Annotated in this window: 111 protein-coding genes, 1 CRISPR repeat array and 1 riboswitch (1 of these 113 running past the window's edge); of the genes, 99 read left to right on the top strand and 12 right to left on the bottom strand. The window is 68.8% G+C overall.

The genetic code is table 11. From position 1 onward, the window contains the following. The 23 genes from WG924_RS24255 to WG924_RS24145 all read left to right on the top strand — a co-directional run. Positions 1 to 234: the 3' portion of a hypothetical protein gene (locus tag WG924_RS24255; protein ID WP_345935618.1), read on the top strand. It extends 132 nt beyond the left edge of the window; 234 of the gene's 366 nt are visible here — the last part of the coding sequence; the start codon falls outside the window, past its left edge; its stop codon occupies positions 232 to 234. Continuing rightward, the gene (locus WG924_RS24250) at positions 231 to 848 is read left to right on the top strand and encodes a DUF3164 family protein (protein ID WP_345935617.1); all 618 of its coding nucleotides are present in this window, start codon (positions 231 to 233) and stop codon (positions 846 to 848) included. Before WG924_RS24255 ends, WG924_RS24250 begins: the two co-directional genes overlap by 4 nt. A 3-nt stretch (positions 849 to 851) precedes the next feature. Further along, positions 852 to 1,082: a hypothetical protein gene (locus tag WG924_RS24245; protein ID WP_345935616.1), complete on the top strand. Its 231-nt coding sequence runs from the start codon at positions 852 to 854 to the stop codon at positions 1,080 to 1,082. After that, positions 1,079 to 1,447, top strand: a complete 369-nt coding sequence (locus tag WG924_RS24240) for a hypothetical protein (RefSeq protein ID WP_345935615.1) — start codon at positions 1,079 to 1,081, stop codon at positions 1,445 to 1,447. Before WG924_RS24245 ends, WG924_RS24240 begins: the two co-directional genes overlap by 4 nt. Continuing rightward, positions 1,434 to 2,189 carry a DUF7168 domain-containing protein gene (locus WG924_RS24235; protein ID WP_345935614.1) on the top strand — a complete coding sequence of 252 codons (756 nt, stop codon included), beginning with the start codon at positions 1,434 to 1,436 and terminating at the stop codon, positions 2,187 to 2,189. Before WG924_RS24240 ends, WG924_RS24235 begins: the two co-directional genes overlap by 14 nt. Then, a complete protein-coding gene (locus WG924_RS24230) occupies positions 2,189 to 2,809 on the top strand; it encodes a hypothetical protein (protein WP_345935613.1) in 621 nt (206 codons plus the stop codon). Before WG924_RS24235 ends, WG924_RS24230 begins: the two co-directional genes overlap by 1 nt. Next, the gene (locus WG924_RS24225) at positions 2,806 to 3,000 is read left to right on the top strand and encodes a hypothetical protein (protein WP_345935612.1); all 195 of its coding nucleotides are present in this window, start codon (positions 2,806 to 2,808) and stop codon (positions 2,998 to 3,000) included. Before WG924_RS24230 ends, WG924_RS24225 begins: the two co-directional genes overlap by 4 nt. Further along, positions 2,997 to 3,197, top strand: a complete 201-nt coding sequence (locus tag WG924_RS24220) for a hypothetical protein (protein WP_345935611.1) — start codon at positions 2,997 to 2,999, stop codon at positions 3,195 to 3,197. The genes WG924_RS24225 and WG924_RS24220 overlap by 4 nt, the downstream gene beginning before the upstream one ends. A gap of 1 nt (position 3,198) precedes the next feature. Then, on the top strand, positions 3,199 to 3,393 hold the full coding sequence (locus WG924_RS24215) for a hypothetical protein (RefSeq protein ID WP_345935610.1): 195 nt from the start codon (positions 3,199 to 3,201) through the stop codon (positions 3,391 to 3,393). Further along, complete coding sequence (locus WG924_RS24210) at positions 3,386 to 3,619, top strand: hypothetical protein (protein WP_345935609.1); 234 nt, start codon at positions 3,386 to 3,388, stop codon at positions 3,617 to 3,619. The genes WG924_RS24215 and WG924_RS24210 overlap by 8 nt, the downstream gene beginning before the upstream one ends. Further along, a complete protein-coding gene (locus WG924_RS24205; RefSeq protein ID WP_345935608.1) occupies positions 3,612 to 4,211 on the top strand; it encodes a regulatory protein GemA in 600 nt (199 codons plus the stop codon). The genes WG924_RS24210 and WG924_RS24205 overlap by 8 nt, the downstream gene beginning before the upstream one ends. Positions 4,212 to 4,260: 49 nt before the next feature. Continuing rightward, positions 4,261 to 4,752: a hypothetical protein gene (locus WG924_RS24200; RefSeq protein ID WP_345935607.1), complete on the top strand. Its 492-nt coding sequence runs from the start codon at positions 4,261 to 4,263 to the stop codon at positions 4,750 to 4,752. Between the two features lie 24 nt (positions 4,753 to 4,776). Then, positions 4,777 to 5,385, top strand: coding sequence for a glycoside hydrolase family 108 protein (locus WG924_RS24195; RefSeq protein ID WP_345935606.1), 609 nt, complete (start codon positions 4,777 to 4,779; stop codon positions 5,383 to 5,385). Between the two features lie 8 nt (positions 5,386 to 5,393). Continuing rightward, a complete protein-coding gene (locus tag WG924_RS24190) occupies positions 5,394 to 5,822 on the top strand; it encodes a hypothetical protein (RefSeq protein ID WP_345935605.1) in 429 nt (142 codons plus the stop codon). Then, on the top strand, positions 5,815 to 6,036 hold the full coding sequence (locus WG924_RS24185; protein WP_345935604.1) for a TraR/DksA C4-type zinc finger protein: 222 nt from the start codon (positions 5,815 to 5,817) through the stop codon (positions 6,034 to 6,036). Before WG924_RS24190 ends, WG924_RS24185 begins: the two co-directional genes overlap by 8 nt. Further along, the gene (locus tag WG924_RS24180; RefSeq protein ID WP_345935603.1) at positions 6,021 to 6,368 is read left to right on the top strand and encodes a DUF2730 family protein; all 348 of its coding nucleotides are present in this window, start codon (positions 6,021 to 6,023) and stop codon (positions 6,366 to 6,368) included. Before WG924_RS24185 ends, WG924_RS24180 begins: the two co-directional genes overlap by 16 nt. After that, positions 6,365 to 6,682 (top strand): hypothetical protein, encoded by a 318-nt coding sequence (locus tag WG924_RS24175; protein ID WP_345935602.1) that lies wholly within the window; start codon positions 6,365 to 6,367, stop codon positions 6,680 to 6,682. Before WG924_RS24180 ends, WG924_RS24175 begins: the two co-directional genes overlap by 4 nt. Before the next feature lie 3 nt (positions 6,683 to 6,685). After that, complete coding sequence (locus WG924_RS24170) at positions 6,686 to 7,228, top strand: phage protein Gp27 family protein (protein WP_345935601.1); 543 nt, start codon at positions 6,686 to 6,688, stop codon at positions 7,226 to 7,228. Position 7,229: 1 nt separating this feature from the next. Then, positions 7,230 to 8,081, top strand: coding sequence for a hypothetical protein (locus WG924_RS24165; protein ID WP_345935600.1), 852 nt, complete (start codon positions 7,230 to 7,232; stop codon positions 8,079 to 8,081). Between the two features lies 1 nt (position 8,082). Beyond that, a complete protein-coding gene (locus WG924_RS24160) occupies positions 8,083 to 9,693 on the top strand; it encodes a hypothetical protein (RefSeq protein ID WP_345935599.1) in 1,611 nt (536 codons plus the stop codon). 59 nt (positions 9,694 to 9,752) lie between these two features. Then, complete coding sequence (locus WG924_RS24155) at positions 9,753 to 11,159, top strand: phage portal protein family protein (protein WP_345935647.1); 1,407 nt, start codon at positions 9,753 to 9,755, stop codon at positions 11,157 to 11,159. Beyond that, positions 11,149 to 12,420 carry a PBECR2 nuclease fold domain-containing protein gene (locus WG924_RS24150; RefSeq protein ID WP_345935598.1) on the top strand — a complete coding sequence of 424 codons (1,272 nt, stop codon included), beginning with the start codon at positions 11,149 to 11,151 and terminating at the stop codon, positions 12,418 to 12,420. Before WG924_RS24155 ends, WG924_RS24150 begins: the two co-directional genes overlap by 11 nt. Before the next feature lie 119 nt (positions 12,421 to 12,539). Continuing rightward, positions 12,540 to 13,055 (top strand): phage virion morphogenesis protein, encoded by a 516-nt coding sequence (locus tag WG924_RS24145; RefSeq protein ID WP_345935597.1) that lies wholly within the window; start codon positions 12,540 to 12,542, stop codon positions 13,053 to 13,055. Here the strand turns inward: WG924_RS24145 and WG924_RS24140 are convergent, their stop codons facing one another. Continuing rightward, complete coding sequence (locus WG924_RS24140) at positions 13,056 to 13,307, bottom strand: helix-turn-helix transcriptional regulator (RefSeq protein ID WP_345935596.1); 252 nt, start codon at positions 13,305 to 13,307, stop codon at positions 13,056 to 13,058. Positions 13,308 to 13,910: 603 nt separating this feature from the next. Between WG924_RS24140 and WG924_RS24135 the strand changes: the two genes are divergently transcribed. The 17 genes from WG924_RS24135 (at position 13,911) to WG924_RS24055 (ending at position 33,044) form a co-directional block, all read left to right on the top strand. Further along, positions 13,911 to 15,032: a peptidase gene (locus WG924_RS24135; protein WP_345935595.1), complete on the top strand. Its 1,122-nt coding sequence runs from the start codon at positions 13,911 to 13,913 to the stop codon at positions 15,030 to 15,032. Between the two features lies 1 nt (position 15,033). Further along, positions 15,034 to 15,429: a hypothetical protein gene (locus WG924_RS24130; protein WP_345935594.1), complete on the top strand. Its 396-nt coding sequence runs from the start codon at positions 15,034 to 15,036 to the stop codon at positions 15,427 to 15,429. Between the two features lie 18 nt (positions 15,430 to 15,447). Continuing rightward, positions 15,448 to 16,398 (top strand): major capsid protein, encoded by a 951-nt coding sequence (locus tag WG924_RS24125; protein ID WP_345935593.1) that lies wholly within the window; start codon positions 15,448 to 15,450, stop codon positions 16,396 to 16,398. Further along, positions 16,398 to 16,622 carry a hypothetical protein gene (locus tag WG924_RS24120; RefSeq protein WP_345935592.1) on the top strand — a complete coding sequence of 75 codons (225 nt, stop codon included), beginning with the start codon at positions 16,398 to 16,400 and terminating at the stop codon, positions 16,620 to 16,622. Before WG924_RS24125 ends, WG924_RS24120 begins: the two co-directional genes overlap by 1 nt. Continuing rightward, positions 16,619 to 16,852, top strand: coding sequence for an Acb2/Tad1 domain-containing protein (locus tag WG924_RS24115; protein ID WP_345935591.1), 234 nt, complete (start codon positions 16,619 to 16,621; stop codon positions 16,850 to 16,852). The genes WG924_RS24120 and WG924_RS24115 overlap by 4 nt, the downstream gene beginning before the upstream one ends. Continuing rightward, positions 16,828 to 17,256 (top strand): gp436 family protein, encoded by a 429-nt coding sequence (locus tag WG924_RS24110; RefSeq protein ID WP_345935590.1) that lies wholly within the window; start codon positions 16,828 to 16,830, stop codon positions 17,254 to 17,256. Before WG924_RS24115 ends, WG924_RS24110 begins: the two co-directional genes overlap by 25 nt. Next, on the top strand, positions 17,253 to 17,690 hold the full coding sequence (locus WG924_RS24105) for a phage tail terminator protein (RefSeq protein WP_345935589.1): 438 nt from the start codon (positions 17,253 to 17,255) through the stop codon (positions 17,688 to 17,690). The genes WG924_RS24110 and WG924_RS24105 overlap by 4 nt, the downstream gene beginning before the upstream one ends. Before the next feature lies 1 nt (position 17,691). Beyond that, positions 17,692 to 17,898, top strand: coding sequence for a hypothetical protein (locus WG924_RS24100; RefSeq protein ID WP_345935588.1), 207 nt, complete (start codon positions 17,692 to 17,694; stop codon positions 17,896 to 17,898). A 4-nt stretch (positions 17,899 to 17,902) separates the two neighbouring features. Then, positions 17,903 to 18,838, top strand: a complete 936-nt coding sequence (locus WG924_RS24095; protein WP_345935587.1) for a phage tail tube protein — start codon at positions 17,903 to 17,905, stop codon at positions 18,836 to 18,838. A gap of 24 nt (positions 18,839 to 18,862) precedes the next feature. Next, positions 18,863 to 19,234, top strand: coding sequence for a hypothetical protein (locus tag WG924_RS24090; RefSeq protein WP_345935586.1), 372 nt, complete (start codon positions 18,863 to 18,865; stop codon positions 19,232 to 19,234). An 83-nt stretch (positions 19,235 to 19,317) separates the two neighbouring features. Continuing rightward, entirely contained in the window at positions 19,318 to 19,611 is a 294-nt protein-coding gene (locus WG924_RS24085) for a DUF1799 domain-containing protein (RefSeq protein ID WP_345935585.1), read from the top strand. Continuing rightward, positions 19,604 to 26,101: a tape measure protein gene (locus WG924_RS24080; RefSeq protein WP_345935584.1), complete on the top strand. Its 6,498-nt coding sequence runs from the start codon at positions 19,604 to 19,606 to the stop codon at positions 26,099 to 26,101. The genes WG924_RS24085 and WG924_RS24080 overlap by 8 nt, the downstream gene beginning before the upstream one ends. After that, entirely contained in the window at positions 26,098 to 26,493 is a 396-nt protein-coding gene (locus WG924_RS24075) for a hypothetical protein (protein WP_345935583.1), read from the top strand. The genes WG924_RS24080 and WG924_RS24075 overlap by 4 nt, the downstream gene beginning before the upstream one ends. Then, the gene (locus WG924_RS24070) at positions 26,493 to 30,656 is read left to right on the top strand and encodes a hypothetical protein (protein WP_345935582.1); all 4,164 of its coding nucleotides are present in this window, start codon (positions 26,493 to 26,495) and stop codon (positions 30,654 to 30,656) included. The genes WG924_RS24075 and WG924_RS24070 overlap by 1 nt, the downstream gene beginning before the upstream one ends. Next, positions 30,641 to 31,462: a hypothetical protein gene (locus WG924_RS24065; RefSeq protein WP_345935581.1), complete on the top strand. Its 822-nt coding sequence runs from the start codon at positions 30,641 to 30,643 to the stop codon at positions 31,460 to 31,462. The genes WG924_RS24070 and WG924_RS24065 overlap by 16 nt, the downstream gene beginning before the upstream one ends. Continuing rightward, the gene (locus tag WG924_RS24060; RefSeq protein ID WP_345935580.1) at positions 31,462 to 32,514 is read left to right on the top strand and encodes a hypothetical protein; all 1,053 of its coding nucleotides are present in this window, start codon (positions 31,462 to 31,464) and stop codon (positions 32,512 to 32,514) included. The genes WG924_RS24065 and WG924_RS24060 overlap by 1 nt, the downstream gene beginning before the upstream one ends. Positions 32,515 to 32,573: 59 nt before the next feature. Beyond that, the gene (locus WG924_RS24055) at positions 32,574 to 33,044 is read left to right on the top strand and encodes a hypothetical protein (protein WP_345935579.1); all 471 of its coding nucleotides are present in this window, start codon (positions 32,574 to 32,576) and stop codon (positions 33,042 to 33,044) included. 49 nt (positions 33,045 to 33,093) lie between these two features. Next, positions 33,094 to 33,780: a CRISPR direct-repeat array (repeat unit 32 nt; unit sequence GTCGCTCCCCGTGCGGGAGCGTGAATTGAAAC). A gap of 224 nt (positions 33,781 to 34,004) precedes the next feature. Here WG924_RS24055 and WG924_RS24050 read toward each other — a convergent pair. Together WG924_RS24050 and WG924_RS24045 are read right to left on the bottom strand one after the other, a co-directional pair. Continuing rightward, positions 34,005 to 34,388: a hypothetical protein gene (locus WG924_RS24050; protein WP_345935578.1), complete on the bottom strand. Its 384-nt coding sequence runs from the start codon at positions 34,386 to 34,388 to the stop codon at positions 34,005 to 34,007. A 466-nt stretch (positions 34,389 to 34,854) separates the two neighbouring features. Beyond that, positions 34,855 to 35,772, bottom strand: a complete 918-nt coding sequence (locus tag WG924_RS24045; RefSeq protein ID WP_345935577.1) for a LysR substrate-binding domain-containing protein — start codon at positions 35,770 to 35,772, stop codon at positions 34,855 to 34,857. Between the two features lie 146 nt (positions 35,773 to 35,918). Between WG924_RS24045 and ugpB the strand changes: the two genes are divergently transcribed. The 22 genes from ugpB (at position 35,919) to WG924_RS23935 (ending at position 63,750) form a co-directional block, all read left to right on the top strand. Continuing rightward, positions 35,919 to 37,241 (top strand): sn-glycerol-3-phosphate ABC transporter substrate-binding protein UgpB, encoded by a 1,323-nt coding sequence (ugpB, locus tag WG924_RS24040; protein WP_345935576.1) that lies wholly within the window; start codon positions 35,919 to 35,921, stop codon positions 37,239 to 37,241. Between the two features lie 189 nt (positions 37,242 to 37,430). Next, positions 37,431 to 38,285 (top strand): ABC transporter permease subunit, encoded by an 855-nt coding sequence (locus WG924_RS24035; protein WP_345935575.1) that lies wholly within the window; start codon positions 37,431 to 37,433, stop codon positions 38,283 to 38,285. Further along, a complete protein-coding gene (locus tag WG924_RS24030) occupies positions 38,278 to 39,192 on the top strand; it encodes an ABC transporter permease subunit (protein WP_345935574.1) in 915 nt (304 codons plus the stop codon). Before WG924_RS24035 ends, WG924_RS24030 begins: the two co-directional genes overlap by 8 nt. A 101-nt stretch (positions 39,193 to 39,293) precedes the next feature. Then, positions 39,294 to 40,238 carry a signal peptide peptidase SppA gene (sppA, locus tag WG924_RS24025; RefSeq protein WP_345935573.1) on the top strand — a complete coding sequence of 315 codons (945 nt, stop codon included), beginning with the start codon at positions 39,294 to 39,296 and terminating at the stop codon, positions 40,236 to 40,238. Between the two features lie 152 nt (positions 40,239 to 40,390). Next, complete coding sequence (gene ihfB / locus WG924_RS24020) at positions 40,391 to 40,672, top strand: integration host factor subunit beta (protein WP_188576297.1); 282 nt, start codon at positions 40,391 to 40,393, stop codon at positions 40,670 to 40,672. A 142-nt stretch (positions 40,673 to 40,814) separates the two neighbouring features. Continuing rightward, positions 40,815 to 41,192 (top strand): lipopolysaccharide assembly protein LapA domain-containing protein, encoded by a 378-nt coding sequence (locus WG924_RS24015; RefSeq protein ID WP_345935572.1) that lies wholly within the window; start codon positions 40,815 to 40,817, stop codon positions 41,190 to 41,192. Positions 41,193 to 41,368: 176 nt separating this feature from the next. Beyond that, the gene (gene lhpI, locus WG924_RS24010) at positions 41,369 to 42,361 is read left to right on the top strand and encodes a bifunctional Delta(1)-pyrroline-2-carboxylate/Delta(1)-piperideine-2-carboxylate reductase (protein ID WP_345935571.1); all 993 of its coding nucleotides are present in this window, start codon (positions 41,369 to 41,371) and stop codon (positions 42,359 to 42,361) included. A 136-nt stretch (positions 42,362 to 42,497) separates the two neighbouring features. Beyond that, a complete protein-coding gene (gene pyrF, locus WG924_RS24005) occupies positions 42,498 to 43,262 on the top strand; it encodes an orotidine-5'-phosphate decarboxylase (protein ID WP_345935570.1) in 765 nt (254 codons plus the stop codon). A 3-nt stretch (positions 43,263 to 43,265) separates the two neighbouring features. Beyond that, on the top strand, positions 43,266 to 44,027 hold the full coding sequence (locus WG924_RS24000; RefSeq protein ID WP_345935569.1) for a phosphoribosylanthranilate isomerase: 762 nt from the start codon (positions 43,266 to 43,268) through the stop codon (positions 44,025 to 44,027). A gap of 20 nt (positions 44,028 to 44,047) precedes the next feature. Continuing rightward, positions 44,048 to 45,262, top strand: a complete 1,215-nt coding sequence (gene trpB, locus WG924_RS23995) for a tryptophan synthase subunit beta (RefSeq protein WP_345935568.1) — start codon at positions 44,048 to 44,050, stop codon at positions 45,260 to 45,262. Between the two features lie 5 nt (positions 45,263 to 45,267). After that, positions 45,268 to 46,149 (top strand): tryptophan synthase subunit alpha, encoded by an 882-nt coding sequence (trpA, locus tag WG924_RS23990; RefSeq protein ID WP_372045173.1) that lies wholly within the window; start codon positions 45,268 to 45,270, stop codon positions 46,147 to 46,149. A 61-nt stretch (positions 46,150 to 46,210) separates the two neighbouring features. Further along, complete coding sequence (gene accD, locus WG924_RS23985) at positions 46,211 to 47,305, top strand: acetyl-CoA carboxylase, carboxyltransferase subunit beta (RefSeq protein ID WP_345935566.1); 1,095 nt, start codon at positions 46,211 to 46,213, stop codon at positions 47,303 to 47,305. Between the two features lie 79 nt (positions 47,306 to 47,384). Continuing rightward, positions 47,385 to 48,776 (top strand): bifunctional folylpolyglutamate synthase/dihydrofolate synthase, encoded by a 1,392-nt coding sequence (locus tag WG924_RS23980; protein ID WP_345935565.1) that lies wholly within the window; start codon positions 47,385 to 47,387, stop codon positions 48,774 to 48,776. Between the two features lie 57 nt (positions 48,777 to 48,833). After that, positions 48,834 to 49,730 carry an alpha/beta fold hydrolase gene (locus WG924_RS23975; RefSeq protein ID WP_345935564.1) on the top strand — a complete coding sequence of 299 codons (897 nt, stop codon included), beginning with the start codon at positions 48,834 to 48,836 and terminating at the stop codon, positions 49,728 to 49,730. A 122-nt stretch (positions 49,731 to 49,852) separates the two neighbouring features. Next, the gene (gene tsaE, locus WG924_RS23970; protein ID WP_345935646.1) at positions 49,853 to 50,377 is read left to right on the top strand and encodes a tRNA (adenosine(37)-N6)-threonylcarbamoyltransferase complex ATPase subunit type 1 TsaE; all 525 of its coding nucleotides are present in this window, start codon (positions 49,853 to 49,855) and stop codon (positions 50,375 to 50,377) included. Further along, positions 50,374 to 51,495 (top strand): aminoglycoside phosphotransferase family protein, encoded by a 1,122-nt coding sequence (locus WG924_RS23965; protein WP_372044866.1) that lies wholly within the window; start codon positions 50,374 to 50,376, stop codon positions 51,493 to 51,495. Before tsaE ends, WG924_RS23965 begins: the two co-directional genes overlap by 4 nt. A gap of 116 nt (positions 51,496 to 51,611) precedes the next feature. After that, positions 51,612 to 52,358, top strand: coding sequence for a nucleotidyltransferase family protein (locus tag WG924_RS23960; RefSeq protein WP_345935644.1), 747 nt, complete (start codon positions 51,612 to 51,614; stop codon positions 52,356 to 52,358). 95 nt (positions 52,359 to 52,453) lie between these two features. Beyond that, a complete protein-coding gene (gene addB, locus WG924_RS23955) occupies positions 52,454 to 55,636 on the top strand; it encodes a double-strand break repair protein AddB (protein ID WP_345935563.1) in 3,183 nt (1,060 codons plus the stop codon). A 4-nt stretch (positions 55,637 to 55,640) separates the two neighbouring features. Further along, positions 55,641 to 59,165, top strand: a complete 3,525-nt coding sequence (gene addA, locus WG924_RS23950) for a double-strand break repair helicase AddA (RefSeq protein ID WP_345935562.1) — start codon at positions 55,641 to 55,643, stop codon at positions 59,163 to 59,165. 275 nt (positions 59,166 to 59,440) lie between these two features. Next, a complete protein-coding gene (gene trxA / locus WG924_RS23945) occupies positions 59,441 to 59,764 on the top strand; it encodes a thioredoxin TrxA (RefSeq protein ID WP_188576319.1) in 324 nt (107 codons plus the stop codon). A 27-nt stretch (positions 59,765 to 59,791) separates the two neighbouring features. Next, complete coding sequence (locus tag WG924_RS23940; protein ID WP_345935561.1) at positions 59,792 to 61,210, top strand: folylpolyglutamate synthase/dihydrofolate synthase family protein; 1,419 nt, start codon at positions 59,792 to 59,794, stop codon at positions 61,208 to 61,210. Further along, complete coding sequence (locus WG924_RS23935; RefSeq protein ID WP_345935560.1) at positions 61,207 to 63,750, top strand: adenylate/guanylate cyclase domain-containing protein; 2,544 nt, start codon at positions 61,207 to 61,209, stop codon at positions 63,748 to 63,750. Before WG924_RS23940 ends, WG924_RS23935 begins: the two co-directional genes overlap by 4 nt. A 55-nt stretch (positions 63,751 to 63,805) precedes the next feature. Here the strand turns inward: WG924_RS23935 and WG924_RS23930 are convergent, their stop codons facing one another. Further along, positions 63,806 to 65,071, bottom strand: coding sequence for an adenylate/guanylate cyclase domain-containing protein (locus WG924_RS23930; protein WP_345935558.1), 1,266 nt, complete (start codon positions 65,069 to 65,071; stop codon positions 63,806 to 63,808). Positions 65,072 to 65,208: 137 nt separating this feature from the next. Here WG924_RS23930 and WG924_RS23925 point away from each other — a divergent pair, with 137 nt between their 5' ends. Then, positions 65,209 to 65,805, top strand: coding sequence for a GNAT family N-acetyltransferase (locus WG924_RS23925; protein WP_345935557.1), 597 nt, complete (start codon positions 65,209 to 65,211; stop codon positions 65,803 to 65,805). A 172-nt stretch (positions 65,806 to 65,977) separates the two neighbouring features. Then, positions 65,978 to 66,529, top strand: coding sequence for a NifU family protein (locus tag WG924_RS23920; protein ID WP_188576328.1), 552 nt, complete (start codon positions 65,978 to 65,980; stop codon positions 66,527 to 66,529). Between the two features lie 107 nt (positions 66,530 to 66,636). Here the strand turns inward: WG924_RS23920 and WG924_RS23915 are convergent, their stop codons facing one another. The 3 genes from WG924_RS23915 to ddpX all read right to left on the bottom strand — a co-directional run bounded on the left by WG924_RS23915 (position 66,637) and on the right by ddpX (position 69,510). Beyond that, positions 66,637 to 68,193, bottom strand: a complete 1,557-nt coding sequence (locus WG924_RS23915) for a lipid kinase (RefSeq protein WP_345935556.1) — start codon at positions 68,191 to 68,193, stop codon at positions 66,637 to 66,639. Then, complete coding sequence (locus WG924_RS23910) at positions 68,180 to 68,881, bottom strand: SDR family NAD(P)-dependent oxidoreductase (protein WP_345935555.1); 702 nt, start codon at positions 68,879 to 68,881, stop codon at positions 68,180 to 68,182. Before WG924_RS23910 ends, WG924_RS23915 begins: the two co-directional genes overlap by 14 nt. A 74-nt stretch (positions 68,882 to 68,955) precedes the next feature. Next, positions 68,956 to 69,510, bottom strand: coding sequence for a D-alanyl-D-alanine dipeptidase (ddpX, locus tag WG924_RS23905; protein ID WP_345935554.1), 555 nt, complete (start codon positions 69,508 to 69,510; stop codon positions 68,956 to 68,958). A 122-nt stretch (positions 69,511 to 69,632) separates the two neighbouring features. Here ddpX and tsaB point away from each other — a divergent pair, with 122 nt between their 5' ends. Together tsaB and WG924_RS23895 are read left to right on the top strand one after the other, a co-directional pair. Further along, a complete protein-coding gene (tsaB, locus tag WG924_RS23900; RefSeq protein ID WP_345935553.1) occupies positions 69,633 to 70,376 on the top strand; it encodes a tRNA (adenosine(37)-N6)-threonylcarbamoyltransferase complex dimerization subunit type 1 TsaB in 744 nt (247 codons plus the stop codon). 92 nt (positions 70,377 to 70,468) lie between these two features. Then, entirely contained in the window at positions 70,469 to 70,960 is a 492-nt protein-coding gene (locus WG924_RS23895; RefSeq protein ID WP_345935552.1) for a GNAT family N-acetyltransferase, read from the top strand. Here WG924_RS23895 and WG924_RS23890 read toward each other — a convergent pair whose 3' ends face one another. Continuing rightward, a complete protein-coding gene (locus WG924_RS23890; RefSeq protein WP_345935551.1) occupies positions 70,961 to 71,206 on the bottom strand; it encodes a sulfurtransferase TusA family protein in 246 nt (81 codons plus the stop codon). A gap of 221 nt (positions 71,207 to 71,427) precedes the next feature. Here WG924_RS23890 and WG924_RS23885 point away from each other — a divergent pair, with 221 nt between their 5' ends. The 23 genes from WG924_RS23885 (at position 71,428) to WG924_RS23775 (ending at position 98,226) form a co-directional block, all read left to right on the top strand. Then, positions 71,428 to 71,850 (top strand): Ros/MucR family transcriptional regulator, encoded by a 423-nt coding sequence (locus WG924_RS23885; RefSeq protein ID WP_188576334.1) that lies wholly within the window; start codon positions 71,428 to 71,430, stop codon positions 71,848 to 71,850. A 389-nt stretch (positions 71,851 to 72,239) separates the two neighbouring features. After that, complete coding sequence (locus WG924_RS23880; protein ID WP_188576431.1) at positions 72,240 to 72,680, top strand: Fur family transcriptional regulator; 441 nt, start codon at positions 72,240 to 72,242, stop codon at positions 72,678 to 72,680. A gap of 134 nt (positions 72,681 to 72,814) precedes the next feature. Beyond that, complete coding sequence (locus tag WG924_RS23875; protein ID WP_345935550.1) at positions 72,815 to 73,645, top strand: GNAT family N-acetyltransferase; 831 nt, start codon at positions 72,815 to 72,817, stop codon at positions 73,643 to 73,645. Further along, on the top strand, positions 73,642 to 74,601 hold the full coding sequence (locus tag WG924_RS23870) for a lysophospholipid acyltransferase family protein (RefSeq protein WP_345935549.1): 960 nt from the start codon (positions 73,642 to 73,644) through the stop codon (positions 74,599 to 74,601). Before WG924_RS23875 ends, WG924_RS23870 begins: the two co-directional genes overlap by 4 nt. Before the next feature lie 137 nt (positions 74,602 to 74,738). Further along, positions 74,739 to 76,163, top strand: coding sequence for a tRNA (N6-isopentenyl adenosine(37)-C2)-methylthiotransferase MiaB (miaB, locus tag WG924_RS23865; RefSeq protein WP_345935548.1), 1,425 nt, complete (start codon positions 74,739 to 74,741; stop codon positions 76,161 to 76,163). Between the two features lie 89 nt (positions 76,164 to 76,252). Beyond that, a complete protein-coding gene (locus WG924_RS23860; RefSeq protein WP_345935547.1) occupies positions 76,253 to 77,440 on the top strand; it encodes a PhoH family protein in 1,188 nt (395 codons plus the stop codon). Positions 77,441 to 77,460: 20 nt separating this feature from the next. After that, complete coding sequence (gene ybeY / locus WG924_RS23855; RefSeq protein ID WP_372045172.1) at positions 77,461 to 78,087, top strand: rRNA maturation RNase YbeY; 627 nt, start codon at positions 77,461 to 77,463, stop codon at positions 78,085 to 78,087. A gap of 281 nt (positions 78,088 to 78,368) precedes the next feature. Then, complete coding sequence (locus WG924_RS23850) at positions 78,369 to 79,340, top strand: hemolysin family protein (RefSeq protein WP_345935545.1); 972 nt, start codon at positions 78,369 to 78,371, stop codon at positions 79,338 to 79,340. Positions 79,341 to 79,348: 8 nt separating this feature from the next. After that, entirely contained in the window at positions 79,349 to 81,025 is a 1,677-nt protein-coding gene (gene lnt / locus WG924_RS23845) for an apolipoprotein N-acyltransferase (protein ID WP_345935544.1), read from the top strand. 351 nt (positions 81,026 to 81,376) lie between these two features. Next, positions 81,377 to 81,781, top strand: coding sequence for a helix-turn-helix domain-containing protein (locus tag WG924_RS23840; protein WP_345935543.1), 405 nt, complete (start codon positions 81,377 to 81,379; stop codon positions 81,779 to 81,781). Positions 81,782 to 81,896: 115 nt separating this feature from the next. Beyond that, a riboswitch (SAM riboswitch) is annotated at positions 81,897 to 81,972 on the top strand. Between the two features lie 136 nt (positions 81,973 to 82,108). Continuing rightward, the gene (gene metK / locus WG924_RS23835; protein WP_345935542.1) at positions 82,109 to 83,278 is read left to right on the top strand and encodes a methionine adenosyltransferase; all 1,170 of its coding nucleotides are present in this window, start codon (positions 82,109 to 82,111) and stop codon (positions 83,276 to 83,278) included. 105 nt (positions 83,279 to 83,383) lie between these two features. Next, entirely contained in the window at positions 83,384 to 84,151 is a 768-nt protein-coding gene (trmB, locus tag WG924_RS23830) for a tRNA (guanosine(46)-N7)-methyltransferase TrmB (RefSeq protein WP_345935541.1), read from the top strand. Between the two features lie 430 nt (positions 84,152 to 84,581). Then, a complete protein-coding gene (rimP, locus tag WG924_RS23825) occupies positions 84,582 to 85,076 on the top strand; it encodes a ribosome maturation factor RimP (RefSeq protein ID WP_188576355.1) in 495 nt (164 codons plus the stop codon). A gap of 9 nt (positions 85,077 to 85,085) precedes the next feature. Next, the gene (gene nusA / locus WG924_RS23820) at positions 85,086 to 86,696 is read left to right on the top strand and encodes a transcription termination factor NusA (RefSeq protein WP_345935643.1); all 1,611 of its coding nucleotides are present in this window, start codon (positions 85,086 to 85,088) and stop codon (positions 86,694 to 86,696) included. 35 nt (positions 86,697 to 86,731) lie between these two features. Further along, entirely contained in the window at positions 86,732 to 87,451 is a 720-nt protein-coding gene (locus tag WG924_RS23815; RefSeq protein WP_345935540.1) for an RNA-binding protein, read from the top strand. A 10-nt stretch (positions 87,452 to 87,461) separates the two neighbouring features. Next, positions 87,462 to 90,689: a translation initiation factor IF-2 gene (gene infB, locus WG924_RS23810; protein WP_345935539.1), complete on the top strand. Its 3,228-nt coding sequence runs from the start codon at positions 87,462 to 87,464 to the stop codon at positions 90,687 to 90,689. 168 nt (positions 90,690 to 90,857) lie between these two features. Further along, positions 90,858 to 91,343, top strand: coding sequence for a 30S ribosome-binding factor RbfA (gene rbfA, locus WG924_RS23805; RefSeq protein ID WP_345935538.1), 486 nt, complete (start codon positions 90,858 to 90,860; stop codon positions 91,341 to 91,343). A gap of 5 nt (positions 91,344 to 91,348) precedes the next feature. Continuing rightward, positions 91,349 to 92,272: a tRNA pseudouridine(55) synthase TruB gene (truB, locus tag WG924_RS23800; RefSeq protein ID WP_345935537.1), complete on the top strand. Its 924-nt coding sequence runs from the start codon at positions 91,349 to 91,351 to the stop codon at positions 92,270 to 92,272. 19 nt (positions 92,273 to 92,291) lie between these two features. Next, complete coding sequence (gene rpsO / locus WG924_RS23795; protein WP_345935536.1) at positions 92,292 to 92,561, top strand: 30S ribosomal protein S15; 270 nt, start codon at positions 92,292 to 92,294, stop codon at positions 92,559 to 92,561. A gap of 517 nt (positions 92,562 to 93,078) precedes the next feature. Further along, positions 93,079 to 95,301 (top strand): polyribonucleotide nucleotidyltransferase, encoded by a 2,223-nt coding sequence (gene pnp / locus WG924_RS23790; protein WP_188576373.1) that lies wholly within the window; start codon positions 93,079 to 93,081, stop codon positions 95,299 to 95,301. A gap of 323 nt (positions 95,302 to 95,624) precedes the next feature. After that, the gene (locus WG924_RS23785; RefSeq protein ID WP_345935535.1) at positions 95,625 to 97,022 is read left to right on the top strand and encodes an NAD(P)H-dependent flavin oxidoreductase; all 1,398 of its coding nucleotides are present in this window, start codon (positions 95,625 to 95,627) and stop codon (positions 97,020 to 97,022) included. 255 nt (positions 97,023 to 97,277) lie between these two features. After that, a complete protein-coding gene (gene irrA / locus WG924_RS23780) occupies positions 97,278 to 97,688 on the top strand; it encodes an iron response transcriptional regulator IrrA (RefSeq protein WP_188576377.1) in 411 nt (136 codons plus the stop codon). A 10-nt stretch (positions 97,689 to 97,698) separates the two neighbouring features. After that, positions 97,699 to 98,226 (top strand): rubrerythrin family protein, encoded by a 528-nt coding sequence (locus WG924_RS23775; RefSeq protein ID WP_345935534.1) that lies wholly within the window; start codon positions 97,699 to 97,701, stop codon positions 98,224 to 98,226. Positions 98,227 to 98,284: 58 nt separating this feature from the next. Here the strand turns inward: WG924_RS23775 and WG924_RS23770 are convergent, their stop codons facing one another. Then, positions 98,285 to 98,986: an SH3 domain-containing protein gene (locus WG924_RS23770; RefSeq protein ID WP_345935533.1), complete on the bottom strand. Its 702-nt coding sequence runs from the start codon at positions 98,984 to 98,986 to the stop codon at positions 98,285 to 98,287. 304 nt (positions 98,987 to 99,290) lie between these two features. Between WG924_RS23770 and WG924_RS23765 the strand changes: the two genes are divergently transcribed. Beyond that, positions 99,291 to 100,271, top strand: coding sequence for a 2-hydroxyacid dehydrogenase (locus WG924_RS23765; RefSeq protein WP_345935532.1), 981 nt, complete (start codon positions 99,291 to 99,293; stop codon positions 100,269 to 100,271). A gap of 143 nt (positions 100,272 to 100,414) precedes the next feature. Here the strand turns inward: WG924_RS23765 and gluQRS are convergent, their stop codons facing one another. Next, on the bottom strand, positions 100,415 to 101,347 hold the full coding sequence (gluQRS, locus tag WG924_RS23760) for a tRNA glutamyl-Q(34) synthetase GluQRS (RefSeq protein ID WP_345935531.1): 933 nt from the start codon (positions 101,345 to 101,347) through the stop codon (positions 100,415 to 100,417). 281 nt (positions 101,348 to 101,628) lie between these two features. Between gluQRS and WG924_RS23755 the strand changes: the two genes are divergently transcribed. From WG924_RS23755 to WG924_RS23720, 8 genes are all read left to right on the top strand, one after another. Next, the gene (locus tag WG924_RS23755) at positions 101,629 to 102,627 is read left to right on the top strand and encodes a hydroxymethylglutaryl-CoA lyase-like TIM-barrel protein (protein WP_345935529.1); all 999 of its coding nucleotides are present in this window, start codon (positions 101,629 to 101,631) and stop codon (positions 102,625 to 102,627) included. 66 nt (positions 102,628 to 102,693) lie between these two features. Beyond that, positions 102,694 to 103,458 (top strand): iron-containing redox enzyme family protein, encoded by a 765-nt coding sequence (locus tag WG924_RS23750; RefSeq protein WP_345935528.1) that lies wholly within the window; start codon positions 102,694 to 102,696, stop codon positions 103,456 to 103,458. 81 nt (positions 103,459 to 103,539) lie between these two features. Next, positions 103,540 to 104,487 carry an aminotransferase class IV gene (locus WG924_RS23745; RefSeq protein ID WP_345935527.1) on the top strand — a complete coding sequence of 316 codons (948 nt, stop codon included), beginning with the start codon at positions 103,540 to 103,542 and terminating at the stop codon, positions 104,485 to 104,487. A 48-nt stretch (positions 104,488 to 104,535) separates the two neighbouring features. Continuing rightward, complete coding sequence (locus tag WG924_RS23740; protein WP_345935526.1) at positions 104,536 to 105,939, top strand: hypothetical protein; 1,404 nt, start codon at positions 104,536 to 104,538, stop codon at positions 105,937 to 105,939. A 45-nt stretch (positions 105,940 to 105,984) separates the two neighbouring features. Next, a complete protein-coding gene (locus WG924_RS23735) occupies positions 105,985 to 106,707 on the top strand; it encodes an RraA family protein (RefSeq protein ID WP_345935525.1) in 723 nt (240 codons plus the stop codon). 90 nt (positions 106,708 to 106,797) lie between these two features. Then, positions 106,798 to 108,252 carry a sensor histidine kinase gene (locus tag WG924_RS23730; protein WP_345935524.1) on the top strand — a complete coding sequence of 485 codons (1,455 nt, stop codon included), beginning with the start codon at positions 106,798 to 106,800 and terminating at the stop codon, positions 108,250 to 108,252. Between the two features lie 114 nt (positions 108,253 to 108,366). Next, on the top strand, positions 108,367 to 109,071 hold the full coding sequence (locus tag WG924_RS23725) for an HNH endonuclease (protein WP_412767145.1): 705 nt from the start codon (positions 108,367 to 108,369) through the stop codon (positions 109,069 to 109,071). Between the two features lie 106 nt (positions 109,072 to 109,177). Next, complete coding sequence (locus tag WG924_RS23720) at positions 109,178 to 110,395, top strand: pyridoxal phosphate-dependent aminotransferase (RefSeq protein ID WP_345935523.1); 1,218 nt, start codon at positions 109,178 to 109,180, stop codon at positions 110,393 to 110,395. A 48-nt stretch (positions 110,396 to 110,443) separates the two neighbouring features. Here the strand turns inward: WG924_RS23720 and WG924_RS23715 are convergent, their stop codons facing one another. Next, a complete protein-coding gene (locus tag WG924_RS23715; RefSeq protein ID WP_372044864.1) occupies positions 110,444 to 111,052 on the bottom strand; it encodes a demethoxyubiquinone hydroxylase family protein in 609 nt (202 codons plus the stop codon). Between the two features lie 33 nt (positions 111,053 to 111,085). Next, positions 111,086 to 111,637: a disulfide bond formation protein B gene (locus tag WG924_RS23710; RefSeq protein WP_345935522.1), complete on the bottom strand. Its 552-nt coding sequence runs from the start codon at positions 111,635 to 111,637 to the stop codon at positions 111,086 to 111,088. Positions 111,638 to 111,967: 330 nt separating this feature from the next. Here WG924_RS23710 and WG924_RS23705 point away from each other — a divergent pair, with 330 nt between their 5' ends. After that, positions 111,968 to 113,224 (top strand): TAXI family TRAP transporter solute-binding subunit, encoded by a 1,257-nt coding sequence (locus tag WG924_RS23705; RefSeq protein ID WP_345935521.1) that lies wholly within the window; start codon positions 111,968 to 111,970, stop codon positions 113,222 to 113,224. Positions 113,225 to 113,375 lie beyond the last annotated feature (151 nt).

Below are 113,375 nucleotides of genomic sequence, written 5' to 3'. Positions count from 1 at the left end.
GTCTTGGCCAGCGACCCGATGCACGTCCAGGACGCATGGGGGCGTGAAGCCATCGCCGAGCTGCGGGCTGTCGCCGGCCGGGACATCCCCTATAGCCCGCCTCAGTGGGTGCGCGAGGGCGGCGCGGTGCTGGGCTGGGAGCCGACGCACTGCATGCCCCTCACCTATGCCGAGGCGGTGGAGCGCGGGTGCGCGCCGTGTTGGGTCAACACGAACAGTGGAGGCCTGTCATGACTGACGTCACCACGCCCGAGGGGTACATGAAGGACAGCAAAGGGCGGCTGGTGCCCCTTGACCTGGTCCGGCCGGCGGACAGCCTGGAAGATCAGGCGGTCCGCAAAATCCTTGGTTATGCCGAGGATTTGTCCGCGCAGATTGCGCGCTTCCGCGCGCACACCATGGACGATGTCGACGCTCTGGTCGACATCCTGCGGGAGCAATACGGCGCCAAGCCGGGCGGTCAGAAGGGGAACCTCACCCTGACATCATATGACGGCACCCAGAAGGTGCAGGTCGCGGTGTCGGACACAATTGCCTTCGGGCCGGAGTTGGAGGCGGCGCGGTCGCTTATCGACGAGTGCGTGTCTGAGTGGTCAGCGGATGCCGCGGCGCCGATCCGGGCCTTGGTCGAACACGCATTTGTGCCCGATCGGGCCGGCGTCGTGAACCGCGAAGCCCTGCTACGTCTGCGTAAGGTCGATATCGACGATGACCGATGGCGCCGGGCCATGACCGCGATCACCGACGCGATCCGCGTCCAGGGTTCCAAGACATACATCCGGCTCTATCGGCGCGACCGGCCGACGGACCGGTGGCGGATGGTTCCGATCGATATCGCGTCGGCCTGAGCCATGACCGACGATCCCGCCGCCATCATCGCCCGCCTTGAAGCCGTTGAGGCCCGCCTCGCGGCGCTCGAAGCCCCGCAACCCGCGCCACCGACCGATCCGGCCGGGCTCGTTGCGGCCGCGGAGCGCGAGGTGGTGGCGCTGATCGTCGGTCAGGTCGGGCGGGCGTGGATGCCGACACGGCTACGGGCCGCTGTGGAGCGGCTGCTGATCCTTAAGGGGATAGGAACGTGAAGAAAGCGAAGAAGGTGCAGGAAGTGAAGGCCGTGGCGATCCCGGTCCAGGCCCGGCTGTTGTGGCTCGGCGAGGCAATCAACGACTGTCTCAAGGTTGCGGAGCATGAGGGGAGCGCGCTGATCGTGTGCGCCACCGCGGCCGATGATGACAAGATCATGGTCCGGGGGCAGGCGGACGGCAGTCAAACTCTCATGATTGTTGAGATGATGATCCGGGCTGTGCGCGACAGCGCGGAGGCGCATGACAATCAACGGGTCGTGCGGCACCTCGTGGCGCCGTTGGCTAGTCTCCAGGCTGCCATGGACGCCCTGGGTGTGCCCCGCGGTCGCCGGCCGGCGGAGGCGCGCAATGTCATCAACTGATCTGGCCCGCATCCGCGCCCGCATCCAGGCCCTCAGGGCCATGACGGTTGACCGGGGATGCACGGAGGCGGAGGCCATCGCCGCTGCCGTGAAGGCCGCAGAACTGCTGTCCACCCATGGCCTGACGGAGGCTGAACTTGATACAGCCTTGGCCGAGGCGCTTGAGGTGGAGCTGGGGGGGCGGCGGTCGCCTCTGGATGACATTTGGCCGGTGGTCGCAATGTTCGCAGACTGCCGGGGCTACTTCGGCGGGGGCCATGGTCCGCGGACCTATGTGTATTTCGGCGAGCCCGGCTCGGTCCTGGTTGCCGAGTATGTCCACCAGGTGATCCGGCGGGCGGGCGGTGACGCGCTCGCCGCCTTCCGGGCGACGGCCGCGTACAGGCGGCGGCGGTCACCGCGGACCCGCGCCGCGGTCGCCAAGGCCTTTGCGGAGGGGTTCTCCAGCAGCGTCCGGGCGGCACTGCTGGAGGGCTTGTGGAGGCGCAAGGAGTTGGATTTCGGGGCTCCCGCAGAGGGATTTGCGCAGATCAAGGCTGGCCTCGCGCCCCTCGACGCCGAGATGGCGCGGCGCGGGATCGCCCTTCAGTCCATGCGGGCGCTGACGCCCGCGACCAAGACCGGTGTCCGTGGCCTGGGCGGCGCGCACGGCGCCGGGGCCAGGGCTGGTCGCGCCGTCCGTGTCGACGCGCCGCTCGAAGGGAGTGCGGCCCCGGCGGGTCTGTTGGGGGGGGCGCAGTGATGGCTGACTATCCCATCACGGTCCCTGCCCTGTGGGTCGAGGCGATGATGAGCGGCATCAAGACCCAGATCCGTCACCCATCTCCTCGGCCGCACAAGCCCGGCGACCGGCTCTGGGTCAAGGAGGCTCACGCGCTCCATCACGCCTACGGGCAGCGCCGCGCCGACGAACTGCGCTGGGGGCCCTGGCACGGTCTACCGATGGCGATCGCTCCGACCCTGGACCGCGTCTGCTACTACCGGCACGGTTTCGACCGGGCGGACCCGCCCCGATGGCGCCCCGGAACCTCAATGCCGCGCTGGGCAAGCCGGGCCACTCTTGTGGTCACGGACGTCCGAGCCCACCGCCTCTCCGAGATTGATGAGCGCGACATCATCGCCGAGGGCGTGCGCGTGATCAGGATGCCTTGCGACCTCGCAGATCGCTACGCCCTCGAACCCATGACGCCGGCAGAGGTGGCCGGGGGGCGGCCCGCCTACGTAATGCCGCAGATCGCCTATGCGGTCGCCTGGGACCGGATCTACGGCCGGCACGGGACGTGGGGCCGCCGCGCAAACCCGTGGGTGGTCGCGACCACCTTCAGCTATCGCGCTCACAACATCGACAAGGTGCCGTCATGACCACCGACGATGGTAGCGCCCGTGAAATCAGGATGGCGATCCGCGCGTGCGAAGCGGACCTGCGGGCCGCGGAGGGGCGCGTCCGCAGCGCGCGGGACCGCCTCGCAAAGGCGAGGTGGTGGCGCGATGGCGCCATTGCCCGCCTGGAGGGGGCGAGGGACGCAATGAGCGATCAGGAGGACGGCGCATGACCATACCGACCTACATCACGATCCTGGACCGTGCCGCCGACGACCTGGCGCAAGTCGTGGATGACCTGGATCAGGCTGCCCGGCAGGCGCCGGAAGGCCGGCGCCTGGCGATCGCTGCCCGGAGTGTCAGGGCGCATGAACTGGCCACCAGTCTGCGGCGCATGGCGTCGGTAGCCCCTGAAGAGGGAGAGCCATGACATGCCCGACATCACCTCGGCGGTCTCCACCTACCTCGCAGCCCAGGATGCCGCCCTTGACGCGGCATCCGATTGGGACAAGGCGCGCATCGCGGCGATGCGCGCCCAAAAGACGCACATCGCCGCACAGGCGCGCCGGCGGCGGGCGCGGGCGCAGCTCATGGCGCTGGCCCGGATGGAGGGCGGCAATGCCTGATCTCGCGCGGTATGCCGTCACGATCCCCTATGGCGCACTGCCAGCCTATCTCGACGCGGGTTGGCAGGTGCTCGCCGACGGGCCTCTGGCGGTAACCGTGGTCACCGACGTGCCCGAGGGGATGCCGGCCGACCGGGTATCGGACCTGGACACGTCAGACCTCAGGGCCGCCGTCGCGGCGGCCCTGAGGGCAGCAAGGGGCTTGGACAATGAAGCGAATGGATGAGCGCACGAAACGACTGCGCACCGTCCGGGCCGCGGCGCGGGAGCTGGGCCTGTCAGACGAGGGGCTCCGCGACATCTACGCCCGGACGATCGGCAGCCGGTCAGCCTCGGCCGCATCGGCTGCCGACCTGGGGCGGGTGCTTGATGCCCTGAAGGCCGCCGGGTGGCGCACGAAGGTCCGCGCGCGCAAAGGTGATCGGCGGCAGCTAAACACCCCAATGGGCGCCAAGGTCCGGGTGCTCTGGGTAGCGGCCTGGAACCTCGGTATTGCCTATGACCCGACCGAAACCGGCTTAGGGACATGGATAGAGAGGCAGACGGGCATAAGCGCCATGAACTGGCTGGATGTCCGCCAGACGTCAGCCGTGATCGAAGCCCTGAAGTCGTGGATCGCGCGGGAGGGGTGGGTCATATGGCCGCCTGCACGGGCGGGTGCGCTGGAAGCCAAGCGAGCGGTGATCGAGGCACAGCTTAGCCATCTCCGCGCCGCCATGAGGCCCGATCTCGACCTGAGCAGGATGGGCGCCGCAGAGCTGGATGCGGTCAGCGCAGACCTTGGCATTGAGATCAGGCGCATGAAGGCCGCGTCATGACGCGGGCGCCCGGGGCTCCGCGCCCTGGAAACTGAGAGAGGTGATCCACATGGCCGGCACCTGGACGCTGCACCCCGAGACGCTGCCCGGCATCCTGGCTGACATCGCCAAGATCGTCGGTGTCGACGCGGCCCTGCGGCTGGCCGAAGCCCATGGCGGTACGCGCCTCTACATCCCTCAGGATGTCCAGGCGGGCCACGAGCTGGCCCGGGTGCTCGGCGTCCAGGGGGCGAAGCTGGTCTGCCGGTCGCCGCTCGGGGGCGACACCCACGCCGTGCCATCGGCGGTGCCGCTGATCCGCGCCATCCGCGCGCGCCGGCTGCGCGCGGAAGGCTGGTCCCATGGCCGCATCGCCCGCGAACTCGGGATCACGGAGACCCATGCCGGCCGCCTGACCGCCGGCATCGCCCGTGGCAATGGCGGACCGGAGGATGCCGAGGCGCCGACCGTCTGCCCGACCTGCGGCCGTGCGCATCGCCGCCGGCAGCCGCGACAGGATGACCGGCAGATGGCCCTGCCGATCGGACATCCGTCAGCCTGACCGCGCCGCCGCGCGCCCGCGAAAATGGCGGGCATGGAACAGCTCCTCCCGACCGCCGGCCCCGGCGGCACTTCGCTCGACGGCCGCCGTGTGGCGGCTGTCGAGCGGCTCTTGTCCCGCGAGGGGAGGTTGGCGGATGACCCCGCCGACCCTGGCGGCATTACCAACTATGGCGTGTCGATCAGGTATCTCAAGCGGCTCAGCGCCGCGGACCGCCGCAAGCTTGCCCAAGCCGGCCTGGCCATCCCGTCGCAGGTGACGGCCGACACCATCCGCAACCTGATGCGGTCTGACGCCACCATCATCTATAGCGTGCTGTGGTGGGACGCGCTCGAATATGGCGCGCTGCCCGATCCGATCGCAGCCAAGACACTCGACCTCGCGGTCAATATGGGGCCGGTCCAGGGGCACCGGCTGGTGCAGCGCGCGTGTCGCGCCCATGGCCGCAAGATCGCCGATGATGGAGATCTTGGCCCGATCTCGCGCGACACGATCGCGGCAATCGGCCCCGACCTCATCCACGCCATCCGATCCGAGGCCGCCGGCTATTACCGGCTGCTGGCCGCGACCACGCAGTTCGGGGGTCGGTTTTTGGGCGGTTGGTTGGCCCGCGCCTATGACGAGGACGCATGACCATGTCGATGACCCGCATCCTGACCATCGTTGGCCTGACAACGATCATCGGCACGGCCGCCCATGCGGCGGACGGCGGCGCCGGCGCGGCCGGCCTGAACATCGCCATCGACGGCATCCTCGGCGCGGTCGGCGTGGTGGTCGGCGGGCTGGCCGTGCGCCTGATCCACCGGGCTCTGGGCTATCTGGGGCTGGCGGAGGATGCTCGCGTCCGCCAGTACCTCGAACAGGCCACTGTCAGCGCGATCGACTATGCCGTCCGGCAGGCGGGCGCCGGGACGCGCGGCGCCGTGCGGGATATGCAGCATCAAGTCATTGATATGGCCGTCAATTATCTCCAGCGCCGGGTGCCGGATGCTCTGTCGCGCTTTGATCTGGTGGACGTCGACCTGCGCGACTATGTCGCCGCGCGTCTGGGGCGCGCTGTCGATGGCTGACGATGCCGACATCGCGGCGGTGCGGGTGGAGGCGGCGATCGGCGACGCGATCGCCCGCCACCTCGCCCGGCCGCGCTCCACTGGCCGGCTGACATGCCGGGTCTGCGGCGGCCTGATCCCGGCCGATCGGCGGGCCGTGCTGCCGGGCGTCAGCGCCTGCGTTGACTGCGCGCGGCGTGAAGAGAGGGAGGCCAGCCCGTGCCGGAGATCCTGAAGGACTGGTGGCCGGCGCTATCGCTGGCGATGCTCGTCGGGTCGCCCCTGGTGCTATCGGCCATGTCCTGGGCGGTCCGGCGCGGACTGGCCAGTCAGGATGATCTGAGGGCGGCTCTATCCCCGCTGACCAGCGAGGTCGCCGAACTCAAGACGCGCACGCAGAGACTCGAGGGCGAGGTGCAGCATCTCCCGACGGCAGATGACATCGCCGAACTGCGCGAGGCCTTAGCCCGCATGGAGGGGTCCGTGAAGACGGTGGCCTCCGGACAGGAGGCCCAGCGCCAGGCCCTCACGCGCATTGAGGACTACCTACTGCGGGATCGAAAATGACCGAAACCATCACCGGATTTGCCTCGGCGGTCGCTGGTAGCCGCCGACTCGCGATGCTCAGGGCACTCATTGAAGCCGAGGGCACCGCGAATGAGAGCGTGATTAAAACCTGCCTCCAGTCGCTGGGGTTCGGCGGCCGGCAACTGGGCGATATCCGATCGGATATCGATCACCTTGAGCGGGCGGGCATGGTCCGCACGTCATGGTATGAAGGCCGTGTGATGGTCGCCGCGATCACTGCACGTGGCGTCGCCTACACCCGCCGCGAAGTCGAGCCGGTGCCTGGCATCGACTATCCGTCGATCGGCGGCTGACGCATGGCCCGCCCGTCGAAGATCGATCGGTTGCCGGAGGAGGTGCGCGAGGCGATCGGCGATCTCCGCCGTCAGGGTCGGACGATCGACGAGATCCTGTCGCACCTGCGCACGCTCGGCGTCGACGACGTGTCGCGCAGTGGCCTGGGCACTCATATCCAGCGTATCGACCGCATCGGTGCCCGCATGCGCGAGCAGCGGGCGATTGCCGTTGCCCTGGCGGATCAGATCGGCGATCAGCCGGATAAGTTGGCCGCCCTCAATGTCGAGCTGGTCCATGCGGCCGCCTTTAAGCTGGCAACGGCGGAGGACGACGAGGAAGGGACCCATCTGGACGTCGACGATGTCGCGACGCTGTCGGCGACCCTGCGAAACCTCGCCCAGGCGCGCAAGCTGGAGGGTGATCGGCTGGTGGTGGCCGAGCGTCGGGCAGCCGATAAGGCGCGCCGCGAAGCAGCCGACCGCGCCGGCGCCGCGGCCAAGGCTCGGGGCCTCACTCCGGATACGGCCGCGTTCATCCGCGAGCAAATCCTAGGAGTGACGTGACATGACGCCGGCGCTGGCTCAATCCCTCCCGCCAGAGTTGGTCGGGATGCCGCTTAAGGGCGTGCTGCTGGACTATCAGGTGGCGGCGTTCCAGCAGGCCGATACCTGTGCGCTGCTCGTGATCGAGAAGAGCCGTCATATCGGTCTGACCTGGGGCATCGCGGCTCGTGCCGCCCTGATATCCGCGTCGCAGCGGAACGCGGGCGGCATGGATACCCTTTACATGGGCTTCGACCGTGACATGGCGCGGGAGTTCATCGACTCGGTCGCGATGTGGTCGACGGCTTATGCCCCGGTGGGTGCGCAAGCTGAGGTCGAGGAATTCGTGTATTACGACCAGAAGGACGGGGAAGAGACCCGCAGCATCCAGGCATTCAGGATCCGGTACGCCTCGGGCTATGAGGTTGTCGCGCTGTCGAGTGTCCCGCGTGCGCTGCGTGACCGGCAGGGTCTCGTGATCCTCGACGAAGCGGCCTTCATGAGTAACCTCGCTGAAGTCCTTAAGTCCGCGCTGGCCCTGACCATGTGGGGTGGCCGCGTGATCGTGATCTCGACCCATGACGGCGCCGACAACGAGTTCAACCAGCTCGTCACGGAGATTCGTGAGGGCCGCCGGCCGGGGGCGGCAGTGCTGCGCATCACATTCGAGGACGCGTTGCAGGCAGGGCTCTGGGAGCGCATCAAGCTCACCCGGCCATCCACGCCGCCGAAGGAAGAGTGGATCGCGTCTGTGCTCGGGCTCTATGGCGATGCGGCGGACGAGGAGCTGCACGTCATCCCGCGCGCCGGCTGCGGCGCCTATACTCCGGATACGGCCGCCTTCATCCGCGAGCAAATCCTGGGCGTGACGTGACATGACGCCGGCGCTGGCTCAATCCCTCCTGCCAGAGTTGGTCGGGATGCCGCTTAAGGGCCTGCTGCTGGATTATCAGGTGGCGGCGTTCCAGCAGGCCGATACCTGCGCGCTGCTCGTGATCGAGAAGAGCCGTCGTATCGGTCTGACCTGGGGCATCGCGGCTCGTGCCGCCCTGATATCCGCGTCGCAGCGGAACGCGGGCGGCATGGATACCCTTTACATGGGCTTCGACCGTGACATGGCGCGGGAGTTCATCGACACAGTCGCGATGTGGTCGACGGCTTATGCCCTGGTGGGCGCACAAGCTGAGGTTGAAGAATTCGTATATTACGACCAGAAGGACGGTGAAGAGACCCGCAGCATCCAGGCATTCAGGATCCGGTACGCCTCGGGCTATGAGGTTGTCGCGCTGTCGAGTGTCCCGCGTGCGCTGCGTGGCCGGCAGGGTCTCGTGATCCTCGACGAAGCGGCCTTCATGAGTAACCTCACTGAAGTCCTTAAGTCCGCGCTGGCCCTGACCATGTGGGGTGGCCGCGTGATCGTGATCTCGACCCATGACGGCGCCGACAACGAGTTCAACCAGCTCGTCACGGAGATCCGTGAGGGCCGCCGGCCGGGGGCGGCAGTGCTGCGCATCACATTCGAGGACGCGTTGCAGGCAGGGCTCTGGGAGCGCATCAAGCTCACCCGGCCATCCACGCCGCCGAAGGAAGAGTGGATCGCGTCTGTGCTCGGGCTCTATGGCGATGCGGCGGACGAGGAGCTGCACGTCATCCCGCGCGCCGGCGGCGGCGCCTACTTCAGGGCGGCCCTGATCGCCGAATGCCGCGATGCCGATGTCCCCGTGATCCGCTGGACGGCGCCCGACGACATCCTGTCGGCCGAGAGGCGAGAGGAGCATCTCAACGCCATCATCGACGACTGGATCCTGGACCAGCTGGAGCCGCTGATCGCGGCGCTGCCGCCGACGGCCAGGCGGTCGGTGGTGGGGCTCGACTTCGGCCGCACGATCGACGCGACCTGCATCTGGTTGCTGGTGGAAGGCGGCAATCGGTGGCTGACGCCGGCCGTGATCGAGCTGCGCAACGTGCCGTTTCGCGGCCAGGAACGGATACTGGCGTGGCTCGGTCGCCGTCTACCGCGGCTGCACCACATGGCCTTGGATGCCACCGGCAACGGCGCGGCGCTGGCCGAGGCGATGACGCTGGAATTCGGGCGGCCGCGCGTCTCCGAGGTGAAGATCTCGACCGATTGGTATCGCCAGACGATGCCGCTCTGCAAGGCGGCACTGGAACGCGAGGCGCTGCCGGTGCCCGCCGATCCGGATGTTGAGGCCGATTTCCGGGCGATCGAACTGGTCCGGGGCGTGCCGCAGGTCGGAAGTCGCCGGACGAAAGGCAAGGATGGCCTGCCGCGGCACGGCGACACCGTGATCGCCTGCGCTCTTGCGGTCTATGCCCGCGCGCAGGATGGCGGCCCCACCGACGCAGGCCGCTCCGTTGAAGACCTCGCCGACGCCGGCCCCGGCATCGATCGCGACCGCGACGCCCCCCTCGACGACTACCGCGGCAGCCTCGGCGGTAGCCTTGATGACTACCGGAGGATGTGATGGCTCCAAAAATTACTACCGCAGAGATCGCGGCTCCGGAGACTGACCCCTGGGTGCAGATGTACACGGGGGTGCTGGCGCCGCAGGATCCGACTTTAGCCCGGCGCGGCGGCACTCAAGGGGTAGCTCTCTATGACGAGCTGCTCATCGACCCGCTCATCATGGCACTCCTCGAAAAGCGGACACTGGGAGTGACGAGCCGAGAGTGGCGCGTGGATCGGGCGAGCGACGCGCGGGCCGACCGGTCGACCGCTCTGGCCGTGGAGGTGCAGTTCCGTGCCATGAACCACGACCAAGCGACGAAGGGTCTGATCGCCGGCGCGGTCGTCAAGGGGCACGCGATCGGAGAGGTGATGTGGGCCCGGCGCGACAGCATGTTTGTCGCCGACCGGATCAAGGTGCGCAATCAGAGGCGCTGGCGATTTGCCGCGGACGGATCGCCCCGTCTGCTCACCCGAGGCAATATGCTCACCGGCATCGCCGTACCTGACCGGAAGATCATCGTCCATCGCCACCAGATCCATGGCCATGATGATGACCCGTACGGATCGGGGATCGGGAGTTCACTGTACTGGCCGGCTTGGATGAAGCGCGTCACGCTCGCGGCCTGGGTGCAAGCCGTCGAGCGCTATGCGGACCCAATGAAGGTTGCCACTTACGATGGCAACATGGACGAGAAGACCCAGGACCAGCTGCTGCGAAAGCTGATGGGTCTCGTCCGGGGTGGCGCGATGGTGCTGCCCCGGTCGGTAGAGGTCGCGCTCCACAAGGCGGAGGCGGGTGACTACGAGCCGCTGCTGCGATACCTCGACGAGATGATCACCATCGCGATCCTCGGCGAGACGCTGACCACGTCGGCAGGGGATCACGGGGCGCGGGCGCTGGGTGATGTTCACAACGAGATCCGGACGCTGTTGGCCAAAGCCGACGCCGATCTCATCTGCCAAACGTTTAACGAGACGATGGTGCGGTGGATTGTCGATGCCAACGCCCTGCCGATCAAGGCGGGGTATCCACAGGTCTGGCGCGACTTCAGCGAGCCGGAAGATCTCAATCAGCTCTCCCAGAGGGATGAACGGCTTGACCAGATGGGATTCCGCCCAACCGCGCAATACATCGCCGAGACCTATGGCGGCGACCGCATCGACACCAAGACCGCCCCGCCCGCAGCCGCCCCGCCGCCCGCCTCACCCGATCCGGCCTTTGCGGAGGCAGCCGCAATCCCGGTCGACCGCGTGCCCGACGTGCTGGTGTCGCGGGCCTTGGCCGAGACCGCGCCCGCCCGCGCCCGGATGATCGACCGCCTCCGTGAGATCTGGATGTCGGCCGGGTCTTATGATGAGCTGATCCGGCTGCTGCTCCAGGCATCGCCGGACCTGGACGTCTCCGACGTCGCGTCGGTGCTGGCTGACGCGCTGGCGGCGGCTGATGTGATCGGCAGGTCAGGAGCGGCAGATGGCGATTGAGGCGGTAGACGTCCCCTTCCGGGAGGCGATCGAACACCACAAGGCGAAGGTGTCGATCCCCACAGAGGCCTGGACTGACCTCTATGGGGCGGCTCACGCGCGGGCCTTCACGGTCGCGGGTGCTGCCCGGGATGCCCTCCTCGGCGACCTCAGGATCGCCGTTGAAAAGGCCATCGTGCAGGGCGTCTCGTTCAATGAGTTCCAGAAGGACTTTGATGCAGCTGTCGAGCGTCATGGCTGGTCCCACACAGGCACCCGCGAATGGCGCGCCCGGTTGATCTACCAGACCAACATCCAGACGGCCTATCAGGCCGGCCGGTGGGCGCAGATCATGGATCCGGGCATCGTCCGGATGCGGCCGCATCTGCGGTACAGGCACTCGGGCTCGAAGCACCCAAGACCTGAACATCTAGCCTGGAACAACCTCGTCCTGCCGCGGGATGATCCGTTCTGGAAAACCCACTACCCACCCAATGGATGGGGCTGTGGCTGTTGGGCAGAACCGATCACAGATCGCCAGTTGGCCCAGCTCGAAGCCGACCCGAAGAACCAGGTCAAGCGCGAGGCGCCCCAGGACGGCACTTACACCTGGACCGACCCTCGCACCGGCGATCGCCGCGAGATCCCGCGCGGGATCGATCCCGGCTGGGATTACAACGTCGGCGAGGCCAGTCGGGGGATCGTGCCCCCTGAACTCAACCAACCGCTGCCCGATTATGGCGAGCCGTCGACGTTGCCCGATCTGCCGCCGCTGCCGCCGATCAGGCCGGTGGACCCGGCACGGTTACTCCCCGAAGGACTGTCGGAAGACGAATACGTCGACCGTTTCCTTGCCGAATTTGGGGCGAGCCAGCGCCTTGGCCGCGAACATCGCGACCCGTCCGGTGGGGTGGTCCTGATCGACCGTGAGCTGTTCGTGCAGCGAGACCCGTCCGGCGCCGAGGTGGCCCTGAAGGCGACCAAGCGCGGCCGCGAGCGCTATCTGCTGCTGCTGGCAGATGCGATCCGGGATCCGGATGAGATCTGGGTGGACTGGGCGGGCACCGCGTCCGGAACGCCAGCCCTGCGGCGGACCTATCTGCGCCGCGCCGGGCTGCCCGACGGGCGAGAACTGTTCGCGTATTTTTCGTGGGCGGCGCGGGGCTGGGAAGGCGTCACCGCCTATGACACCAAGGGCAGCTATCTGGCCCGCCAGCGACGCGGGGCGCTGCTCTACCGCCGGCCGAACCTGCCGGATGAACCCGATCCGCCGACAGAGTAAGGGCGGATCCGGCCGACCGGACCCGCCCGCATCGCGCGACCTACCGAGGGCGTCGGCGCCTCAGCCGCCCGACAGGGTGATGATGGGGGTGCCGCCCCGAAACCGCAAGAGGGCCAATCATGTCCGGCGCCGGCCTGAGCATCACTGACCAGCTATCAGGCGCGCTACAGGCGTTGGTGCGTGGGCTGGATCAGCCGGACAGCTTGATCACCAACATCGGTGTCTTGCTGGTCCAGTCGACCAAGGATCGGTTCCTGGCTGGCCAGGGGCCGGACGGCATCCCATGGGCGCCCCTGAACCCACTCTACGCCGCCACGAAGAAGGGGCCGGGTATCCTGCGTGAGGCGGGGGCGTTTGGCGGGCTTATGTCCACCATTGTGTGGCAGCGCGACGGCGCCACCGCCCTGATTGTCGGGACGAACCGGATCTATGCGGCCGCGCACCAGTTCGGGGCGGTCATCGTGCCGAAGACGGCAGCGGCCCTCGTGTTCGGGCTGGGCGAAGAGCTGATCCACGCGCAGTCGGTCACGATCCCGGCGCGCGAATTCCTTGGTGTAAGCGAGACCGATCAGGAAGGCATGATCCACCTCGCGACTGACTATGTGGCGAGCCTTGCCGGGCAACGGCCAGCCTGATCAATCCGTGATCAGCCGCACCAGGGCCAGGGCCTCTCGGCGCACGGACGGCGCGGCAAGCATGGGGTCGCCCCGCTCAATGGCGCTGGTCAGGGACACGCGCTCAATGGCAAGGATGTGTATCGGGCGCAGGACCGTGCGGCCGGCTTCAATGTCAATGATGGCATTGCGGCTGACGCCCATGCGGGCGCCCAGATCGGCCTGGGTCAAGGATAGGTGCTTGCGCAGGGCCGCGAAATCGGTAGCGTTCATCTTGCTCTCTCCGGGCTGCGGTGGCAGGATTGCGGGGAGCGGTGCCGAGAGCCACCTCGGCACCGCCCTCCGGTTATCGGCTGATGGCGATCAGGAAACGCCACTTGCCGATCCGGACCTTGAGGTAGAGCTTGATGCTCATGGGATATCCCCTCTTGGTCCTTGCGTCAGGCATCATTGCCTGACAAGAACATGATGCCAAGAAACCGTGCATTCGTCAATAAGGAATGCGCGGTTTCTTTGCTTTTTAACCCAAATTCCTGCCGACCTGCCACGGGCGTTTCATGTCGACCGCAGGGTAGCCGCCCCCGATGCCGCGAAGATGAGCGCGTATCGGGGCTCAGGAAGGCCCTGAGGCGATTGCTGGCGTGGCGGGCCTCTCTCATGCTCTGAAAAGACTTTCCCCTGTAAGGGCCATCCAGGTGGCGATATGAATATCAGCCAATATCGGCTGTGATGGCGACGCGGCCGGATAGGGTCTGGCCACCGGGGCGATGATGAGGGGCGGCATCTGCGGGCGCCGCCTCTTGCTGCTTCCGGGGGGGGGCATGAGACATCCGTCCCCCTGATATAGGGCACTGCATCCGGGTGATGATCCCGGTCATGCATTCCATCGAGATCATGCGAGCCGGATCCCACACCCCTCACACCGGGGGCGGTCCCCTGACCTACACGGCAGCGGACCTCGCGGACATCGCGGCCGCCTACACCCCTGCCATATCTGCCGCACCGTTGGTGATCGGTCACCCGCGCACGAACGATCCTGCCTGGGGTTGGGTGCGTGGCCTTCGCGTCGACGGCGACCGGCTGATCGCCGACATCCACGACGTCGATCCGGCCTTCGCTGAACTGGTGGCGGCCGGCCGGTATCGGACCCGATCCGTATCGCTCTACGCCCCTGACAGCCCGGCGAACCCGACGCCGGGCCGCTGGTATCTGCGGCATGTCGGCTGGCTGGGCGCGACGCCACCGGCGATCAAGGGGCTGGCACAGGTCGCTTTTGCGGGCGGCGGCGAGGACTGTGTTGAGTTCGCGGGCGACGCTCAAGCCCAGGCCCGCAGCCAAGGCGTCGCACGGACACTCCGCCGGCTGCGCGAGTGGCTCAGGACGGCCGACCAGATCATCTCGGCCGATGAGGCGGCACCCGCCGCCGCCGCTGCCGATTTTGCAGACCCATCAGACAGGGAGGGCGACATGCCCGACGTTCAGCCCGCCGCCGCCGCCCAGACGGCGGCGGCGGAGGAGCGCCTCCGTGCCATTGAGGCGCGTGAGGCACAGATCGCGGCCCGTGAGGCCGCGGCCATCCAGGCCGAGCGGGATGCGGCTGCCCGCCTCCGGAGCCAGCGTATCGCCGACGACAAGGCGGCTGTGGCGGCCGCGGTGGAGGCTGGCCGGCTCCCGCAGTCCCTCGCACCCCGCGCCGAGGCGGTGTTCGCGGAGCTGGCCGCGGCGGATGGTGCTGTGGAGTTCGCGGAGGGGGGTGCCGTCGTGCAGGCGACGGCGCGTCAGGCGCTGCGCGATCTGATCATGCGGCTCCCCCTGCCGGTCGAGACGCGGGAGCTGGCCGACCCGGCGACGGCGCCGGGGCCATCGTTCGGCGAAGCCACAGATCCGCGGGATGTTGCGGAAATGATCCGCGCCGAAATCGCCGCGGCGACGGCGCAGGGGCGCAGCCTCTCGCACGCCGACGCCGTGGCCAACCTGCGTCGTCGGGGGGGTGTCTGAAATGTCCACCGCCAAGATCATCAAGGCCTACACGGCCCAGGTCGACCTGGGCCACGGCCGCGCCGTGAAGCCCGGCGCCACCGACGGCACCGTCACCATCGCCGGCGCCGCCGACCGCGCCATTGGCGTCACCGACTGCCCCGGGGGCATCACCGCCGGCGAGGTGGTCGACGTCGTGCATCTCGGGATCACCGACATGGTGATCGGCGATGGCCCCGGCGGCGCCGGAACCACGTCGGCGGCCGGCATGCCGCTCCGCGCGCTGGCGGCCGGCGCCGTCGGCCAGACGCCATCCACCGCCGACACGTCCTATTGGACTGTGGGTTGGCCCACCGTGACATCGTCGCCCGGTGACATCGTGCCCTGCATGGTGCTCCCCGGTCGCGTGACATTCTGAGTCTGAGGGGGATAAACTGTGGCTGGTCAGCCCTTTACCATCTCGCCGGCCCTGACCGGTATATCGCTTGCCTACACCAACGGGGCCTATATCGCCGATCAGGTGATGCCGCGCCTCTCGCCGTTCGCTCAATCGGTCTATAAGTTTTTGCGCTACGACTTCGCGCAGGGTTTGACCGTTCCGGAGACCCGGGTCGGGCGCAAATCGGCGCCGGCGGAGGTCGAGTTCGGCGTCACGGAGGACAGCGGGCAGACGCAGCCTTATGGTCTCGACGATCCCGTGCCCTCGACCGACACACGCGACGCGCCGGCCGGGTATGACCCGGTGGACAGGGCCACCACCGGGCTCACAGATCTGCTTCTGCTGGCGCGAGAGCGGCGCGTGGCCACCATCGCGCAATCGGCTGCCACTTATCCGGCCGGGCACGTGGAAACCCTGTCCGGCACCGACAAGTGGTCGGATGATGCGAGTGACCCGATCGGCCAGATCTCTGATGCCATGGACGCAATGCCCATGCGCCCGTCGCTGCTGGTCCTCGGCCGGCCGGCATGGTCTGCCCTCCGGCGACACCCGGCGATCGTCTCGGCGGTCAATCGGTCGAGTGGCGACAAGGGCCGCGCCACCGTGGCGGAAGCGGCGGAGCTGCTCGAAGTCGACCGGATCGTCATCGGCGAGAGCTGGATCAATGCGGCCCGCCGCGGGCAGACCCCCGAGAGGGTGAGGGTCTGGGGGGCGCATGCATCACTGCTCTATCAGCCCGCCGGCGGCATCTCCATGGTGCAGGACATCACCTGGGGGTGGACCGCGCAGACCGCCGCGCCGGGCATGCCCGGGGTCGCCCGGTTCGCGGGCACGATGCCGGACTCATCGATCGGCGTGCACGGCGGGACGCGTGTTCGCGTGGGCGAGGAGGTCGAGGAGCGGGTCGTCGCCCCCGATCTGGGCTATCTGTTCAGGGATGTCGTGTGATGCTCGGCGATGTCGTATTGACCGGCACCTGCCTCCGGCGCAATGGCACGCGATATGCTGCGGGCGAGCGGGTCGAGGGACTGCCGGAGGGGCTCGCGAGGCGCCTGGTCCTGGACGGGCTCGCGGTTACGACCGGCCCCCTCCGGGTGCCGGACGAAGGGCCGGAGCTGAAGCCCAAGACCAAAGCCAGCTGGGCGAAACCGACAGAGGGGGGCGACGCATGAACCCCCTCACCCGCGCCGTCGACCGCATCACCGCGCACCCCGACGCCTCACCCGACGCGGCCGCTGAGGCCGCGATCCTCGCGGCAGCCGCCGTGGTCTGGGACCGTATTCAGGGTCTGCCCGCCGGCCCGTGCCGGACCCTGGCCCAGCGCAGCCTGGAGACGGCCGCCTATTGGGCATCGCGCGCGATCGAGGAGGGGCCATCGTGTATGCCACCCTCGACGACCTGATCGCACGGGCCGGCGACGAGATCCGCCAGTTGGCGGATCGCGACCGGGACGGCACCCCCGATCCGGAGGTGATCAGCGCGGCGCTGACCGATGCCGCGCAGACCATCGACGCTTATCTGGCTGTCAGGTATGTGGTTCCGCTGGCGGTCCCGCCGCCGGCGATGGTGCAGGGGTGGGCGACGTCGATCGCCCGATATCGACTGCACCGCAATGGTCCGCCCGACCATGTGGTCGCGGACTACAAGGACGCCCTGCGCCAGCTCGCTGACGCATCCGCCGGCCGGCTGCTGTTGACCGGTGTCGACGGGGTATCGGCGCCGGTCTCCGATGCGACGGGCGGCGTGCATGTCGCAAGTGATGACCCGGTGTTCGGGGCGCCGGGCGCGCTGGACGGCTGGCGGTGATCCGTCTGGCCATACAGGTCCGCGATCGACTGCGGGCCGCAGCAATGCCGCCCCTTGCAGCGGTCGAGGGTATCGCGGAGCTGAAGGCCATCGAAAAGGGCATACAGCCCGACAGCGGGGCCGCATTTGTGGCGCCGCACGGCGACATCCCGCGCCCGAACGTCACAATCGGGGGTCATCGGCAGCAGTGCGAGGCCTCGATCCTCGTGGCCCTGGTTGTGCGGTCGTATGTCGATGGGACCGGGACGGATGGTCTGGTGCTGATGGACGGATACGTCGCTGCGGTCTGGGCGGCGCTGGTCGGCTGGACGCCTGATCCCGCCCTGTATCCACCCCTCAACTACGCCGGGATGATGGGCTCAACCTTGGGCGATGCCGGCGACTATTGGCTCATATCCCGCTGGACCACTACCCGCTTCATCACAGGAGGCTGAGTTGGATATCCCCTGGCCCACCGCGGGCGGAAGTTACCTGCGCGACCCGACGAGCGGGGCGCTGACCCGCATCGACGCCCCGTCAGTCACGCCGGCGACGCGACGATCGCCGGCCCCTGAACCACTGCCGGTGGCCGAGGTGCCGGTGGTCACGGAGGCGGCCGCTGAGCCGCTCACCAGCAAGCGCCCCGCGAAGGCGAAGGAGTAAGGACATGGCCCGATACCAATGGCGCCGCCAATTGCTGATGGCGGCGCCCGAAGTGACCTACGGCACTCCCGCGTCCGTGGCGTATGCCACGGACGTCATGACAGTGGAAAACCTCGCGATTACCCCGGTCGAAGGGACCGAGATCAACCGCAACCTCGACCTGGGGCGCAACTCCAGCGTCGTGACCCACCTGGTCGGCAAGTACGCGCAGATCGTCTGCGATGTGCCGCTCGTCGGCTCCGGAACGCTGGGTGTGGCGCCGTATTACAGGTCGCTGCTGTTGGCGTGCGGCATGGCGGAGACCATCGTCGCGGATACATCGGTAACCTACACGCCGATCGACGATGACGTGCCGAGCTGCACTCTCTCCGCCAGGATCGAGGGCGCACTCCAGACGATCGCTGGCGTGCGGGGCACATGGGAGGTCCAGATGCAGGTGCCGGGCATCCCGTACCTCCGGTGCACGATGCTGGGCCTGTATGCCGGACCGACGCATAGCGCCATGCCCGCCGGCTTCCCCACGCTCGGTCACCCGGCCCCGATCCCGGTGAGCGCGCCGGCCACCGGGTTCACGCTGGCCGGTCAGGGCCTTAACGCGACCAATATCCAGGTCGCACTCGGCAACACCACCTCCTATTACGAGAGCACTGCGCTGCGGGAGGTGCGGATAGCCGACCGCAACCCGACCGCCACCGTGACAGCCGAGGCCGACCTCAGCGTCAACAACTGGTTCGCACGAGCGGACGCGGAGGAGTTGCTGACCGTGTCGCTCACACACGGTTCTGGCGCTCACCGCGTGGCGGTGACGTCGTCGGTGGCTCAGATCGGCAAGATCGCCTGGACCAACATCAACGGCATCGCGGGCCTCCAGATGCCGCTGCGCCTGCGGTCGGCGACGGCGACCCCTGATGTGACGATCACATTCGAGGCCGCAGCCTGACTGCGGCCCATAAAGGACACATCCATGCTCAAGATCAACGTCTCCGTTCGCCCGGAGTTCAAGGCGCCGATCCGTGTTGAGATGCCCAACGACAAGGGCAAGACGGACACCCACACCTTCGTGGCAACGTACCGGATGATCGAGGATCAGGATCTCGATCGCCTGATTACCGCAGCCAAAGACATGGACGAGGCCGGCCCCGCATTCGCGGCACCGGGGGATAAGGACGTCCTGAGGCAGGTGCTGGTCGATTGGACGGGCATCATCGACCAGGACAATCAGCCCGTGCCATTCAGCTCGGACGTCCTCGACTATCTCATGTCGATCGTGCCCTACCGACGGGCGATGATGCAGGCGTTTCTGGACGCCCTTCCGGGCGCCCGCCGAAAAAACTGACAGAGGTCGTCCAGGCGGCCGCCGCCGCCAAATCTGGGCCGACGGCGGCGGGTCTGGACGATCTGGCGGCGGATGCCGAGGCGATGGGTGTCGACCTCGGCGACTATGTCGAGAGGGCATTGGCCGCCGAGACAACAGTCGTCGAACTATGGGCAGAGAACGTGCCCGTCTGGACCCTGTGGACCCGATGCCAGACGCAATGGCGCCGCGCGGGCATGTCCGGCGCGATCACCGGCCTTGACTATGTGGCCGTGGCGCGTGTCGCCGATATCCTGAGCATCCCTCTGACGCCCGAGACCCTCGACGACATCGCGGCCTGCGAGGCCGTGACGCTCGACATCGCCCGCCGCCGCGAGGAGACATCGGACCGTGGCTGACCTCGCCCTTAAGCTCCGCGTCGACATGGACACCGGCCGCGCCTCGATCGCGGCCGGTGAACTGCGTGCCGATGTCGCCGATCTTGGCCAGGCGGCCGCCGCGGCTGGGCAGCAGATCGCCCGGCAGGACGTCCAGACCCAGGCGGCGACGCGAGCGGTTCAGGGGGCGGCCGCCGCCGCCAAGGTGGCGGCGCGCAGCCAGCTTGAGCTGGCTGCCGCCGAGCAACAGGCGGCCACCGCCGCCGCACGATCGGCGGCGGGTGGGCGTGGTGGCGGCCGGGCGACGGATGCGCGCCAGCAAGCGGCCCTGGCGGCGGCCGTGCAGAGCACGACGACCGCGCTGGCTGCCCAGGCCGCCCAGATGGCTGGCAGCGCTCAGGCGGCCGCCAGGGCGGCGGCATCCTATGCCACACTGACGGCCGAGGTTCGGGCGGCCGGGGCGGCCGCGCGCCGCTCGACGGTCACGGGCGGCGGTGACCAGGCGGCGCCGGCGCTGACGGGGCGGCAGCAGCGGGCGCTTGGCGCGGGCCTTGAGGGTTCGACCGCGGCACTTGATGCGTCGAGCGCGGCCATGGCCCGGGCGCAGGCAGCGGCCGCCCAGGCAGCCGCAGCCTATGAAACACTTGGCGGCGCGGTCTATGACGTCACCCGCGCGGCGCGGGCGCAGGTGTCCGAGGTGCAGGCCGCGACCGCGGCGGCGATGCGGGAGACGGCGGCGCAGCAGGCGGCCACCGGGGCCATTGTTCAGGGGGCGCAGGCGCGGCTGGCGCTGGCGGGGGCGTCTGCCCGGGCCGCTGGCGCCAATGACAACCTGCGGGCCGCCAATGACGGGGTGGCGCGCGCTTCCGCGACCGCGGGCGCGGCCATGGTCGATCAGACGCGGCGGGCGCAGGGTCTGTCGGCGGTGTCGGCCGCGACCAGCTCTGTCCTGATGGGTGTGCGCGGGCAGCTTCTGGGCTTGGCCTCGATCACCGGTCTGGCGCTCGCCACGCGGCAGGTGGCGGGGTATGCCGACACCTGGACGTCGGTTTCGGGGCGCCTTGCGCTGGTCACCCAAGGGTCGGCGGCGCTGGCCGCCGCCCAGGCGGATCTCTATGGGATTGCGCAGCAGACCAGGGCCAGCTTTGAGGGCACTGCGTCGCTGTTCACGACGCTGTCGCGGCAGGCGCAGGCGCTGGGTGCGAGCTATAAGGATCTGTTGCTCAGCACGACCGCAATCAATCAGGCTTTCGCGGTCTCTGGCGCCTCGGCAACGTCGTTCCAGGCCGCGTTGGTGCAGCTTGGCCAGGGCCTGGCCAGCGGGACACTGAGGGGCGAAGAACTCAACAGCATCCTCGAACAGGCGCCGCGGCTCGCGCAGGCCATCGCCGATGGCATGGGTGTGGCCGTCGGTGAGCTGCGCGGGCTTGCCGAGCAAGGCAAGCTCACCAGCAAGGCCGTTTTCGACGCAGTGGTCGGGCAGGCGCCGGCAATTGCCGCCGAATTTGCCCGCATGAAGCCCACGATCGCCAGCGCCTTTGGCGTGCTGAGCAATGCAGCCCTGAAGTGGGTGGGTGAGGCTGATCAGGCGCGCGGCGCATCGGCCGCGCTGTCGGGTGCGATCATCGGTCTGGCTGACAATTTCGCGGGGATCGCCGATGCCGCGACCACCGGTGCCGGCATCATCGCCGCGGCTCTGGGCGGCCGGATGGTCGCAGCCGCCACCCAGGCGGTTCAGAGTATGGCTGCGGTGCGGGCTGCGACGGCGGCCGCTGCGGTCGAGGCGGCTGGTCTGGCGGCAGCCGAGGCCCGGACCACCGCCCAGGGCCTGGCCGCGGCGCAAGCCGGCGTGGTGCAGGCGCAGGCGATGCGGGCGGCCGCTGTCGGCACCGATGAGCGGGTGGCCGCCATGCTGCGGCTTCGCGATGCGACCGCGGCCGCCTCTGTTGCGGCCGGCGCCCATATCGTTGCGACGGAGCGCGAGGCCGCCGCCCAGGTGACGCTGGCTGGCGCCTTGCAGGCCACCACCCTGCGCGGGCGAGCCGCGACGGCCGCCATGCGCGGCCTGTCCGCCGTCCTGGGCGCGTTCGGCGGCTGGGTCGGGCTGGCGGTCACGGCCCTGACGGTCGGCATCGGCTATCTGGCGACGCGCACCACCGAGGCGGACCGGGCGACCGAGGCATGGACCGAGCGGCTGACGGCTGCTGACCGTGCCATGCGGTCGCTCAATGACGCGGGTTCCGAGCGCGCGGATCAGCTCAAGATCGAGCGCGACAACATCCGCGCCGCGGGCGAGGCCGAGGTCGCGCTTGCCGAGGCGCGAGCGGCATCGGCTCAGGCGGCCCTGACCTCGCGCAGCCGGGGCACCGCGTCGCTCGCGGGCTCCCTCCTCCCCCGCCTCCTGGGCATGGATGAGGCGTCCGAACTGGCCGAGGCCGCCAGCGTGGCCCGGCAGCAACTGACTCTGCTCCGGGCAACGCTGGGCGACTATGTCGGTGAGGTCGGCGGGTCGGCGCGGTGGACCGGCACCCTGCGCCGCGAGATCAAATCTCTGGCCGACGTCACCGCCACCGCCATCAAGCCGATGGCGGACCTGCTGACCAAGACCCGCGATCTCCAGGCGCAGCGGTCGGCCTATGGTGCCGGCGGCGACGCGGCCCTGCGGCAGGCGCAGGCGGCCCAAGAGGCCCGCGACCTGCTTGCGGAGGCCAACAAGGATCAGACCCCGGGCGCCCGCGCCCAGTTGGACTATCTGATCCAGCAGGCGCGCGAACTGGGCATTGAGGGCACGACCACTCTTGATGTTCTGACCAAGCTTGGAGTCGCGGCAAGGGGCGCCGAAGCCGGGCTCGCGTCCGATCAGCGCCAGCGGCAACTGGATGCCGAGATCCAGGGCGCGCGCGAGATCGCGGCCGCCGCTCAGGTCTCAGCGGCCGCCGAACGCGATGCCGAGCTGCGCGCTCGGGCACGCGTCGAGGCGCTGGGCCAGGTGGGTCGAAGCGAGGAGGAAATCTACAAGCAACTGAAGGCGAAGGCGGACGTCGAGAAAGAGACCGATGAGGCCCGGCGCGGCCGCCAGACCGGCGAGGATCTCAAGCTGGCGCAGCTTGAGGCGTCGCTTGCCGGCGCGACCACGCGTGAGCGCGAGCGGGCTCTGGCGATCGCGCGCGTGGAGGCGGACCTCAAGGAGCGCAACATCGATTCGTCGTCCGAAGTCGCCAAGGCCGAGCGGGCGCGCGCGCTCGCCGCCCTCGACGCCCAGGCGGCGATTGAGGATGTCGGCGCGATAAAGGCGGCCGAGGCCCGGGTGTCGGCGCTGGATATCGAGATCGCCACGATCGGGCGGGGTTCGGCGGCCCGCGAGCAGGCGATCGCCGTCTATGAGGCCGAGCAGTCGCTGCGCGAGCGCGGGATCGCCCTGACCAGTCGTCAGGCGGCCGAGGAGATCCGGTTGGCGCGGACGGCCGCCCAGCGGTCTGCGATCCTCAAGGCCGGTGATGATGCGGCGGCTATGGATGAGGAGGCGGCGGCGGCCGAGAGGATGGCCGAGGCGATCCTGGCCGGCGGTGATGCCGTTCGCCGAGCGGCGCGTGACGAGGTCGCACGGGCGGCCGTTCTCCGGCTTGGCACCGAGGCGCTTGTCGCTGGCACGGAAGCCAACGCCGCGTATCTGGCCGTGCTCGCTGGCTATGATCGCCAGCAGGGGGCGGATGCCGGGCAGGCGGCGGCCACGGGGCTGGTCGCGCAGCGCCAGGCGCTACAACTCGCGCAAAGCGAGCTAAGTCTTGTCGGCGAAACTGCCCAGCGACGCGGCTACCTAATCGATCTCCGGCGGCGCGAGCTGGAGCTACTCGATCAGTACAAAGGCGACCTGCCGGAGGCGGCGCAGCAAGAACTCGCGCTCTATGACCAGACTCTCCGCACCAACGCCTTGATCGAGGCCCGGACGACGCAAAGTCAGGCCTTCACGGCGGCGATCCAGGGTGCGGCCCAGGACATCCAGGGCAGCTTGGCGGACGCCTTCGAAAGTGCGTTGGGCGGCGGCGCGGACAGCTTCGACGACTTCGGCGACCAAATCGTCCGAACGATGAAGCGGGCGGCGGCGCAGATAGCAGCCCTGCTGGTGTTCCGGCCCCTGGTCAGCGGCGTGACCACTTCGGCACTCGGCCAAGACATGGCCGCTCAGCTCGGCTTAGCCACATCCACCGGCGGTGTGCCCCTGCCGACCGGGATCTCGTCGACCGCCGCCGGTGCGCAGGCCTCTGGTGGACTGTTCGGCGGCCTCGGAAACATCTTTGGCGGCTCTGGCGGCCTCTTCAGCGGCGCGTCGGGCGCCATCGACAGCTTCGGCTACAGCTTGGGATTTGGCACAAACCCGGCATCATCGCTTTCTGGCCTGTCGGGCATGGCGGCTGCCGATGACTGGATGATGGCGGGCGCCAACGTGCCGACGGCGCCCGGCGGCTGGACGTCCGCCTCACTTTCTGGCGTGCTCGGCGGCGCCCTTCAGGGCGTCGGTATCGGCGGCTTCCTGAGTTCGTTGACCGGCGGCAACAGCGCCGGCGGCATGATCGGCGGCGGCCTCGGTGGGGCTGCGGGCACCGTCATCGGCGGCCCGATCGGTGGTCTGATCGGATCGGCACTTGGCGGGCTCGTCGGCGGCCTGTTCGGGAACAACGAGCCCTCGAACTATGCGTCGTGGGCGTCATACGATGTCGGCACGCAGACCGTCGGCGCCTCGGGCTCCACCCGTGACAGCCGCAATGCTGGCGCCCGGGACCAACTGCTGACCAGCATCGGGCAGGTGTCCGAGGCCCTGGAACAGGTGACTGGCGCCAGCCTGGATGGCGTGCAACGCTTCCTCGACGTTGGGGGGCGCGATGGCATCCAGTGGGGTGAGAGCCACGCGACCAAGGTTCGGCTCGCCGATCTGTCCGAGAGTGGGGCAGTGACAGCCCTCGGCAAGATCGCCGAGGATCTGGCGAACGAGCTGGCGGGCGAGATCGAGCCCAACGTCAAGACCGCGCTTGGCAAGATCGACTGGAGCGACCTGGAGGAGGCGTTCGCGGACTTGCAGTTCGCGGCCAACTACCAGGACAGTTTGTCGTGGCTCACACGCGGCTGGGATCTCGCGGACAACGCCGCGAAGACCGCGCGCAACAGCGCGCAGGCCCAGATCGACGCGCTCACCGAGTTCAGGGAGACGGCGGCGCGCCTGGGCCAGGACACCGACGCGGCCGCGGATGCCACCAAGGCCTATGTCGAGCAACTACTCGGCATCCGGGAGGCGGCGTCGGCTGTCACGGATTTCCAGGCTGCCATGATCGGCGCGGAGGCGGCCTTCGCGACCTATGCCAAGGCGGCCGGCGACTTCGGATTGACGGCCGCCCAGGTGGCGGCCGCGCTTGAAGCCCGCAAGGACGAGATCGCCGCCGATTACCGTCAATCGCTCGATCGCCAGCTCCGAGAGGCTCAGGGCCTCGGCATTGTCGACCAGGTCGCGGATCTGGTCGCCGAGGCCGAGGCTGCTGCCAAGGATGCCATGACCGCCGCCGGTCAGGCGGGCGTGGATCAGGTCGGCGAGCTGCTGGCCCTCCGTGTGCGCAATCTGGTCGAGGGGTCCGATCTCACATCGCAGGCGATCGACGCTCTGGCCAGCCGCTTCCCGGAGCTTTCGAACGTGATACGGGCGACGGCCGCTGCGGCATCCGAGAGCGGCAAGGCGATCCGCGAGTATCTGGACGATCTGTCGACGTCGACGTCGGCGGCCGGCGCCGGTAATCCGGCCAGCCGCTTCAGCGCGGCTCAGGCGCAGTTCGGCCGAGACATCGATCTCGCCCGCACCGGCGATCGCGACGCCCTCGGCCGGATCACCGACGCTGCACAAACCCTGCTCGATGCCGGCGTCGAGATGTACGGCAGCGGCATTCAACAAGCCGCTCTCGTCGAGTGGGTGCGCTCGTCTCTGTCCGGCCTGCCGGCGACCCAGGCCTATGACGATGCGGTCAGCGACAACACAGGCGCCGTCAGCGCGCTGACGGCTGCGATCGAGGCCCTGACGGCGCAGCTCTCGGCCGAGGTGCAGGCGGCGGCCGCCTCAGTCGCGGTGGTGCCCGGATACGCCGCCGGCGGCGTTGTCGGTAATGGCGTCTTCAATCGCGATAGTGTTCTGGCCAGCTATGCCGGCGGCGGCGCCATCGCCCTAGCCGGCGGCGAACATGTCACCCGGGCAACGAGCGTGACTCTGGCCACGCTGCCGGTGCTCGACGTCATCAACCGCACCGGCCGCCTTCCGTCCGCCTCCGGCGGCGACGGCGCGGCCGCCGAAATCCGCGCGCTCCGCGCCGAGGTGGCGGCGCTGCGGGCTGACCTCGCGGCTCTGACACGCACAACCGCGGCGGCCGGCGCTGGCACCGTGGACGCGATCGAGCGTCAGACCACCGAGGTCAAGGCTGGCCGCCGGGCAACCGAGCGGCAGACACAGGTCGCCAAGATGGGACGCGGATCATGATCACGTATGGTACGCCGCTTCGGGCGGCCATTCTGGACGCGGCGGCAGCGCTTTTCGACGGCGGCGCACTGACACTGTTCGGCGGCACCCGCGTCGCCTCTCCGGCGGCGGCCGCGCCCTCGAACCCAATCGTCGTCGTCAAATTGCCCCTCCAGGCCTATCGGCCGGCTGCCGAGGGTGAGGCCCTGATTGCGGGGGAGTGGACAGGCACCGCTGTTCGAACGGCGGCGGCCTCGTGGTTTCGCCTCGCCGATCGTTCGGGCCTGTTGCGCCTCGACGGCTCGGTCTCCGGCCCTGGCGGCGGAGGCGACCTGATCCTCACCACGACCGCGATCACCACGGGCGAGGTGGTGCGGGTGATCGCCTGCACCCTCTCCGGAGGTGTCGGTTGATGGCGGTGACCGTCGTATCGACCCTCACCCTCGCGCTCGGCGGGCTCTCCGGGTCATCGGCTCACAGCCTGGACGCGACCGGTGCCGACCTGATCGTCGCCCTGGTGGCCATCGCCTATTACGACCCGGCCGACTATGGCACGCCGTGGGACCGCATCCCGACCATGTCCTATGCCGGCCACGCACTGACGCCGGTGCATTCAGATCCGCTCGTGGTCCTGGGCGACTATGGCTCTGTCGTGCTCTATGTGCTGTCAGATCCGCCGGCCGGCACGCACGATCTGGTCGTGTCGACGCCCTATTGGATGGGCTATGTGTCGCCTGTGGCCTGGGCGTTGGCCGGCACCTCGGGTCGTCTGTCGCCTCTGGCGGTTTCGGTGGCCGAGGTGGCGGGTGGCGACGTTCTCGCGACGCCGGCAGTCCAGGCGCCGACCGGCGGCCTGGTTCTCGGCGCGGCCGCCAGCTACTGGTACACAGGCTCCCCCGACATTCTCGCGCCGGCCGGCTGGACCTCGACGGGCGCGGCCACCGGCAGCTATGAGCGCATCTTCGGATTCACCGCCCCGGCCGAGGGCGGTGAACTCGCCCTGGCCGTGCCCCAGTCCGACTGGGGCACCGCGCTGGCCCTTGCGGCTGTAGCAGTCGAGCCCTATGGGCTCCCGCGCGACGAGGTTCTGATCACGGCGGCCGAGGTCTATTACGCCGGCCAGATCGATCAAGCCCAGGCGGGTGGCGTCTTCAACCCGGGCGCCGGTAGCGGGTCGACACCAGCACCGCCTGCCATCATCGACACGACTGGCGCCGACCTGCTGCTGGTCGGTGTGCTCTACACGCATACCGACCCGGCGCCGACCTTGACCTATGCCGGCCGGCTCTTGCGGTATATGGATGATCCGGCGCCGGCGGTGCCGGAGGCTGGCAAGGCCAGGATCGCCTATCTCGCCAATCCGCCAGCCGGATCGCATGAGCTGCTGGCGGCGGCGTGGGACCGGTTCGTGGGCATTGTGGTGCTGAGCGCGGTCGCGGTGTCGGGGTGCTCGGGGGCGGCAGGCATCCGGCTTGCGGCCACCTCAATGGACAACCCGACCCGACTGCCCGTCTCGTACACCCACCGGTCGAGCCGGGTTCTGGCCATGTCAGTCACCCCCTGGGGTGGGGCCGCCGAACTGGCCGCCGACGGCTGGACAGCCGAGGCATCGGCACAGGGCGACTATGCCGGCGGTTTCGTGTGGTCGCGGCCGGGCGGAGGGTGTGCGCCCCTCGTGATCGATCGCACGGTGGCCTATGCCACGCAGCTCGTGGGCGTGATCGAGATCGAGGCAGGATGGCCGACCTCCAACATCGATGGCGTGGCCGACCTGGCCCTGCCGCCCTTGCGCGTTGACCATCTGCGGGCCGAGCACTATCGGCCGCGGCCCGACGGGCAGATCGTCGCCGTCTACTACGAGACGTGGATGGACGTGCCTGCCAGCGCGGCGCCGGCCGATCTCGACGCCATGCGGCTGATGGCGATACCGGCCGAGGTCGACATCGTCTACCTCCACACGGCGCTGCCTCAGTGCACCTATTCGAGCCTGGACGATGACATCCAGGCGACGGTCGGCATCCTGTGGCCAGGGTCGGTCTCTCTCCTCAAGGCGGCGATCGATCGCTTCCGCGCCTCGCACCCCCGAACCAAGGTCATGCTGGTCGTCATGCAGCTCGGCCCCGGCTACACGTGGCTGCCTGAGCCCTATGACCCAGCCGGCTTCGGGGGGCAAACAGACGCTCATATGGCGTCGCTCCGCCAACTGGTCGACGACCTCACCCTCGACGGCGTCGATGTGGACTATGAGCTGATGTCGCAGGTCAACGACCTGGATCACCACTGCTGGACCGATGCCGACGGGGTCCGCCGGTGCTACACCGATTCGGAGTTGGTGCAGGTGATCAAGCGGTTCAGGGAGTGGTTCCCTCGGCCCCGATACCTGCTGAGCTGGGCGGGCATGCATGTGGGGTGCTATGGCGAGCCGCCGTACCATCGCTCGGCCCCCGCTGGGGGCGGGTGGAATGGCGGCTATGCGCTCGCTCTTGCCCGCGATCCGGAGGCGTCGGCCGCGCTCGACCACATCAACATCATGACGTACGACGCAGGGCGCCAGTACGACCCCACAGAGGCCTTTCGCGCCTATAGACACTTCTTTCCGGCGACGACCCTGTTGATCGGCTTGAGGGCCGGGCCGCCCGAGTGGGGGCTCGAACCGCCCTACGAGCACACGGGCGCCAAGCGCTCGATCGCCGACTTCCGCTCCTACCTCAACCATGTAATTAGTGACGGTAATGCCGGCGCATTCCCGTACGGGTGGAACTGGGACTGGTACGCCCCGTCGGCGGCGGAATACAGCGCGTCAGGCGTGTATGACGACGCCTATCCCGATGGCGAAATGGCCGTGGCCACCGCCATCGAGGCACTGGATCGCGGTTATACCCCGCCCGCGCACCCGCGCACGACCGTCGACCGGGTCGTCACCGTCGAGATGCGCCCCCGCGATCTGACCATCGATCCGCCGGCGCAGACCCTGCTGGCGCCCTGGGCGGCGCAGGCCTGGGCAACGCTGCCACCGGCGGACGAGCGGCGGGACGATGGTCTCGCCATCCTGCGCTTCGCGGACAAGCCGATGACCACCGGGCCGGCCGACCTGCCAGCGCACAGCTGGTGGGATGGCCGCGCGACCTCGCCACTCTCGATAGAGCGCGGCATTCCCATCGCGCCGGAGGCCACCGATCGGGCGTCGGTGGAACTCGGGCGTATTGAACTCGCCGCCGCCGACGGCGCGCTCGATGACGTGCCTGAGCGCTATGACATCGGCGGCCGGCAGGTGATCGTGCGCGCCCTTCATCGTGATCTCTCAGGCTGGCGCCACAGCGCGTCCGCCTTGCTGGTCGACGCGCTCGGCACTGCCTGGGAGGCTGACCGGCAAGCGTTGACCCTCACCGTCGAGGGGCAGGCGGCATGGGCGGGCAAGCCTTTGCAATCGCGACTATACGCCGGTACGGGCGGGCCAGAGGGAGGTGAGGATCTGGCCGGCAAGCCTCTTCCGGTTACGTTCGGTCGAGTTCGAAACGTCGAGCCTATACTTGTCGATCCGATCGGTATCTATCAGGTTCATCATCGGGCCATGCGCGCCTTGCTGGCCGCCCGTGACAAGGGTTTCGATGTCGCGCCGTCTAGCCTTGACTATCCCAGCTTCACCGCGCTCAAGGGCGCGGCGGTGCCGGCCGGTACCTATGCTACTTGCCTCTCTGGCGGCTATCTGCGCCTCGGCACGTACCCGCCCGTCGGTGTCGTCACCGTCGATGCGGACGGTGACGCGGTCGGCGGCTGGGCAGCGACCACGGCCGACGTCGTGCTCCGGCTTCTGGTCGACCACGCGGCCGTTGCCCTGTCCCGGATCGATCTTGACGCGGTGGCGGCCCTCGCCGTCGCTGCGCCGGGCGTGATTGGCTGGCATCAGGGCACCGACGCGGCCACCGTCGGCGACGTCCTGGATCGGATCACCCGGGCGGCGGCGGCGTGGTGGGGGTCTGACGGTCGCGGGGTCGTGGAGGTCGGCCGGCTCGCCCTGCCACGGGCGACGCCCGACTATCTCCTTGATCAGACGATCATCCTGGAGACACCCGAGAGGCTTGACCTGCCCGACTCCATCGCGCAGCCATCCTGGCGGCGCCGCGTGGGGTGGCGGCGCAACTGGCGGCCGCAGACGGCCGCCGAACTGCCCGAGGCGCCGATCGAGCCGGCCCAGCCGCGGGAGTTCCTCAGCGAGGAGTGGCGATTGGCGACGGCGGTTAACACCAGTCTTCTCGCCGACCGCCTGCGGGCCATCGACGCAGGCGTGATCGAGGCCGCCTATGACCAGCAGGCTGATGCTCAGGCGCTGGCCGACCACCTTCTCGCGCTCTATGGCCGGCCGGCCTTGGCGCTGTCGGTGATGGTGCCGCCCCTGCTGGCGGAGGAGGTGGTCGACGGTGTGCCGACCTTGCGGCGGGCGGTCCGGATCGGCTCGACGGTCCGCGTCACCTATCCCCGCTACGGCCTGGGTGCAGGTCGCAATCTGGTGCTGGTCGGCGTATCCGAGGATTGGGCGGCGGGGCGGTGGGTTCTAACTCTATGGGGGCCGTCATGACGATTTATTCAGGCCAGGGACGGGGGAGCGGGATGATCCTCGACCACCGCAACTGGGCGCCGACGGCGAGCGTGACCACCACGGCGCCGGTCGCCTCCGAACTGCCGCTGTCCCACTTGCTCTCCGAACCGGTCGCCCGGCCAGCGCGGGTGCTCGCGACCAGCTTCATGCTTGACGTCGACCTGGGGGAGGAGCGGCCGGTCGGCGCCCTGGCGATTGCCGGCGCCACCCTGGCGGCGGATGACACATGGGTCTGGTCCTGCCGCATGGAGCCGGCCGGCCCCATCATCTGGCAGACGGATGCCGGCACGGCCGACCGGGGACTGCATCCATCCATCGGCTTCGCCCTCGCAATCCCCATCCTCCCGTCACCCGTGCTCGCGGCGCGCTACTGGTCTCTGGCGGTTTCGGCGCCCAGCCGGTCGGCCCTCGGCTATGTCGACCTCGGGTATCTGTGGATAGGGGCCGGCAGCCGGCCGGCCCATGGAGCCGAGTATGGCTGGCGGCTCACCACCGAGGATCTGTCCAGGATCACCGTGGCGGAGCGGTCCGGGGTCGAGTGGGTCGATCTAGGGCGGCGCCGGCGCCGTCTGGATCTGTCGCTTGTGCTCGGCGATGACGAGCGCGCCGGGGTGATTGACCGGGATCTTGACGCCGGCCTGTCGTCACCGGTCCTGGTGGTGCCATCGCCGGCCGGTGATTGGGCGCGCGAGGGCATGATCGGCCGCATCGCCTCGGCCGACCCGCTGGTCAAGTCCTATGCCCGCTATTCGGATCACGCCTATTCTATCAGGGAGCTTCTTTAATGCTGATCGACCGCGGCCTTCAGACGACCGCCACTCAGGGCACAGGTGATCTGGTGCTGATCGCGCCCGACACGGGGCTTCGGTCCCTGACGATGGCGGGCGACGGGGCCCAGATCTTCTACCAGATACTGACCTCGGCGTTGGCATGGGAGATTGGGATAGGGACCGTTCACGTCGGCCCGCCGGCCACCCTGTCCCGTGACACGGTGCTGGCTTCCTCGATCGGCACAGCCCGCCTCAATCTGCCGGCCGGCGTGCACTCGGTGTTCAGCGTTCTGCCGGCCGCACACAGTATATATATAGACGCCAGCGGTACCCCGCGCGCCGCCGCCGCCGCCCTGGCCCTTGCCGCCCGTCAGATCGCGACCGCCGCCGGCCTTTCCGGCGGCGGTGACCTGACCGCAGACCGGTCGCTCGGCCTGGACTTCGGCGCGCTTGGCACCCGCGCTAACACCGCCGTGGGCGACGAGGTGATTATTCTGACTGCGGCTGGCGACCACATCCGCGTCCCGGCTTCCGCCGTCATCGCCGGCCTGGTCGCGACATCACGGACGATCTCAGCCGCAGGCCTTGCCACGGGCGGCGGCAGTCTTGCTGTAAATCGCACTATCACGGTGGCGGCCGCCACCGAGGCGCAGGCCATCGCCGGCACTGCGACCACCGTCGCCATGACGCCCGCCACCACCGCCGCCGCCCTCGCCGCTGGCGCCCGGCTGGGCGCGTCCTGGACATCGGCTCCAATCACGATGGCCAATGGCGCCGATGACAGCTTTGCGCACGGCCTGTCCGTCGTGCCAAGGCTCGTCACCGTGCAGCTTGTTTGCATTGAGGACGCTCATGGTTATGTGGTCGGCGACGTAATTAATCTCACATCGAGCCACATGGATCTAGGATCTGGGGAAACGTCAGGCTTCGCCATCGTCACGAGTGCGACGAGCGTCCGGCTTATTCAGGCCGACTCGGGGCCGATCATCGTCATCATCAATGCGGCCGGCGGTTACGGCAACATCAGCAAGACCTCATTCAACTTCGTTCTTCGGGCGTGGGCGTAGCGCCCGTGCGGTATCCGCGATACGGTGGGCACATGCAGCCACATCAACCAGAGGCATCTATGTTGCGCCGTCACCGCTTGCTCATCCTCGCCCCGCTTGCTTTGGCCGCCTGCGCCACCCAGCCCAGCTATGCGCCACCGCCGGTCGACCCGGTCCAGTCGATGCGCAACTATCATAAAGGTGTCGAACGGCGAGCAATCGCGTCCATACGTGACCTCGCGACGGCCGCTGCCGCCGACCCGGCCGATACCTTCGAGGACCACACCATCACCAAGGCACGGGAGATGATGAAAGATCCTGATGCTACGCAGTTCCGGAACGTGCGGATCGTGCCCTATGGCGCAGGCGGCAGGCTCGCCTGCGGCGAGATCAACGGCAAGAATTCATACGGCGCATACACGGGGTTCGTCCGCTTCGCGGGCACGCCCGCCGAAGTCCAGATCGAAGCCACAGGTGGCAGTAACAACTGGCTCAATCAGTCCCTATCTGCTGGCATCACCGACGCTTGCGGCTCCGGGCAGGCAGGGTGACAAACCGCACCGCAAACGGTGCCAAATCAGATCGCGCGCTACACGCCCGGTCGCTCCCCGTGCGGGAGCGTGAATTGAAACATCCACAGCCGGATGTGGGATGTGGCGACATCTGGTCGCTCCCCGTGCGGGAGCGTGAATTGAAACCGCTCGATGACGTCGCGGCCGCCGCCATTGGCGGTCGCTCCCCGTGCGGGAGCGTGAATTGAAACCGGCCGGCTGCCCCTGGGGCTGCGGCTGCGGATCGTCGCTCCCCGTGCGGGAGCGTGAATTGAAACACGCCCGCGCAGCGCCGGCGCTCGGCACCCGTCGTCGCTCCCCGTGCGGGAGCGTGAATTGAAACAGCCGTCGCGGGATCTGCACGAGATGGTGCAGGGTCGCTCCCCGTGCGGGAGCGTGAATTGAAACGCCACCAAGCAGCGCCGCGTAGGCCACCTCAGCGAGTCGCTCCCCGTGCGGGAGCGTGAATTGAAACCGCTTCCACGTCCACCGGCGGCGGTGCCGCCGCGTCGCTCCCCGTGCGGGAGCGTGAATTGAAACTCTATCTCTCCGCCGCGGGTAATGTGGGCGTTGGTCGCTCCCCGTGCGGGAGCGTGAATTGAAACGCATCGGCACGGGTCGGAAGCACCGCCGACGGGTGCCGCTCCCCGTGCGGGAGCGTGAATTGAAACGGGGTGACGTCGATCACGGAAGGGTTGTGGTCGGTCGCTCCCCATGCGGGAGCGTGGATGAAGCCGCTGTGTTTCACATGGAACATCAAACACCACCTCCCATGCATTGGCGTGTGGTATAAGATATTGTAATACCTATTGAATTATCTGATTGGATGGCACTCTGAGCGTGCACAGCATGCGCGGATGCGGCGGGCCAGCGAATGGCCGTGCGAGAACCGTGGCGGGCGGCCGTCTCGCCCGGTGTGCATGACCATGTATGTGGCCGCTCATTCCAGGGCAGGAAGAATCATCCCGCAGCCTGCCGCCATCGCGCCACTGTCAGATATCGGGTCAGATTGCGCGCGCCATTGGCTGCGGCCTTGAGGTGGCGGGAGCGGTCGTCCGGGGGCAGGTCGGGGCTGGTGGCGATCTCGATGGTGAGGCTGACCAGATAGGCCTGAAATGCGGCGCCGGCCGTTGAAGCCGGGGTCAGGTTCAGCGCGTGGGTGGCGATCGCGTTGCGCCATGTGTCGAGCGCCATGCAGATCTCGGGCTCGTTTTCCGGCACGGACCAGTGATCCAGGATCTGATCGTCAAGAATGGCCCAATCGGCGGCCAGCGCGGCGACCGGGCAGGGGGCTGCTTGGTGTATCGCGTCGTCAGGGGCGTGGGGCCGGCTTGGCTTGGTCATGTCGCGGTGTTCCGCTCGATCGTGCCGGGGGTGCCTCGTGATCGCGCAATGGCGGATGCGGTTTGGAGACAGCATCCGTGCAGTATGTGTCAGGTCTCCAGGCGTTGCGAGTGCCGAAAAACCATCCATAAGTCATCATGACTGCAAGATATTTTCTGACATCTCGCCCATATAGTCTCTGTCGCTCTTTAAATGACAGACCCATTCTCAAATCAAAACAAAATCCGATCCCGGCGCAGCCGGGACACCGCGCCACTGCTGGCGATGGATGACAGCCGTCGGCGTGGGCATCGGGCATACCGGACATACCGGACATACATCATGCCATCCGTCAGATATTTTCTGACAAAGGCGTCGCCGACGCTTCATCCCTTCTCAAACAAAAAAACCACCCGATCCCGGCGCAGCCGGGACACACCACCCTCAGCGCCATCTCCGCCCTCACCGTCCCGGTCATCCCCCCGCGTCATCCCCCCGCATCATCCCCCCGGGCCAGGGCCAGGAAAGCCGCGACCATGCCGAGGTCGGCCATGTCGGGGAGGCAGGACAAGCGGACATCGGCTTCCAGGCCCTCGCCTATGAGGGGGCGGTGTTTCAGGCGGTTGTCGCGGCCGAGTTCGCCGTCGAAGACGATGCCATAGCCGAGGCCGGCGGCGGTGGCTTCGCGGATCATTTCGCGGCTGCCGAGGCTGGCGGCCATGCGGATGGGGATGGCGGCTGCGTCGGCGGCTTTGAGGAACAGTTGGCGGGTGACGGAGCTTGGCTCGCGCAGCAGCAGGGGCAGGTTGGCGAGGGCGTGGAGGGGGAGGGGGTCCGAGGTTGCGGCGAGCGGGTCGTTCTGGGGCACCAGCAGGGTGAGGCGCTGGCGGTCGAGCACGACGCCGGCGAGGCGGGGGTCGGGGTCGATATGGCTGGCGGCGATCAGGTCGACGCGGCAGGCGAGCAGGTCTTCTATGAGCTGTTCGGTGTTGCCGGTGGCGAGCCGCAATTCGACGCCGGGGTGGGCGTCGGCGAAGCGCTTGGCCAGGCTCATGATGGTGGCGGGGGTGCTGAGGCCGAGGCGGACGATGCCGCCGCCGATGGCGGGGTTGCCGGCGACTTCGGCGGCGGTGCGGTCGACCAGCAGCATGATGCGGCGGACATGGGCGAGCAGGGTTTCGCCGGCGGTGGTGGGCACGGCGCCCTGGCCGCGGCGGAGGAACAGCCGCACGCCAAGCTCGGTTTCAAGCCCGCGGATCTGCACGGTGACGGCGGGTTGGGTGACGCCCAGCGCCTTGGCGGCGGCGGAGAACCCGCCTTCCATGGCGACGGCGTGGAAGGCGCGCATCTGGTTGAAATTCATCGATCCCCCGCTGTGGCCGGGCTTGCCGGGCCATTCGCTCATCATTGCCAAATTCCATAAGACGCATTCATAAGCATGTCATGTGCCATGTGTATTGTTTATGGAGAAGCCGGGTTATGGCGAAGCCTGGCACGACAAGAGGCCGCTTCGTCATCTGCATCCGATCCTCTCCCCAAGGAGCCAGTCTCATGCGCCCCATCCGTCAGCGCGCGGCCGCTTTCGGCCTCGCCGGTCTTGCCCTGCTCAGTCTGTCGGCGCCGGCGGTGGCCGCGACCGAGTTTGATCTGTGGCATGCCCATTCGCCCGATATTACCCTGGGTAAGACCATTGCCCGCTATGCCGACGCGTTCAACGCGTCGCAGTCGGACTATAAGGTGCACGCGGTCTTCAAGGGCAATTATGACGATGTGATCAACGGCGCGATCGCGGCCGCGCGTGCCGGCAAGGCGCCGGCGATCGTGCAGGTCCATGCGCCGGCGGCGCCGACGGTGATCTATTCCAAGGCGGCGAAGCCTGTGGACGAGGTGATGCGCGAAGCGGGGATGGATGTCGACTGGAGCCGCTATATCCAGCCGGTGATCGCGGCCTATCAGGAGAATGGCCGCCAGATCGCGATGCCGTTCAACACCTCGACGCCGCTGATGTGGTTCAACCGCGACCTTCTGACCAAGGCCGGTGTTGAAGCGGTGCCGGTGACCTGGGACGATCTGGAAGCGGCGGCGGTGAAGCTGAAGGCGGCGGGGGTGGAATGCCCGGTAGTGCCGTCGTGGCAGGAATGGACGCTGATCAAGAATTACGCCTTCATCCAGGACATTCCGGTGGCGACGCCGGCCAATGGCATGAACGGCCCCGGCGCGCGGCTGTCGGTGAACGATCCGAAGATGGTGGCTCATCTCGACCGGTTGCAGCGCTGGGTGAAGGACGGGCTGATGCAGTATCAGGGCCGCCAGTGGACCGGCGCGCATGAGGCGTTCTATGCCCAGCGCTGCGCGATCATGCTGGAAAGCTCGGCCGGGTATGGCGGCATTTCGCAGAAGGCCAAGTTCCAGTTCGGCGCGGCGCTGCTGCCGGTCGAGGCCGGCACCGCCGACCCCAAGAACAGCTTCATCGGCGGCGCCGGGCTGTTCGTGATGAACGGCCAGACGCCCGAGGTCTATAAGGGCGTTGCGGCGTTCCTGGCGTTTCTGGCCGAAACCCCGCGTCAGGTGGATTGGCACAAGGTCTCGGGCTATGTGCCGATCACGCTGGATGCCTATGAGGCCGCGAAGGCCGAGGGCTATTACGAGAAATTCCCCCATCAGGAACTGGCCATCCGCCAGTTGACCCGTGGCACGCCGACCGACAACACCCGCGGCATCCGGCTGGGCTATCTGGTTCAGATCGACGAGATTCTGAACGAGGAGCTGGAGAACATCTGGTCGATGAAATCCACCGCCGCCGAGGCGATGGACAGCGCCGTCAACCGCGCCAATCCGCTGCTGGAGCGGTTCGAGCGCACGATCGCGCAGTAAGACCACCGTCAGACCCACAGTCAGACCCCCAGCACTACCTGACCCAACGCCCGGCCATACCGGCGCGTCACCGGCTGCGGATCGCGGCCGCTGGCGCGCCGGCCGTCTTGCGCACGCGCCGCCCCCGAACCCGTCTGGTCCATGATGTCCGCGTCGTCTGTTTCAACCCATCCGGTCTTCCGGGGCCGCATGCTGCCCTGGCTGCTGCTGGCGCCACAGCTTGCGGTGCTGGCGCTGTTCTTCTTCCGCCCGGCGGCGGAGGGCCTGCGGCAGGCGTTCTATCTGTCCGACCCATTTACCGGTGATGGTATTTTCGTTGGTCTCGACAACTTCCGTATGCTGTTCGCTCAGACCGAATATGCCGACAGCATCCGGGCCAGCCTGATCTTCGCGGGGCTGGTCGCGGGGTTGTCGATGGCGATCGCCTTTGCGCTGGCGGCCGCCGCCGATCGGGTGCTGGGCGATCGGCCGGCGCTGCGCTCGCTGATCATCTGGCCCTATGCGGTGGCACCGGCGGTGGCGGGGGTGTTGTGGCTGTTTCTGATGCATCCGGGCTTCGGGGTGCTGGCGCAGGTGCTGCATCAGGCCGGCATCGCCTGGAACCCGCTGCTTGATGGCACCGATGCCATGGCGCTGATCGTGGCGGCGGCGGTGTGGAAGCAGATCTCCTATAACTTCGTGTTCTTCTTCGCGGCGATCCGCTCGGTGCCGCGCTCGCTGATCGAGGCGGCGGCGATCGATGGCGCCGGGCCGTTCCGGCGGCTGCGCGACGTGGTCTGGCCGCTGATTTCGCCGACCAGCTTCTTTCTGCTGGTGATGAACCTGATCTATGCCTTCTTCGACAGTTTCGGCATCGTCGACGCGATCACCAAGGGCGGTCCCGGCGGCGCCACCCGGCTGATGGTCTATAAGGCCTATCGCGATGGCTTCCAGGCCCAGGATCTGGGCGGGTCGGCCGCGCAGTCGATCATCCTGATGGCGCTGGTGGGGGTGCTGACGGTCATTCAGTTCCGCTGGATCGAGAAGCGGGTGGCCTATGCTTAAGCGGCGGGCGCCCTCTCTCCCCGGCGGCATGGTCCGGCGCGATCCGGTGTTCCGGGCGATCGCCATCTGCCTGTTCACCATCGGCGCGGTCGTCATGCTGCTGCCGGTCTGGTATGCCGCCGCCATCGCCTCGATGACCGAGGATGGCCGGCTGACCCTGTTCTCAGTGCCGGGGCCGGGGCTGATCGTCACCATCGCCGGCGTGCTGGCCGATCCGTCGGTGCAGCGCCAGTTGTTCAACAGCCTGATCATGGCGGTGGGCATCACCGCGGCCAAGATCGCGGTGTCGCTGACCGCCGGTTTCGCCATCGTCTATTTCCGCTTTCGCGGCCGCAATCTGGCGTTCTGGGCGATCTTCTTCTCGCTGATGCTGCCGGTCGAGGTGCGGATCGTGCCGACCTATGCGGTCGCGGCCGATCCGCTGGGGCCGCTGGTGGCGGGCCTGCGGCTGCTGGGCATCGAGATCGGGCTGTCGCCCAGTCTGCTCGATACCCATGCCGGGCTGATCCTGCCGCTGATCGCCTCGGCCACCGCCACCTTCCTGTATCGTCAGGTGTTTCTGAGCGTGCCGGGCGAGCTGGTCGAGGCGGCGCGGATCGATGGCGCCGGGCCGCTGCGGTTTCTGCGCGACATCGCCCTGCCGCTGGCGGCGCCGGCCACCGCCGCGCTGACCGTGATCCTGTTCGTCTATGGCTGGAACCAGTATCTGTGGCCGCTGCTGATCACCACCGATGAGCGGATGGCAACGGTGGTGATGGGGGTGGCGCGCACCCTGCCCAGCGACAATGCCGAAACCCGCTGGGGGCTGACCATGGGCCGGGCGCTGGTGGCGATGGCGCCGCCGGTCATTCTGGTGATCCTGCTGCAACGCCGGCTGGTTGCCGGCTTGACCGATGTCGGCAAATAGCGCCGTGGCGATGAAACTTGGAGCCTGCGGGCGCAGGGGGTATAGATGGGGCCGAACGCCGCCCCGGGGTGGCGCAAGCGCCGCTTTCGAGGTTCCACCGCATGTCACCCTTCGACGTCGACCGTGCCGTTGACCGCCGCCGCCTGAAGCGCGGGATCACCGTCTGGCGGATCGCCGCCATCCTGCTGGCGGCGGTGCTGGGCGCGGTTCTGTTCGACGGCGGCGCCATCGACCGCGCCACCGGCCCGTTCCGGGGCGACCGCTTCGCCGAGCTTGAGATCAGCGGCTTCATCGCCCCCGACGACGATCTGTATGAGCGGCTGGACAAGGTGGCCGAGGATGACGGCGTCAAGGCGCTGATCGTGCGGATCGACAGCGGCGGCGGCAGCACGGTGGGCGGCGAGCTGAATTTCGAGGCGCTGCGCCGGGTGGCGGAAGAAAAGCCGGTGGTGGCGGTGATGGAGAGCATCGCCGCCTCGGCCGCCTATATGACGGCCCTTGGCGCCGACCGGATCTTTGCCCATGGCGAGACCCTGACCGGATCGATCGGGGTGTATCTTCAGGCGGTTGAAGGCACCGAGCTGATGCGCAAGCTTGGCATCGAGGCCGAGCTGATCAAGAGCGCGCCGCTGAAGGCCCAGCCCAACCCGATGGAAGAACTGACCGACGAGGGCCGCGCCGCGCTGCAGGAGGTGGTGGCCGACAGCTATCAGTATTTCCGCGGTCTCGTCGCCACCCGTCGCGCGCTTGAAGGCGAGGCGCTCGACCTTGCCGCCAGCGGCCGGATCTTCACCGGACGCCAGGCGCTGGCCGCCGGTCTGGTCGATGCGCTGGGCGGCCGGGATGCGGCGCTGGACTGGCTGGATGCCGAAAAGGGGCTGGACGCAGAGCTGCCGATCGAGGATATCACCCCCCGACCGGATGATGAGCGCGGCCTGTTCGCCAGGGCAAGCGATGCAATCGTGCACAGCCTGCTGAAAAATACCGAACTGGCTGAACGGCTTAGTGTTGACGGGCTCGTGTCGGTTTGGCACCCTCGCCCCTGACTTGAACATGACGGATGCATGACTGCCGGCAGCTCTCTTCGCGGGGGCCGCCCTGGCCTGCAATGCAGTGCCGCCATATTCGGCCATCGATACCTGCGGCTCGCCAGAGCCCGGCCAGACATTGTCGTCTTACCCAAGGACCAAGCATAATCATGACCAAGTCGGAGCTGATCGCCCGCCTCGCCGCGAGCCATCCCCATCTTTATCAGCGCGATGTCGAGCAGATCGTCAGCACGGTGTTCGACGAGATTTCCGAGGCGCTGTCGCGTGGGGACCGGGTTGAACTGCGCGGGTTCGGGGCGTTTTCGGTGAAGCACCGCCGCTCGCGCACCGGCCGCAATCCCCGCACCGGCGATACGGTCAGCGTGCCGTCGAAATTCGTGCCCTTCTTCAAGACCGGCAAGGAACTGCGCGACCGCCTGAACGGCGAGTGATCACGACCGCGCTGCGGCAGGTTGTCGTGACCGCGCTGCGGCAGGGGTGATGATCACATCGATGACGCGCGCCACATGGCGCGCGTTTTCGGTTATGATCGCACCTGTTGATGTTTCACCCGCCCCGGAGGATGCCGGCCCGATGCTGCGTGCCCTGAAATTCGCCCTGCTTGCCCTGATCGCGGTGATCGTTGCCGCCTTTGCGATCGGCAACCGGACGGGTGTGGTTCTGTCGCTGTGGCCCTTCGGCCTGGAACTGGCACTGCCGCTGTTTCTGGCGCTGGAGGCGACCCTGCTGCTGGGCCTGCTGCTGGGCGGGTTGATCGCCTGGCTGCGTGCCGGTCGCCATCGTGCCCGTGCCCGCAGGCTGGCCCGGCGGGTTGAGGAACTGGAAGGCGAGTTGCACCGGCTGCGCGCGGCCACCGCCTCGCCCCCGTCCGGCCCGGCCGCCCCTGCGGGGCCGGCCCTGCCGGGTACCGCCGGTTCCGATCTGCGCCTGCCCGGCCGCAGCGCCGCCTGACCCGCACGCCACAGCGCCGGTCGCACGCCATCGCGCCGGTTGCACGCTATAGCCCCGGTTTCGGGGCGGCCCGCGCCCCCCGGGACTGATGGCTGCCGCATGCGGCGACGCGCCCGGCATGCCGCCGATCCTGCCGCCGATCCTGTCGCCCCAATCGTCACGGAGTTCTTCGCGCCATGTCCGGCCGTTCCACCACGATCCGCGTCATCGATGCCGATGCCGTTCATGCGGCGCTCAGTTACGACGCGCTGATCGATGCGCTGGGTGCGGCCTTCGCGGCGATGCCCGACGACATTCCGCCGCGTGCCCATCACCACCTGCCGCCGGCCCGGCCCGGTGCCAGCGACGGCACCCTGCTGGTGATGCCGGCCTGGAACCCGCGCGCGATCGGGCTGAAGGTGGTGGGGGTGATGCCCGACAATCCGGGTGTCGGCCTGCCCACGGTGATCGGCAGCTATCTGCTGCTCGACCGCGAGACGGCGGCGCCGCTGGCGCTGCTCGACGGCGCCGCCATCACCCAGCGCCGCACCGCCTGTGCCTCGGCGCTGGCGGCACGCCATCTGGCGCGGGCCGATGCCCGCACGCTGCTGGTGATCGGCGCCGGTGCCCTTGCCGTGCACCTGATCAGGGCCCATGTCACCTCCCGGCCGGGTCTTGCCCGCATTCGCGTGTGGGCACGGCGCGCCGATGCCGCCCAGGCGGTGATCGATGCGCTGAGCCCGGCTGAACGCGCGGCGCTGGACGTGGCTGTGGTATCCCCCGATGCCCTGGACGCGGCGGTGGCCGATGCCTGCATCATTTCGGCCGCGACCCGGGCAACCGTGCCGCTGATCCGGGGGCATCTGGTGGCGCCTGGCACCCATCTGGACCTCGTCGGCGCCTATACGCCGGCGATGTGCGAGGCCGATGCCGAGGCGGTGGCACGCGCGGATGTGTTTGTCGACGGCCGTGAGGGTGCCGCGGCCGAGGCGGGCGATCTGATCCAGGCGGTGGCCGCCGGCCGTTTCGCCATGGACCGGATCGCCGGCGATCTGGCCGATCTGTCGTCCGGGCGTCATCCCGGGCGGCGGGATGACGGCCAGGCGACGCTGTTCAAATCGGTCGGGCATTCGCTCGAAGACCTGGTGGCGGCCGAACTGGCCCTGCGCCGGGACGCGGGCGGCGCCTGATCACACACCCCGGCACCCGGCCCGGCGGGCGACGCCCCCTGGCCGGTGCCCATGCGGCATTCGCGGTGGAAATCGGGTAGGCCCTTCGCGGCCGGCTCTGGTATAAGCCCGGAGGTTCGCGACATACCGGATGGACATGAGCAAGATCAATCGCCCACGCTTCGATAATCCGCTGTTCGTCGCCATCGACACCATCGATGTGCAGCGCGCGGCATCATTGGCCAAGGCCGTCGCCGCCAGCGCAGGCGGCATCAAGCTCGGGCTCGAATTCTTCATGGCGAACGGCATCGACGGTGTTCACCGCGTGCGCGCGGCAGCACCCGATCTGCCGCTGTTCCTGGACCTGAAGTTTCACGACATCCCCAACACCGTGGCGGGCGCCGTGCGCGCCGTGGCGCCGCTGGCGCCGGCGCTGCTGACCATCCACGCATCGGGTGGCCCCGCCATGATCAAGGCGGCGCGCGAGGCGGCGGCCGAAGCCGCCCTGCGGCTTGGCATCGACCGGGCGCCGGCGGTGGTGGCGGTGACCGTGCTGACCAGCATGGACGACACCGATCTGATGTCGGTGGGGCAGCGCGGCCCGGCCAGCGACCAGGTGTTGCGGCTGACCGATACGGCGCTTGCCCATGGCGCCGCCGGCATCGTGTGCGCGCCCACGGAACTTGTCCGGCTGCGGGCGCGTTTCGGTGCACAGCCGCTGATGGTGGTGCCGGGCATCCGCCCGGCCGATGCCGCGCGCGGCGATCAGAAGCGGGTGATGACCCCGGCCGATGCCCGCGCCGGCGGCGCCGATGTGCTGGTGGTGGGGCGCCCGATCACCGATGCGGCCGATCCGGCCCAGGCCGCGGCCGAGATCGCGGCCGAGATTGCCGCCGCGGCCGAACTGACGGGAGCCGCCTGACCGATGACCGGCGCCGGGCCAGAGACGGACAGGGCAGGGGCGATCAAGATCTGCGGCCTGAAGGACGCGGCCGCGATCGATGCCGCCATCCGGGCCGGTGCCAGCCATCTGGGGTTCGTGCATTTCGGCCCCTCGCCGCGCCATGTCGACCATACCGATCTGGCCCGGCTGGCGGCGACGCTGCCGGCTGACGGGCCGAACGCCCCGCTGACCCGTGTGCTGCTGACGGTGGATGCCGATTGGCCGGTGCTGGATGCGGCGGTGGATGCGCTGGCCCCCGGCCTGTTGCAACTGCATGGCCACGAGACGCCGGAGCGCATCGCCGCGGTGCGGGCGCGTTACGGCCTGCCGGTGATCAAGGCGGCGGGCATCGCCGATGCGGCCGACATCATGGCCCTGCGCCCGATGGCGGCCAGGGCCGATCTGCTGCTGCTGGACGCCCGCCCCCCCGTCGATGCCGACCGCCCCGGCGGCCTGGGCCGGTCCTTCGACTGGGATCTGCTCACCGGCCCCGATTTCACCGCCGCCACCGCCGGCCGGCCGTGGTGGCTGGCCGGCGGATTGACGCCCGCCACCGTCGCCGACGCCATCATCCGCACCCGCGCCGACGGCGTCGATGTCTCGTCCGGGGTGGAAACCGCCCCGGGGGTCAAGGATCCGGCGGCGATCACCGCCTTCGTCGCGGCCGCCCGCGCCGCCTTCGCCCGGAGGCCAGAGGCCCCCGGCGCCGTCACCAGGGGAACCGGCTTGTCCGGTTCCGACTGAAGCCCAGGAACAGCCGGTTCATGTCGCACACACCCAACACCTTCCGCGCCGGCCCCGACGAGCATGGCCGCTTCGGCCTGTTCGGCGGCCGCTTCGTGGCCGAAACCCTGATGCCGCTGATCCTGGAACTGGAGCAGGCCTATGACGCCGCCCGCCGGGATCCATCGTTTGCGGCCGAGATGGCGCTGTTCCAGCGCGATTATGTCGGCCGCCCCAGCCCGCTTTACCTGGCGGAGCGGCTGACCGAGCATCTCGGCGGCGCGAAGATCTATCTGAAGCGCGACGAACTGAACCACACCGGCGCCCATAAGATCAACAATGTGCTGGGCCAGTTGCTGGTGGCCAGGCGCATGGGCAAGAAGCGGATCATCGCCGAGACCGGCGCCGGCCAGCATGGTGTCGCCACCGCCACCATGTGCGCGCGGCTGGGCATGGACTGCGTCGTCTATATGGGCGACACCGACATCGTCCGCCAGAAGCCCAATGTGTTCCGCATGCGCCTGCTGGGTGCCGAGGTGCGTGGCGTGTCGTCGGGCACCGCCACCCTGAAGGATGCGATGAACGAGGCGCTGCGCGACTGGGTGTCGAATGTCGACGACACCTTCTATTGCATCGGCACGGCGGCCGGCCCGCATCCCTATCCGATGATGGTGCGCGATTTCCAGTCGATCATCGGCGAGGAGGCCCGTGCCCAGGTGCTGGAACGCGAGGGCCGGCTGCCCGATCTGCTGGTGGCCTGCATCGGCGGCGGATCGAACGCCATCGGCCTGTTCCACCCGTTCCTCGACGATCCCGCCGTGCGGATGATGGGTGTGGAAGCGGCCGGCCATGGCATCGACAGCGGCGCGCATGCGGCCTCGCTGGCCGGCGGCACCCCGGGTGTGCTGCATGGCAACCGCACCTATCTGCTTCAGGACGCCGACGGCCAGATCCAGAATGCCCATTCGATTTCGGCCGGTCTCGACTATCCCGGCATCGGACCCGAGCATTCCTGGCTGCGCGATATCGGCCGGGTGGAATATACCGCGATCACCGATGACGAGGCGCTCGACGCCTTCAAGCTGTGCGCGCGGCTGGAGGGCATTCTGCCGGCGCTGGAGCCCGCCCATGCGGTGGCGCAGGTGATCAAGACCGCGCCGACCATGGGCCCCGAGGCCATTCTGGTGATGAACATGTGTGGCCGCGGCGACAAGGACGTCTTCACCGTCGCCGAAGCGCTGGGAGTGGATCTGTGACTGCCCTGACCGATACCGTGCCCGTCTCTGCCGCCCCCGCCGCCCTCGCCGGCGGCAGCGCCCGCATCGACCGGCGTTTCGCCAGCCTGAAGGCCCAGGGCCGCGCCGGTCTGGTCACCTTCGTCACCGCCGGCGACCCCGATCTTGAAACCGGCGCCCGGGTCATGGCCGAACTGGCCACGGCCGGCGCCGACGTGATCGAGCTGGGCGTGCCGTTCACCGACCCGATGGCCGATGGTCCGGCGATCCAGCGCGCCGGATTGCGCGCGCTGGCGGCCGGCGTCACCATGGTCAAGGTGCTCGACATGGTTCGCGATTTCCGTCAGCGCGACACCGATACCCCGGTGGTGCTGATGGGCTATTACAACCCGATCTATGCCTATGGCCCGGAACGCTTCGCAGGCGATGCCATCGCCGCCGGTGTCGACGGGTTGATCGTGGTCGATCTGCCGGCCGAGGAAGAAGACGAACTGGTCCGCTTCACCGACCCGGCGGGCCTGGCGCTGGTCCGGCTGGTGGCACCGACCACCTCGGCCGAGCGTCTGCCCCTGGTCGTCGGCCGGGCGAGCGGCTTCCTCTATTACGTCTCGATCACCGGCATCACCGGCACGGCAGCCGCCGACATCTCGAAAGTGGCGCCGTCCGTCGCCAGAATTCGCGCGGCAAGCGAATTGCCGGTCGCGATCGGCTTCGGTATAAGAACCCCTGAACAGGCGGCTGCCTTTGCCGCTATCGGTGACGCGGTCGTCGTCGGCTCGGCGATCGTGCAGGAAGTGGAACAGGCGGTGCTCGACGGTGCCCCCGCGACCGCCCCCGACCGGGTGCGGGCGCTGGTCAGCCGGCTTGCCGGCGGCGTGCGTGGCGCGGCCACGCCGGCCGCATCCTGACCGGTCCGTCCCCGATGATCCCATCCCTCTTGTCCGGCATCCGAACGGAGAGCCCCATCGCATGAGCTGGCTGTCGAATTTCGTCCGCCCCAAGATCCAGGCGCTGGTCCGCAAGCCCGAGACGCCGGACAATCTGTGGCACAAATGTCCGTCCTGCGAGCAGATGATCTTCCACCGCGATCTGGTGGAAAACCTGCATGTCTGCACCCATTGCGGGCATCATATGCGGCTGCCCGCGAAGCAGCGGCTGGCGATGCTGTTCGACGACGGCGCCTATGACCGGATCGACACCCCCAAGGTGACCGCCGATCCGCTGCGCTTCCGCGACCGCAAGCGCTATACCGACCGGCTGCGCGAGGCCCAGGCCAAGACCGACGAGGCCGACGCCATCCAGGTGGGTGAAGGCCGGATCGGCGGCGTGCCCGCGGTGTGCGCGGTGTTCGATTTCGAATTCCTCGGCGGATCGATGGGGCTTGGCGTCGGCGAGGGGCTGGTGAAGGCGGCGGCGGTCGCCGTGCAGAAGAAGCGGCCGCTGATCGTGTTTCCGGCATCGGGCGGCGCCCGCATGCAGGAAGGCGCGCTGTCGCTGATGCAGATGGCCCGCACCACGGTGGCGGTCGACCGGGTGAAGGAAGCCGGCCTGCCCTATATCGTGGTGTTCACCGACCCCACCACCGGCGGTGTCACCGCATCCTTCGCGATGATCGGCGATATCCACATCTCCGAGCCCGGCGCCCTGATCGGCTTTGCCGGCCAGCGGGTGATCGAGAGCACCATCCGCGAGGCGCTGCCCCAGGGCTTCCAGCGTGCCGAATACCTGATGGAACACGGCATGCTCGACATGGTCGTGCCGCGCAAGGAGCTGAAGGCCACACTGGCGCGGACGCTGAAGCTGCTGCTGAAGCTGCCGCATGTGGCGCCGCGCCCCGGCACCGCCATCGACCAGCCTGAACGGGCCAGCGGCAGCGTCACCACCCGCACCGTCACGCCGTCGAAGGTGCCGTCGGGCAAGGATGCCATGGCGAAGCCCGGACCCGCGGCCGCCAAACCGGTGCCCGCCGGCCAGGCCGAGGGCAAGCCCGCCGATGGCAAGGCCGTGGCGCGCGCCGAACCGGCGCCGGCCACCCCGGCCCCGGCGGACCCCAAGGCGGGCTGACCCCGCGCCCACGCAAGGCCCCCCTCTCCCGCAGGCTCCCTCTCCCGCAGGCCCCACCGCCGCAGCCGGAACCGTCGTCATGGACCAGAGCGCACAGATCCTGGACCGGCTGGGCCGGCTGCATACCACCGAGATCGAGCTGGGTTTCGGGCGCATCCGCCGCCTGCTGACCGATCTGGGCGACCCGCAGGACCATCTGCCGCCGGTGATCCACATCGCCGGCACCAATGGCAAGGGATCGGTGGTGGCGGCCCTCGGCGCCATCGCCCGTGCCGCCGGGCTGCGGGCGCATGCCTATACCTCGCCGCATCTGGTGCGGTTCCATGAACGGATCGCGCTGGCGGGTCAGCCGATCGCCGAGGCCGATCTGGTCAGGCTGCTGCTGCGGATCGAGGCGGTGAATGCCGGCCGGCCGATCACCTTCTTCGAGATCACCACCGCCGCCGCCTTCCTGGCCTTCGCCGAGGCGCCGGGCGATCTGGTGATCCTGGAAACCGGGCTGGGCGGCCGGCTGGACGCCACCAATCTGGTGGCGCGGCCGGCGGCGGTGGGCATCACCCGCATCGCCTTCGACCATATGGAATTCCTTGGCGACACGCTGGCGCTGATCGCGGCCGAGAAGGCGGCGATCCTGAAGCCCGGCTGCCCCGCCGCCACCGCCGACCAGCACCCTGCGGCCGGTGCCGTGATCCGTGCGGCAGCCCTGGCCGTTGGCGCGCCGCTCGTTGAAGGCGGGCGCGACTGGCAGGCGGCCATTCGGGGGGGTGACCTGCCGGGGGCCGGCCGACTGGCGGTCGAAGGCGACCCCGCCGCCGGTCTTGTAATCGAAGGCGGCCCCGCCGCCGGGGCGTGGCCGGCCCCGGCGCTGGCCGGCGATCATCAGGCCGGCAACATGGCGCTGGCGCTGGCGCTGGCCCGCATTGCCGGCGGCGCCGTGCCCGCGCTTGCCCCGATGGCCGATGAAGCCGCCATGGCCGAAGGCCTGCGCCGGGTTGTCCATCCCGGTCGCCTGCAACCGGTGACCGATGATCTGCACCGGGCGCTGCCGACGCTGGATCCCGCTCGGCGTCACCGGATCTGGGTCGACGGCGCCCATAATCCCGATGCCATGCAGGCGCTGGCCCGCCAGATTGCCGGCCCGTGGTCGGATGCGCCGGTGCTGATGGTGCTGGGCCTGCTGGCGCGCAAGGATGCCGATGCGGTGCTCGACAGTCTGGCACCGCTGGGCGGCGCCATCCGGCTGCGCATGGTGCCGGTGCCCGGCGGCCCGGGCCATGATCCGGAGCATCTTGCCGCCGCCGCCCGCGCGCGCGGCCTGGATGCCGCCGCCGCCGCCGACTGGCGCCAGGCCGTCGGCGATGCCGCGGGCGATCCGCCGTCGCGCATCCTGATCTGCGGCTCGCTCTATCTGGCCGGCGCGGTGCTGGCGGCGGTCGATGGGCCGCGGCCAGCGGCGATATCCGCCGCCTGATCATCCGCCCCGCCTCATCTGCCGTCCACAATCCGACACGCGAAGGAACTCCGCGCCGTGACCGTCATCGAAGCCCGTCTGGTCGATCTGGACCACATGACGATCGCCTGCGCCGAACTGGCGCCGGAGACGCCGGACGGGCTGCCGGTGCCGGACGGATGCCCGGTCATCTTCATCAACGGGCTGTCGATGCAGGCCATCGACTGGCCGGCGGCGCTGCTGGATGCCGTGCGTCGGACCCACCCGGTGGTGGTGTTCGACAACCGCGATGCCGGGCTGTCCAGCGCCTTCGGCCCCGTGGTGCTGGGCGATCAGGGCGCGCCGCCGGCCACGCCCTATACCCTCTATGACATGGCGGCCGATACGGTGGCCCTGCTCGACCATCTGGGCCATGACCGGGTGCATCTGGTCGGCTATTCCATGGGTGGGCGCATCGCCCAGATCATCGCCGCCGACCATCCCGGCCGGGTGGCGTCGCTGACCTGCATGATGTCGTCGGGCGGACAGCGGCGGGTGGAGGCGGCGGCGGAGGTGCGCGACGCTCTGGGGGCGGCGCGTGCCGAAAGCCTGCTGCGCGCGCCCGATATCGCTCTGTTCGTGGCCCAGTCGCGCCTGCTCGACGGCGCGGCGCTGACGGCCGGCGATGACGAGCACCGCGACCGGATCGAGGCTGCCGTCACCCGCAGCTATCGGCCGCTGGGCACCGGCCGGCAGATGGCGGCGGTGGAGGCGGCGGGGGACCGCGCGGACCTGCTGGGGCGCATCACCTGCCCCACCCTGTTCATCCATGGCACCGCCGATCCGGTGGTGCCCTTTGCCCAGGCCGCCCAGGGTGCTGCCCGCATTCCCGGCGCGCGGCTGCATCCGATCGAGGGGCTGGGCCATCTGCCGACCCGTGCCGCCCTGGACCGGATCATCGCGCCGCTGGTGGCGCATATCGGGCTTGCGGGCTGATCTGTCCCGCACCCCTTGCTCGATGCCGGTCAACAGGCTAGAACGCCCCGATGACTGCACCATCCGGGAATAGGCCCTGCCGGTCGCTCGACACCGGCGGCGCCGGCGGTTCGCCGCGACCGATCCGCCTTGCGCGTGAGGCGGAGACCATGGCGTTTGCCCGCCGGCTGGCGCCGGTTCTGCGCGATGGTGGCATGGTGCTGCTGGACGGCGATCTTGGTGCCGGCAAGACCGCCTTTGCCCGGGCGCTGATCCGCAGCCTCGCCGGCGCCGACATCGAGGTGCCGAGCCCGACCTTCACCCTGGTGCAGAGCTATGCGCTCGACGGCGTCGAGGTCACCCATGCCGACCTCTATCGCATCGACGACCCCGACGAGATCGACGAGTTGGGGCTGGAGGATGCCGCAGCCGGCGGTCTGGTGCTGGTGGAGTGGCCGGAGCGTGCCGGCGGCCGGCTGGACCGGGGGGCGCTGCGCCTGCGCTTCGCCATCGCCGATGATGGCGCGCGGCTGGTCACCATTGATGCGCCGGCCGACTGGACGGCGCGGCTCGGGCGTCATACCTGTGAACTTCCCGTGGATGATGCCGGCGGCGCTGAGGCACCCGATGCGCCCGGAACACCCGCCCCGTTACGGAATGATCGATGACCGACCTTCCACCCGTTATCCCGCCGGCCATGGCCGCCGGCGCCGAGCCGGAACCGCGTGATCTGGAGCGGGCACGCTTCATCGCCCGCGCCGGATGGCGCGGTGCCGAGCGGACGGTTCTGGCCGGCGATGCCTCGTTCCGCCGCTATGACCGGCTCCGCCTCGACCGCCAGACGGCGGTGCTGATGGATGCCCCGCCCCCGCACGAGGATGTCCGGCCGTTCCTGAAGGTCTGCGCGCATCTGAAGGCGCTGGGCCTGTCGGCGCCGACGGTGCTGGCCGCCGATGCCGATACCGGCTTCGTGCTGCTGGAGGATCTGGGCGACGATCTGTTCCGGGTGGCGATCGACCGCGATCCCACGCTTGAGACGGCGCTCTATGCCAGTGCCGTCGACCTGCTGGCCGATCTGCACGACCGGCCGGGCGCGGCGGCGCTTGATGTGCCGGTCTATGGCCCTGATGTGCTGCTGACCGAATCGCTGCTGCTGATCGACTGGTACTGGCCGCTGGCGCTGGGCCGCGCGGCCACGGATGCCGAACGCCAGGGCTTCATCGCCGTCCTTGAACCGCTGCTGGCCACGGTCGGCGTGCCGCAGGTTCTGGTGCTGCGCGATTATCATGCCGAAAACCTGCTCTGGCTGCCCGGCCGTCGCGGCACGGCGCGGGTGGGCGTGATCGATTTCCAGGATGCACTGATCGGCCATGCCGCCTATGACCTGGTGTCGCTGCTGGAAGATGCGCGGCGCGACGTCGCCCCCGATCTGGCCGAGGCGATGGTCGGCCGCTATCTGGCGCGCCGGCGTGGCCTTGCCGGCGACATTGCCGCCGGTGACGGCGATGCGGACGCCGATCTGGCCGAGACCTTCCGCACCGCCTGCGCGGTGCTGGGTGCCCAGCGCAACATGAAGATCGCCGGCATCTTCGCCCGCCTGCATCTGCGCGACGGCAAACCGCGCTATCTGGACTATCAGCCCCGGGTGTGGCGGATGATCGAACACGATCTGCTGCACCCGGCTCTGCACCCTCTGGCCGAATGGCTGGACGAGCATCTGCCCTGGGACGCCCGTGGTCGCACCACGGCGGTTCCGTCCGGCCCCGTCGAAGGAGACCCCGCATGACCACCTCCGATCCATCCGGTCAGTCTGGTCTTTCGACGCCTGCGGCGGCAGATAAGTCCGGGCCTGCGGCGGCAGATCAGGCCAGGCCTGCGGCGGGGCGGCCCGGCAGCGGCGGCATGCCGGCCAGCGCCATGGTGCTGGCGGCGGGGCTCGGCACCCGCATGCGGCCGTTGAGCGATGATCGCCCCAAGCCGTTGGTCGAGGTCGCCGGCCGGCCGCTGATCGACTGGACGCTCGACCGGCTGGTCGAGGTGGGCGTGCCGCGGATCGTGGTCAACACCCATCATCACGCAGCCAGGCTGTCGGCGCATCTGGCGGGGTTGCGGGCCGAACTGGCCACGCGCTCAGGCGGGGCGATCGAGCTGCTGGAAAGCCATGAAGAGACCCTGCTTGAAACCGGCGGCGGTGTCGCGAAGGCGCTGCCGCTGCTGGGCGACGCGCCGTTCTTCGTGTCCAATTCCGACCAGATCCTGCTGAACGGCCCGACCCCCGCCTGCGAGGTGCTGGCGCGCGCCTTCGATCCGGAACGCATGGACGCGCTGTTGCTGCTGGTGCCGATGCCTTATGCGCTTGGCTATGGCGGCACCGGCGATTTCGTCATGGACCAATTGGGCCAGTTGCGCCGCCGCCATGAATGGGAAGTGGCACCCTATCTTTATTCCGGTCTGCAGATCCTCAGCCCGGCACTGTTCACCGATCTGCCCGAAGGGCCGTTCTCACTCAACCTGCTGTTCAACCGGGCGATCGAGCGTGAACGCCTGTATGGCGTGGTGCATGATGGTGTCTATATGGCCGTCGGCACGCCACAGGCGGTGCGGCTGGCCGACCGGGTGGTGCGCGGCCGCCATGATCTGATCGGCTGATCCCGTGACCGGTTGATGCCGGCGGACGGGTTGACACCGGGGGATGGGCACCGGCGGTCGCGGATGCAGGGGATCGCGGGTATGAGCGCCAGATCATGAGCGACAGCACGATGTCGGCCGCCGGCCGCCGGGGCCGCAGCGCTGCCCTTGCCGGCCGGTTTCCGTCCGGGGTGTGGCGGGTGCCGGCGGGCATTCCGTTTCTGGATGTGCTGGCCCGCGGGCTGATCGATGCCGCCGGCGGCGATCCTGAGCGGCTGGGCCGGATGACCGTGCTGCTGCCCACCCGCCGGGCGATCGACGAGCTGGCCCGTGCCTTTCTGGTCGCCGCCGATGGCCGCGCCGCCCTGCTGCCCCGGCTGAAGCCGCTGGGCGATGTCGAGGCCGACGAGCTGATGCTGGCCGAGGCCGGCGACCCGGGTGCCGCCGCCGACATCCTGGCCCTGCCGCCGGCGATGTCGCCGCTGGCCCGGCGGATGCGGCTGGCGCGGCTGATCGAACGCTGGAGCGCACGCGATCATGGCCAGAGCCTGACGCTGGACGAGGCGACCCGGCTCGCCGACGCCCTGGCCCGCCTGCTCGACGAGGCGCTGGTCGAGGATGTCGATCTTGCCCGGCTCGACCGGCTGGTGCCCGAGGCCCTGGCCCGGCACTGGCAGGAGGTGCTGGCCTTCGTCGACATCATCCGCCGGTTCTGGCCCGAGATCCTGGCGGAATCCGGTGCGATCGACGCCATCGACCGTCGCAACCGGCTGTTGCGCGCCGAAGCCGCCCGGCTTGCGGCCGAGCCACCGGCCGATCCGGTGATCATCGCCGGGTCGACCGGCAGCCAGGCCGCCACACGGGCGCTGATCCGGGCGGCGGCCGGTCTGCCCCTGGGTGCCGTGGTTCTGCCGGCGCTGGACGAGACCCCGGATGCCGACACCCTGGCGGCGATCCGCGAGGATCCGACCCATCCGCAATATGCCCTGACCCGGCTGGTCGACGAGCTGGGGCTGACCGCCGCGGGCATACCGGTATGGCCGGGTGTGACCCGCGACCGGATCCGCGTCGGCCGCGACCGCCGCATCCTGCTGGCCGAGGCATTCCGCCCGGCCGAGACCACCGACCGCTGGGCCGATCTGTCGGTGGTGAACGCGGCGGCGCTGGACGGGCTGGACCGGCTGGACGCGGCCGATCCGCGCGCCGAGGCGACGGCGATCGCGGTCGCCATGCGGGCGGTGCTCCAGACCCCTGAGCAGACCGCGATCCTGGTCACCCCCGACCGCCGGTTGGCGCGGCGGGTGACCGGCGAGCTGCGCCGCTGGGGCCTGAACCTCGACGACAGCGCCGGCCGGCCGCTGATGGCGAGCGGGCCGGCGGTGTTTCTGGATCTGATCGCGCGGGCCGCCGCCGAGCGGCTGGCGCCGGTGCCGCTGCTGGCGCTGGTCAAGCATCCGCTGGCGGCGGGCGGCCTGCCGCCCGGGCAGTTCCGGGCCGGTGGCCGGCTGCTGGAACGAACCCTGCTGCGCGGCCCCAGACCAGCCCCCGGTATGGCCGGCCTGCGCGCGGCGCTGGATGGCGCGCTGGCCGATACCGGCGCCCGCGATCATGGCCGCATCCAGGCCGTGGCCGCGACGCTCGGCCCCTGGATCGAGCGGCTGGATGCCCGCATCGGCGATTTCGCGGCGATGATGACCGATGGCGAGGCGGGGTTCGACGCGCTGCTGGATGCCCATGTCGCCGCAGCCGAGGCCCTGGCCGAGACCGGCGCCGCCGACCTGGCCGCCACCGCCGCTGCCGCCACCACCGCCACCATCGCCGACGACATCACCCCGGCCCTGGCCCAGACCGGCGCCGAGCGGCTGTGGCGCGGCGAGGCCGGCGAGGCGCTGATGCAGGCATTGGCCGAACTGCGCGACGAGGCGGGCATTCTGGGGGCCATACCGGTCAGCCGCTATCCCGCCCTGCTGTCGGCGCTGCTGGCGGATCGCACGCTCAGACCGCGCTGGCGCAGCCATCCCCGGCTTCAGGTTCTGGGGCCGCTGGAAGCCCGGCTGCTGTCGGCCGATCTGGTCATTCTGGGCGGGGCCAACGAAGGTGGCTGGCCGCGCGATCCCGGCCCCGACCCCTGGCTGAGCCCGGCCATGCGCCGGCAGGCCGGCTTCCCGCCCGCCGAACGCCGCACCGGCCTTGCCGCCCACGACATGTGGTCGCAACTGGCGGCACCGCGGGTGCTGGTCACCCGTTCGGCCAAGGTCGACGGCACGCCCACCGTGCCGTCGCGCTGGCTGCTGCGGCTGGATGCGGTGATCGCTGGGGCCGGCCTTACCCGTGCCGATAGCGCCGCCCGCGCGGCGCTGCCCTATGCCGGCTGGGCGCGGTCGCTGGATGTGGTGGCCCCGGCCGCCCGGCCGGGGCCACCGGCGCCCTGTCCGCCGGTGGACCGGCGGCCGCGCCGGCTGTCGGTCACCCAGATCGAAACCCTGATGCGCGACCCTTACGCGGTCTATGCCCGCCATGTGCTGGGGCTGGAGGCGCTGGACCCGGTGGATGCCGATCCGGGTGCTGCCGAACGCGGCCGCTTCATCCATGCGGTGCTGGACCGGTTCGTGCGCGAGGTGTCGCGGGCGCCCGCGCCCATGCCCGTGGATGCCGAAGCCCGGCTGCTGGATCTGGGCCGGGCGGTGACCGCTGATCTGCGGCTGCCGCCGGCGGTGATCGCCTTCTGGTGGCCGCGGTTCGAACGCATCGCCCGCTGGTTCGTGGGGGTGGAGCGGGCGCGTCGGACCGGTCTTGCGGCCAGTCATACCGAGATCCGCGGATCGGTCGTTCTGGACGCACCGGGCGGACCGTTCCGGCTGACCGCGGTGGCCGACCGCATCGACCGGTTCGCCGATGGCAGTTTCGCGATCCTGGACTACAAGACCGGTAGCCCGCCCAGCGGCCGCGACATCCAGCGCGGCATCGCGCCGCAATTGCCGCTGGAAGCCCTGATCCTGGATCGGGGCGGGTTCGACGGCATCCCCGCCGCCACCGTGTCGGAACTGGCCTTCTGGCGGCTGTCGGGGCGTCGCCCGGCGGGGGCGGAGATCCAGGTGTTGAAGCCGGGCCAGACCGCCGACGCGCTGATCGCCGAACACGGCGCCGGTGTCCTGCGGCTGATCGCCACCTTCGACCGCCCCGATCACCCCTATATGGCCCGGCCGCGGGCCTGGGCGGCGCCGCGCTATTCCGATTACGTCCATCTGGCCCGGGTCAAGGAATGGCAGGCCGGTGACGACAGCGGCGAGGAGGGCTGAGCGGATGTCGGTTGAACAGGCACTGGCGGCCGATCCGACCCGGTCGGTCTGGGTGGGCGCATCGGCCGGCACCGGTAAGACCAAGGTGCTGACCGATCGTGTGCTGCGGCTGATGCTGGCCGGTGCCGCCCCCGAACGCATTCTGTGCATCACCTTCACCAAGGCGGCGGCGGCCGAAATGGCGCTGCGGCTGTCGGGACGGCTGGCGCGCTGGGCCACCGCCGATGCCGGGCTGCTGACCGACGAATTGTTCGCCCTGCTGGGCCGGCGCCCGGCCGGCACCGAACTGGCGGTGGCCCGCCGGCTGTTCGCCCGGCTGCTGGATGCCCCCGGCGGCATGAACATCCAGACCATCCATTCGCTGTGCCAGTCGCTGCTGCGCCGGTTTCCGCTGGAAGCCGGGCTGCCGCCGCATTTCGAGCTGATGGACGACCGCGACGCCGCCGAGCTGATCGCCATGGCGCGCGAGCGGCTGTTCGCCGAGGCGGCATCCGATCCGGTGCTGGGGGCGGCGGTGGACCGGCTGGCGACCCTGTTCGATGCCGATGCCTTCGCCGGGCTGATGACCGCGGTGATCGGCGACCGTCACCGGCTGGGTCGGATGATCGAGGGCGCGGGTTCGGTCGACATGGCCTGTGTGGCGATCGCGCGGGCCCATTTCGTCGACCCTGAGGCCACGCCTGAGGGCGAGCTTGCCGCCGCCTGCCGGCCCGGCGGCTTCGACGAGGCGGGCTTGCGGGCGGCGGCGCAGGCGCTGCTGGCATCGACCGGCAAGGATGACGTGGCGCGCGGCCGCAGGCTGGCCGCCTGGCTGGCGGCATCCGAGGCCGAACGGGTTGCCCGGTTCGAAGACCGGGTCGGTGCCACCATGACCGCGAAAAACGAGCCCCGCGCCCGGCTGATGGTGAAGGCGGCGATCGAGGCGGCACCGGCCGCCTTCGCCGCCCTGCGCGCCGAACAGGACCGGATGGTGGAGCTTGAGGATCAGCGCCGCTCGGCGGCGACGGTCGCCGCCTCGGTGGCGCTGATCCGGGTGGGTGCCCGGCTGGCGGCGCTGTATGACGATCTGAAACGCCGCCGCGCCCGGCTGGATTTCGACGATCTGATCCTGGGGGCCGGCCGGCTGCTGAACACCCCGGGCATTGCACCCTGGGTGCTGTACAAGCTGGATGGCGGCGTCATGCACCTGCTGCTCGACGAGGCGCAGGACACAAGCCCCGAACAATGGACGGTGGTCGAGCGGCTGACCGAGGAGTTCTTCGTCGGCGACGGCAACCCGCATGATCAGGCGGGCCATGATGCCGATGGGCTGCCGCTGGCCCGCACCGTGTTCGCGGTGGGTGACCCCAAACAGTCGATCTATCGCTTTCAGCGCGCCGACCCGGAAGGGTTCCGGCGGATGCAGGCGTTCTTTCAGGCCCGGGTGTCGGCGGCCGAGCGCGGCTGGTCGGTGGTGGCGCTGCGCCAGTCGTTCCGATCGGTGGCGGCGGTGCTGGCAGCGGTGGATGCGGTGTTCGCGACCCCCCCCGCCAGCGATGGCGTGGTGGAGCCAGGCCAGGTGCTGCGTCATGAAGCCGCCCGGATCGGTCAGGCCGGGATCGTGGAGCTGTGGCCGCTGGCGGTGGCGGAAAAGCGCGACACCGACGATGTCTGGCTGGTGCCCGAGGTGCGCGAGCCCGAAGATGATCCGATGGCGCGGGTGGCCGATGCCATCGCCGGCACCATTCGCGGCTGGCTGGACCGGGCCGAGATGCTGAGCGCCGCCGGCCGCCGGCTGCGGCCGGGCGATGTGCTGATCCTGGTTCAGCGGCGCAATGCCTTTGTCGGCCGCATGGCCCGGGCGCTGAAAGCCGCCGGCGTGCCGGTGGCCGGTGTCGACCGTATGGCGCTGGTCGATCAGATCGCGGTCGCCGATCTGGTGGCGCTGGGCCGCGCCCTGCTGCTGCCGGAAGACGATCTGACGCTGGCTGCCGCGCTGAAAGGCCCGATCCTGGGGCTGGACGAGGACGCGCTGTATCGGGCGGCGGTGGATCGCACCGATCCGAAGGGTGGCGATCCGAAGGGGGGCCGGCTGCCGCTGATCCACGCCCTGCGCCGCAGGGCCGCCGGCGATCCGGCCCTGGCCGCCGCCGCGGGGCTGCTGACCGATCTGGCGCGGGCCGCCGACCGGATGGGGCCGTATGATTTCTATGCCGATCTGCTGGCGGCGCGGGGCGGGCGTACCGCGCTGGTCGCCCGGCTGGGGCCCGAGGCCGAGGATGCGATCGACGAATTCCTGAACCTGGCGCTGGCTTACGAACAGACCGAGCCACCCAGCCTGGAAGGGTTTCTGGCCTGGGTGGAGCGGAGCGCCGTCGAGGTGAAGCGCGACCTGGAACAGGGCCGCGACGAGGTGCGGATCATGACCGTGCACGGCGCCAAGGGCCTGCAGGCGCCGGTGGTGTTCCTGCCCGACACCACCCGCATGCCCCGGCCACCATCGGGGCCGGTATGGCTGGACGGGCCGCCGCCGATGCTGCTGGTGGCGCCGGCGGCGGGGGATGCGTCCGACATGGTGCGGGATGCCCAGACTGTGACGGCGCGGGAGGACCGTAAGGAATACCGCCGCCTGCTGTATGTGGCGATGACCCGTGCGGCCGACCGGTTGTATGTCTGCGGCTGGCATGGCAAGCCCGAGGCGCCCGACGAAAGCTGGTATGGCCTGACGGCGCGGGCGCTGGCCGGCGAGGGGGATGCCCGGCCGGTGGAGGTCGTACTACCCGGCGGCATCACCGGCACGGGTTGGCGGCTGACCGGCGAGCAGGCAGCCGTACCGCCGGCCATACCAGCCGCGGCGACCGGTATGGCTGTGGCCGAGGGGCCATCTCTGCCAGCGGAGCTGCATCCCGATCGTGATCTGCCGGCCGAACCGGTGCCGCCACGGCCGCTGAGCCCGTCGCGCCCCGATGACGACCCGCCGCCGGCGCGGTCGCCGCTGGGCGATCTGGGCGCCAGCCGCTTCCGGCGCGGCCGGCTGGTGCACAGGCTGTTGCAGGTGCTGCCCGATCTGCCGCCCGATGCGCGCGCCGATGCCGCCGCCCGCTTCCTGGCCGCCCCCGCCCACGGATTGGCGGCGGGCGATGCGGCGGCGCTGGCCGGCGAGGTGATGGCCGTGCTGGACCACCCGGATTTCGCGGCGATCTTTCAGCCCGGCTCGCGCGCCGAGGTGCCACTTGGCGCGCTGGTCGGGTCGCGCGTGGTGTCGGGCGCCGTCGACCGGCTGCTGGTGACGCCCGACCGCATTCTGCTGGTCGATTACAAGACCGACCGGCCGCCACCGGCCGAGCCCGAGCGGGTCGCCCGGCATTATCTGCGCCAGATGGCCGCCTATCGTGCGGTGTTGCAGCGGATCTATCCGGGCCGCGCGATCGAGACCGCACTGGTCTGGACCGATGGGCCATCGCTGATGCGCCTGCCGGATATGCTCCTCGATCGCTGGGCGCCGGCGGAGCTGGAGGCAGCGGGGGGCGATCTTTCAACCCCAAATTGAATGTCGTGCCGTCGGCGGATTGCCGGCCTGCGCGGCGTGCACAGGTCGGTGTGCTTGACCGGCCCCGCGCGGCTTTCTACATTGAGCCAAGCGCGCCCGCCGGCCGCTGCTCCGACATGCGACCCCATGATGGTCATGGGCGGGGAGCGGCACACGGACGGACCGTCATCAGACCATGCGGCCCGACGGGTCCATGGCGGGCCGTGGCGGCCTCTGCCCCAGCCGATGCGCTGGGGCGGCACCGCGGCTGCACACGATTTGAGGGGATAGCTCCCATGGCCATCGCGACCGTCACCGACAGCTCGTTCGAGCAGGACGTGCTGAAGTCCGAAACGCCCGTCCTGGTCGATTACTGGGCCGAGTGGTGCGGCCCGTGCCGGATGATCGCCCCGGCGCTGGAGGATCTGTCGAAGGAATTCGATGGCAAGCTCACCGTCGCCAAGCTGAACATCGACCACAACCCGCAGACCCCGTCGAAATACGGGGTGCGCGGCATCCCGACCCTGATGGTGTTCAAGGGCGGCCAGATCGCGGCGACCAAGGTCGGCGCGCTGCCGAAGAGCGAACTGGCCAAGTGGATCCAGTCGGTCGTCGGCTGATCGCCGAACCATCGCCCGATCTGTCCGATGCCTGATCTGCCCGATGCCCGCGGCGCCGTCATCCCTGATCCGGATGGTGGTGCCGCGGGCATCGGCATGTCTGGTGTGGAGGCGGGCGTCTCAACCCTGTTGGATACGATCTATCGCAGCCATCTGCGACAGGCCGCGCGCGACGCCGGGGGAGAAGACGCCGGGGGACAATGGGCGGGCGGGCGGGCGCTCGACCGGCTGCACCGCCGGCCCGAGCGGCTGCTGGATCTGGCCCGCCGCCATGACCTGATCCCCGATCCCGGCCGGGTGATCCTGGTGACCGGATCGAAGGGCAAGGGCAGCACCGCCCGGCTGATCGCCGCCGGCCAGACCGCCGCCGGCCGCCGCACCCTGCTGTTCACCTCGCCCGAAGACATGACCCCGCTCGACCGCATCCGGATCGATGGCACCGTGATTGCGCCGGCCGACGCGGTCGGCGCCTTTCAGATGCTGGCGGCAGGCCTGCGGGCCGTGGAGGCATCGCTGCCGGCGGGCGAGGCGTTGTCGCCCTTCGGTCAGTTCCTGCTGCTGGCGCTGGTCCATGCCCGCCGATCGGCGGTCGACCGGCTGGTGCTGGAAACCGGGCTGGGAGCCGCCGACGACGAGGCGGGGCGGCTGGCGGCGGCCATCGGCGTGGTCACCGCCATCCTGCCCGAGCATCTGGACCGGCTGGGCCCCGGCATCGACGATGTCGCCCGCGCCAAGCTGGACATCCGCCATCGCTGCCAGCGGCTGATCCTGTCGGATCAGGCGGATCGGGCCGGCCGGCGGGCGGGCATCGATACCGGCGGCGCGCGGGTGGTGGCGCCACCCGTCACCATGCCCGGGCATGCCGGCCATCCACCACCATGGCTGGCGCATAACCGGGCGATGGCGCTGGCGGCGCTGGCGGGCGACGGCATCGATCCGGCGGCCCCGGTGGTGGTGGCGGCGCTGGACGATGCGGCACGTGGCCTGCCCTCCTGGGGGGAGGCGCCATGGGCCGGCGGGATCGTGGCCTGGGAGGCGGCTGTGCAGGCGGCGAGCCTGGATGTGCCACGGCTGCGATGGCTGGCCGCGCGCGGCTTCCGCGCCCTGCTGTCGGTGACCGATGACAAGGACGTGGCCGGATTGGCCACAAACCTGGCCGAGGCGGGACTGGCGCCACGTGGGGTGGTGCTGGCTGGCCGGCGTGGCGCGTTGCGCGCGGGGGCTGGCGCGCATCGGCGGTTGCTGGCGCTTTCGCAGGCTGATGGACCGCTCAAGGCACCTGCTCTGGGGCCACTGGATCACGACGATGTCCCGGCCATGGCCCGGCTGTTGTATGATGGCGCCGGAATGGATGACCAGAGACCTGTGGCGGGCGGCAAGGTGATCGCCATCGGCACCCAGAGTTTCGTGCGCCTTGTGCGCGCCGCGATCAGGAGCGGCCGATGAGTGATCAACCGGCACCCCCGCGCCGTGGCGGCAAGCGGCGCGCGCCCACCACGACGGATATGCGGAGGGTTGCCCCCCCGATCGACGGTGCCCTGGCGACGCCGCCGCCGAGGGACACCCCGTCGGCGGACGGCACGCCGATGGCCGGCTTCTCGGCGAACGGGCAGGGCCAGACGGCGCCGAACGGCGAGGATCTCCCCAATCAGGCCCGGCTGAGACGGTCGTTTGTCGGGTTGAAGGCGGCGGATGTGCCGGGCCTGTCGGGCCAGTTGGACCCGGTGGCCGCCGGCATCGTGGCGGCGGTCGCCGATCGCATGGCCCGCGACCTGTTGCATGCCGGCGGCTTCGAGGCCGTGTTCGAGGGCATGTCGGCCGGTCTGGCCGCGCGTGGCGTGCCGGTGAAGCGCGCCTATATCGCCTTCCGCACCCTGCACCCGCTGATCGCCGCGGTTTCGTTCCTGTGGCAGCGGGGCCATCCGGTAGAGCGGATGGTGATGTCGCATGAGCTGGCGGGGCTTTCCGAGGTGTGGAAACGCTCGCCGTTCAACTACATGCTGACCAACAACGTGCCACGCCTGCGCCGCCGCCTGATCGACCCCGACGCGCCCCGCGATTTCGAGGTGCTGAACGACCTGATGGCGGAGGGCACCACCGATTATCTGGCAGCCGCGACCGCGTTCGGCGGCGGCGCCGAGGGCAATGGCGTGATCGCGTCGTGGACCACCGATGCCGCCGACGGGTTCTCCGATCTGGACCTGTCGGTGCTGGACGCGCTGCAGGTGCAGCTTGCCCTGGCCTGCCGGCTGGCCTTCACGGCCCAGGTGGCGGAAACCGTGGCGATGACCTATCTGGGCAACCACGCCGGCCGCCGGGTGCTGTCGGGGCAGATCCGGCGCGGCGACGGCGAACTGATCCCGGCCGCGATCTTCCTGTCGGACCTGCGCGGATCGACCGGCATGGCCGAGAAGCTGGGCGTGACCAGGTTCATGGAACTGGTGAACCGCTATTTCGAATGTGCCGCCGAACCGGTGCTGGGCGCCGGCGGCGAGGTGCTGACCCTGATGGGCGACAGTGTGCTGGCGATCTTTCCGCTGGCCAGTTTCGGCGATGATGTTGAATCCGCCTGCGACGCGGCGCTTGCCGCCGCCCGCGATGCCGAGCGCCGGCTGGAGCAGTGGAACCGCGCGCGGCGCGCCGATGGCGAGGTGGCGATGGATTTCGGCATCGGCCTGCATCTGGGGCGGGTGATGTTCGGCAATATCGGCACCGCCGAGCGCCTGCAGTTCACCGCCATCGACCGGTCGATCAACGAGGCGGCGCGGCTGGAGGGCCTGACCAAATCGATGGGCCATCGGATCATCGCCAGCGGCCTGTTCGCGAGGCGGGCCAGTGCCGCCTGGCGGTCTCTGGGCCACGTGCAACTGCGCGGCTCGGCGCGCGAGCAGGAGGTTTTCACACCCGCGCCGGCCGCCAACCGTCTGGCCCTGGCCGCCGGCCTTGATGTGCCGGGAGGGCCTTGCGCCACACCGCCACAACTGGTGGTGCATGCCGATTGGAGTGTGGATGCCCGCAAGCGCTGGATGGCGGTGGCGGCGCGCCAACCCGATGGTGGCTATCTGGCCGGACCGCCCGAACCCGTAGGGCCGGTCGACAGCCTGATCGACCGGCTGATCGCGCGTGCCGGGGGCGGCCGGGTGATGCTGGGGCTGGATGTGGTGCTGGGCCTGCCGGCCGGCTATGCCGAGCGGATCGGTGTCACCGGCTTCCGCGAGGCGATCGCCCGCATCGCCAGCGATCCGGATTGGGCGGCGGCCCTGGACCCGGCGGCGACGCTGGACGAGGTGTCGCTGTCACGACCGTTCTTTCCGCGCCGCGCCGGCTCCCGATCCATGGGCATCGGCAAGGGGGGGCCGGCGGCCCTGGCTGCTCGGCTGGGCCTGGACGGGCCGGACGATCTGCGCCGGATCTGCGACCATGCCACCACCGCCCGTCGCGCGGCGGCGCCGCTGTTCTGGACCATGGGACCGGCGCAGGTGGGGCGGGCGGCCGCCCATGCCTGGCGGCACCTGCTGCTGACGAAAGGTGAGGCCGGGCGGCTGGGCCTGTGGCCGTTCGACGGGCCGCTCGACAGCCTGCTGGCCAATAACGCGGTGACGCTGGTCGAGGCCTATCCGGCCGAGTTTCACCGACATCTGGGCGTGCGCATGGGCCGCAATGCCGGCAATGGCCGGGGCAGCAAGCGCAACCGCGATGATCGGGCCGCCAATGCGCCGATGCTGATCGAGGCCGGGCGCCGCATGGGCCTGACCCTGGATATCGATCTTGTGGCCGAGCTTGGCGACGGCTTCGGTGACGTCGCGGCCGGCGAGGACCGCTTCGACGCGGTGATCGGCATGATGGGCATGCTGCAGGTTCTGGCCGGCGACCGCCCGACCGGCGAGCCGCGTGTGGCGCCGGTGGTGACGGTTGAGGGCTGGATCCTGGGCCAGTCGCCGGCCGAGTTGAAGCTGCCCGAGGACAGGTTTAGAGGACAGGTTTAACTGAGGCCGGGCTCGGCTGGCCGGCCGGGGTCCGGATCAGGTGGGCCGGCGCGGATCAGGCCAGTTGGGGCAGGGTATAGACCTCTTCCTCGGCGGCAAGCCCGCGCAGCTGGAAGCGGCCGAGCGGCGTGAGCGGCCGGCCGATCATGGCCACGGCATCGGCGATGGTGGATGAAATCGCGATCGTCTGGCCAAGGTCGCGGGCCAGAACCTCCAGCCGGCTGGCCTGATTGACCGCCTGGCCGATGACGGTGAAGTCCAGTCGGTCGGGCGCGCCGATATTGCCATAGAGCACCTCGCCCGCATGCAGGCCAAGCCCATAGCTCAGCGCCTCGTCGCCGCGCTCAGCGCGGCGCGCGTTCAGCGCGGCCATACCGCGTTCGGCATCGCGCGCGGCATCCAGCGCCGCACAGCCCGCGAACGGACAGGCGCCATCATGCAAATGGGTGGGAAACACCGCCAGCACGCCATCGCCGATCAGCTTCATCACCTGGCCGCCATGGGCGGTGATGGCCGCGGCCATCACCTCGAAATGCTCGTTCAGGGTGGCGATCAACACTTCGGGTGGCAGGCGTTCGGACATGGCGGTGAAGCCGCGCAGATCGGAAAACCAGATCGCGGCGTTCATCCGTTCGACATCGCCGCGCTTGATGGTGCCGGCCAGCACCCGTTCGCCCGGATCATCGCCCAGATAGGTCTTCAGCAGGGTGCGGACCTGCCCGCGCTGGCTGACGATTTCAACCGCCAGCGTCAGGATCGGCAACAGCGCCGATATCCGCCGCAGATCGCCTTCGGTGAAGCCGCCGGGGGTGAGTGTCGCCACCGACAGCGCATTGGGCGTGCCGTCATGGAAGGCGATCGGCAGCATCACGTAATCGGTGAAGCCTTCGGCCTTCAGGTCGACCAGGATCGGGAAGTCGCTGGTCTGGGCGCCGGGGCCGGTCAGGCGACGGCGGACCCCGGCGCCATGTTCAACCACAAGTTGAAAAGGGCTGCGCAGATAGGCGTCGGTCAATTCCACGCCATGGACACGGTGCACCGCCTCCACCGGCCGGTCGGGGCGCCATTCCACCGACACGCCCCGGAATTGCGGGTCCAGCAGCCGCAGATGCAGGCTGGCGCGATCGATCGGCACGCCAGCCGCCGCCAACCGGCGCGCGACCCCGTCGACGAGCTCCGCCACCGGCAGTCTGGGACCTTCCTGGGCCAGCCATTCGGCGATCGGATCGGGACCGAGCATGGCCGGCGCCACCGTGGAACGGCGGATGGGCGTGGCCGTGCGCAGCATTGTCGCGTCGTCGAGGCGTTCGGCTTCCATCATCGATCCGATGTCCTGCTGCCGGCAGCGAGGCGCAACACCCCAAGGGAGAAGCTCGGGAGAAGCTCGCGGGCCCGTGATAAAAAATCAATTGGGCTGTATATCGGGTGCAGCAGGCGTTCCGTCGAGGGGGAGATGACATGAAGACGCAGGCGGGTGGCGGAGATGACACGGCGGCGCCGGTGCCGGTCATCGAACGTCTCGATCGGGGATTGTCCGATCAGGATCTGGCGGCGCTGGCCGATATTCTGGTCGCCTGTGTCGCGGGCGGTGCCTCGGTCAGCTTCATGGCCGGGCTGAACCATGCCCGCGCATGTGCGTTCTGGCAGGGTGTGGCAGGCGATGCGGCGCAAGGCGGCCGGGTGTTGCTGGTGGCACGGCCAGAGGCCGGCGCCACCCCCACCGGCACCATCCAACTGGTGCCGGCCAGGACCGAGAACCAGCCGCACCGGTCGGATATCGCCAAGCTGCTGGTGCATCCGCGGGCCCGCCGACAGGGGATTGCCGGCCGTCTGCTGGCTGCCGCCGAGGCGGCGTCGCTGGCCATGGGCCGGCGGCTGATCACGCTGGATACCGATGCCTTGAGCGATGCGGCCCGGTTCTATCCGGCCCATGGCTATCAGACCACCGGCATCGTACCCGGCTATGCGCTGATGCCCGACGGGGGGCCATGCGACACGCTGTTCCTGTGGAAATGGCTGGATGCGGCCACAGGCGATCCGGCGCAGAGGGTCTGAGAGAAGGACTCTTGATACTGGACCAATTTAGTGCCAAATCGTTGGCGAGCGCCGTGGCCCCGGGATCCGATGCGATCCGGTCGCAGATCCGCGCCCCGCAAGGCCGGGGGCCGACGCGATGGATACGAAGCCCGCAGCATCCGATTGCGGCCGCCAATGAGGACCAGGTCCGATGTTCATCCAGACCGAGCGGACGCCCAATCCGCTGACCCTTAAGTTCCTGCCCGGCCGTGACGTGGCCACGGGTGGTGCCCAGTTCGCGCGCGGCGACGATACCAGCCGCTCGCCGCTGGCGACCACGTTGCTTGCCATCGACGGCATCGAGGGCATTTATCTGGGCACCGATTTCGTGTCGGTGACCAAGTCGGACGCCGCCGACTGGATGCTGCTGAAGCCGATGATCCTGTCGGACATCATGGAGCATTTCACCAGCGGCCGGCCGGTGCTGACCGAAGAGGGCGCGGCCGAGGCCGCCGCTGCCGGCGGCGCCGGGGATGACGAGGTCTCGGCCACCATCCGCGAGTTGATCGATACCCGCGTGCGCCCCGCCGTCGCCCAGGATGGCGGCGACATCGTGTTCGAGGGCTTCGAGGACGGCATCGTCTATCTGCAGATGCATGGCGCCTGCTCGGGCTGCCCCAGTTCGACCATGACGCTGAAGAACGGCATCGAGACGATGCTGAAGCATTATGTGCCGGAGGTGATCGAGGTTCGCCAGGCCTGATGCCGGTTGGCCCGACCTCTGGAACCTGACGCCCAGACGCCCATAAGCAACGCCCGCCCACAAGCAACGCCCGCCCTGGCACATCTGTCGGGCGGGCGTTGTGCCGTTCAGTCCTCGGCACCCTCGACCGGTGCCGGCAGGGCGGTGTCGATCAGCCGCCAGGCATCGTCATAGGCAATGGTGGCGGCATCGGCCGAGGCCGGGTCGCCCGCGCGCCGGACCTCGTCGATCGCCACCTCGATCCGGGCGGCGGCATGATGCAGCCGCTGGCTGGCCCGGGTTTCCACCGGCATGCCGACCAGCCCTTCCAGCCAGTCGACCACATCCTCGATCAGCGCGCGGTCGTCGTCGGCGTCGCGGGTGGGCAGGTCCATCGCATCGAGCGCGTCATCGGCAACCACGGCGATCCGCGCCCAGTCGGCACCGATCTGGCCCAGAGCCGCGATCACTGTGTCGCTGAAGCCCGCATACGGGCTTTCGGCCATGCGGCGGGTGAGGGCCTCGCCCTCGCGCGCCGCACGCGCCATATCTTGAAGCGCGATCTCGATCTCGGCGGCAAGGCGTTCATCTTCGGCGGACATCGCAGCCTCCTTATCGCTCAACATGGGCAGGTTCCCGGCCGGCGCATCGCGCGACCGCGTATCACCGGCGATGCTGCGGTCGCCGGCCAGCGACCGCACCGGGCTGGTGCCGGGCAGGTCGGCGGCCGGGCGATCGGGGGTCACCACCGACACGGCACCGGCGCGCACGCCGAATTCGGCCGGGGTGCGGGTCAGGATCTCGCCATCGACATTGACCCGCTTGGGCTTGGCCGGGGTCTCGACGCGCACCGTTCTGCCCGACAGCCGGTGAACCCCCATCCAGGGTCCGGCAGTGCCCAGCCGCAAGGCCGGCAGCATCAGCGCCATCCGCCAATGCGACACCGGTTCGATCACATAGACGTCGAGCATGCCATCATCGATGGTGGCGCCGGCCGATACCGTCAAGCCCCCGCCGTGATGGCGGCCATTGCCGATCGCCACCATCACCGCCCGCATCTCGACGTTTCTGCCATCGACCGTCAGCCGCACGCGGAAGCGGCGGTGGCGGGTCATCACCCGGAACAGCGCCGGAATATAGGCGCCGATGCCCAGCCGGCGCTTTTCGCGGCTGTCGAGCGCATCGGCCACATCGACCGACAGGCCGATGCTGGCCACGTTGAAGAAACCGCGACCATCGATGGTGCCGATATCGATCGATCGCCGGCGCCCGGTCAGCGCCACCTCCAGCGCCGCGGCCGGATCGAACGGAAGGCCCAGCGTGCGGGCAAGATCGTTGGCGGTGCCAAGCGGCAGGATGCCCAGGGTCAGCCCGGTATCGGCCATGGCATCGGCCACCGCCGACAATGTGCCGTCGCCGCCGCCCACCAGCACCAGCGCCGGCGGATCATCGCTGCCGGCGGCGGCGCGGATGGCATCGGGAAAGGCGTCGGGGCTGTCCAGATCGGGCATGTCGGGGCGGAAGCCGGCCTTCCGCAGCCGGGCCAACAGGCTGTCGGGCGCAAGGCCGCCGCCCAGCCGGTCGCGCTTGCCCGGCGGGATCAGCACCAGGGCCCGCCCACCCGCCGACGGGCGGTCCGGTGTCTGTGGCGGCGGCGCGCCGCCGCCCGGATCACGCATGGCCATAGGCCGGGATCAGCGCGCCGCTGACCGCCGCGGCCTCGGCCGAGGTCAGGAACAGGATGACACGGGCCAGGGCTTCGGGCGTGACCCAGGCGCCATGATCGGCATCGGGCATGGCCGCACGGTTGGCCGGGGTGTCGATGATCGACGGCAGCACCGCGTTGACCCGGATCTTCCGGGGCAGCAATTCCTGCGCCAGGCTCTGGGTCAGCGACATCACCGCCGATTTTGACGCGGCATAGGCCGCCATATCGGCGGCGCCGGCCACGGCGGGGCGGGCGCCGATGGTGACGATGCTGCCGCCACCGGCGGCCCGCAGATGCGGCAGGGTGGCGCGCACGGTGTGATACAGGCTGCGGGCATTGGTCGACAGCAGGGCATCGAAGCGGGCGCCGTCGACATCGGCGACCGGCCCCATATCGAAGCCGCCGGCGATGGCGATCACGCCGTCGAGCCCGCCCAGCATGCCGGCGGCGGCATCGGCGGCGGCCAGGGTCTGCGCCTCGTCGGCCAGATCGGCCGCCACCAGCACCACCCGCCCGCCAAAGGCTGCCTCGGCCGCGGTGCATTCCGCCGGCAGAAGATAGCTCGCGGCCACGGCGGCGCCACGCTCCAGCGCCATGGCGGCAACCGCGCGGCCCAGCGCGCCGGTACCGCCGGTGATCAGCAGCTTGCGTCCTTCGATCGACATAGGGGCGCGTCTCCGTTCTGCCTGACGATTGGGTGGTGGTCGGCGATGATGTGGTGGTTGGCGGTTCGGCCGGTTCAGACGGGCATCAGCCGGGTACCGGCGGCGCTGTCGGACAAGGCCGGCAGGCGCCGCGCATCGAACAACTGATAATGCCACCATTCGTGCCGATAGAAATCCCAACCGGCGGTGGTCATGATGCCCATCAGCAACAGCCGGTTGCGCTCCGCCTCGACCGACAGGCCGGCGGCGCCGTGATAGGACATGGTGGAGAAGTCGTCGAAGGGCGTGCCCATGTCGAGCGCCCGGCCGGCGGCGTCGATCAGGGTCAGGTCGACCGCGGCGCCGCGCGAATGCGGCGAGCCGCGGCGCGGATCGGCCACGAAATCGGGGTCGGGGGTGTGCTCCCACAATTTCCACTGCGCCTCCGACGGGCGGAAGGCGTCGTAGATGCGGAAGCGCAGACCATGGCGGGCGGCGATGGCGATGGCGCGGCGCATCGCCGCGGCGGCTTCCGGGTGCAGGAAGCAGGCGGCGCGGCCATAAATCGGCCGGCCGGTGAAGTTGGCGGGCGTGGCATAGGCGATGTCCAGCTCGACACCGTCCCGATCGCTCAGGATTTCTTCTAACATCTCATGATCCGTCCGTGCTATGCGGCGAGGGCACCCTAGCACAGAGCATATTGCACTGGGCAGCATGTGCTTGGACACGGACATGCCCGTGATCTTGTTTGGCCGATGAGTGATTTCCGCAGATGACCACCGGCAGTGCCGCAACGACATGCCTGACCATCGATACCTGCGCCGGCGCCATGTCGGTGGCGGCGGGGCGGGGCGGTGTGGTGCTGGCGCGGGTGTTTCTGGCCGATGCGCGGGCGGCGGCGGAAAAGCTGGCGCCGGCGGCACGTGACGTGCTGGCCGCGGCGGGGCTGGCCGCCGACGCGATCGACCTGATCGCGGTCACACGCGGTCCCGGCACCTTCACCGGCGTGCGGATCGGCCTGGGTTTCGCGCGTGGCCTGGCGCTGGCCAGCGGTGCCGCCCTGCTGGGGGTGACCTCGCTGGAGCTGCTGGCGGCGGGGGCCGTGGCCACATCCGGTGCCGGCGCCACCGACCGGGATGTCATGGCGGTGATCGATGCCCGACGCGGCGAGGTTTATGTGCAGCGCGTGGACGCAGAGGGCCGTGCCGGCATCGCCGAGGCGCTGACGCCTGAGGCCGCCGCCGCATCGCTGATCGCCCGGCCGGCGCTGGCGGTGGGGGCGGGGGCCGCCCTGCTGGCGCCGCTGCTGCCGGCCGATCTGGCGGCACGGCTGATCCGTCCCGACCTGCCCCATGGCCATGGCCAGCCCGATGCCGCCGATCTGGTGGCGCTGGCCGATGCGCATGGTCGCCGGCACGGCCGGCCCGACCCAGGGGCGCTGCCGCCATCGCCACTGTATCTGCGCGCACCCGACGCGCTGCCGCCGGCACCGAGCGGCATCGAGACGCCGTCATGACCCCCCCGCCCGTCATGCCCCCTCCGCCCGTCACAACCACGTCGCCCGCCGGCGCGTGCCTGCGACCGATCGCCGCTGCCGATGCGGCGGTGATGGCCGATCTGCATGCCAAAGCGTTCAACGATCCCTGGGACAGCCCCTGGGATGCGGTGGCGATCGCCCGGCTGCTGGATCTGGACACGGTGGCCGGACTGGCGGCATGGCCGGCACTGGACGCGGGTACACGGGATGCGGGCACAATGGATGCGGGCACCGATGCGCCGACCGGCATGGTTCTGATCCAGGCTGCGGCGGGCGAGGCGGAAATCCTGACCATCGCGGTCGATCCCCGGGTCCGGCGCCAGGGGCTGGGCCTGCTGCTGCTGGACGGGGCCGCGATCTGGGCCGCGGCCCGTGGCGCCGAACGGCTCCTGCTTGAGGTCGCGGCGGATAATCCGGCGGCACGGGGGCTTTACCAGAAAGCCGGCTTCACAACAGTGGGCCGGCGGCGTGGTTACTATGCCCGTGGTAAACAGGCGCCGGCCGATGCCGAAGTCATGGCGCTGGCCTTGACGGTCGACGACGCGCCGATGCAGATCTCGTGATCATCCACTGACCTTGAACAGCAGCCGCCAGACCCCGGGGCTGCCGGCTTCCTCGTTCAGCGCCACGATCTGATGGCCCAGTTCCACGACGGAGCGAGGTACGTTTTCCAGCGGCTCGCCGCCATTCAAGCGGACTTCGCCAATTTCGCCGGCGGACATCTTCCCGATCATTAATTTTGTTTTGACAAACGTCATCGGGCAGACATGATGCGTGACGTCGAGAAAGCGATCTGCACTTGGTTTCATTGTGAACCGTCCGGTCGTCGTCTCGGAATGCGAGGTGCCGACGCATGTCGGCCGGGCACCCCCCACGGGCGCCCCGGTGCGGACCTGAGCCACGCCGGCATCGTGCTTCCGATGTTCATCCTCGTCACCGTCATCCTGGTCAAAGGATCGCGCCGTCGTTCGCCCTCAGCCGACACGGCCGCTTTGATCTCCGCCCGAGACACCGAGGTCCAGACCCTACCATGGCCGAAAATCCGAGCCCGCTCGATCTTCTCTCGCTGACGGCACAGATCGTGTCGTCGCATGTCGCGAACAATACCGTGTCGGCCGGCGAACTGCCCCAGCTGATCGGCGAGGTCTATCAGAGCCTCGCCGGGCTCGGCCGCGAGCCGGAGCCGCGCGAGGAAGAGCAGCGGCCGACGCCCGCCGTCGCGATCCGCAAGTCGGTACATGACGAGTACATCATCTGCCTTGAGGACGGCAAGAAGCTGAAGATGCTGAAGCGCCATCTCAAGACCGCCTATGACATGACGCCGGAAGAGTATCGGCGCCGCTGGGGCCTGGCCGACGACTATCCGATGGTCGCCCCCGGCTATGCCCGCCAGCGCAGCGACCTGGCCAAGCGCATCGGCCTTGGTCGTCGCGGCCGCGGCGATCAGGACTGACCACGGCTGCCATGGCAGGATAACGGGCTGCGGGCGCAGAAATTGCGCCCGCCGCTTGTCGTTGCCTGCCGGCTGTCCGATAATGACGCCAGCATTCCGATACAGTGGTGCCGGCCGTTCGATGCCGGTACCGGTTGTTCGGGAGTGGTGACCGTGACGGTGCCGCCGGTTCGGGCGGTGCCGGATATGCGTCGTTCGGGTCCGGTTGTCTTGCGCAGGTGAGGCGATCCGGGGCTGACGCGCATGCGGCCGTAGGTTGGGGCATATGCAGTGCCCCACGGCGATCGCGCCGCGACGGCGGCCCCGTCCGGGACCGCGCAGAAGCGCCAGGCGCAGACCATCCGTGTGTAGTGTCCCCTGTCCACCCAAGGAGCCAGGCCATCTTGGAGATGTCGCGACTGGAGCGTCTGTGTCTCGATAAGGGTCTGAAGATGACCGACCAGCGCCGGGTGATCGCCCGCGTGCTGTCGGAAGCCGATGACCACCCGGATGCCGAAGAACTGCACCGCCGTGCCAGTGCCATCGATCCCCGCATCAGCATCGCCACCGTTTATCGGACGGTGCGGCTGTTCGAGGAGGCGACCATTCTGGAACGGCATGATTTCGGCGACGGTCGAGCGCGCTATGAAACCATTCCCGAAGAGCATCACGATCACCTGATCGACATGCGCAACGGAACCGTGATCGAATTCCAGAACACCGAGATCGAGCGTCTCCAGCAGGAGATCGCCCGCAAGCTCGGCTATCGCCTGGTCGATCATCGTCTGGAACTTTACGGTATCCCGTTGGACCAGCCCTTGGACGACGGCTCGGACAAGGGATCGGCCTGACGGATGGCGGTGATGTGCCAGCCCGACGCCGTCCGACCGGCCGCCGGGCCGGCACGCCGCCGCCCCTGCCACTCTGCCTCGCCTCCCCCACATGGCCGGCGATCCCTCGCCGCGAGACTTCAGGGCATGTTCGGATGACCGCCATTCTCAACCCCGACCTCGGCCTTCGTTCCGGCAATCTGCGGGTCTGCCTCGCGGATGGTGCCGACGACATCGAGGCGGCCCAGCGCCTGCGCTATCACGTCTTCTACGAAGAGCGTCACGCCAAGCCCAGCCCGGAAATGGCCGCGGCCAAGCGCGATCTCGATGCGTTCGACGACGTCTGCGACCATCTGCTGGTGATCGACGATGCGCATCCGAGCGGCCGGCCGACGGTGGTCGGCACCTACCGGCTGCTGCGCCGGTCGGCCGCCGATGTCCATGGCCGCTTCTATACCGCCGACGAATTCGACATCAGCCCGCTGCTGTCGGTGGATGGCGAGGTGCTGGAACTCGGCCGGTCCTGCGTTGCCGCCGAATACCGCAACCGGGCGACCATGCAACTGCTGTGGCGCGGCATCGCGCTGTATCTTGAGCATTACGACATCCAGCTCATGTTCGGCTGCGCCAGCCTGGACGGCACCGATATCGACACGCTGAAGACCCAGCTTGCCTATCTCTATCACCACCATCTGGCGCCCGAGGCGCTGCGGCCGGTGGCGGTGCCGGAACGCTATGTCTCGATGGATCTGGTGGCGAAGGACGATCTGCCGGTCGCCCGCGCGCTGGCCCAGCTGCCGCCGCTGGTGAAGGGCTATCTCAGGCTGGGCGGTTTCGTGGGCGACGGCGCCGTGGTCGACAAACAGTTCAACACCACCGACATCTGCATGATCGTCAAGAGCGACCTGATCACCGGCCGGTATCGCGACCGCTATGAGGGCGGCTCGGGCCGGGTGCGGCCGAAGGGCGGCGACGAGGGCGTATGACCGGCTGGTTCCGCGCAGCCCTGCTGCTGCCGATCTATCTTGCGCTGACGACGGTGCTGATCCCCGTGCAGGCGCTGCTGGTGGCGTTGAAGCTGTCGGCGGCCAACCGGTTTCCGCGGTTCTATCACCGCCTGACCTGCCGGTTGATGGGCTTCGACATCGATATCGTCGGCACCCCGGTGCGCGACCATCCGGCGCTGTTCATCGCGAATCACACCTCATATCTGGACATCTCGATCCTGGGGGCGGTGATCAACGGCTCGTTCATCGCCAAGAGCGAGGTGGCGGACTGGCCGCTCTATGGTCTGCTGGCCAAGCTGCAGCGCACGGTTTTCGTGCAGCGCCAGCGCAGCCGCACGGCCGAACAGGCCGATGAGGTGGCAAAGCGGCTGGAGGCCGGCGACCGGCTGATCCTGTTTCCCGAAGGCACCAGCAATGACGGCCTGCGGGTGCTGCCCTTCCGCACCGCGTTCTTCTCGGTCGCCGACCGGCGGCCGCGTGGCCGGGCGCTGGTGGTGCAGCCGGTGTCGCTGGCCTATACCCACGTCCGTGGTATGCCGATGGGCCGCCGGCTGCGCCCGGCCTATGCCTGGTATGGCGACATGGATCTGGCGGGACATCTGTGGAATGCGCTGACCCTGGGCCCGGCGCGGGTGGAACTGATTTTCCACCCGCCGGTTACGATCGATGATTTCCGCGACCGCAAGGCCCTGGCGCGGCATTGCGAACAGGCGGTTTCGGCGGGCGTGGCGCAGGCACTGGCCGGGCGGTCGACCGCGGCGCTGGCCCTGATCGGTCAGGCCCTCGCCCAGCGCGGCCCGGCGGTGGAAGGCGGCGCGATCGAGGTGGCGGAAGAGGACGAGCCGCTGGACCCGCAGGAAATCGACGCCGCCGATCCCGATGAGCCCCTTCCGGACGCGGCCGAAACCCCCCATGCGGAGGATCGCGTCAGGTGAGCCGCTTGAAGCGGCGGGACCGCGACTGATATTCTGTCGGGCGGATGACGGCATCGTTCACATCATCGATGAACGGACACAGAAGCAGGGACGGGGCCGATCGCGGCGCCGCATCAACGTGAAGGCCCGAGGCGAGGGTGACGAAGAAGCTGTATATCAAGACCTATGGCTGCCAGATGAACGTCTATGACAGCGAGCGCATGTCGGATGTTCTGGCCGCCCAGGGCTTTTCGTCGACCGAGGTGGCGGAAGACGCGGATCTGGTGATCCTGAACACCTGCCATATCCGCGAAAAGGCGGCGGAGAAGGTCTATTCCGATCTGGGGCGGCTGCGCGCGGCTGGCGGGCCCGATGGCCGGCTGATCGCGGTGGGCGGTTGCGTGGCCCAGGCCGAGGGCGCCGAGATCCGCGCCCGCGCGCCGTTTGTGGATATCGTCTTCGGACCGCAGACCTATCACCGGCTGGCCGATATGGTGGAACGCGCCACCCGTGGCCAGGCGGTGGTGGAAACCGATTTCCCGACCGAGGCCAAGTTCGATCACCTGCCGGGCGCCACACCTGGCCGCCACGGCCATACCGCCTTCGTGGCGGTGCAGGAGGGCTGCGACAAGTTCTGCACCTTCTGCGTGGTGCCCTATACCCGTGGCGCCGAATACAGCCGTCCGGCGCAGGCGATCCTGGACGAGATCCGGGCGCTGGCGTCTCAGGGTGTGCGCGAGGTGACGCTGCTGGGCCAGAACGTCAATGCCTATCACGGCGCCGCGCCGGCGGCGGGCGGTGGTGCGGGTGGCGCCGGGCCCGATGGAGACTGGACGCTGGCGCGGCTGTCGCGCGCGATCGCCGCGATCGATGGCATCGCCCGCATCCGCTATACCACCTCGCATCCGCGCGACATGGGCGGCGATCTGATCCTGGCCCATCGCGACGTGCCCGAACTGATGCCCTATCTGCATCTGCCGGTGCAGTCGGGTTCCGACCGGGTGCTGAAGGCGATGAACCGCAAGCACACCGTGGCCGATTATCTGAAGGTCATCGACCGGCTGCGGGCGGTGCGCCCCGACATGGCGATGTCGGGCGATTTCATCGTCGGCTTCCCCGGCGAGACCGATGCCGATTTCGAGGCGACCCTGCAACTGGTGGAACGGGTGGATTACGCCTCGGCCTATTCGTTCAAATACAGCCCGCGCCCCGGCACCCCGGCCGCCGATCTGGGCGATCAGGTGCCTGAGGACGTGAAATCCGAGCGACTGCACCGGCTGCAGGATCTGCTGTCGGCGCAGCAGCGCGGCTTCAATGCCCGCATGGTGGGCCGGCGGCTGCCGGTGCTGCTGGAACGGCCCGGCCGCCATGCCGGGCAGATGGTCGGCCGCTCGCCCTATATGCAGGCGGTCGTGGTGGAGGCGCCTGCGGATGCCGCGGGCCGGATGGTGGAGGTCGACATCGACGCGGTCAATTCCTTCAGCCTGAACGGGCGCATCGCCGGCGGCGAATGGTCGCCACGGCCCCTGTATCCGGCATCGCCGGCCGTTGCCGCCACCCCTGTCGCCGGTTCCGGCCTTTGACGGCCCGGCGCAGCGACCGTGGACCCCGCGGCCGGGCGGCCGCAGGGCCCGCCGAGCGCGGGTCCGCCGCCGATGCCGATGCGGTGATCGTGGATTTCGACGACAACCATCTTCTGGCCCTGCTGGTTGGCGAGCATGACGAGCATCTGGTCCGGATCGAGGCCCAGCTTGGCGTGCACATCGCCACCCGTGGCAACCGGCTGGCGATTTCGGGCAACGAGGCCGACCAGGACGCCGCGGCCGCCGTGCTCGACGGGTTGTATGAGCGGCTGAAGCGCAACCTGATCGTGACTATGGCCGAGGTCGATGCCGCGATCCGCATGGTGACCCAGGCGGCCACCGCGGCGCTCGGCGCCGAACCGGTGGAGATTCCGGCCGCACAGATGCCGGTCTCGCCCCCCGATGCCGCCCATGCGGTGGCGCAGGCGGCGGGCGGACATGGCAGCGCCAGCAGCAGCCATGGCAGTGCTGCGCATGCGCAGGCTTCCGCCCAGGCCGGTGCCTATATCACCGGCGAAGTGGTGATCAAGACCAAGAAGAAGCGCATCACCCCGCGATCGATGCGCCAGGGCGCCTATCTGTCGGCGATCCGCGATCACGACCTGGTTTTCGGCATCGGCCCGGCCGGCACCGGCAAGACCTATCTGGCGGTGGCCATGGCGGTGGCGCTGTTCCTTGAAAAGAAGGTCGACCGGATCATCCTGTCGCGGCCCGCGGTCGAGGCCGGCGAACGGCTGGGCTTTCTGCCCGGCACGCTGGAAGAGAAGGTGAACCCCTATCTGCGGCCGCTGTATGACGCATTGCAGGACACGCTGCCCGACGAGATCGTGGCCAAGCTGATCGAGACCGGCAAGATCGAGGTGGCGCCGCTGGCCTTCATGCGTGGCCGCACCCTGGCCAATGCCTTCGTCATTCTGGACGAGGCGCAGAACACCACCGCCGTGCAGATGAAGATGTTCCTGACCCGGCTGGGCGAAAACAGCCGCATGGTGATCACCGGCGACCTGTCGCAGATCGACCTGCCGGCCGGCACCACATCGGGCCTGTCCGACGCGCTGGCGGTACTGGGGCATCTGGACGAGGTGCCGGTGGTGACCTTCGATGACACCGACGTGGTTCGCCACCCGCTGGTCGCACGGATCGTGCGGGCCTATGCCGCCCGCGATGATGCCCGCCGCCGCCCGAAGCGCATCGATCGCGGCCCCGTGCGGGTGCCGCCGGTGCGAGAGGATCAGCCGGTGCGAGAGGGCGGGGACGACCCGGAGACCGGGGCATGACGCGCGAGGACATGCCGGCCATGGATGGCGACGACACATCGGTCGAAACCCTGGCGGTGCTGGGCGGACGGATCGAGATCGTGATCGAGCAGGCAAGCCCGCTGTGGTCAGGTGCGGCCTGGAGCCTGCCGGCCGGACGGGTCGATGGCCCCTTGAGCGAGGCGATCGGCCGGGTGGCCGCCGCCCTGCTGGCCGCGGCCGCGCCGCATCTGCTTGAGGCGCTGGGCGAGCGGGTGGGCGAGGTGTCGCTGACGCTGGCCGACGACGGGGCGGTGCAGGCGCTGAACCGCGACTGGCGTGACAAGGACCGGCCGACCAATGTGCTGTCGTTTCCGGCCGAGGATCTGGGGGCCGACGACCGGCACGCGGTGGCGGACGCGCTGGAGGCGCTGCCGCCCGGCGCGCCGCTGATGCTGGGTGATATCGCGATCGCCGCCGAGACCGTGCTGGCCGAGGCGGAGGCTCAGGGCAAGCGGCCGCGCGCGCATCTGCTGCATCTGGTGGCCCACGGCCTGCTGCACCTGATCGGCCACGACCACGAGACCGAGGAGCAGGCCGCCGCCATGGAGGCGCTGGAGACCGCCACCCTGGCAGGCTTTGACATCGATGACCCCTATACGCTGATCGATGGTGCGCCGGATGCCTGACAGTCTGCGGACATGGCGGCGGAGATAGCGGCGGATCGGGTGTCGGCGGCAGGGCGGCACGATCATGGTTGCCACCATTGCATGGCCGGTATGGGGATGCCGCATGGCGCATGCGATGGATGATTGACTGTGCACCCGCCTTCGACGGAAACTTGGATTTCAAGCGGATGGCCACTGGTCTGGCGGGCGGGCGTATCGCGTGCCGGGAGTGGTGATCAACCGGACCGCGATGATGGCCGGAGCGCGTGGCAGGTGCCGCGCAGCATCAGGATCGCTGGCACATGGCCGACGCCATGCCGCACAAGGATCGCTCCACCAGCGCGCGGCCCATCGGGCAGGAAGCGATGAGCGACCAATCTTCGTCTAGACGGCCCCGCACGGGCGGGGCCGGCAACAACACCCTCGGACACCTGCTGTTGTCATGGCTTGGCGGCGGCAGATCCCGTGAACGGGATGACCTGCGCGACAGTCTGGTCGATCTGGCCGAACGCGCTGAAGGCGATGAGGACGAGCGCGCGGCGCTTGACCCCGCCGAACGCCAGCTTGTCACCAATGTGCTCAAGCTGGGCGACCTGACGGTCGAGGATGTCATGGTGCCTCGCGCCGACATCATCGCGGTCGAGATCGGCACCCCTCTGGACGAGCTGTTGCGTCAGATCGCCGAGGCCGGACATTCCCGGCTGCCGGTGTATCGCGCCACGCTCGACGAACTCGTCGGCATGGTGCACATCAAGGATGTGGTCGCCCGGCTGGGAGAGCGGACCCCGATCGAGGCTGCCGGCATCGTCCGCGAGGTGCTGTTCGTGGCGCCGTCGATGCGGGTTCTGGACCTGCTGAACCGCATGCGCACCACCCGCATCCATCTGGCGATCGTGGTTGATGAATATGGCGGCACCGATGGCCTGGTGACCATCGAGGATCTGGTCGAGCAGATCGTCGGCGATATCGAGGACGAACATGACGACCAGCCCCAGAGCCGGCTGGTCGAGATCGAGGATGGCGTCTTCGAGGCGGATGCCCGCCTGGATGTCGAGGAACTGGAAGCCCGGCTCGACCGGGTTCTGGTCGATGATGACGAAGATGTCGACACCCTGGGCGGGCTGGTCTTCGCCTTGACCGGGCGGGTGCCTGCGGCGGGCGAGACCGTCGAGCATCCGGCGGGGCTGGTGTTCGAGATCCTGGACGCCGACCCGCGCCGGATCAAGCGGATGCGCATCCGCGTCACCGCCGACGAGGCATCGACCGCCGCGTGACCGGGTCCGTGTCGACGCGCTCCCCCCTGTTCCGTCGCCTGCGGGCCGGCGCCGACCGGCTGGCCGGCCTGCGCCCGCGTTTGCGGCTGCTGATGGCCGCCGCGGCCGGCGGGGTGTCGACGGCGGCCTTGCCGCCGGCGGGGATCCTGCCCCTGGGCATGCTGGCCTTCACCGTGCTGGTTCTGCTGCTCGACGGCGTGAGCCTCGGGCCGGCGCCGGATGGGACGCCGGCAGATGGCGGAACCGCACGCAGCCGGCCCGGCATCTGGCCGGCCTTCTGGACCGGCTGGGCCTTCGGGCTGGGCCAGTTCGCCGCCGGGCTGTACTGGATCGGCGTCGCCTTCTTCGTCGATGCCGCCAAATTCGGCGCGCTGGCGGTGCCGGCAGTGCTGGGGCTGGCGGCGGGGCTTGGCATTTTCACCGGTTTTGTCGGGGTGGCGCAGGCGCGGCTGGGTGGCCGGGGGCCCGGACGGATCGCGATCTTCGCGGTGCTGTGGGTGGCCGCGGAGTGGCTGCGCGGCCATGTGCTGACCGGATTTCCCTGGAATCTGGCCGGCAGTGCCTGGCTGGCGGTGCCGCCGGTGGCGCAGGCGGCCTCGGTGGTGGGCATCTATGGGCTGGGCCTGCTGACGGTGCTGGTGTTCACAAGCCCGGCTTTGCTGGTGACGCGCGGGGCCGGCGATCGGCGCCCGGCGCTGGCGCTGGCGGTGCTGATTCTGCTGGTGGTGGCGGGCAGCGCCGGATGGGGTATGGCGCGGCTGTCGGAGACAGCGACGGCGATGGTGCCGGATGTGCGGTTGCGGCTGGTGCAGGCGGCGATCGACCAGCGCGAGAAATGGCGCGGTGGCATGCGGGCGCAGCATATGCGCACTCAGATCGATCTGACCCGTGGCCCGGGCTTCGACCGCATCAGCCATGTGATCTGGCCGGAAACCGCGGTCGGCTATTACCTGGAACAGGATGCCGAGCCCCGGACGGCGCTGGTGGCGGCGGTGCCGCCGGGCGGGTTGCTGATCACCGGGGCGCCGCGGGTGGAGTGGGTGCCACCGCCGGTCGGTGCGGCCGACGGGGCCGAGCCGACGCCGTTGATCTATAACAGTGTGTTGGCGATCGATGATGCCGGGCGCATCCGGGGTGTGTATGACAAGGCGCATCTGGTGCCGTTCGGCGAATATGTGCCGCTGCGCGCGTTCAACCCGTTCCCCAAGCTGACTGAGGGGACGATGGATTTCTCGGCCGGCCCCGGCCCCGCCACGCTGGCGCTGCCCGGCCTGCCGCCGGCAAGCCCGCTGATCTGTTATGAGGCGATCTTCCCCGGGGCGGTCACTGCCGGGGCCGACCCCGCCGCCCGGCCGGGCTTTCTGCTGAACGTGACCAATGACGGCTGGTTCGGCCTGACCGCCGGCCCCTTCCAGCATTTCGCCGCCGCCCGGATGCGGGCGATCGAGGAAGGCCTGCCGCTGGTCCGTGCCGCCAATAACGGCATATCGGCGATCGTCGACCCGCTGGGGCGGATCGTGGCGCTGTTGCCCCTGGACCGACGCGGCGTGCTGGATGGTCCGCTGCCGGTGGCGCTGGCACCGACCATCTATGCCCGGATGGGCGACAAGGCCGCCGGCATCGCGGCCCTGCTGGTGATGGCGGCAGGTCTGCTGACCACCCGCCGCAATACCGACGCTGCCTGAGCATTCACAAGATCTTGATATATTTTGGTATGACCTTCTCATGATCTTGCAGTGTCCGAGTGATAACTTTTATTCCTGAGAAAATTCCGTAGAACGTTTGAACCGGCGCTCTGATTTTCCCCCGGAGAGTCAGTAAACTACTTTGCGATGTCGAGTCTGCGGAAAAAAGCAACTGATGCGTGTTCAACCTGTCACCGGAGGCGAGTGTGACCGGGAATGCAACCCGGAATACGCGTTTCGTGCAGCCCCATGCGCGCGCCGGGGTTGACCCATGCCATGGCGTGATGTCATCTATCCGGCTGGTAACAGGTCGGAAACGAGGCCTGCGGGGTTCGAGGAGGGATGACGCGGATGGTGACGAGACTGAACCCGATTGACGCTCATGTCGGTGGACGCGTGCGGTTGCGCCGGCAGCTTCTGGGGCTCAGCCAGGAAAAGCTGGGGCAGCGGGTGGGGCTGACCTTCCAGCAGATCCAGAAATATGAACGCGGCACCAATCGCATCGGCGCGGGCCGGCTGTTCCTGATCGCCCATGCCTTGGATGTGCCGGTATCGTTCTTCTATGATCAGGCAGAAGCGGTGGCGGGAGGACGCGGGCTGCTGAGCATCGATGACGGCTTCGACTGGGCGGTGATGGAAGGCCCGGACGCCCAGATGCTGGCCTTCGACTTCGCTCGCATTCCCGATGCACGCACCCGCACCCGCGTGATCGACCTGGCCCGCTCGATGAGCGACGCCATCGGAACTGGTGCCTGAAAAACGTGCTTGATTCCGGAAGCACGTCGTGAAAGTTTCATCCGACGGTTTGAGCAAAACCACCACGCGAATTCTGCATCTGCTGCAAGCGCAGCATGTGAGAGCGTGGGTATGTCAAACCGTCCGTGGTCGGATTTGTGCCGCTTGCCGCCACGTTAAACAGTGCGCTAAGTGGGCTTGGTGGGCGCATTCTCGTGTCAACCCGCCGAGAACCCAGACGCACGGAGTCCATCGTAGGCAGCCGGCGGGCTCAAACCCCGCGAGGTTGCCCGGACCGTGGTCGGAACCACGGTTCGTCGTCGGTTCTTGAGGGGTTGAAGACGCGTCATGGCCCGCAGCAACTACCTGTTCACCAGCGAGTCGGTCTCCGAAGGCCATCCGGACAAGATCTGTGACCGGATTTCGGATGCCGTTCTCGACCATCTTCTGTCTGCCGACCCGTTCTCGCGGGTCGCCTGCGAAACACTCGCGACCACCAACCGGGTGGTGATTGCGGGTGAAATCCGCTCCAAGGGCGATACGTCGCCCGAGACGATCGAGCAGGTGGCGCGCGACGTCATCCGCGACATCGGTTACGAGCAAGACGGCTTCCACTGGCGGACCGCCAGGATCGAGGTGCTTCTGCACGATCAGTCGGCTGATATCGCGGCTGGCGTCGATGCCGCCGGCAACAAGGACGAAGGCGCCGGCGACCAGGGCATCATGTTCGGCTATGCCTGCCGGGAAACCGACGCGCTGATGCCGGCGCCGATCCATTATGCGCACACCATCCTGCGCAATCTGCGCGCCGCCCGCCGCTCGGGCGACGTGGCGCTGCTCGGCCCCGACGCCAAGAGCCAGGTGACCCTGCAATACGAAGGCGGCAAGCCGGTGGGCGCCACCTCGATCGTGTTGTCGACCCAGCACATCGCCGGCGTCACCCAGGACGAGGTGAAGGCCGCCGTGCGGCCGATCATCGAGGCCTCGCTGCCTGCGGGCTGGATGTGCGACGACGCTCATCTCTATATCAATCCGACCGGTAATTTCGTGATCGGCGGCCCGGATGGCGATGCCGGCCTGACCGGACGCAAGATCATCGTCGACACCTATGGCGGTGCCGCGCCCCATGGTGGCGGCGCCTTTTCGGGCAAGGATCCGACCAAGGTCGACCGGTCTGCCGCCTATGCCGCGCGCTATCTGGCGAAGAACGTGGTGGCGGCCGGTCTGGCCGATCGCTGCACCATTCAGCTATCCTATGCCATCGGCGTGTCGCACCCGCTGTCGGTGTATGTCGACACCCATGGCACCGGCCAGGTCGACGAGGCGAAGCTGGAGGCGGCGATGCGCGAGGTGATGAACCTGACCCCGCGCGGCATCCGCGAGCATCTGCAGCTGAACAAGCCGATCTTCGCCCGCACCGCGTCCTATGGCCATTTCGGGCGTGAGCCCGAGGCCGATGGCGGCTTCTCGTGGGAGAAGACCGATCTGGTGGAGGCGATCAAGCAGCTTGTGCTTTGATCCTGATCCATGCGATCAGCAAGGGGCGGCATCCGGAGATCCGGATGCCGCCCGCTTTTTTGTCGACAGCCCACCCCACTGACCAGCCCGGACACCGGACCGCCGATGACCGTTTCAAGCCCTGAGCCCGCCGCCCCGACCGACCCTGATGTCGATGACGCCGACAGCCAGGGCGACAGTGTCGGGCGGCGCCATTTCGGCCGCCGCATCGGCCGGCCGTTGAAAGCCAATCGCAGCCGGGTGCTGGAACAGACGCTGCCGGCGCTGGCGATCGCGCTGCCGCCGCGCGGCGAGGGCGGGCCGCTGTCGCCGATCGACCCCCGGGCGCTGTTCGATCATCCGCCGGCGGCGCTGGCGCTGGAAATCGGCTTCGGCGGCGGCGAGCATCTGATCGCCAGGGCCGAGGCCGAGCCGGAAACCGGCTTCATCGGCTGTGAGCCCTATATCGGCGGCATGTCGGCGCTTCTGGTAGAACTGGAGGCCCGCGGCCTGCGCAATGTGCGGGTGCTGGGCGATGATGCCGCCCGCCTGCTGGACGTGCTGCCCGATGCCTGTCTCGACCGGGTCTATCTGCTGTTCTCGGACCCCTGGCCCAAGCGCCGCCATGCCAAGCGCCGTTTCATCCAGCCCGAGACGGTGGCGGCGCTGGCCCGGGTGCTGAAGCCGGGCGGCGAACTGACGGCCGCCACCGATCATACCGATCTGTGTGCCTGGACGCTGGCCCATGTTCGTGCCCATCCGGCCTTCACCTGGACGGCGCGCCGGCCGGGCGACTGGCAGCGGCGGCCCGACGGCCAGATCGAGACCCGCTATGAGGCCAAGGCCCGCGCCGCGGGACGCGTGCCGGTGTTCATGCGGTTTCTGAAGACCTGAGCATTTTTCTGAAGATCCGGCCTGTTTCCGGCGCGGAATCGCTCTGGGTGGTCTTGTATGGCCGCAGTGACACCCCCACGTTCGCTGAGGCGCCGATGGCAGGCAGGCGAGGTTGCGGCAGATTGACGGCGGGGCGCGGGCGCCCCCGGGGACAAACTCCTTGCGGTTCCGTTACATATGCGTATATTGACCGTCGTCCGCGTTTGCGGACCGCCGGCGATCCCGCCAGCGCCCAAGCCGACGAGCCTTCCGCCCCGGTGAGGGACCGGAGGGGTATCCGGCGTGGGCACGCCGGAGGTCGCGGTCACATGCAGCTTCCGCCGGGTGGGCCTTGGGCCCGCCTTTTTTTGTTTGTGCCGCGTCGGACCATCACCTGTGCCGGGCCAGTCGCCCGCGCCGGTCTGGCCTCGCCCCGCCACTGGAGGAGCGCATGGACGTCGTTCGTCGTATCACCGAGCTGATCGAGCCGGCCATCGGCGATCTCGGTTACGAGGTCGTGCGCATCGTGTTCCGATCGGGCACCAATGCCACCTTGCAGATCATGGCCGAGCGCACCGATGGTCAGTTGATGACGGTCGATGACTGCGCCGAGATCAGCAATGTCGTGTCGGCGCTGCTCGACGTCGAGGATCCGATCACCGAGGCCTATGCGCTTGAGGTCAGCTCCCCCGGTATCGACCGGCCGCTGACCCGGTTCAAGGATTTCGAGCGGTTCGCCGGCTTTGAGGCCAAGATGGAACTGCGGCGCCCGCATGAGGGCCGCAAGCGGTTCCGCGGCCGGCTTGCCGGCGTGCGTGATGGCGGGCTGGTCGCGATCCGTCTGGATGACGGCGCCGAAGCGGCCCTGCCTTTCGACGAGATTTCGTCGGCGAAGCTGATCCTCACCGATGAGCTGATCGCCGCCGTCCAGGATAACCGGAGCTGAGTGCGCCCCATGGACATCAACTTCAACACCGGCCCGGTCCGGCACGAGCTGCTACAGGTCGCTGACGCGGTTGCCCGCGAGAAGTCGATCGACCGCGACAGCGTGCTCGAAGCCATGGAACAGGCGATCCAGACCGCGGGTCGGCGCAAATACGGCCAGGATCACGATATCCGGGCCACCATCGACCGCAAGACCGGCGAAATCCGTCTGTACCGCTATACCCAGGTGGTCGACGAGGTCGAGGACGAAGCGACCCAGACCACGGTTGCCGATGCCCGCCACCGCAAGCCCGATGCCGTTCCCGGCGATTTCCTGGTCGACCCGCTGCCGCCGATCGATTTCGGCCGCATCGCCGCTCAGACCGCCAAGCAGGTGATCGTGCAGAAGGTGCGCGAGGCCGAGCGCCTGCGCCAGTTCGACGAGTTCAAGGAACGGGTCGGCGAGATCATCAACGGCATCGTCAAGCGCGCCGAATATGGCAGCGTCGTGGTCGATCTGGGCCGCGCCGAGGCGGTGATGCGCCGCGACGAACTGCTGCCGCGGGAGAGCTTCCGCGTCGGCGACCGGGTCCGGGCCTATATCTACTCGGTGCGCGAGGAACCCCGCGGGCCGCAGATCTTCCTGTCGCGCACCCATCCGATGTTCATGGCGAAGCTGTTCGCGCAGGAAGTGCCCGAGATCTATGACGGCATCATCGAGATCAAGGGCTGCGCCCGCGATCCGGGATCGCGCGCCAAGATCGCGGTGACCAGCAACGACAGCAGCATCGACCCGGTCGGCGCCTGTGTCGGCATGCGCGGTTCGCGTGTGCAGGCGGTGGTTGCCGAACTGCAGGGCGAAAAGATCGACATCATTCCGTGGTCGCCCGATACCGCGACCTTCCTGGTCAACGCGCTGGCCCCGGCGGAAGTCGCCAAGGTGGTGCTGGACGAGGATACCCAGCGGATCGAGGTGGTGGTGCCGGACGAACAGTTGTCGCTGGCCATCGGCCGGCGCGGCCAGAACGTCCGCCTGGCATCGCAGCTGACCGGCTGGGACATCGACATCGTCACCGAGACCGAGGAGTCGGAGCGGCGCCAGGAACAGTTCCGCGAACGCTCGCGGCTGTTCATCGAGGCGCTGAACGTCGACGAGGTGATCGCCCAGCTCCTGGTGACCGAAGGCTTCGAGTCGATCGAGGAGATCGCCTTTGTGGCCGAAGACGAGCTGTCGGGCATCGAGGGTTTCGACCCCGATGTCGCGGCCGAGCTTCAGAACCGCGCCCAGGTGTTCCTGGAAGCCCGTGACCGGCGCATGGACGACAAGCGCCGCGAACTGGGCGTCGAGGACGCGGTCGCCGAGATCGAGGGCATGACGCCGCTGATGCTGGCGCAGCTTGGTGAGAAGGGGGTGAAGACCCTTGATGACCTCGCCGACCTGTCGGGCGACGAGCTGATCGAGCTTCTGCCCGCCGGCACCCTGGACGAGGCCGAGGCCAACCGCATCATCATGGCCGCCCGCGCCCACTGGTTCGAGGACGAACCGGCGGCCGGCGCGGTGGTGGATGACGCTGACGCCGTCGGCGTCGAGGCTGGCGCTGGTGATACGGCCGATGCCGGCGCCGATGGCGCCAAGGCCTGATATGAACGCGGCCCGGAACCCCATGGCGCCGGGCCATGAACGGAGCGATGATGGTGGTGGCGATCGATCCGGCAATGCCGGACGGCATGGTGGCGATACCCGATGCGGCGGCAGGCGACGACCTGCCGACCGATGCGGGGCCGCGCGACCGTGCGCCTGAACGCCGCTGCATCGTCAAGGGCCAGAGCGGATCGCCCGACGGGTTGATCCGTTTCGTGCTCGACCCCGAAGGGCGGGTGGTCGCGGATGTCGACGCCAGCCTGCCGGGACGCGGTGCGTGGGTGACTGCCGATCGGGCGTCACTGACCATCGCAATCAAGCGCCGGTTGTTCTCAAGAGCCTTCCGGACACAGACGCAGGTCGGCGATGACCTGATCGGGACGGTCGAGCGATTGCTAACTGCCCGGTGTTTGGAATATCTTGGGCTCGGCCGCCGGGCGGGAGCGGTTGTCGCCGGATACGAAAAAGTGCGGAGCTGGCTCGATGCCGGCACCGTCGGCGCCATTTCCCTGGCATCGGATGCCGGAGAGACGGCCGCCTCCCGCATGGGAGCGCTGAAGGGCGTTCCTGTCGTCGCACTATTGACCCGCGATGAAATGGGTCGTGCTCTCGGACGCGAGAATGCGGTCAATGTCGCGATTGCCGAAGGACGGCTCGCGAAGCGTTTCCTGGGCGCTGCCCAGCGCCTTGCGGGTTTCAGGGATGCCCCCTACCCTGTCGACCGGGTGTCGGCCGGCTTGAGAGAGAACGGATAACCGGAGCGATATGAGCGAGACCAACGAGGACGGCCAGAAGAAGGCGCTCAGCCTGTCGGGAGCCGGGCGTCTTGAGCTGAGGAGGAAGCCTGCGGCGGAAGGCGCCCAGGTTCGCCAGAACTTCTCGCACGGCCGTTCCAAGACCGTGACGGTCGAGGTCAAGCGCAAGCGGACCGTGTCGGTGCCCGAGCAGGGCAACCGGAGCGGTTCCGGCGGCGGTCGCGGTCGTGCGCGTGGCGCCGCCGCTGACGGCGGCCTGACGCAGGACGAGCGGGATGTGCGCCTGCGGGCGCTTGAACAGGCGATTCAGGATCAGAAGCGCCGTGCCGAGGAAGAGGTCCGCAGGGCCGAGGAAGCGGCGCGTCGCAAGATCGAGGACGAGGCCCGCCGCAAGGTTGAGGAAGAGGCCCGCAAGGTCGCCGAGGAGGCCGCCCGCAAGGCGGCTGAGGAAGCGGCGCGCCGCGAGGCCGAGGACGCCGCCCGTCGCGAGATCGAGGCCCGTGCGGCCGCGGCCGCGGCACCGGTTGCCCCGGCACCCGAGGCGCCGGCGCCCCGTGCCGAGACCCCGCGCACCGTCGAGGCGCGTGGCGACAGCCCCCGGACCGAGCGTCCGGCGGGTGGTGGCGCCCCGCGTGGTGACCGGCCCGATTTCCGCAGCGGTGACCGCACTGGTGGTGCCCCGCGTGGCGATCGCCCGGGCGGTGCCCCGCGTGGCGACCGGCCCGATTTCCGCAGTGGTGACCGCCCCGGTGGTGGCGCGCCCCGCGGTGACCGGCCCGATTTCCGCAGTGGCGACCGCCCCGCTGGCGGCGCCCCGCGTGGCGATCGGCCCGATTTCCGCAGTGGCGACCGTCCGGCTGGCGGTGCTCCGCGTGGCGATCGGCCCGATTTCCGCAGTGGCGACCGTCCGGCTGGCGGTGCTCCGCGTGGCGACCGGCCTGATTTCCGCAGTGGCGACCGCCCCGCTGGCGGCGCTCCGCGTGGCGACCGGCCCGATTTCCGCAGTGGCGACCGCCCCGGTGGCGGCGCTCCGCGCGGTGACCGGCCCGATTTCCGCAGTGGTGACCGCCCCGGTGGCGCGGCCCGGCCCGATTTCCGCAGCGGCGATCGCCCCGGTGGCCCGCCGCGTGGTGATCGTCCGGGCGGTGCCCGGCCGGCGGCCCCTGGCGCCACCACCACCACCCCGGTTCTCGACGATGATGTCGAGCGCGCCCGTGCCCGTGCGGCCGAACGTGCCCGCAAGGTCGAGCGTGACGAGGAAGAGAGCCGCGCCAAGGCCGCGAACAAGCGTGCGACCCCGGCCGCGCGCCCCGGCGACGATCGTCGCCGTGGTGGCAAGGGCGAGATCAAGCGTCTGGTCGAAGGCGGCGACGAGGGCGAACGCCAGCGCAGCCAGGCGGCCATGCGCCGTCAGCGTGAACGCATGCGCCGCGCCGGCCGGCAGGCCGAACCCCAGGCCCGCGTCATCCGTGACGTGATCGTGCCCGAGGTGATCTCGGTGCAGGAACTGGCGAACCGCATGGCGGTGCGCGGTGGCGATGTCGTCAAGAAGCTGATGACGCTGGGCGTGATGGCCACCATCAATCAGGCGATCGACGCGGACACGGCCGAACTGGTCGCGACCGAATTCGGTCACCGGGTGAAGCGCGTGGCCGAGGACGATGTGGAACTGGGCATCCTGGGTCTCGACGATACCGATGATGACCTGACCCACCGCGCCCCGGTCGTGACGGTGATGGGCCATGTCGACCACGGCAAGACCTCGCTGCTGGATGCGCTGCGCAAGACCGATGTCGTGGCCCGCGAAGCCGGCGGCATCACCCAGCATATCGGCGCCTATCAGGTCGAGCTGGAAACCGGCGATCACGTCACCTTCCTCGACACCCCCGGCCATGCCGCCTTCACCGCCATGCGTGCCCGTGGCGCGCAGGTGACGGACATCGTGGTGCTGGTGGTCGCGGCCGATGACGGCGTGATGCCGCAGACGGTCGAGGCGATCAATCACGCCAAGGCCGCCGGTGTGCCGATCGTGGTTGCGATCAACAAGATCGACAAGCCGGGCGTGAACCCCGAACGGGTGCGCAACGAGCTGCTCCAGCACGAACTGGTCCTGGAAGAACTGGGCGGCGACATCATCGCCGTCGAGGTCTCGGCCAAGACCGGCTACAACCTCGACAAGCTGCTGGAAGCCATCCTGCTGCAGGCCGAGGTGCTGGAACTGCGCGCCAATACCGGCCGCGCCGCTCAGGGCGCCGTGGTCGAGGCGAAGCTCGACAAGGGCCGCGGTCCGGTTGCGACCGTGCTGGTCCAGAAGGGCACGCTGAAGACCGGCGACGCCTTCGTGGTCGGCAGCCAGTGGGGCCGTGTGCGTGCGCTGATCGACGACAAGGGCCGCAAGGTCGAAGAGGCCGGACCGTCGGTGCCGGTGGAAATCCTGGGTCTCCAGGGCGTTCCGCAGGCAGGTGACGAACTGGTTGTGGTGGAAGACGAGCGCAAGGCCCGTGAGATCTCGGACTTCCGGTCCGAGCGCGAGCAGCGTGCCCGTGCGGCCACCGCCCTCGGCGCCCGTGGCACTGTCGAACAGATGCTGTCGGAAATCTCGGCCGGGGCGAAGAAAGAGCTGCCGGTGCTGGTCAAGACCGACGTGCAGGGCTCGCTGGAAGCGATCACCTCCACGCTGGCCAAGCTCGGCAACGAGGAAGTCGCGGTCCGCATGCTGCATGGCGCCGTCGGCGGCATCAACGAGTCGGATGTGACCCTGGCCCAGGCCAGCAACGCCCTGATCATCGGCTTCAACGTCCGGGCCAATGCCCAGGCGCGGGACGTGGCGCGTCAGGCGGGTCTGGAACTGCGCTACTACTCGGTCATCTATGACCTGACCAACGACGTGAAGGGCATGCTGGAAGGCATGCTGGCCCCGATCCGTCGCGAGACGATCACGGGTCAGGCGACGATCCGCGAGGTCTTCGCGATCACCAAGGTCGGCAAGATCGCCGGCTGCATGGTCACGGAAGGCTATGTCCGCCGCGACAGCAAGGTTCGCCTGCTGCGCGACGACGTGGTCATCCACGAGGGCGCGCTCAGCTCGCTGAAGCGCTTCAAGGACGACGCCAAGGAAGTGCGGGCCGGCCAGGAATGCGGCATGGCCTTCGAGAACTACCAGGATCTGCGCAATGGCGACGTGATCGAGGCCTTCGAGGTCGAGGAGATCGCCGCCCAGCTGAAGTCGCCGATCTGAGGTCGTTGGCCTGAGCTGGCGACCGGCCGCCTGATCCCGGCCGCAGGACAGGGTAAGGCGCCAGGGCCGACCGGGTATATCCGGCCGGCCCTGGCGTTTTTCGATCATGCGGCGGCCATCTTCGGCGGCCCCGAGTGTTTTTCTTTTAGTGAACGGCAGACTGACATCATGCCCAAACGCGCCCAAGGCGCTGCCGGACCAACCCAGCGCCAGCTTCGTGTCGGCGAACAGATCCGCCAGGTGCTGGCGGAGCTGCTGATGCGCGGCGAAACCCACGACCCCGAGCTTGACGGCCGTCCGGTGACGGTGAGCGAGGTGCGGATGACCCCGGATCTGCGCACCGCCACCGCCTATGTCTCGCCCCTGGGGCTCGACAGCGACGGTGCCCAGGTGGTGATCAAGGCGCTGGCCCGCTCGGCCGCGCAGCTTCAGCGCGGCATCGGCCGGCAGGTGTCGCTGAAATTCACCCCCCGGCTGCTGTTCAGGCTGGATACCGGCTTCGACTATGCCGCCCATATCGACCGCCTGCTGGCCAAGCCGGTGATCCGCCGTGATCTGGATGAAGACGGGCTGGATGAGGATGGTTCGGATGCCGAGGCCGATGCCGGCGGTGATGATGCCCGCGACGATGATGCCCGGCGGGGCGAGGGCTGAGCCCGGTGTCGCGCAGGCGCCGGGGTGAGCCGATCGACGGCTGGCTGGCCATCGACAAGCCCGAGGGCATGAGTTCGGCCCAGGCGGTTGCGGCGGTGAAGCGGATCACCAACGCTGCCAAGGTCGGCCATGCCGGCACGCTGGACCCGCTGGCATCGGGCGTGCTGCCGGTGGCGCTGGGCGAGGCGACCAAGACCGTCGGCCACGCCATGGACGGTGCCAAGGAATACATCTTCGATCTGCGCTGGGGCGAGGCGCGTGAGACCGACGACCGCGAGGGTGCGGTGGTCGAGACCAGCGATCACCGCCCCGACAGGGCGGCGATCGCGGCCGCCCTGTCGGCATTTCTGGGCGAGATCGACCAGGTGCCGCCGGCCTATTCGGCGATCAAGCTGGCCGGCCGGCGCGCCTATGCGCTGGCCCGCGCCGGCGAGGCCCCCGAGATGCCGGTGCGTCGGGTGCGGATCGATGCGCTGGAGCTGACCGGGATCATCGACGCCGATCACGCCCGGTTCCGGCTGGCCTGCGGCAAGGGCACCTATGCCCGCGCCATCGGCCGCGATCTGGCGTTGGAGGTGGGCACGGTGGGGCATCTGTCGATGCTGCGGCGGACCCGGTCTGGTGCCTTCACCGAAGCCCATGCAATCACTCTGGAAAAGCTCGATGCGCTGGTGCATAGTGCCGCGCTCGAACACCACCTGTTTCCGGTCGAGACCGCGCTGGACGACATCCCGGCGCTGGCCCTGACCGGTCCCGACGCAGACGCGCTCCGCAATGGGCGCCCTGTGCGGGAGCCGGCCGCTTCCGAAGGACAACTTGTCCGCGCGACACTCGACGGGCGCCTCGTGGCGCTTGCACGGGTCGAGGGCGGCGTTCTCCGTTCGGTCCGCGGCTTCAACCTCGGCGCCCTGCCCAGCAGCGCCGGCTGAACCCAAGGAAGGACACCCGATGTCGATTACCAAGTCCCGCAAGACCGAGCTGGTCACGGAATATGCCCGCGGCACCAACGACACCGGTTCCCCGGAAGTCCAGGTCGCCATCCTGACCGAGCGGATCCGCAACCTGACCGAGCACTTCAAGACCCACGCCAAGGACATCCATTCCCGGCGTGGCCTGCTGAAGATGGTCAGCCAGCGCCGCAAGCTGCTCGACTATCTGCGCCGGAACGACGACGGCCGCTATAAGGAAGTGATCCAGCGTCTGGGTCTGCGCAAGTGATCTGAAGGTCGAAGGGGGGTGCGGGTCGCGCCCCCCTTTGTCTTGCCGGTTGCCGGTGACGCGGCGGCAATCGGATGAATGGGCGCTCTCGGGCATCGCCTGAGGCGCGGCCACCGCATCGGATGTTCAGGGGGTGGGGCCTGCCCCGGTCCGGACCGCCGCGAACGGCAGACGATCGCCGCCCGCCGTGGATGGATCTGAAAGGCCCGACCCGCCGCCGTCATGGGACGGATGGTGCGGGATGTCGCTGCCGTCGGGGCAGGTGGAGTGATCAGGAACCCCCGACGGACTTGAAGCAGCCGGTCCGGGATCTGCCCGGATGCGGCCGCGACGCGGACCGCCGATCGGATGCGCCGGACAGACGGGCGCCGGCGGTACCGCCCGCGTGACCCCCGGGGCGCGCCGGTGCCTGGATGCACCGGGCGCTTCTGCGTGTGGACGGCCGGGTCCGGCGGAGCCCGCCTGTCCTGCACCGCCGCGGGTTTCGCCGATGGAATGGAAGAGAGAGACCGAGACGATGTTTACGATTTATCGCAAGGAAGTGATGTGGGCCGGGCGCAAGCTCAGCTTCGAGACCGGCCGCATTGCGCGCCAGGCCGACGGCGCCGTGCTCGCCACCTATGGCGACACCGCCGTGCTGGCGACCGTGGTTGCCCATCGCGAGCCCAAGCCCGGCGTCGATTTCTTTCCGCTGACGGTCAATTATCAGGAGAAGGCCTTCGCCGCGGGCAAGATCCCCGGTGGCTTCTTCAAGCGTGAGGGCCGGCCGAACGAGAAGGAGACGCTGACCTCGCGTCTCATCGACCGTCCGATCCGCCCGATGTTCGCCGATGGCTATCGCAACGAGACGCAGATCATCTGCACCGTGCTGAGCCACGACACCGAGAACGATCCCGACATCGTGTCGATGGTGGCGGCCTCGGCCGCGCTGACCATTTCGGGCATCCCCTTCCTGGGCCCGATCGCCGGCGCCCGCGTCGGTTACATCAATGGCCAGTACGTGCTGAACCCGACCCGGTCGCAGATGCCCGAGACGGCGCTGGACCTGATCGTCGCCGGCACCGACGAAGCCGTGCTGATGGTTGAGTCGGAAGCGCAGGAACTGTCGGAAGAGGTGATGCTGGGCGCGGTCATGTTCGGTCATGACGGCATGCAGCCGGTGATCGACGCGATCATCGACCTGGCCGAGGAATGCGCCAAGGAGCCCTGGTCGGTCCCTGAGAACCCGGCCGCCAAGCCGGTTGCCGCCCGGGTCGACGCGGTGGCCCGCGCCGGTCTGGAACAGGCTTACGGCCTGGTGGTGAAGCAGCAGCGCCAGCAGGCGATCAAGGCGGTCAAGGACAAGACCGTCGAGGCGCTGGTGGCGGGCGAGGGCCTGGACGGCCAGATGGTGTCGGGCGCCTTCAAGGGCCTGGAAGCCAAGATCGTGCGCGGCCGGATTCTGAAGGACGGCGTGCGCATCGACGGCCGCGACCTGAAGACCGTGCGCCCGATCGTGTCGGAAGTCGGCCTGCTGTCCCGCGCCCATGGCTCGACCCTGTTCACCCGTGGCGAAACCCAGGCGCTGGTGGTGACCACGCTGGGTACCGGCCAGGACGAGCAGATCATGGACATGCTCGAAGGCGAGTATCGCGAGCATTTCATGCTGCATTACAACTTCCCGCCCTATTCGGTCGGTGAGGCGAGCTTCCTGCGCAGCCCCGGCCGCCGCGAGATCGGTCATGGCAAGCTGGCCTGGCGCGCGCTGCGCGCCGTGCTGCCGACCAAGACCGAGTTCCCCTACACTATCCGGATTGTGTCGGAGATCACCGAGTCCAACGGCTCGTCGTCGATGGCCACGGTCTGCGGCGGCTCGCTGTCGATGATGGATGCGGGCGTGCCCCTGAAGCGCCCCGTGGCCGGCATCGCCATGGGCCTGATCAAGGAAGATGACGGCTTCGCCGTGCTGTCGGACATCCTGGGCGATGAAGACCATCTGGGCGACATGGACTTCAAGGTGGCCGGCACCGATGTCGGCGTCACCGCGCTGCAGATGGACATCAAGATCACCGGCATCACCGAAGAGATCATGAAGGTGGCGCTGGGCCAGGCCCGCGACGGCCGCATGCACATTCTTGGCCGCATGTCGGAGGCACTGGGTGGCGCGCGTGAGCAGGTGAGCGCCAACGCCCCCCGGATCACCACGATCAACATCCCCAAGGACAAGATCCGTGAGGTGATCGGCACCGGTGGCAAGGTGATCCGCGAGATCACCGAGCAGACCGGCGCCAAGATCGACATCGAGGATGACGGCACCATCCGGGTGGCCGCGGTCGACGTGAAGGCGGTCGAGGCCGCGATCAACTGGATCAAGGGCATCGTCGCCGAGCCGGAGATCGGCACGATCTATACCGGCAAGGTGGTGAAGGTGGTCGAATTCGGCGCCTTCGTGAACTTCATCGGCACCCGCGACGGCCTGGTCCATATTTCCGAGCTGTCGGGCGAGCGTGTGGCCCAGGTCACCGACGTGATCAACGAGGGCGACGAGGTCAAGGTCAAGGTGCTGGGCATCGACGACCGCGGCAAGGTGAAGCTGTCGATGCGGGTCGTCGATCAGGCGACCGGCGAGGAACTGCCCGACACCCGCGAGCCGCGTGAACCGCGCGGCGATCGTGAACCGCGTGGCGATCGTGAGCCCCGCGGCGACCGGGATCGCGGCGACCGTGGCGACCGTCCGCGCAAGCCCCGCGGCCCGCGGTAATCCGCAGGATCAACCGGCCCCGGGCCGGTTGGATGTGCGCGTTTTGAACTGATCTGCGCCGGCCGGAGGCTTTCCGCATATGCGGGGGTGCCTGTGGCCGGCGCAGGGCTGTCGGCCGGGTGCGGTGCGAAAAAGCCGGACCCGCGGGGCTGGACTTGGCCGTGAACCATGGCCAAGTATCGCTCAACCCGCCATGCGGGCTCGTTACCGTTCAGGATCGGGCCGGCGACAGGGCGGGAGAAACATGCATCGGCGCGACCCGGAAAGAGGCCTGAACGGCCAGCGGGTCGGTAAAGAACGCAAGGACGAGTAGCGGAGGCAGCGTGAAGCCCTTGAACCCCATCCTCCTGTCCGGACGGGAAGTCCTGCCCCTGGTCGAAGGCGGGAAAGGCGTCGCCGTCTCTAACGGCGAAAGCTCTGGCGCCTGGGCCGCGGCTGGTGGCGTCGGCACGTTTTCGGGCGTGAACGCCGACAGCTTCGATGAAGACGGCCGGCCGATCCCCCAGACCTATTATGGCAAGACCCGGCGTGAGCGTCATGGCGAACTGGTCGCCTATGGCATTCGCGGCGGCATCACCCAGGCCCGCATCGCGCATGAGATGGCGAACGGCGAAGGCCGGATCCACATCAACGTGCTGTGGGAGATGGGTGGCGCCGAAACCGTGCTTCAGGGCGTTCTGGAAGGGGCCAAGGGCCTGATCCATGGCGTGACCTGCGGGGCCGGCATGCCCTATCGCGTGGCCCAGATCGCGGCCGAGCACGGGGTGTACTACTACCCGATCGTGTCGTCCGCCCGCGCCTTCCGGGCGCTGTGGAAGCGCGCCTATCACCGGTTTTCCGACCTGCTGGGCGGCGTGGTCTATGAAGATCCGTGGCTGGCCGGCGGCCATAACGGCCTGACCAATGCCGAAGACCCGCGGGAGCCGCAATCGCCCTATCCGCGCGTGCGCGAGCTGCGCACGCTGATGAACGAGGTCGGCCTGAAGAACGTGCCGATCATCATGGCCGGCGGCGTGTGGTATCTGCGCGAATGGGAACACTGGATCGACGATCCCGAGGTGGCACCGGTGGCGTTCCAGTTCGGCACCCGACCGCTTCTGACCCAGGAAAGCCCCATTTCCGACGCCTGGAAGCAGCGGCTGCGGACGCTGAAGCCGGGGGATGTGTATCTGCACAAGTTCAGCCCGACCGGCTTCTATTCCTCGGCGGTCAACAACGACTTCCTGCTGGAACTGCGCGGCCGCAGCGAGCGCCAGATCGCCTATACCACCGAGCCGGTGGGCGACCACGAGGTGGCGCTGCCGATCGGTGCCCGCGGCCGGCCGGTCTATGTGACCGCCCATGACCACGAGCGGGCGCAGGGCTGGATGGCGGACGGGTATGACGAGGCGATGAAGACGCCCGACAGCACCCTGATCTTCGTGGATGCCGGCACGGCCAGGCAGATCCATACCGACCAGATCGACTGCATGGGCTGCCTGTCGGCCTGCCAGTTCAGCAACTGGGCGGCCAACGAGAAATGGACCACCGGCCGCCGGGCAGATCCGCGCAGTTTCTGCATCCAGAAGACCCTGCAGAACATCGCCCACGGATCGGATGTCGAGCATGAGCTGATGTTCGCCGGCCATAACGCCTATCGCTTCGCCGACGACCCGTTCTATTCGAACGGCTTCGTCCCGAGCGTGCGCGAACTGGTCGAGCGCATCCGGACCGGCGACTGAGCCCGGCCCGGATACCGCCTGCAGCCGCCGGACCTGCGTCAACCGCCTGGAGCCGGGGCCGGAGAGCGGAATTGCCCGCCTCCGGCCTTGCACTCAGCGTAGAACGCACCTAAATTCCTGGCTAACCGCCCGTCAGAGCGCGACTTTCATGAGGTCACACGCTGTTGCGGCCGGGCCCCGTCTTCGCGGGGCCGGCGGCAGCGGCAAGCAGCGCGCCGACATGACAGAGGCCCCTAACAGACCGAGATGCCGGGAATGTCCATCAACCGCCCCTATACCGCCGTGCTTGAGAAGCTGAAGGCCGCAGGCCTGAGGCCGACCAAGCAGCGGCTGGCCCTGGCCCGGCTGCTGCTCGACGGCACCGACCGTCATGTCACGGCCGAGGAGCTGCACCGCGAGGCACAGGCGGCGGCATTGCCGGTGTCGCTGGCCACGGTTTACAACACCCTGCACCAGTTCACGCAGGCGGGGTTGTTGCGCGAACTGGTGGTGGATAGCGGCCGGTCGTATTTCGACACCAATATCAGCCACCATCATCACTTCTTCTACGAGGATGGCGGCCATCTCCAGGATATCCCCGGCGACGCGGTGCAGATCGCCCGCCTGCCGGAGCCGCCGGGCGATGCATCGATCGCCCGGGTCGACGTGATCATCCGCATCCGCTGATCGGACCCGCATGACCGAGCGCCCCACGCCCGACGCCCCCGCTGCCCGTGAGCCATCTCAGGCCGGGGCCCCCCAGGCGGAGCCGCCGCTTGCCGGCACCCGCACCGAATCCAATCTGGTGAAGGCATTCCTGGCCGAAGCGGCCGCCAACCGCCGCTTCCTGTATTTCGCCCGGCAGGCGGATGTCGAGGGGTTCAACGACGTGGCGGCGGTGTTCCGGTCGATCGCCGAAGGCGAGACCGGCCATGCGCTGGGCCATCTGGAATTTCTGGAAGAGGCCGGGGGTGACCCTGCGACCGGCATGCCGATCGGCACCACGCCTGAAAACCTGGCATCGGCGATCGTGAGCGAAGAGGCGGATGCCACCGAGACCTACCCCGAGATGGCCCGCACCGCCCGTGCGGAAGGCCAGATCGAGGCGGCGGAGTGGTTCGAGACCCTGGCCCGGGCTGAACGCGCCCATGCCGCCCGGTTCCGCCGGTCGCTCAGCAGCCTTGAGGAAGATGCCGAGGCGGAGGGGCGCGACGACGGCGCCTGAGGGGGATGCCGGCGGCTCGGATGTCGGCGGCTCGGATACCGGCGGCTCGGGCGGGTCGTCAGCGGAAATCCTCGTCCGGATAGACCCCCCAGATCTCGTCGCGGCGGATCCAGGCGCGGGTGCCGGCAATATCCATCTCGCACCAGTTGCGCTCACACGCCATCACCCGGCCGACCACGCCCGGTTCGGCCCTGAGCAGGGCGACCGCATCGGCCGACGGCCGGTCATAGAGGGTGCGGACCTCGCCGGTGATGATGGCGGTGCGCCGACCCGACAGCAGGCTCATATGCGCCCAGCCCTCGGCGCCCTCGACGTCGCGGATCTTGCGCCAGTTCTCGTATTCCGCCGTGATCTCCACCGGCAGATCGCGGCGATGATAGATCACGCTGACCGGATAGCGTGTGCCCGGGCCGGTGCGGACATTCACCTCGGCCGAGCGCATCGACACGAAGCGCGGCAGCGGCGGGCGTTCGGCGCTGCGACCCACCCAGCCCCGGCTTTCGCTGGCGGCATCCTCTCCGGCCGCTTCGGTCGCCCCGGCCCCGCTGCTGTCGGCCCCGCTGCTGTCGGCCTGTGCGGCGTCGGACGGCCCGGCATCGCCGGCCGCATGGGATGCGGTGCCGCTGGTCATCAGCGTGCCGGCCGCCAGAATGGCGGCCATGGCGATCGCCATGGCGGTGTGCGCGCGTGGCGTGGCCGGACCGCCATGCGGCCGGTGGCGGACGAGATCGACGACGAAGTGACGCAGGCGGTGGAACATCGGCGGCATGTGGTCCCTGGATGAATGGCGTGGCCACCGGCAAGGCGGTGGAGCCGGCACCGGCCCCTTGGACCGGGGACGGGCGGCAATACCCCGTCCCGGCGGCATTTCAGACCTTACGCCGCAGGCGATCTTCACGCAATCAGTCGGCCGGTTTGTAACCCCGGGGCCGATTTGCTAAGAAAGGGGACCGGGCAGGTGCCGCGGGGGAGCTGGACCCCGGCACCGGCAAGGGGTATTGCCCCTGGCGCGGCCCGGGCAACATGCCCCCGTGCAAGGTGGGCGGGGTTTTGGGAGAGTGTCGATGGTGAAGCCGAAGCCGGTGGTCGTGGTCACCCGCAAGCTGCCCGAGCAGATCGAGACGCGGATGATGGAGCTGTTCGACACGCGGCTCAATCATGATGACGTCGCGATGGGGCAGGACAAACTGATCGAGGCGGTGAAGACCGCCCATGTGCTGGTTCCAACCGTCACCGACCGGATCGATGCCGGCGTGCTGGCCCATGCCGGCCCGCAATTGCGGCTGATCGCCAATTTCGGCAACGGCACGGACCATATCGACCTGGCATCGGCGCGCCAGCGCGGCATCACCGTCACCAATACGCCGGACGTGCTGACGGAAGATACCGCCGACATGACTATGGCGCTGCTGCTGGCGGTGGCCCGCAGGGTGACCGAGGGCGAGCGCATGGTGCGCAAGGGTGAGTGGAACGGCTGGAGCCCCACCCATATGCTGGGTCGGCGGATCTGGGGCAAGCGCCTGGGCATCATCGGCATGGGCCGCATCGGCCGGGCGCTGGCCCGTCGCGCCCGGGGCTTCGGCCTGTCGATCCATTATCACAACCGCAATCGCCTGCACGCCGATATCGAGGCGCCGCTTGAGGCGACTTATTGGGAAAGCCTGGACCAGATGCTGGCCCGGGTGGATATCGTGTCGGTCAACTGCCCGCACACCCCCGCCACCTATCACCTGCTGTCGGCCCGCCGGCTGAAGCTGCTGAAGAAGGACGCCTATATCGTCAACACCGCGCGTGGCGAGGTGATCGACGAGGCGGCCCTGACCCGCATGCTGCGCGACGGCCAGATCGCCGGCGCGGCGCTCGACGTGTTCGAGCATGAACCGGCGATCAACCCGAAGCTGGTCGAACTGGAAAACGCCGTGCTGCTGCCGCATATGGGCTCGGCGACCCTGGAATCGCGCATCGACATGGGCGAGAAGGTGCTGATCAACATCAAGACCTTCATCGACGGCCACACCCCGCCCGACCGGGTGCTGCCCTTCTGATACCGGCCGTCCGCTGCCGGCCGATACGGGGCCGGCTGAGACGGGAACAGCCATACGGGGCACCGGAACCATCAACACCCCGCCTTGGCCGGCTGCCAGCCGCCGCCAAGGCGGGGTGTTGTGTCGTCGGGGGCGCGGGCCGGTCAGATGGTTGCCGTGCCGGCCGGGCCCAGCCCCAGACGGCGGCGGATCTCGGCGGGTGTCACCCCGGCGGCACGCAGATCGGGCAGCCGCACACCGGGGGTGCGCTTGGCCAGCCGCTGACCGCGGTCGTCGGTCAGCAGGCGGTGGTGCTGCCAGACCGGGACCGGCCAGCCCATCAGGGCCTGCAGCAGCCGGTGCAGATGGGTGGCGGCCCGCAGATCCCGGCCGCGCACGACATGGGTGATGCCCTGATGCGCATCATCATGGCTGACCGCCAGATGATAGCTGGCCGGCACATCCTTGCGTGCCAGAACCACATCCCCGTGAATGGCAGGCGTGGCCGCGATCCGGTGGGGTCGACCGTCCCGGATCTCGACCCAGCCGAGCGGGCCTGCCGCTGAGATCGCCGCCGTCATGTCCAGGCGCAGGGCATGGGGCTCTCCCGCCGCCAGCCTTGTCTGGCGGTGGGCCGTGCTCAGCCGCCGGCAGGTGCCGGGATAAAGCGGGCCGTCGGGGCCCATCGGCGGCGGGCCATGCGGCGCCGAGGCGCTGGCCGCGATTTCAGCCGCGATATCGCCCCGGGTGCAGAAGCACGGATAGACCAGCCCGCGCGCCGACAGGTCATCCAGCACAACCCGATAGTCGCCGAAATGCGCCGACTGGTGCCGCACCGGTTCATCCCATGTGATGCCCAGCCAGGCGAGGTCGTCGAGCAGGGCCGCCAGGAATTCGGGCCGGCAGCGCTGGGTGTCGATGTCTTCGATCCGCAATATGAAACACCCGCCATGCCGCCTGGCCAGATCATGGGCGGTCAGCGCCGACAGCGCATGGCCCAGATGCAGCCGCCCGGTGGGGCTGGGCGCGAAGCGGGTGACCAGCTGACGTGCCGGTGTCATCACCGCGTCTGCGGTTTCTGCGGCTGTCAGCGTCATCGGCGCTCCCCTTCAGCCCTTTTGCGGCGCAACTCAACCATGGGACGATCAGAAAAAAGGATAATTGACTCTAGAGGCATTGTTCCCCGACTATATCAACCAAGGGTCGTTTATCTTTGGTTTCATGATCTGGAATGGTGCGTTCTGGCGCCATGATCATATCGCCGGGGATAGGGCGGCCGACAGTCGAGCGTTCGGGGTGAGGCACAGGCAGTGTCGGCTCCGGACGACTTCATGGTCGACGGCAGCTTGCGGGCTGGCCCAGCTTCAGGTGTGACATCGTGACGATACGGGTCATCGACGTGACACTCCGCGACGGCGGATATGTCAACGATCACAGGTTTACGCCGAGCCAAGCCTCTGCCCTGGTGGCGGGGCTCGCGGCATCGGGACTGGATTATATCGAAGTCGGCTATTACCGGCCTCAGGACGAAGCTTTGTATGACGGCCGGCCGGCGGCCTGCTGCCCGGCATGGTATCTGGAACAGATGCGCCGTGTCTCGGGTGCGGCCGGGCTGACGGTGATGGCGCATGTCCATCAGGTGGGTCTGGACGATTATGCCCGGCTGGCCGATCAGGGCGTGCGTCTGGTGCGCATGCCGGCGACGCCGGCCCGGATCGACGCGGCGCTGGTGCATGCCGAGCGGATCCGCAGCCTGGGCATGGATGCCGCCATCAACCTGATCCGTGCCTCGGAGCAGCCGCTGGATCTGGCGCCCGACGTGGCGCGCAGGTCGCGCGATGCCGGGGTCACCTGGTTCTATATCGCCGACAGCAATGGCGGCCTGTACCCGCATGAGGTGGCGCGCCGCATCGGCGACATCGTGGCGGCGGTGCCGGCGCATGGCGGTGGCGGCGCGGGCATGGGCATCGGCTTTCATGCCCATGACGGCCTCAGGCTGGGCTTCGCCAATACGCTGGCGGCGCTGGATGCCGGCGTCACCATCGTCGACGGGTCGCTCGGCGGCATGGGCAAGGGCGGCGGCAACTGCCAGACCGAGGCGCTGGCGGTGTACATGCACCGCAGCACCGGCCGGCCTTATGACCATCAGACCCTGGCCGGACTGATCCGCGATCATCTGCATGACTGGGTCGATCCGCGTTCGTCGGCGCTTTACGAGAACTGCCTCGCCGCCGCGCTGAACCTCAATCTCGATGATCTGAGGGCGCTGCGGGATGAACAGATCCGCAATGGCACCAGCTTCCTGACCCTGCTGGCCGACCGGCTGTCGGCGCAGCATCCGGTCGAGGCCGATCTTGCGGTGCGTGGCGCCGCCTGACAGTGCGTTCCGGTTGTTCAACATCCACACCGATCAAGCTCAAACCGATCAAATGGAAGGTCCGACATGAGCGACTTCGTCCAGACGCTCGACGCGATGATTGCCGAGCGCAAGAAGATGACCAGCCCGCTCTATCAGCTGATCATGAGCGGCAACGCCACGCAGCGCCTGCTGCAGAATTTCGTGATGCACCGCTGGCCGATCAAGAACTTCTGGACCCGCAACATCCTGGGTATCGCCTCGCGGATCGATGATTACGATCTGCGCATCTCGCTGGTCGAGAACATCTATGAGGAAGAGACCGGCCGGCTGACCGACAGCCGCCGCCATCTGCTGTCCTTCGTCGATTTCGGCAATGCGGTCGGCGTGACCATGGATGACATCAAGTCGGCGCCGCTGCTGCCCGAAACCCAGGCCGTGGTCGACCACAATGTCGGCGTCTGCAACAACACCTCGGTGCATTTCACCGCCGGCGTCGCATCGGTGCTGCTGCTGATGGAAGGCCAGCCGCCGATCGTCAGCCCCAACAAGCGCTCGATGCTCGACGTGATGCGCGACATCTATCAGCTTCCACCCTCGGGCTATGATTATTTCGTCCATCATGCCTCGTCGACCGAGGCCGACAATCATGTCAGCGAGTTGGAAGACGAGCATGCCTCGGTGGCGCGTGAGCTTCTGCGCCGCTATGCGGCGACCCCGGAATTGCAGGACCAGTGCATCCGGATGCTGGCCCGCGCGCTGGATCTGCGTCACGCCCATTTCGACGCGATGCTGACGCGGTTCTACGAGCCCGGCGAGGCGCCGTTCCGCTATCAGGAAGCCGCTGCCTGACGAGATCGCATGCCCTGTCTGTGCCGTTCGCCGGCACGGACAGGGCACGCGCGACTGCCCCCCAATGGAAGCCACGACATCATGCCGATGCCTGAGCGCAGCCCGAAAACCTATCCGCTCTGCTTTCATGACGGCGCCGTGGTGCCGTGGGAACAGGCGACACTGCATGCGGCGAGCATTGCGCTGCGCTATGCGGTGTCGGTGTTTGAAGGCATCCGCATCTATCAGACCGATGACGGGCTGAAGGTGCTGGCGCTGGCGCCGCATCTGGACCGGCTGGCGCGCTCGGCGCAGATGATGTGGCTGCCCGATCCGGGCATCGACGGGCTCGGGCAGATCATCGCCGATCTGGTGGCGCGCAACGGCGCCGGGGGCGACTGCTATGTCCGGCCCTCGATCTCGGCCGGCAATCCGGGGGAACTGGGCCAGGCGGCGCAATCGCTGCTGACCGTGACCCTGACCGCGCAGGGCCGCAAGACCTGGCTGGCCGAAGACCGGCGCATGAAGCTGAAACTGTCGTCCTGGCAGCGCGCCCATGATCTGGCCTTCCCGTCATCGGCCAAGAACATCTCCAATTATGCCGGCGCGCGGATCGCGATGCTGGAAGCCAAGGCATCGGGGTTCGACAATGTCGTGCTGGCCAATGCCGATGGCTATCTGTCCGAGGCGCCGACCGCCATCCTGTTCCTGGTCCGCGACGGGCAGTTGCTGACGCCGGCGCTGTCGGAAGGCGTATTGCCCAGCATCACCCGCGCGCTGACGCTGGAGATCGCGGCCGAACTGGGCATCCCCGCCAGCGAAGGCCGGCTGACCCGCGCCGATGCCTGGACCGCCGACGAAGCCTTCCTGTGCGGCACCGGGCTTGAATATGCCTGTGTCGGCCAGATCGACGGCCATGTTCTGCGCCACGGCGCCGCCTCGCCGGTGTCGCAGCGGATCATCGCCCGCTATTTCGAACGCGCGCGCGACCCCCGTGCTGCCGCAGGCGACCTGATCCTGCCATCCGCCCCCCGGGCCGCCGTTGCCTGAGCGGGTCATCCTGCCTCCCTGTCTGACGATCCATCGGAGATCCACCCCATGACCACCGGTTCCACGATCGATTGGCATGCCGCCGCCGCAGCCCTGGCCGGGTTGATCGCCGAAGGTCCGGCCCTGGCCTGGCGGGTGCGCGAGGCTGTGGCGGCGGCGCCACGATTCCAGAACAAGGCCTTCGATCTGGCGCCGGCGCCGCTGATGGTGCGCGCCGACGCGGTGGCGCCGCTTGCCCGCGATCTGGAAGCCTATGTGGCGCTGCTGGAACGGGCGATGGCCGCTTATGCCGCCGACCCAGAGGTGCGGTCCTATATCGGCCTGGAGCCTGCGGAAGAGGCCGCGGCCCTTGCCCCGCACGGCCTGCCCAGCACGGTCAGGGTGTGCCGGATCGACGGCTATCCGGCCCTGCCCGACGGCCGGGTGATCATTCTTGAAAACAATGCCGACAGCCCGGCCGGCACCATGTTCACCGGCCGGATCAACGCCGTGGTCGATGCCCTGATCGAAGCGCCGCTGGCGGCGGCAGGGTTGCAGATCCGCAAGCTGCCGCTCGATGACGGCGCGCCGCTGCTGGAACGCTTCCTGGCCGATTACCGCGCCTGGGGCGGCAAGGCCGCCGATCCGGTGCTGGCCGTGCTGCAGGAGGATGGCAAGGCCAATGTCGAATCGATCGAGATGGCGGCCGCCTATTCGGCGCTGGGCACCCGCACCGTGGTGGCCGATCCGCGCCAGATCAGCTTTCGAGACGGCGGCGCCTGGCTGGGCGATCTGAAGATCGATCTGTGCTGGAACAAGATCAACACGGTCTATTGGCGCCGGCTGACCGCGGCGCATCCCGATCTGCTGCCGCGCTGGGTGGCGGCGGTGGAAGCGCGGTCGATCCTGCATCTGAACCCCTTCCCGGCCCGCTATGTGGCCGAAAGCAAGCGGATGCTGGGCCTGCTGCGCGAGCAGCACTTCGCCCATCACTTCACCGCCGATGAACGCGCGCTGGCCGAACGGCTGCTGCCCTGGGCCGCGAAGCTGGAAGAGGGCAAGTCGGTCAGCTTCGGCGGCGAGACCCACGACCTGCGCCAGTTGCTGCTGACCCGACCGCAGGACTGGGTGCTGAAGGAGCCCTATGACATCCGTGGTGATGGCGTGACCATCGGGCGCGACGTCGACCATGAGACCTGGGTCGCCAAGATCGATCAGGGCTTCGCCGAGGGCAATATCGCCCAGCGCTATATTCCGCCGCTGACCTATCCGATCCTGACCGATCTGGAGACCGGCGCCTGCGTGCCGATGAAGATCAGCCTGGACAGCTTCGTGTTCGGTGGCCGCTTCATCGGCTTCGGCGCCAAGGCCAGCAATAACGAGCGGGTCAATGTCTTCCAGGGGGGCCGCAAGCTGGCGGTGCGGGTGGCCGAGCCGCTGGCCGCGGCCGCCCTGGCATCGGATGCCGCCTGACCCTTTGCAATCCTCGATCGACCGCCGCAGAAAGCTGCCTGACCCATGACCGACCAGACCCCCCCTGTGACCCCTGCCGAGACCACGGCGACGGCGCCCCTCGACGATGCCAGCGTGCTGGCGGTGCTGTCGCGCGCCTCGACCGCCGCCGTGTCCGATGTGCTCGACATGCTGGGCTATGACAATGGCCTGCTGGGCATCCGGCCGCTTCAGGCCGGTCACCGGGTGTGCGGCCCGGCCTATACTGTGCGCTTCGAGCCGGTGGCCGCCGGCGAGCCGGCGCCTGCCGCCGATTACATCGAGGACGTGCCCGCGGGCCATGTGGTGCTGCTGGCCAATGACGGCCGCACCTGGTGCACGGTCTGGGGGGATATCCTGTCGGCGATCGCCAAGACCCGCGGCATCGCCGGCACGGTGATCGACGGCGCCTGCCGCGACGCCACCGAGATCATGGCAATCGGCTATCCGTTGTTCTCGCTGACGGCCTATATGAAATCGGGCAAGAACCGCGTGAAGATGACCGGCGCCCAGGTGCCGGTCACGGCCGGCGGCGCCCGGGTGGAGCCCGGCGACTGGCTGGTCGGCGATGACAGCGGCGTGGTGGTGGTGCCTGCCGCCCGGCGCGCCGAGGTGGCGGCGCTGGTGCAGGAGGTGGAGGCTATGGAGGCGCGGGTCATCGCCGATGTCCGGGCCGGCATCCCGCTGGCGGAAGCCCGCCGCCGCCAGGGATATAACCGTTTCGCGCTGAAGGTCGAGGCGCCGCGCTAGCCACCGTCGCGCCTTCCATGCGGAGAGATTGACATTCGTCGCATTCCCCGCTCCATGATTGCCGAACAGTCATGGAGGCGCTGGGACCACATGTATGATGCCGACACATATAGTGCCCTGCGGAATGCGCGCGTCGCGATGGAGGCGGCCCTGTCGCGCCGGGCGGCGATCGCCACACCACCGGGTGCGGTGGTCTCGGCATTGCTGATGCAGGACCATGTCGAGACGGCGTGGCTGATCGGCTGGACGGCGATGATGACCCTGGTGGCGCTGTTCCGCATTCCGGTGGCGAGCCGGGCAATGGACGCCGCCGCCCGGGGGGCGGTGACGACGTCGCAGCATCGTCTGGTGGCCGCCGGCATCGCCCTGTCGTCGCTGGGCTGGGGTATCGGCACGGCGGCGGGGTTGACCATCGACAGCCCGACCGCCCGGATGATCATGTCGGTGGTGCTGGTCGCGATCACGGCGATGGGCATCGCCTATGTGATGGACCGGACGTTGCTGGCGGCCTTTCTGGTGCCGCTGGTCATCCCGCCGGTCATCGTCATGCTGACCGGCGACCAGCCCAACAATCTGGCTCTTCTGGGCGGTTTCCTGCTGTTCCTGATCGTGTTTGGCAGTTTTGCCGACCGGTATCATCGCTGGATCGGCGATATGCTGCGGCTGAACATTGAGAACCGCCGCCTGCTGGCACGGCAGGCGAGCGATGCCGAACATATCCGGCATCTGGTGGCCGAACTCACCGCCACCAACGACCGCCTGCAACGCTCGCTGATCGACAGCGAGGCGGCGAACGATGCCAAGAGCCGGTTTCTGGGTCAGGTCAGCCACGAACTGCGCACGCCCTTGAATGCCATACTGGGCTATGCCGAAATCATCCGCGACCGGCTGTTCGGCGCCGACGAGGCGACCTTGCGGCGCTATAGCGAGCAGGCCGGCTATATCCATCGCTCGGGCCTTCTGCTGAAGGCGCTGATCGACGACCTGCTGGATGTGGCGCGGATCGAAAGCGGCCGTGCGCCCGTGCGGATCGCCGCCACCGATCTGTGGGCGGCGGTGGATGATGCCGTGACCACCATCCGCCCCGAGGCCGATGCCCGCCGCCAGACCGTGACCGTGAATGCCGATCGCGGCCTGCCCCTGGTTGCGGCCGATCCGCGGGCGCTGGCCCAGATTCTGAACAACCTGCTGACAAACGCCATCAAGTTCACGCCCGATGACGGCCATGTCTGGATCAGCGCCCGCCGGATCCGCGGCGAAGACGGGCAGCCGGCGGTGGCGCTGACGATCCGCGATGACGGCATCGGGATTCCGGCCGAGGCCATCGACCGGGTGTTTCATCCCTTCGAGCGCGGCGCCAATGCAGTGCGCCGGAACATCGAGGGCACCGGGCTGGGCCTGAGCATCAGCCGTGGTCTGGCCGAGGCGATGGGCGGGCGGCTGGCGATCGAACCCGGCCGGCAGCAGGGCGCTGCCGTGACGGTGACGCTTCATATACATGATCGATCATCGATGTCCGATGATGCAGTCATGGCCGGTCGGTGACGGGCGGAAATACAGCCTCTTGATCTTTCATGCAAGCATCACAATTCATTGCTATAGTTCTTCTCGCGAGGCGGGCATCCGCGCCCGCCCCGTTTCCAGAGGGAGACGGAGCCTGTGGGCCTATCCGCGAATGCCTGTCCGGCGTTGGTGCTTAACGCCGACTACCGACCGCTGAGTTATTTTCCGCTGTCGCTTTGGTCGTGGCAGGATTCGATCAAGGCCGTCTTCCTGGACCGCGTCGATATCCTGTCGGAATATGATGCCGTGGTGCACAGCCCGCGGCTTGAGATGCGGCTGCCGAGCGTGATTTCGCTGCGCAGCTATGTGCCGGTCAATCGCCGTCCGGCCTTCACCCGCTTCAATGTGTTCCTGCGCGACCGTTTCCGCTGCCAGTATTGCGGCCGGCGGTTCGCCACCGAGGAACTGACCTTCGACCATGTCATTCCGCGCGCCCGCGGCGGCACCACGAGCTGGCAGAACGTGGTCACCGCCTGCACGGCGTGCAACACCGCCAAGGGTGCCCGAACGCCGGCGCAATGCGGCATGACACTCAGATCCGTGCCCAAACCGCCGGACCTGACCGAACTTCAGGAAGCCGGGCGCCATTTTCCGCCCGGCAATTTACATTCCAGTTGGCGCGATTACCTGCATTATGCCGGGATGGGTCGTGTGCGCAGCGATGAGGCGGCGGAAAGCGGCGCGCTTGCCGCGCACACCACGCTGCGCGCCATCCAGAGCGAAGCCCAGGGCCGCGCCTTCCCGTCGGACATGACCGAGGGCGAGTATTGGGGCGTGCAGCTTCAGAACGATGACGACTGAACCCGTCTCCCGGCCCTGATCGCCTGTTGCGTTCATCCGCGCGATCCGCGACGATCTGCCGCGATGATCGCGGCATGGTGGCCACTGGTCCGGGGAGTGTGACTGCATGAACGGGCAGGGACTTGGCCTTTCAGATCGGGTCGCCGGCATGGCGAGCAACCAGATCGCCGATATCGCCAATCTGGGGCGCGATGACCCGGCGGTGATCAAGCTGTGGATCGGCGAGGGCGACCTCGCGACCCCCGATTTCATCCGCGAGGCCGCCGAGCAGGCGCTGCGCGACGGCCATACCCGCTATACCTATTCCCATGGCCTGCCGGCCTTGCGGCGGGCGCTGGCCGATTATCACGCCCGCCACTGGCGCGATGCCACCGGCGCGCCGCTGAGCCTGTCGCCCGACCGGTTCAGCGTCACCGCCGGCGGCGTGCAGGCGATGATGCAGGCCTTCCAGTCGATTCTGGAGCCGGGGGACGAGGTGATCGCCCCGGTGCCGACCTGGCCCAATCTGGCCGAGATCATCCGCATCAACGGCGGCCGCTTCGTGCCCGTGCCGTTCCGGGTGAGTGCCGCCGGCCGCTTCAGCCTGTCGCTGGACGATGTCGTGGCGGCGATCACGCCCCGCACCCGCGCGATCGCGATCAATTCACCCTCGAACCCCACCGGCTGGCTGATGCCGCGCGCGCAGATGGCGGCGCTGGTCGAGATCGCCCGTGCACGCGGGCTTTGGATCATGTCGGACGAGGTCTATGGCCATTTCACCGATCCCGATCCGGAGACCGGCCTGCCCCGGCCGGCACCGTCGTTCCTTGAGGTGACCACCCCCACCGACCGGCTGCTGGTGACCAACACCTTTTCCAAGAACTGGTGCATGACCGGCTGGCGGGCCGGCTGGATCATCTTTCCCGACGGCATGGGCCAGGTGTTCGAGAATCTGAGCCAGTACAACACCACCGGTGTCGCCACCTTCATTCAGCATGCGGCGATCGCGGCGCTGAACCAGGGCGATGACGGCATCCGCGCGCTGGTGCGGCGCACCATGGCCAGCCGCGATGTGCTGCTGGCGGCGCTGCAGGCGGTGCCGGGCCTGCGGATCGTGCGGCCGCAGGGCGGGTTCTATCTGTTCTTCGGCGTTCACGGCATGAATGACAGCTTCGCCACCGCCGTGCGCATCCTGCGCGAGGCGGGTGTGGGGCTGGCGCCGGGATCGGCCTTCGGGCCGGGGGGCGGGAACTTCCTCAGGCTGTGCTTCGCCATCGATCCGGCGCTGGCGACCGAGGCCGCGCGCCGGCTGACCGCGTTTTTCCAGGCGCCGGCCGAGGGCTGATCCGGCGCCGTTGCGCCCCAGAGCCCCTGTCCTCAGAGCCGCTGTACCTCAGAACCGCTGCGACAGCCAGATCGCGGCACGTGACCCGGCGCCGATCACCGCCTTCAGGCCACGATAGCCTGTCGCCCGTTCGGCGCCATGGGCAAGGCCGGTGTCGCGGTGTTCAAGCTCTTCGGCGCGGAAGCGTTCGATGGTGTCGCGCAATGGCGCCTCATCCGGGCCCAGCGCCTCGGCCTGGGCGCGATAATGGCGGTCGATCTCTTCCTCGACCGCGACCGTGCAGGCCATGGCGGCGCGGCTGCCCATCATCGCGGTCGCGGCGCCCAGCGCGAAGCCTGCCACATGCCACAGCGGCGACAGCACGGTGGGGCGCACCCGGCGCGCGACCATCATCCGGTTGAAGCTGTGCAGATGCACCTGTTCCTGCGCCGCCATGTGGCGGATGGTGGCACCATGCGGCCCTTTACCCATCACCGCCAACTGGCCCTGATAGATCCGCGCCGCGCCATATTCCCCCGCCTGATCGACCCGGATCATCCGCTCGACCAGGGTTCGGGCGTCAGGGTCGCCGGGCAGGGCGCCGGCACCGGTGGGGGCGGTGCGCGGTGTCGGCACGGGCGTGGCGCCATCATGGTGCTGTGTGTGATCGGGGCGCATCGGTCGGGGGCCTCCGGGCATGTGCGATCTGTTCTAGCGCTTGAAGATATGGCGGGCGCCGCCCGCGGCAATCCCGGCCAGCAGCACCGAGATCAGCGCGTTCCATCCGGCCATGCTGATGCCCAGCAACGACCAGGCGATATCGGTGCAGGCGGCACGCGGCGCGCCGGCGATGGCCGCCCGCAAGGCCGCGATGTCGGTTGCGCCATCAGGGCTGGCGCCGCTGATCGTGCAGGCGGCGCTGGCCGTGACCCAGCCCTGTTCGACGCCGACATGATAGAGCCCGAGCCCCGCCGTCACCAGCAGCGCCAGCGCCATCACCGCGAGCGCGGCGCCCTGCACGCGCCGCGCCGGCGCCAGTGCCGTGACGGCACCCGCCACCAGCACCACCACCAGATGCGGCCAGCGCTGCCACAGGCACATCACGCAGGGTGCCAGCCCGCCCAGATATTGAAAGGCCAGCGCGCCGGCCAGCAGCGACAGGCTGCCGGCGCCGATGAACGGCACCACCGGCTCAATGCCACGGGCGGTGAAGCGCGCGCCAAGGCGGTCGGTCAGCCCCGGGCGTCTGTTCGACATGGTCATCGGGTGGTGGTCTCCGGTGAAAGCGTATGATCGGCGGCAGGTGGTCGGCGGCAGGCGGGGCGTGGGGGCAGATAGTTTGAACCACCGGTCTGCGACCGTTCGGTGATCGTCGTCACCACGGCTCGACGGATCGGGCGAGTGTGGCTTAAGATCATCCGGGCACGCAAGCACGCGGCCGCATCGCCGGGGATGGTGTCGCCCCGCCGCGCGATGACCGCTATCCTGCCCTATTCCCCACGCGGAGACCCGTGCGTCATGGCCCGCAAGATTCCGACCGCCGGTTCTGTCCCGTTTCAGTGGGGGACGGTCGTGTGCCCCGGACGCCATGCCTTGGGGCGCTATAGCTTGGGACGCCGTGCCACGGCGCTGGCCGCCAGCCTGCTGGCCGGGCTGTTCATGCTGTTGCCGCCCCAGATCGCCCGCGCGCAGGACGAGGCGATGCGTTTCTTCCGCATCGGCACCGGCTCAACCGCCGGCACCTATTTCCCGATCGGCGGCATTCTGGCCAATGCGGTCAGCAACCCGCCCGGGTCGCGCCCCTGCGAGGATGGCGGTGCCTGCGGCGTGCCCGGGCTGGTGGCCGTGGCGGTCACCACCCGAGGATCGGTCGACAATCTGCGTCTGCTGGCTGCGGGCCAGTTGGACAGCGCCTTGTCGCAGGCCGATGTGGCGGTGCTGGCCCAGACCGGGCGCGGTGCCGAGATCGGGGCACCCCTGATGCCGGATCTGCGCGCCATCGCCAGCCTGTATCCGGAAAGCCTGCATCTGGTGGCGCGAAACGGCAGCGGCATCAGCGATATCAAGGATCTGGTCGGCAAACGGGTGTCGCTGGACCGCACCGGATCGGGCAGTCTGGTGGATGCGCGCCTGGTGCTGGCGGCGGCGGGCATTCCGCTGGAGGCGCTGGCGGTGGAAAATCTGGACCCGGAGGTTGCGGTCGACCATCTGCGCGACGGATCGCTGGACGCGTTTTTCTTTGTCGGCGGCTATCCGGCGGTATCGATCGGCGCCGCGATCGAGGATGGTGTCGCGGGGCTGGTGCCGCTGTCGGGGGCGTTGCGCGACGAGCTGGTCAGCCGGCACCCGTTCTTCGTTGAAGACGTGATCCCGCGCGATGCCTATAACCTGCCGGCCCCTGTGGGCACCGTCAGCGTGCGGGCGCTGTGGGTGGTGCGCGAGGGGCTGAACCCCGATCTGGTCTATGGCCTGACCCGCGCCTTGTGGAGCGCGCCGACCCGCAGCCTGCTGGATGCCGGCCATGCCAAGGGCCGGCTGATCCGGGTCGAGACCGCCAATCTGGGGGTCGGCGTTCCATTGCACGAGGGGGCTGCCCGATTCTATCGCGAATGGCAGGCGGCCCTCGACGCGGCGGCGGCGGCCGAGGATGCCGATGCGGCGACGGCGCCGCCCGATGCCGGCGCCACCCCGGATGCCGCCGGCCGCGAAGAACAGCCGGAGGATGCCGCCCCGGCGGCACCGCTCGACGATCTAGGCACGGCGCCGATCATCGACCGCGCCCCGGCCGAGACCGCGCCCGAGGCGCCGGTGCCCGACCACAAGCCCGGCACCCCGGCACCGGCGGATTGACGGCGCCGCAAGCATGTCGGGCGCTTTGCGTGCCAGGGCTCCGAATCCAGGTTAACGGAGAGGTAACCCGAGGATGGAAGCGAGGTATTTGACATCCCAGCCTGCGAGCTTGCGCCTGAGTTTCAGGCTCTTTTTGTCTGCGACCGCGCGG

This window comes from Tistrella arctica (genome assembly GCF_039630945.1).
Classification (GTDB): domain Bacteria; phylum Pseudomonadota; class Alphaproteobacteria; order Tistrellales; family Tistrellaceae; genus Tistrella; species Tistrella bauzanensis.
Note: the sequence above shows the minus strand (reverse complement) of the source record. Positions and strands in the feature narration are given on the sequence as shown.

What these genes read in the sequence shown, in the direction of transcription:
- WG924_RS24250 (WP_345935617.1), top strand. Translation starts at nt 231, where the DNA reads ATGACTGACGTCACCACGCCCGAGGGGTACATGAAGGACAGCAAAGGG.
- WG924_RS24245 (WP_345935616.1), top strand. Translation starts at nt 852, where the DNA reads ATGACCGACGATCCCGCCGCCATCATCGCCCGCCTTGAAGCCGTTGAG.
- WG924_RS24235 (WP_345935614.1), top strand. Translation starts at nt 1,434, where the DNA reads ATGTCATCAACTGATCTGGCCCGCATCCGCGCCCGCATCCAGGCCCTC.
- WG924_RS24230 (WP_345935613.1), top strand. Translation starts at nt 2,189, where the DNA reads ATGGCTGACTATCCCATCACGGTCCCTGCCCTGTGGGTCGAGGCGATG.
- WG924_RS24225 (WP_345935612.1), top strand. Translation starts at nt 2,806, where the DNA reads ATGACCACCGACGATGGTAGCGCCCGTGAAATCAGGATGGCGATCCGC.
- WG924_RS24220 (WP_345935611.1), top strand. Translation starts at nt 2,997, where the DNA reads ATGACCATACCGACCTACATCACGATCCTGGACCGTGCCGCCGACGAC.
- WG924_RS24215 (WP_345935610.1), top strand. Translation starts at nt 3,199, where the DNA reads ATGCCCGACATCACCTCGGCGGTCTCCACCTACCTCGCAGCCCAGGAT.
- WG924_RS24210 (WP_345935609.1), top strand. Translation starts at nt 3,386, where the DNA reads ATGCCTGATCTCGCGCGGTATGCCGTCACGATCCCCTATGGCGCACTG.
- WG924_RS24205 (WP_345935608.1), top strand. Translation starts at nt 3,612, where the DNA reads ATGGATGAGCGCACGAAACGACTGCGCACCGTCCGGGCCGCGGCGCGG.
- WG924_RS24200 (WP_345935607.1), top strand. Translation starts at nt 4,261, where the DNA reads ATGGCCGGCACCTGGACGCTGCACCCCGAGACGCTGCCCGGCATCCTG.
- WG924_RS24195 (WP_345935606.1), top strand. Translation starts at nt 4,777, where the DNA reads ATGGCGGGCATGGAACAGCTCCTCCCGACCGCCGGCCCCGGCGGCACT.
- WG924_RS24190 (WP_345935605.1), top strand. Translation starts at nt 5,394, where the DNA reads ATGACCCGCATCCTGACCATCGTTGGCCTGACAACGATCATCGGCACG.
- WG924_RS24185 (WP_345935604.1), top strand. Translation starts at nt 5,815, where the DNA reads ATGGCTGACGATGCCGACATCGCGGCGGTGCGGGTGGAGGCGGCGATC.
- WG924_RS24175 (WP_345935602.1), top strand. Translation starts at nt 6,365, where the DNA reads ATGACCGAAACCATCACCGGATTTGCCTCGGCGGTCGCTGGTAGCCGC.
- WG924_RS24170 (WP_345935601.1), top strand. Translation starts at nt 6,686, where the DNA reads ATGGCCCGCCCGTCGAAGATCGATCGGTTGCCGGAGGAGGTGCGCGAG.
- WG924_RS24165 (WP_345935600.1), top strand. Translation starts at nt 7,230, where the DNA reads ATGACGCCGGCGCTGGCTCAATCCCTCCCGCCAGAGTTGGTCGGGATG.
- WG924_RS24160 (WP_345935599.1), top strand. Translation starts at nt 8,083, where the DNA reads ATGACGCCGGCGCTGGCTCAATCCCTCCTGCCAGAGTTGGTCGGGATG.
- WG924_RS24155 (WP_345935647.1), top strand. Translation starts at nt 9,753, where the DNA reads ATGTACACGGGGGTGCTGGCGCCGCAGGATCCGACTTTAGCCCGGCGC.
- WG924_RS24150 (WP_345935598.1), top strand. Translation starts at nt 11,149, where the DNA reads ATGGCGATTGAGGCGGTAGACGTCCCCTTCCGGGAGGCGATCGAACAC.
- WG924_RS24145 (WP_345935597.1), top strand. Translation starts at nt 12,540, where the DNA reads ATGTCCGGCGCCGGCCTGAGCATCACTGACCAGCTATCAGGCGCGCTA.
- WG924_RS24140 (WP_345935596.1), bottom strand. Translation starts at nt 13,307, where the DNA reads ATGAACGCTACCGATTTCGCGGCCCTGCGCAAGCACCTATCCTTGACC.
- WG924_RS24135 (WP_345935595.1), top strand. Translation starts at nt 13,911, where the DNA reads ATGCATTCCATCGAGATCATGCGAGCCGGATCCCACACCCCTCACACC.
- WG924_RS24130 (WP_345935594.1), top strand. Translation starts at nt 15,034, where the DNA reads ATGTCCACCGCCAAGATCATCAAGGCCTACACGGCCCAGGTCGACCTG.
- WG924_RS24120 (WP_345935592.1), top strand. Translation starts at nt 16,398, where the DNA reads ATGCTCGGCGATGTCGTATTGACCGGCACCTGCCTCCGGCGCAATGGC.
- WG924_RS24115 (WP_345935591.1), top strand. Translation starts at nt 16,619, where the DNA reads ATGAACCCCCTCACCCGCGCCGTCGACCGCATCACCGCGCACCCCGAC.
- WG924_RS24095 (WP_345935587.1), top strand. Translation starts at nt 17,903, where the DNA reads ATGGCCCGATACCAATGGCGCCGCCAATTGCTGATGGCGGCGCCCGAA.
- WG924_RS24090 (WP_345935586.1), top strand. Translation starts at nt 18,863, where the DNA reads ATGCTCAAGATCAACGTCTCCGTTCGCCCGGAGTTCAAGGCGCCGATC.
- WG924_RS24085 (WP_345935585.1), top strand. Translation starts at nt 19,318, where the DNA reads ATGGGTGTCGACCTCGGCGACTATGTCGAGAGGGCATTGGCCGCCGAG.
- WG924_RS24075 (WP_345935583.1), top strand. Translation starts at nt 26,098, where the DNA reads ATGATCACGTATGGTACGCCGCTTCGGGCGGCCATTCTGGACGCGGCG.
- WG924_RS24070 (WP_345935582.1), top strand. Translation starts at nt 26,493, where the DNA reads ATGGCGGTGACCGTCGTATCGACCCTCACCCTCGCGCTCGGCGGGCTC.
- WG924_RS24065 (WP_345935581.1), top strand. Translation starts at nt 30,641, where the DNA reads ATGGGGGCCGTCATGACGATTTATTCAGGCCAGGGACGGGGGAGCGGG.
- WG924_RS24060 (WP_345935580.1), top strand. Translation starts at nt 31,462, where the DNA reads ATGCTGATCGACCGCGGCCTTCAGACGACCGCCACTCAGGGCACAGGT.
- WG924_RS24055 (WP_345935579.1), top strand. Translation starts at nt 32,574, where the DNA reads ATGTTGCGCCGTCACCGCTTGCTCATCCTCGCCCCGCTTGCTTTGGCC.
- WG924_RS24050 (WP_345935578.1), bottom strand. Translation starts at nt 34,388, where the DNA reads ATGACCAAGCCAAGCCGGCCCCACGCCCCTGACGACGCGATACACCAA.
- WG924_RS24045 (WP_345935577.1), bottom strand. Translation starts at nt 35,772, where the DNA reads ATGAGCGAATGGCCCGGCAAGCCCGGCCACAGCGGGGGATCGATGAAT.
- ugpB (WP_345935576.1), top strand. Translation starts at nt 35,919, where the DNA reads ATGCGCCCCATCCGTCAGCGCGCGGCCGCTTTCGGCCTCGCCGGTCTT.
- WG924_RS24035 (WP_345935575.1), top strand. Translation starts at nt 37,431, where the DNA reads ATGCTGCCCTGGCTGCTGCTGGCGCCACAGCTTGCGGTGCTGGCGCTG.
- WG924_RS24030 (WP_345935574.1), top strand. Translation starts at nt 38,278, where the DNA reads ATGCTTAAGCGGCGGGCGCCCTCTCTCCCCGGCGGCATGGTCCGGCGC.
- sppA (WP_345935573.1), top strand. Translation starts at nt 39,294, where the DNA reads ATGTCACCCTTCGACGTCGACCGTGCCGTTGACCGCCGCCGCCTGAAG.
- ihfB (WP_188576297.1), top strand. Translation starts at nt 40,391, where the DNA reads ATGACCAAGTCGGAGCTGATCGCCCGCCTCGCCGCGAGCCATCCCCAT.
- WG924_RS24015 (WP_345935572.1), top strand. Translation starts at nt 40,815, where the DNA reads ATGCTGCGTGCCCTGAAATTCGCCCTGCTTGCCCTGATCGCGGTGATC.
- lhpI (WP_345935571.1), top strand. Translation starts at nt 41,369, where the DNA reads ATGTCCGGCCGTTCCACCACGATCCGCGTCATCGATGCCGATGCCGTT.
- pyrF (WP_345935570.1), top strand. Translation starts at nt 42,498, where the DNA reads ATGAGCAAGATCAATCGCCCACGCTTCGATAATCCGCTGTTCGTCGCC.
- WG924_RS24000 (WP_345935569.1), top strand. Translation starts at nt 43,266, where the DNA reads ATGACCGGCGCCGGGCCAGAGACGGACAGGGCAGGGGCGATCAAGATC.
- trpB (WP_345935568.1), top strand. Translation starts at nt 44,048, where the DNA reads ATGTCGCACACACCCAACACCTTCCGCGCCGGCCCCGACGAGCATGGC.
- accD (WP_345935566.1), top strand. Translation starts at nt 46,211, where the DNA reads ATGAGCTGGCTGTCGAATTTCGTCCGCCCCAAGATCCAGGCGCTGGTC.
- WG924_RS23980 (WP_345935565.1), top strand. Translation starts at nt 47,385, where the DNA reads ATGGACCAGAGCGCACAGATCCTGGACCGGCTGGGCCGGCTGCATACC.
- WG924_RS23965 (WP_372044866.1), top strand. Translation starts at nt 50,374, where the DNA reads ATGACCGACCTTCCACCCGTTATCCCGCCGGCCATGGCCGCCGGCGCC.
- WG924_RS23960 (WP_345935644.1), top strand. Translation starts at nt 51,612, where the DNA reads ATGCCGGCCAGCGCCATGGTGCTGGCGGCGGGGCTCGGCACCCGCATG.
- addB (WP_345935563.1), top strand. Translation starts at nt 52,454, where the DNA reads ATGAGCGACAGCACGATGTCGGCCGCCGGCCGCCGGGGCCGCAGCGCT.
- addA (WP_345935562.1), top strand. Translation starts at nt 55,641, where the DNA reads ATGTCGGTTGAACAGGCACTGGCGGCCGATCCGACCCGGTCGGTCTGG.
- trxA (WP_188576319.1), top strand. Translation starts at nt 59,441, where the DNA reads ATGGCCATCGCGACCGTCACCGACAGCTCGTTCGAGCAGGACGTGCTG.
- WG924_RS23940 (WP_345935561.1), top strand. Translation starts at nt 59,792, where the DNA reads ATGCCTGATCTGCCCGATGCCCGCGGCGCCGTCATCCCTGATCCGGAT.
- WG924_RS23935 (WP_345935560.1), top strand. Translation starts at nt 61,207, where the DNA reads ATGAGTGATCAACCGGCACCCCCGCGCCGTGGCGGCAAGCGGCGCGCG.
- WG924_RS23930 (WP_345935558.1), bottom strand. Translation starts at nt 65,071, where the DNA reads ATGATGGAAGCCGAACGCCTCGACGACGCGACAATGCTGCGCACGGCC.
- WG924_RS23925 (WP_345935557.1), top strand. Translation starts at nt 65,209, where the DNA reads ATGAAGACGCAGGCGGGTGGCGGAGATGACACGGCGGCGCCGGTGCCG.
- WG924_RS23920 (WP_188576328.1), top strand. Translation starts at nt 65,978, where the DNA reads ATGTTCATCCAGACCGAGCGGACGCCCAATCCGCTGACCCTTAAGTTC.
- WG924_RS23915 (WP_345935556.1), bottom strand. Translation starts at nt 68,193, where the DNA reads ATGGCCATGCGTGATCCGGGCGGCGGCGCGCCGCCGCCACAGACACCG.
- WG924_RS23910 (WP_345935555.1), bottom strand. Translation starts at nt 68,881, where the DNA reads ATGTCGATCGAAGGACGCAAGCTGCTGATCACCGGCGGTACCGGCGCG.
- ddpX (WP_345935554.1), bottom strand. Translation starts at nt 69,510, where the DNA reads ATGTTAGAAGAAATCCTGAGCGATCGGGACGGTGTCGAGCTGGACATC.
- tsaB (WP_345935553.1), top strand. Translation starts at nt 69,633, where the DNA reads ATGACCACCGGCAGTGCCGCAACGACATGCCTGACCATCGATACCTGC.
- WG924_RS23895 (WP_345935552.1), top strand. Translation starts at nt 70,469, where the DNA reads ATGGCCGATCTGCATGCCAAAGCGTTCAACGATCCCTGGGACAGCCCC.
- WG924_RS23890 (WP_345935551.1), bottom strand. Translation starts at nt 71,206, where the DNA reads ATGAAACCAAGTGCAGATCGCTTTCTCGACGTCACGCATCATGTCTGC.
- WG924_RS23885 (WP_188576334.1), top strand. Translation starts at nt 71,428, where the DNA reads ATGGCCGAAAATCCGAGCCCGCTCGATCTTCTCTCGCTGACGGCACAG.
- WG924_RS23880 (WP_188576431.1), top strand. Translation starts at nt 72,240, where the DNA reads ATGTCGCGACTGGAGCGTCTGTGTCTCGATAAGGGTCTGAAGATGACC.
- WG924_RS23875 (WP_345935550.1), top strand. Translation starts at nt 72,815, where the DNA reads ATGACCGCCATTCTCAACCCCGACCTCGGCCTTCGTTCCGGCAATCTG.
- WG924_RS23870 (WP_345935549.1), top strand. Translation starts at nt 73,642, where the DNA reads ATGACCGGCTGGTTCCGCGCAGCCCTGCTGCTGCCGATCTATCTTGCG.
- ybeY (WP_372045172.1), top strand. Translation starts at nt 77,461, where the DNA reads ATGGATGGCGACGACACATCGGTCGAAACCCTGGCGGTGCTGGGCGGA.
- WG924_RS23850 (WP_345935545.1), top strand. Translation starts at nt 78,369, where the DNA reads ATGGCCGACGCCATGCCGCACAAGGATCGCTCCACCAGCGCGCGGCCC.
- WG924_RS23840 (WP_345935543.1), top strand. Translation starts at nt 81,377, where the DNA reads ATGGTGACGAGACTGAACCCGATTGACGCTCATGTCGGTGGACGCGTG.
- metK (WP_345935542.1), top strand. Translation starts at nt 82,109, where the DNA reads ATGGCCCGCAGCAACTACCTGTTCACCAGCGAGTCGGTCTCCGAAGGC.
- trmB (WP_345935541.1), top strand. Translation starts at nt 83,384, where the DNA reads ATGACCGTTTCAAGCCCTGAGCCCGCCGCCCCGACCGACCCTGATGTC.
- rimP (WP_188576355.1), top strand. Translation starts at nt 84,582, where the DNA reads ATGGACGTCGTTCGTCGTATCACCGAGCTGATCGAGCCGGCCATCGGC.
- nusA (WP_345935643.1), top strand. Translation starts at nt 85,086, where the DNA reads ATGGACATCAACTTCAACACCGGCCCGGTCCGGCACGAGCTGCTACAG.
- WG924_RS23815 (WP_345935540.1), top strand. Translation starts at nt 86,732, where the DNA reads ATGAACGGAGCGATGATGGTGGTGGCGATCGATCCGGCAATGCCGGAC.
- infB (WP_345935539.1), top strand. Translation starts at nt 87,462, where the DNA reads ATGAGCGAGACCAACGAGGACGGCCAGAAGAAGGCGCTCAGCCTGTCG.
- rbfA (WP_345935538.1), top strand. Translation starts at nt 90,858, where the DNA reads ATGCCCAAACGCGCCCAAGGCGCTGCCGGACCAACCCAGCGCCAGCTT.
- rpsO (WP_345935536.1), top strand. Translation starts at nt 92,292, where the DNA reads ATGTCGATTACCAAGTCCCGCAAGACCGAGCTGGTCACGGAATATGCC.
- pnp (WP_188576373.1), top strand. Translation starts at nt 93,079, where the DNA reads ATGTTTACGATTTATCGCAAGGAAGTGATGTGGGCCGGGCGCAAGCTC.
- irrA (WP_188576377.1), top strand. Translation starts at nt 97,278, where the DNA reads ATGTCCATCAACCGCCCCTATACCGCCGTGCTTGAGAAGCTGAAGGCC.
- WG924_RS23775 (WP_345935534.1), top strand. Translation starts at nt 97,699, where the DNA reads ATGACCGAGCGCCCCACGCCCGACGCCCCCGCTGCCCGTGAGCCATCT.
- WG924_RS23770 (WP_345935533.1), bottom strand. Translation starts at nt 98,986, where the DNA reads ATGTTCCACCGCCTGCGTCACTTCGTCGTCGATCTCGTCCGCCACCGG.
- WG924_RS23765 (WP_345935532.1), top strand. Translation starts at nt 99,291, where the DNA reads ATGGTGAAGCCGAAGCCGGTGGTCGTGGTCACCCGCAAGCTGCCCGAG.
- gluQRS (WP_345935531.1), bottom strand. Translation starts at nt 101,347, where the DNA reads ATGACGCTGACAGCCGCAGAAACCGCAGACGCGGTGATGACACCGGCA.
- WG924_RS23750 (WP_345935528.1), top strand. Translation starts at nt 102,694, where the DNA reads ATGAGCGACTTCGTCCAGACGCTCGACGCGATGATTGCCGAGCGCAAG.
- WG924_RS23745 (WP_345935527.1), top strand. Translation starts at nt 103,540, where the DNA reads ATGCCGATGCCTGAGCGCAGCCCGAAAACCTATCCGCTCTGCTTTCAT.
- WG924_RS23740 (WP_345935526.1), top strand. Translation starts at nt 104,536, where the DNA reads ATGACCACCGGTTCCACGATCGATTGGCATGCCGCCGCCGCAGCCCTG.
- WG924_RS23735 (WP_345935525.1), top strand. Translation starts at nt 105,985, where the DNA reads ATGACCGACCAGACCCCCCCTGTGACCCCTGCCGAGACCACGGCGACG.
- WG924_RS23730 (WP_345935524.1), top strand. Translation starts at nt 106,798, where the DNA reads ATGTATGATGCCGACACATATAGTGCCCTGCGGAATGCGCGCGTCGCG.
- WG924_RS23720 (WP_345935523.1), top strand. Translation starts at nt 109,178, where the DNA reads ATGAACGGGCAGGGACTTGGCCTTTCAGATCGGGTCGCCGGCATGGCG.
- WG924_RS23715 (WP_372044864.1), bottom strand. Translation starts at nt 111,052, where the DNA reads ATGCGCCCCGATCACACACAGCACCATGATGGCGCCACGCCCGTGCCG.
- WG924_RS23710 (WP_345935522.1), bottom strand. Translation starts at nt 111,637, where the DNA reads ATGACCATGTCGAACAGACGCCCGGGGCTGACCGACCGCCTTGGCGCG.